Genomic DNA, 113,455 nt, shown 5'->3' with positions numbered 1-113,455 from the left:
AGGTGGTCGGCAAGGGCGCCGAGGATGGACGCGCAGAGACGCCGACCAACACGCCAGAACTCGACAAGTACTCGCGCGACCTGACCAAGATGGCGCGCGACGGCAAGCTCGACCCGGTGATCGGCCGCGCGCAGGAGATCGAAACCACCATCGAGGTGCTGGCCCGGCGCAAGAAGAACAACCCGGTGCTGATCGGCGAGCCGGGTGTGGGCAAGACCGCCATCGTCGAAGGGCTGGCGCAGCGCATGGTGGCGGGTGAAGTGCCCGAGACCTTGCGCGACAAGCGCCTGGTGGAACTCAACATCAACGCCATGGTGGCCGGCGCCAAATATCGCGGCGAGTTCGAGGAGCGCGTGCAGAAGGTGCTGAAGGAGGTGACCGAGCACCAGGGCGAGCTGATTTTGTTCATCGACGAGGTGCACACCATCGTCGGTGCCGGCCAGGGCGGTGGCGAAGGCGGGCTGGACGTGGCCAACGTGTTCAAACCGATGATGGCGCGCGGTGAACTCAACCTGATCGGCGCCACGACGCTGAACGAGTACCAGAAATACATCGAGAAGGATGCCGCACTGGAGCGGCGCTTCCAGCCGGTGACGGTGCCCGAGCCGACGGTGGCCCAGGCCATCATGATTCTGCGCGGCCTGCGCGACACCTTCGAGGCGCACCACAAGGTCAGCATCTCCGAGGACGCGATCATCGCGGCGGCCGAGTTGTCCGACCGCTACATCACGGCGCGCTTCCTGCCGGACAAGGCGATCGACCTGCTCGACCAGGCGGCCGCGCGCGTCAAGCTGTCGGCCACGGCCCGGCCGGTGGCCGTGCAGGAGCTGGAGTCCGAACTGCACCAGCTGCGGCGTGAACAGGATTACGTGGCCGCGCGCAAGCAGTACGACCAGGCCGCCGAGCTCGGCAAGCGCATCGAAGCCAAGGAGGCCGAGCTCAAGAAGCTCGTCGAGAACTGGGAGCGGGAGCGGGCCTCCGGCAGTGCCGAGGTCAAGGCGGAACACGTGGCGCAGATCGTCTCGCGCCTGACCGGCATCCCGGTCAACGAGTTGACGGTGGAAGAGCGCGAAAAGCTGCTGCACTTGGAACAACGGCTGCACGAGCGCCTGGTGGGACAAGACGAGGCGGTCCGTGCCGTGGCCGATGCCGTGCGGCTGTCCCGCGCCGGCCTGCGCGAAGGCAGCAAACCGGTGGCTACCTTCCTGTTTCTGGGCCCGACCGGGGTGGGCAAGACCGAGCTCGCCAAGGCATTGGCCGAATCGATCTACGGCGATGAGCACGCCCTGTTGCGCATCGACATGTCGGAATATGGCGAACGCCATACCGTGGCGCGGCTGGTGGGCGCGCCTCCGGGCTATGTCGGTTACGACGAAGGCGGTCAGCTCACCGAGAAGGTGCGGCGCAAGCCCTACAGCGTGCTGCTGCTCGACGAGATCGAGAAGGCACACCCTGACGTCTACAACATCCTGCTGCAAGTGTTCGACGACGGTCGCCTCACCGACGGCAAGGGCCGGGTGGTGGATTTCACCAACACCATCATCATCGCCACGTCCAACCTGGGTTCGGACATCATCCAGCGACGGCTGAAGGCGCGTGGGGCGGCCGACGAGGAGTACGAAAAGACCAAGGCCGAGGTCATGGACGTGCTGCGCGGCCACTTCCGGCCCGAGTTCCTCAACCGCATCGACGAGATCATCGTCTTCCATGCGCTGGGCAAGGAGGAGATCCGCCACATCGTCGGCCTGCAGCTCGATCGCGTGGCGCGCAGCGCCGCCAGCCAGGGCGTGACGCTCACTTTCGATCAGACGCTGATCGACCATTTCGCGGAAGAAGGCTACAAACCCGAGTTCGGTGCGCGTGAACTCAAGCGCCTGATCCGCAGCGAGCTGGAAACTGCGCTGGCGCGCGAGATGCTCGGTGGCAGCATCGGCAAGGGCGATCACGCCAGCGCACGCTGGGACGACAAGGCCGAACGCGTGGTGTTCGAACGCAAAGAGCTACCGCAGACCCCGGCCGAGCCGGAGCAGCCGGATGTCGCGAAGGCGACCGAGACGCCGCACGGCGACGCTGGCAAAGGCTCGCGCAAGAAGAAGTCGGCGAGCGACGCATCGTGATGGGCGTGTTCGAGCACGCCTACCGGATTCTCGACATCAACCGCGCGGTGCTGGAGCGCTGTGCGCGCGAGCTGCTGGCGCGGGAAACGCTCGACGAAAGCGATATCCGTCAATTGACTCAAGGACTTGTTCGGAACTGAAAACAGTAGTAGGTGCCATTCAGAGTAAACTGACGGCTCTGTTCAGTGCGTCATCCAATTCGTCGGCATTGTTCAAGGAGAACCGATATGTCTGCATTGACTCCGTGGGACCCCTTCCGGGAACTGGATGAATTGCAAAACCGCCTGGCGACGATGTTCGGACGAATACCCCAGCGACAGGGCGCCCGTACCGGCAACGAAGCCATGACCACGGCGGACTGGGCACCAATGGCGGACATCAGCGAGGATGAGAACGCATTCCTCCTCAAGCTGGATCTGCCGGAGGTCCCCAAGGATGCCGTGCGCGTCAGCGCGGAAAACGGTGTGCTCACCATCAGCGGCGAGCGCAAACTGGAAAAAGAGGAGCAGGGCAAGAAGTTCCACCGCATCGAACGTGCGTATGGCCGCTTTGTGCGCAGCTTTGTCTTGCCTGACAACGTTGATCCGACCAAGGTGACGGCTTCCATGAAAGACGGCGTGCTGGAAGTGCGGCTTGTCAAGGCCGAGCAAGCCAAACCGAAACAGATTGAAATCTCAGTCAACTAACTTCAACCAAGAGCCCAAGATCATGAATATCAAACAGCCACAATACACCTTCTCCGCACTTGCCCTGGCGGTCGTCGTCGGACTGAGCGGACCGGCTCTGGCCCAATCGGCGGCAGGTTCTAGCCCAGGTGCTGCAGCACCCTCTGCCGCATCCAAGGCGGCACAGCCACAGGTAGATGACAAGGCCGCCCGGGAAGCCGATAAAAAGCGTGCCGAGCTCACTCAAGACGCCATCACGGCGCTCACCAAGACCCAGGAGGCTTTGACCCTCCTTGATGCAAAGAAGACCAAGGAGGCGCTTGCTGCGCTGGAACTGGCCAGCGGAAAGCTGGAACTGGTATTGGCACGCGACGCCAAACTTGCTTTAGCGCCGGTCGATGTACGCGTCATCACCCACGATATCCACGCCAACGTGGAATCGGTAAAGAAAGCGGTCAAGTTGTCTCGGGAGTTGTTGGGTGATGGCGAGGTGCAAAAGGCCCGGCCCATCGTTGCCAATCTGGCCAGCGAAATCGTAATCCAAACCGACAACCTTCCGATGGCAACGTACCCGGCAGCGATCAAGTCGGCCGCACGGCTCATCGACAGCGGCGAGATCGACAACGCCAAAGCGGAACTCGTCCGAGCACTGAACACGCTGGTGGTGACCTCGGTCGCCTTTCCTCTGCCCGTGCTACGGGCCGAAGCCGCGATGGCAAAAGCTGAAAAGCTGGCCGAGACCGACAGGCGCGATGCCAAGCAGAACGAGGAGCTCAGCACCTTGCTGTCGTCCGTGCGCACGGAGATCGAGATGGCGCAGATCCTGGGTTATGGCAAGAAGGCGGACTTCAAACCCATCTTCGATCAGGTGAAGTCCATTGAGCAAAAGTCGGCTGGTGGCAAAAGCGGCAAGGGATGGTTCGACGAGTTGAAGACGCGCATCCAAAAGCTGTTTTGAGGTGATGAAGGGGCTGACTGCTCTGCCGGTCAGTCTCGCGATGTTCGCATTCAGCCCCAATAGATTCGCCTATTTTCACTATCTCATACGAGGCATATCACCATGAATGAGCAAACACCGAATCCCAATGCGACGAACGAAGGAATAAACGAACAGGCCGCGGTAAGCAGCCTTCCTGTCAGTCCAGAGTCCAAGCCTGAAGTCGTCACGGAGGTACAGCCTGAGGTTCAGAAAGAAACGGACTCACAGGCGGCAGACAAACGTAAACAAGTCCTCGATGAGGCAGTCTCGGCCTTGTCGCTGACCAAATCCGCGCTGGCCGCACTTGACGGCAAGGACACTGCACGCGCATTGGCAACGCTGGCCGAAGTGACGGGAAAGCTGGAGCTGATCGTCGCGCGCGAACCCACGCTCGCCCTGGCCGGCGTTGATGTGCGCACCATCGTGCACGACTTGTTCGCCAACACGGAAACCATTGAGGCGATGACCGACGAGGCGCTGGATGCCCTCAAACATGGCGAGGTGCAACAGGCTCGCCACGTGCTGGCTTTGCTGGCCAGTGAAATCGTGATCACGGTCACCAACATCCCTTTGGCGTCCTATCCCGCAGCCGTGAAGGCAGTCGTGCCGCTGATCGATCAGGGCAAGATCGAAGAAGCCAAAGCCGCGCTGCAGTCAGCGCTCAGCACGCTGGTCGAGGAGCGCAGCGTGCTTCCGCTGCCCGTCCTGCGTGCGAAGCTGCTCCTGAAGCGCGCCGAGCCCCTGGTAGAAGATGGTCAGCGCAGCGAAGCATCCAATGAGCGCCTGGAGACATTGTTGAACGAAGCCCGGCAGCAGTTGGAAATGGCAGAACTGCTGGGCTATGGAAAAAGGAAGGACTTTGAGCCCCTGTACGCTGAACTCAAGAAAATCAAGGAAAAGACGGGAGGGGGAGGCTGCGGAAAAGGCTGGCTCGATGAAGTCAAGGCAAAACTGTCCAAGTTGTTCTGAAACCGCTGGAGAGGGGGCGCATAGCGCCCCCTCTCTTGTCCCATGAGTGTTTGATTTTTTATTTTGTATAGATCTTTAGGAGATATTGCATGAACACAGACACCATCGCCAATTCCAATGCGGATGACCCCACCAAAGCACTGTGTTCGCTGAGCCAAAATTGGTGGCTTTTTGTGCTGCGCGGTGTCTTGGCATTGATTTTTGCAGCCCTCGCGTTCTGGATGCCACAATCGGCTCTGTTGGCCATGACCATCATGTTCGGCGCATTTTCCTTGGTCAATGGCGCGTTCAACTTGTTTGCAGCGGTGCGCCATATCCAGAAAAAAGAGCGCTGGGGCTGGCTGCTGTTCAGCGGCATTGTCGGCATACTTACGGGCGTCGTCGTCCTGGTTGCTCCTTGGGTCGCCACGATAGTCTTGGCTTCTTTTTTATGGGCTAGCGTGGGCTTCTGGGCGATTTTCACCGGTGTGCTGGAGATATCCGCCGCCGTTCGGCTGCGTCGGGAAATCAAGGGTGAAATCTGGCTTGCCCTCAGTGGACTGCTCTCGATTATCCTTGGTGCTATCGTCTTGTGGATATTTTTTACCCGTCCGGTCGAGTCATTCGTGGCCGCAGGCTGGCTGTTGGGTTTCCATGCGGCAGTCTATGGCGTCACGCTTTTGTTCTTGAGTTGGAGTCTTCGCAAAACGCGCCTGGGGTAAGAGCGTGCCAAACCAAAATCTATGGATATGAGCATCCTCGATTCATGCCTCCGTAGAAATGACATCGAAGGAGTCATACATGCAGATACAATATAGCTATCGAGCTATCGACAAAGAGTTTCATGAACCTTGGCAGAGAGCTTTGGGAAATGTGATCGAGCACGCCCTCAAGCCATTGCTCGACAAACACACTAAAGATTCAGCGCGACTTCAAATCGTCCTTGATCGCGACAAGATCAAGCGGCAATTTCTGGCCAGTGGCTATATGCACCTGCCCGGCAAAAAGATTGTCAGCGTTACTGCATCACATAACGAGCTGACGCCCCTCGCGCAGATGCTCGCACAGTCGTTGTTCCGTCAGGCCAAGAAGCATTTTGACCGACTGCATGCTCAGGATCAAATCAAGCGCAAAGCACGACGCGAGCGCTTGCGCGAGCTCAAGGTGCGGATTGCCGCAAAACCCGCATCAGCCGCCCATGAGGCCGAGGTGACCCGAATGCCTCTACTGTCGAAACTTGAGGCTGTCGCAAGGCGTGAGCTGGCTTATCTGCGGGCCGTCGGCGATTTACCGCGCGATTATCCGACGCTGCGCGACGTGGTGGATGAAGCGATTGTCCGAGCTAAGGTGGAATGGCAATCCGTGCCGGGGGAAAAAGAGGCTTACACCGGTCTTTTGAAGCATCTGTTCGCCGTCCTGGATAACGAAGTGGCAAGCAGCCGGCAATTTGGCGAATCCGTTTCTCTGGACGCGCCGGTCGAACCGGATGCCCAAGACGTGGCCGAGGCCATGGTGGAAGAGGAAATCTTCGAATTTTATCAGCACGATGACACACTCAAGCTGGCCGATATTTTCGCTGGCAGTCAGCATCCCGATGTCGCAACGATCGCGGAACAGGAGGAGCTGATTGATCGGTCGAGCGAGTTCGCTTTTGCATTTGACCTGCTGAAGGACATGCCGCGTTTGTGGCGGCGCATTTTTCTGCTTATCCGTGTGGACGGGCTGAATGCCAGCAGCGTCTCTGAAATCCTGCTGATTCCTAGTAAGGAAGATGCTGCCCGAAGGTGGCTCATGCAGGCCGAAGCATTCATCGCTGCTCATCTGGAAGAGGCCGGAGTAAGCAAAAACGGGAACGATTGGCTCCAAGGCGTTGATTGGTCAGCATTGTCTGTGACCCGAAGCGAGGCAGCCTCACTGTGGTCCAAGGAGGCGAACCATGAAGAATGATCTTCACCTCGTCTGCCCGCATTGCCAGTCCATCAACCGCGTACCGACTGCGAAGCTATCGGAACATCCCAACTGTGGCCGCTGCCAGCAGCCCTTGTTCACGGGCGAGCCCATCGAGTTGACCACGGCGACGTTCTCGCGCCACGTGGAGCGCAGCGATCTGCCGCTGCTGGTCGATTTCTGGGCGCCATGGTGCGGGCCGTGCAAGATGATGGCGCCACAGTTCCAGCAAGCGGCGCACCAGCTCGAACCGAGGATCCGGCTGGCGAAGGTGAATACCGAGGCTGAGCCCCACCTGGCCGCGCAGTTCGGTATCCGCAGCATCCCGACGCTCGCCCTGTTCCAGGGTGGGCGGGAGATCGCCCGTCAGGCCGGCGTGATGGGCGCGCAGGACATCGTGCGCTGGACGTCGACGCAAGTGGGACGCTGACCGATGCAGGGCTTGCTCGGCACTACGCTAATCCTGCTGGCGGCTTGCAGCCTGGCGGCGATGGCGACAGCGGCGTTCAGAGTGCCCGCCTTGCTGGGGTATCTCTCTGTCGGCGTTGTACTGGGCCCCTCAGTCATCGGCGTGATCGCGCCGGGGGAGACGCTGAGCTTTCTGTCCGAGCTGGGCGTGGCGCTGCTGTTGTTCATGGTCGGACTGGAATTCTCCCTCGGAGACTTCTGGCTCGCCCGCAGGACGGTGCTGATGGCGGGCGCTCTGCAGATGATCGCCGTGGCCCCGCCGCTGATCCTGCTATTGATGTGGCTGGGGCAGCCCGGCCAGAGCGCCGCGCTGCTCGGCACTGCGGCGGCCATGTCGTCCACGGCGCTGGTCAGCCGACAACTGGCCGACCAAGGCGAGCTCACCACCCGCCACGGACGCAGTGCCATCGCCGTGCTGGTCTTTCAGGACCTGGCCAGCGTGCCCCTGCTGGCCTTGCTGGCGATCTGGGCGCGCGGCGAGTCGCCGAAGATCGAGCATGTGCTGCTCGAAGTATTCGGTGTGCTGCTGCTGTTCGCAGCAGCGGCCCTCGCCTCGCGCCGTCTGTTGCATGGCCTGCTGGGCTGGGTGGCGCGGCGGGGCCACGAGGAATCGTTCGTGCTCGTCTCCTTGTGCGTGGTGGTGGCCGCCGCCGCCGCTGCGCACGCGGTCGGCGTATCTGCCGCCCTGGGGGCCTTCCTCGCCGGGATGGTGCTGGGCGAGAGCGACTTTCGGCACCACATGGAAAGCCACCTCAGGCCGTTTCGCGATGTGTTGTCGGGCGTGTTCTTCGTGACCATCGGCCTGCAACTGGACGCAGCACAGATTCTTTCGGCACCGCTGGCGGTGCTGGCGTGGCTGGTGGTGCTGGTACCGGTCAAGATCCTGCTCAATACGCTGGCTTTGCGGGCGACGCGCCTGTCCGCCCTCGATGCCTGGCGCACGGGCATAGCGTTGGGGCACGGCGGCGAGTTCGCCCTGCTGTTGTTGGGCACGGTCTTGCAGCAGCATCTGATCCCCGCGACCGTCGTCCAACCCATGCTGGTCGCGCTGGTGCTCAGCATGGCCCTGGCACCGCTACTGATCCGCCATCACGATGTACTTGCCCGGTTCTTGAGCCGCACCGGCGGCGTCATTCAGCCACCCCAGGCTGAAGAAGTCGAGATCGCCGCGCAGACGACGCGATATCGAGACCATGTCATCATTTGCGGCGCGGGCGAGCTTGGCCTGACAGTCAGCGAGATTCTTCGCCACGCCGGCGTGGCGCATCTGCTGCTGGAGGCGGACGCGCAGAAGGTCGAGGCCGCGCGTGCCGCCGGCGCGCCGGTGTTCCATGCCGATGCCAGTCGGCCCGATACCTTGCTGGCTGCCGGCTTGACGCATGCGCACTTGGTGGTGCTGACGTTCGCCCATGCCCAGCAAGCGTTGCGCATCGCCCAGGCGATTGCCGAGCACCGTCCGGCGCTGACCTTGTGGGTGTCATGCAGAAGTACGACCGCGGCCGATGCATTTCGCGCCATGCCCAACGTGCGCGTGTATCAGCAATCCTTTGCCGCAGCTATTGGGCTGGCGGAACAGGTGATGTCGACGCTTGGCATGTCGACCGAGCTGATTGAAGGACACATCAGCGCAATGCGCCGCCGTCTCGACAGCAGCCGTTTTCCAGGGAGTTCATCGTCATGAAATCAACACGCCTTAACCCATTTCAGGTCTTACGTGACCAATTGGCCATCATGAGTTTTTACGAGCGCTTCGAGCAGGTCGTCGCCCTCGTGCTGTCGGCGGTGATCGCCGTCATCATCGTGGTGTCGCTGTTCCAGCTCATCTCCATCGTCTTCACGCTGCTGGTTCTAGATGCCTTCAATCCCCTGGACCACGAGGTATTCCAGAGCGTGTTCGGCATGATCATGACGCTCTTGATCGCGATGGAGTTCAAGCATTCCATCGTGCGCGTGGCGCTGCGTCGGGACAGCATCATCCAGGTCAAGACGGTGGTCCTGATCGCGCTGATCGCACTCTCCCGCAAGTTCGTGATCCTCGACTCCGACGCGAGCCCCGCAAAGATAGCCGCGCTGGCAAGCGCCACGCTGGCTCTGGGTGCGACCTACTGGCTGCTGCGCAAGCGCGGCGACCGCGCCGCCGAGACCTCTGAGCATGACCCGTCATCATCCCAGTGATCCGCGCACGGCGCTCTTGCAACACCGCTGGCTCAACCGCCTGCAGACCGGGCTGTTGGTCCTGACCCTGGTCGGGATCGCAGCCGCAGCAGGGAGACTGCCGTTTGGGGAAGGCTGCCTGTGGCTCGCGCTGTTTGCCATTGCAGGTGCGTTGCTGCTGGAACCGGTAGCCGCGTCGGCGCTGAGCTTGCGCCTGTACCGCGTACGGGCCTTGCACCCGCAAGAAGCCCACAAGATGTGGGCCCTGTTGCGCGAGCTGCCCGCCCGTGCCGGTTTGCCCGCCACGCCGGTGCCGCACTATGTGCCCAGTGCCGTCGTCAACGCCTTCGCCACCGGATCGAAGCAGGAGGCATCGATCGCCCTCACCGATGGCCTGCTGCGCAGCCTGAGCCCACGCGAGCTGGCGGGTGTGCTCGTGCACGAGGTCGCGCACATCGCTAATGAGGATCTGCGTGTCATGGGGCTGGCGGATTCCGACAGTCGCCTCACGAGCCTACTGGCCCTGATGGGACAGATCGCGATCCTGCTCAGCCTGCCCGCGCAGCTGGTTGGCGCGGCGGAGGTCTATTGGCCTGGTCTATTGTTATTGGCCGCATCGCCCCAGCTGGCCCTGCTCGCACAGCTCGGCTTGTCTCGCGTGCGTGAGTTCGACGCTGACCGCCTTGCGGCGGAACTGACTGGCGACCCGCAGGGGCTGGCGTCCGCGCTGGCGAAAATCGAGCGGGTCAGCCGCTCCTGGCGTGCCTGGCCATGGTCGGGATGGGGCAATCCCGAGCCCTCCTGCTTGCGCACGCGTCCGGCAACGCAAGAGCGCATCGCACGCCTGCTGACGTTGGCGCCTGGGCCAGCATCAGCGTTGCCACTCCGCGCGCCCCATTTTTTGCCGGAATCCGCTTTGGCGACGCGCCCACCGCGCTGGCGCCCGAGCGGGCTGTGGCGCTGATTGCCCATCAACAGGAGACGTCTCATGGCCTATCTCGACCCGTACCAACGCCCCGCGCCGGACCGCTTCGTCCGGCGCGGGCTCTTCATCACCGCCTGCATTGCCGCGCTCATGCTGCTGTGGCAGTTTCTGCCCGCCATCGAGGCATGGTTCAGTCCGCGCGAGGCAGCAGAACGCACCGTGATGGCGCGTGGCGATCTGGCGGCGGACGAGAAAACCACCATCGAACTGTTCGAAAAATCGCGCGCCTCGGTGGTCTACATCACCACCGCGCAATTAGTACGCGATGTCTGGACGCGCAACGTGTTCTCCGTGCCGCGCGGCACTGGCTCGGGCTTCATCTGGGACGACGCCGGCCACGTCGTCACCAACTTCCACGTCATCCAGGGCGCGTCCGAAGCCACCGTCAAACTGGCCGACGGCCGCGACTACCAGGCCGCGCTGGTGGGGACGAGCCCCGCGCACGACATCGCCGTGCTCAAGATCGGCGTCGGTTTCAAGCGCCCGCCGGCCGTGCCGGTCGGCACCAGTGCCGACCTCAAGGTGGGTCAGAAGGTGTTCGCTATCGGCAACCCCTTCGGCCTGGACTGGACGCTCACCACTGGTATCGTCTCCGCGCTCGACCGCTCGTTGCCGGGAGAAGCGGGCGGCCCGGCCATCGATCACCTGATCCAGACCGACGCCGCCATCAACCCCGGCAATTCCGGTGGCCCGCTGCTCGATTCGGCTGGGCGGCTGATCGGAATCAATACCGCCATCTACAGTCCGTCTGGCGCCTCGGCCGGCATAGGCTTTGCGGTGCCGGTCGATACCGTCATGCGCGTGGTGCCGCAACTCATAAAGACCGGCAAGTACATCCGTCCGGCACTGGGCATCGAGGTGGATGAGCAGATCAACGCGCGTCTGCAGGCGCTGACCGGCAGTAAGGGCGTATTCGTATTGCGCGTGACGCCGGGCTCGGCGGCGCACAGGGCCGGGCTCGTCGGCGTCGAGGTCACCGCAGGCGGCATCGTGCCCGGCGATCGCGTTATCAGCATCGACGGTATCGCCGTCGACGACGTCACCACATTACAGGCCCGGCTAGACGACAAGAACGTTGGAGATGTTGTGGTCTTGTTAGTGGAGCGGGCCGGCAAGACTCGCGAGATGCTTGTGGAACTACAACCGGGAGTTTGATGGAAAGTGGGTCATGGATCTGCACAGCGAAGCAGCCAAGCGACTTCAGCCTTGCGCCGAACTACGAGCCCTAGCTAGGGATGGTCTGAAGTAGCCCTGTATTTCCGGCTGACTTCAGCCACTGCTGATTTTGAAAGCGGTGAACCGATCAAAAACGATCGGATCACCCGCTCATTTCGGTGCTTTCAGCCGTCGCGAGCACCTTGCGACGGCCATTTTCCGCATTACAGGCGCACCTCTCCTGCGCTTGCCAGCAAATGTCGGCGGGCCATCCATAGGTTCGACAGGGCAAACAGCGTCACCAGTTGTGCAGTGTTCCTCACCAGCCCTCGGAAACGTACCTTGGTGTAGCCGAACTGCCGCTTGATCACGCGAAACGGGGGCTCTACCTTCGCTCGCACTTGCGCCTTGGCTTTCTCGATCTTGCGCTTGGCTTTGTACAGGGCGCTGCGTTTATCGAGCATCTTGTAGGTGCTGCGGCGTGCTGCGACCTGCCAGATCACTTCTCGGTGGCATGCTCGGAGCGCTTTTCGACGCCGGTGTAGCCGGCATCGGCGCAGACGACGTTCTCGTCGCCGTGCAGCAGCTTGTCGACCTGGGTGACATCCGCCACGGTGGCTGCCGTGCCCACCACGCTGTGTACCAGCCCCGATTCATCATCAACGCCGATGTGCGCCTTCATGCCAAAGTAATACTGGTTCCCCTTCTTGGTCTGGTGCATTTCCGGGTCGCGCTTGCCGTCCTGGTTCTTGGATGAACTGGGCGCGTGGATCAGCGTAGCATCGACGATAGTCCATCTTGATAATATCGGGCCGCTCAACGCTCGGGTACGGCACGAAATCCAGCTCGACGATGCGCGTCCACTGGATGTCGTTATCCTGTCGTTCGTTGGCTTGTGGCTCCTCGTCGAGCAATGTTGGTGCTTCGATGCGGGTGACGACGAAATCCCGAAACTCTCTACTCTTGCGATCAAAGGGACGTGCCAGCGCATGCCGGTATCAACCAAAGCAAAGGGCACAATTACCCGCTCGGACTCGCCGCTGCTCATCGAGTAGTAGCGGATGGCGACGGGTCGCTTAGCGTGGATGCCTCGGCAAATCGTGGCTAACACATCCATCTTGGGAATGCTTAGGGCTGCGGGGGATTCGCATGGTAGCAGCGCCTGCATTGAGCCGTTCACGCCATCGCCAAAACCGAGAGACAGCGCCGACAGAACGCGCAGCGATGCGTGCTCGAACAACGGTGAGAACTCCTGCCCGATGCGATAAATCTTGTTGCTACCATCGAAGGTGATGTTATGCGGCGCAATTTCCCGGTACAAAGCCAAATCGCGTGTCGCCCCTGCCGGAGCCACACCGAAGCGCTCAATCAGATCAGGGCGTCCGATCTCACCGAAGAAATAGAGCCGAAAATCGATGTAGGCCAACCTCTCGCGCTGGACCAAACTCAAGTCCTCAAGCCGCTTAGAAAGGGAACCAAGCATGAATCATCACTATAGGGAAAAAATGAATATTTAATACGGTAATCCATAAAGTGCCATGATTATAATCAAATTGATGATAATCAGCATTAATACTTATGTAACAGCAAGAATTTATGTCTTAAACGTAGACAGTCATCGTATGGGCTGATGTTTCTATACCGTTAAATTGATGCCATCCAACTATAAAACCTTGCTGCCCAATGCCCTATAGCTCCCTCAGGCAATTTGCCCTTATCCACTGTTCTGGTCTGGGGATGAGGGATATCAGAATAACCTAACGACTCAGGGACTGGGATCACAGGCAACCGTGGCTCGTCGCTTACCTTAATTCAAATTATTTTCAGATAGATATCATTCTTCTGAACATACCCGATTAACGGCAGAATCTCACGATTCTGCCGTTTTTGTATAATTTTTCAGAGGAGTAGCTAATGAACAATTCTGAAGGTTTGAAGTCGTTTCAGCAATCGCTTGCTGGCCTGCCACAGTGGGTGTCTGAACGTATATTGCAGCAGATAAATCAGTTAACCCATTACGAGCCAGTAATCGGCATTATGGGTAAGAGCGGTGCCGGTAAATCCTCACTCTGCAATGCCCTGTTTGCCAGTGAGGTATCACCGGTCAGCGATGTGGCGGCCTGTACACGTGAGCCACTGCGCTTTCGCCTGCAGGTTGGCGACCGCTATATAACGCTGATGGATCTGCCCGGCGTGGGCGAAAGTGGCGCTCGCGATACCGAGTATGCTGCGCTGTACCGCGAACAGCTTCCTCGCCTCGACCTGGTACTGTGGCTGATTAAGGCCGATGACCGGGCGCTGACGGTGGATGAACATTTTTATCATCAGGTGATTGGAGAGGTATACCGGCATAAGGTGCTGTTTGTTATCAGCCAGTCGGATAAGGCCGAACCTACCAGCGGTGGGGGACAGTTGTCCACGGCGCAGAAGCAGAATATCAGCCGCAAAATCTGCCTGCTGCATGAGCTGTTCCAGCCCGTCCATCCGGTGTGTGCTGTGTCGGTCCGTCTACAATGGGGGCTTAAGGTGATGGCCGAGCGGATGATTAAGTGCCTGCCACGTGAGGCCACCAGCCCGGTGGTGTCGCAACTCCATCCTTCCTTTCGCACGACGGTAGTCCGGGAACAGGCTCGTAGCGATTTTGGTGAAACCGTCGGGGCCGTACTCGATAGCATCAGTGCCTTTCCCCTGATACCCGCCCCTGTGCGGGCCGTCATTCAGGCCGTGCGCACCACCGTGGTCTCTGTGGCCCGCGCCGTCTGGGATTTCTTCTTCTGAGTATTTAATCCATCCCTGTTATTTCCCTGACCCTGTCGCCGATGCGACGGGGATCCCCTTTATTTGTTTTCCCGTTATGAGGAGTCTGCTTATGACCCGTCTGGCTTCGCGCTTTGGCGCTGCAAACATTATTCGTCGTGACCGTCCGTTAACCCGCGAGGAGCTGTTTCGCGTGGTGCCCAGTGTGTTCAGCGAGGACAAACATGAATCCCGTAGTGAACGCTACACCTATATACCCACCATCTCCTTGCTGGACAGCCTGCAGCGAGAAGGCTTCCAGCCATTCTTTGCCTGTCAGACCCGTGTGCGTGATCCGGAGCGTCGCGAACACACCAAGCATATGCTGCGTCTACGGCGTGAGGGACAGATAACCGGTAAGCAGGTGCCGGAAATAATCCTGCTCAACTCTCACGATGGCAGCAGTTCGTACCAGATGCTGCCGGGACTATTTCGTGCGGTTTGTCAGAACGGGCTCGTCTGCGGTGAGTCGTTTGGCGAGGTGCGGGTGCCACACAAGGGGGACGTGGTGAGTCAGGTGATTGAAGGCGCGTATGAGGTGCTGGGGATTTTTGACCGGGTGGAGGAGAAACGGGATGCCATGCAGTCGTTGCTGTTGCCACCCCCGGCACAGCAGGCACTGGCAAAAGCCGCCCTCACATACCGCTTTGGTGAAGACCACCAGCCGGTGACTGAATCGCAGATCCTCTCCCCTCGCCGCTGGCAGGATGAGAGCAATGACCTGTGGACCACGTACCAGCGTATTCAGGAGAACCTGATTAAGGGCGGGCTCAGTGGCCGTAATGCCAAAGGAGGACGGTCACATACCCGTGCCGTTCGCGGTATCGACGGGGACGTGAAACTTAACCGGGCACTGTGGGTGATGGCGGAAGCCCTGCTCACGCAACTGCAGTGACCGTTTAATGTTGCTGCTTTGTTAATATCGGACACCACCTGTCCGCATCGCACCGTGCTGACGGTCCTCACTCACCGAGGGAAGGCCTGTAACCCCCGCTGCCTCTGGCTTTTGCAGAAATGAAAAATAGTTTCTGTGGTGTCCATACCCTGTCCGACCCCCTCTTTAAAGTAATCACATCATTTTCAGTCAGTTAACTTTCACGGAGAACGTCTCATGACACAGGCAGAACGCCGCCATGACCGGCTGGCTGTCAGGCTGTCACTGATAATCAGCCGTCTGGTGGCAGGGGAAACGCTGAGTGTGCGTAAGCTTGCCGCTGAGTTTGGTGTGTCGGTGCGCACGCTGCGGCGTGATTTTCGTGAGCGGCTGATGTATCTGGACCTGGAGTATCAGTCCGGATATTGCCGCTTACGCACTGCGGGCAGTGAGACGCAGATGGTGCCCGACGTGCTTATCTTTGCCCACCGCAGCGGGATGGCCGGTCTTTTCCCTGGCTTTGACCGTCGTCTGGTAAACGCACTGCTGATGTGCGATGAGTCTCCCTGCGTAATCGCACCCGCCAGTCCGGCTCCTTCGCCATCAGGCGCATTGTCTTTCTGGCGACTGATTCAGGCCATTACCGGGCGCAGGCGGGTGACTCTGATTGCCGAGGGGCAGCGCTGTGAGCGGCTGGCTCCCTGCCGGTTACTTATCCACCAGCAGGCCTGGTATCTGGTGGCAGAGCACGACGGACATATCGCCGTATTCTCCCTGGATGAAATCCATCTGGTTCAGCCCCTGCAGGAGACTTTCCGGCGTAACGACAGTCTGTGTCGTCTTGTTGAAGACCCGGGCTTTATTCAGTCCTTACCCCATTTTCGCTTTATCCAGCAGTCACTGCTTACGTTTGTTCCGGCCGACAGCCCACCAGAATAGCGTAAGCGTTGTTATCAACCCGGCAACAGGGAGGAGCCCTATGCCCGTTATTGCCATTATCGCCATTGTTGTCATCGTCATCATTCTGAACAAAACCGGGGTGTCCGACAGTCTCGCGGCCCTGACCCTTGCCACTGTTGCCGCACTGCTGACGGGAGGTGGCGCAGCCGGTGCTGCCAGTGTCGCGCTGACACCGTTCGTCGGCGTGCCGGTGGGTATTTTCGTGGGCATTTATGTCTTTGCCAAAGTGGTTCGTCTGATTTCAGGAAAAAAATAATGAAACGTAAAACACTGCCTCTGCTGGCGCTGGTTGCCACCACTCTGTTTCTCATCGCATGCGATGACAGAAGTGATGACCTGAAGGCCATCAGTAAATTTAAGGACCTCACCCCACCGCGTTTCAGTGATGTGGTCAGCCACCAGGATGATGTCAGCGAAGAATGGTCACAGGTTGACTACTTATCCGGTCCCACCTTGCAGGTTTTACGTACCCGCCAGTCGCCCGATGGCTGCGAGGATGGCAGTTACTACTACCTCGTGGATATGCAGGAAAAAACCGTCCAGCCACTGATGAATGCGCTGTGTATTGCCGATAACATCAAACTGGAATACCAGGAGGTGACGGACCCGTATACCAAAGAAAAATACTTTGAGTACGCCCATGACGGCAAACTGATGGGGCGACTGCTGATACCCTCAAACCCTGAGAACTAGGAATAAAACAACGACAAAGGAGACAAGAATGACAATACTTTCACTAAGTCGGTTTATGCTGGCGGGTGTACTGCTCGCGAGCTTTAATGCCTCTGCTATCCCGGGGTTCTGGCAGCAGGGTTACGGTCAGGGCAATACGGAATACAGCGTGACCGAAGCCAGCGGAAAGACGTTTACCATCAACTGCACAGGGAACCCGGACCAGAATGGTTTCTATCAGCATTCAGTCTTTCTTACCCTTGCCGATGACAAGATGGTCAGTTCGCACGATGACGACACTACTATCACCGTAGTGATGGATCACCAGCAGTACATTATTCCGTCCAGCCTGGGCTGGCGTAACGGCGATAACGCCTGGTTTGACTTCATCAGCAATATCTCTGAGGCCGGGCAGTTCGACGTCTACGTCAATGACCACAAAGCAGGGACCTTCACTGCGGACCGGAAGAACGCTGAGAAAGTTCTGTCCACTCTCGGAGACTGCAGCAACGACTGATAGTAGTATCTTCCCCAGCAAATCCACCCCGACAGCTAGCAGGCTGCCGGGGTTTTCTTTTATCAGGAGCCCGAAAATGACCCAATCCGTGTTGCTGCCACCGGGGCCTTTCACCCGGAGACAAGCGCAAGCGGTCACTACCACGTACAGCAATATCACACTCGAAGACGACCAGGGCAGTCACTTCCGTCTGGTGGTTCGTGATACTGAAGGCCGGATGGTCTGGCGGGCATGGAACTTTGAGCCGGATGCCGGTGAAGGTCTTAACCGCTATATCCGCACCTCAGGCATCCGTACAGACACGGCCACCCGCTGATCGCGAAGCATTTACCCGCATTCACCTCCCCGAACACACTTTATATCCCCATACGCCAGCCATCGCCGCTGGCGTTTTTATTGACGGAGACATACCCATGACAACACAGACGCAGCACGACCTCGCACCCGCTAACCAACCCGAATTTGAACTGACCGTCACGCCGGTCCCCGATGAACAGCGTATCGATTTCTGGCCACAGTACTTTGGCGCTATCCCGCAGTGGCTACTCCTGGAGCCGCATATCTTCGCCTGGATGGACCGCTTCTGTGAGGGCTACAGCGGTGGTATCTGGTCGTTCTACACCCTCAGCAATGGCGGCGCATTTATGTCCCCCGAGCCTGACAACGATGAGACATGGCGTCTGTTTAACTGCCTGAACGGTAACGATGCCCAAATGAGTGCAGAAGCAGCAGGTATTGCTGTCTGCCTGATTGCGTATAGCCACCATGCCTGCCGTACAGAATGTGACGCGATGACCGCACACTATTACCGCCTGCGGGAGTATGCCATGCAACATCCAGAGGCTCACGCCATTCTGCGTATTATCGACTGACCGAAGGAGCAACAGATGAAACAGCTTTCCTTTTTACCCGGCGAGATGACGCCACAGGACCGGCGTCTCATTCAGCGGGCGCTCAGGGCTCTGGACCGCCACCTGCATGAGCCCGGCGTAGCCTTCACCTCTACCCACGCCGTACGTGAATGGCTGCGACTGCATATGGCCGCGCTTGAGCGGGAAGAGTTCCGGGTGTTGTATCTGGACAACCAGAATCAGTTGATTGCCCATGAAACGCTCTTCACCGGCACGATTAACCGCACCGAGGTGCATCCCCGGGAGGTGGTCAAACGTGCTCTGCACTTCAACGCGGCGGCGGTGATACTCGCGCATAACCATCCTTCCGGCGAGACGACACCTAGCCAGGCCGACAAAACCCTCACGCAGCGACTGGTTCAGGTGCTTCAGCTGGTGGATATCCGCGTCCCTGACCACCTGATTGTCGGTGGCAGGCAAATCTATTCGTTCGCAGAACACGGTCTGTTGTGAGGTATGACATGAAAATTATCAGTAAACGCCGGGCAATGACGATATACCGCCAGCATCCTGAGTCCCGGATCTTTCGCTACTGCAGTGGAAAATATCAGTGGCACGGTAGCGTCTGCCATTACACCGGCAGGGATGTGCCGGATATCACAGGAGTCCTCGCGGTATACGCCGAACGCCGCCAGGACCGTAACGGGCCTTATGCCTGCCTAATGAGTATTACCCTGAACTGACAATAAAAGGAGAGCCGCCATGACCCACATCAACTGGGGCCTGCAGCGGGCTATCACGCCGCGCCTGGGAGCCCGTCTGGTGCAGGAGGGTAACCGACTGCACTATCTGGCTGACAGGGCCAGCATCACCGGCAGGTTCAGTGACACCGAATGCCGGAAGCTGGATGAAACATGCCCGCACTTTATCCGCCAGATGGAGTCGATGCTAACCACCGGTGAACTCAGTCCCCAACACGCCCACTGCGTCACCCTGTACCACAACGGTTTCACCTGCGAAGCCGATACTCTTGGCAGTTGCGGCTACGTATACATCGCCATTTACCCCACTCAGAGTTAATTACCTTCACGAGAGTAAACATGAAAACTTTACCTGCAACAACTCAGCGGGCGGCGAAGCCCTGCCTAGCACCCGTGGCTGTCTGGCAAATGCTACTGACCCGCCTGCTGAAACAGCACTATGGTCTCACCCTCAACGACACACCGTTCAGTGAGGAACGTGTTATACAGGAACATATCGATGCCGGAATCACGCTGGCTGATGCCGTGAATTTTCTGGTGGAAAAATACGAACTGGTGCGTATCGACAGGAAGGGATTTAACTGGCAGGAACAATCCCCTTATCTCCGGGCTGTAGACATTCTGCGAGCACGGCAGGCAACTGGCTTGTTGCGGCAAAGCCGTAAAAATTCGGTACGGTGAATATTACAGGCAGTGCTACTGGCTTTCATCACTATCCGGGGATGCTGGCAGCGAGATGAAGAGGGCAGGGTAGCAATTCCTTACCTGACCCATTACCTGACCCAAATTGCATCCAAAGAAAAAGGAGTTAGACGATTTCTCATCTAACTCCTTGTTTTATCTGGTGGCCCCTGTTGGGTTTGAACCAACGACCAAGCGATTATGAGTCGCCTGCTCTAACCACTGAGCTAAGGGGCCGTGGCGGTGGATTATAAAGTAACTCCGCGTTGCAATCCAGACATAAGCGTACGGATGCTGTTTTTATAAACAATGTATTTTCAGTCCGTTATACTTGTTCCTCTGATGTATTGATGGGAGTAATTATGGTTAAGGACATACTGGCGCTGGGGCTGCGGGTGGTGTTTTGCGGCATCAATCCGGGGTTGTCTTCCGCAGGTACAGGATTCCCCTTTGCACATCCCGCTAATCGCTTCTGGAAGGTCATCCATCAGGCGGGATTTACCGATCGCCAGCTCAAACCCGAAGAGGCACAACACTTGCTGGACTTCCGTTGCGGGGTGACTAAATTTGTCGACAGACCGACGGTGCAAGCCAATGAAGTGAAGCTACAGGAGATGCGCAACGGCGGTCGTAAGCTCATTGAGAAAATAGAAGAGTATCAGCCCGCCGCACTCGCAATCCTTGGGAAGCAGGCATTTGAGCAGGGCCTCAGCCAGCGTGGGGCGCAGTGGGGAAAACAAACGCTGACTATTGGCGCGACGCAAATATGGGTTTTGCCGAATCCCAGCGGGTTAAGTCGGATTACGCTGGATAAACTGGTGGAGGCGTATCGGGAAGTGAATGACGCCCTGGCCAGGCGGGGACTATAAAGAAAAACGCCACCTTGCGGTGGCGTTTATGCTTATGCGGCGAGATTAATCGTCGAGGAAGCTACGCAGCACTTCAGAGCGGCTCGGGTGGCGCAGTTTACGCAGCGCTTTCGCTTCGATCTGACGGATACGTTCGCGGGTAACGTCGAACTGTTTACCGACTTCTTCCAGCGTGTGGTCGGTGTTCATATCGATACCGAAACGCATACGCAGAACTTTCGCTTCACGGGCGGTCAGGCCAGCCAGAACGTCGTGCGTTGCGGCACGCAGGCTCTCGGTGGTAGCAGAATCCAGCGGCAGCTCGAGGGTGGTATCCTCGATGAAATCACCCAGATGCGAATCTTCATCGTCGCCGATCGGCGTTTCCATGGAGATAGGCTCTTTAGCGATCTTCAGCACTTTACGGATCTTGTCTTCCGGCATCAGCATGCGTTCAGCCAGCTCTTCCGGCGTCGGCTCGCGGCCCATCTCTTGCAGCATCTGACGGGAGATACGGTTGAGCTTGTTGATGGTCTCAATCATATGTACCGGGATACGGATGGTACGTGCCTGATCCGCGATCGAGCGGGTGATCGCCTGACGGATCCACCAGGTTGCATAGGTAGAGAACTTGTAACCACGACGGTATTCAAACTTATCAACCGCTTTCATCAGACCGATGTTACCTTCCTGAATCAAATCCAGGAACTGCAGACCACGGTTGGTGTATTTCTTGGCGATAGAGATAACCAGACGTAAGTTCGCTTCAACCATCTCTTTTTTCGCACGGCGGGCTTTCGCTTCACCGATGGACATGCGACGGTTGATGTCTTTAACCTGCTCGATGGTCAGGCCGGTTTCTTCTTCAATCTGCTGCAGTTTCTGCAGTCCGCGGTGAACGTCATCTGCCACGTCGTGCAGTTTTTCTGACCACGGTTTGTTCATCGCGATTGCCGCGTTGAACCAGGTTTCGCTGGTTTCGTTGCCAGTGAACAGGGTGATGAAGTTTTTCTTCGGCATTTTGCACTGCTCAACGCAGAGCTTCATGATCAGACGTTCCTGAGTACGCACGCGGTCCATCATGACGCGCATGCTGTTTACCAGGTAGTCGAACTGCTTCGGCACCAGGCGGAACTGTTTGAACACTTCAGACAGCTTCTGAATTTCTTCCTGCGCGGCAGCATGGCTGCGGCCTTTCGCTTTGATGGTGTCGCGAGTGATTTCGTACTGAGTACGCAGTTCACCGAATTTTTCACGCGCTAATTCAGGGTCGATGCTGTTGTCGTCATCGCTGCTGTCGTCGTCATCTTCTTCATCTTCGTCTGCATCGTCATCCATCTCTTCCTGAGAGAGCTCAGAACCGACGTGTGTCGCCGTTGGCGCCATGTCTTCTTCCGCGTTCGGATCGACAAAGCCGGTGATCAGATCGGAAAGACGCGCTTCTTCAGCTTCTACACGATCGTATTGCTCAAGCAAGTAGGTGATGGCTTCCGGGTATTCGGCAACGGAGCATTGAACCTGGTTAATCCCGTCTTCGATGCGTTTAGCGATGTCGATTTCGCCTTCACGGGTTAACAGTTCAACGGTACCCATTTCACGCATGTACATGCGGACCGGGTCAGTTGTACGGCCGATTTCGGACTCAACGCTGGACAGAACCTGGGCAGCCGCTTCTTCCGCGTCTTCATCGGTGCTGTTGGAGGTTTCAGCAAGCAGCAGATCATCGGCATCAGGTGCTTCTTCCATCACCTGAATACCCATGTCATTGATCATTTGGATGATGTCTTCGATTTGATCTGAATCGACGATATCTTCCGGCAGATGGTCATTGACCTCGGCATAGGTCAGATAGCCTTGCTCCTTACCACGTTGGACAAGTAGCTTCAGCTGTGACTGCGGGTTTTGCTCCATAAGACGGTATCCACACTTAATTCGTTTGATTGGTGTTGGGCGGTAAAACCGCCAACGGCAAAACGAGGGCATACTTATATTTTGCCGCTGCCTCTCCGTGCGGCTGTCGGGGGCTTCCCGAGCGATATTCGGCAGTTAAGCCGTTAAATACTTTTGTCTTTCTGTTATTTCTTGGCCAGTTCCTGGTTCAGCGTCCAGAGTTCCCGGCGTTCTTCGCTGCTTAAACCGTGTGTGCGCTCACGAGCTATCAACTCTTCCTGGCGCAGCTCAAGCATCGAATCAAACATATGGTTGAGTGAGTCGGTGAAGGTTTTTTCTGCGATATCTTTATCTGCTATATCGTCCCACATCGACAGTTTTTCAAGGGTCGCAGCATCATTTGTGCCACGATAGTGTTCTAAAAGTTGTCCGGTGGTCAGACCTGGCTGAGCCAGACAAGTGTTGACCAGTTCTCTGAATAAGCCAAGTCCAGGCAGCTTATTGCTATCCAGTGCGCCTAACGGCGGAACCAGCGGGGCGAGACCCGGGTTCTGTACCAGCAACCCTATAAGTATACGCATGGTCGTACGTTTTAGCTGTGGAACAGGGCGGGAAGCCCCATTTTCTGCCAGTTTTGGCATTAAACGTTCAAGCTGACTGTCATCCAGAATGCCGAGCTTGTTTCCCAACTCCTGTCGCAGATAAATGCGTAACGTTTCGCCTGGTACCTGAGTAATCAGCGGTAATGCCAGCGTGCTGAGCTGTGCGCGTCCGTCCGGGGTACTCAAATCCACCTGCGGCAACAGGCTGTTAAATAAAAACGCGGAGAGCGGCAGCGCCTGCTCCATCCGGGCTTCAAAGGCCTCTTTCCCTTCTTTACGCACCAGCGTATCGGGGTCTTCGCCGTCAGGTAAAAACATAAAGCGTAGCTGGCGTCCGTCTGTCATATAGGGCAGTGCGGTTTCCAGCGCGCGCCATGCTGCGTCGCGTCCGGCACGGTCACCGTCGTAACAGCAAATTACGTTGTTCGTCGCGCGGAACAACAACTGGATGTGATCGGCGGTGGTTGACGTCCCAAGGGATGCCACAGCGTAGTTAATGCCGTATTGCGCCAGCGCCACCACATCCATATAGCCTTCTACCACTAACAGGCGCTGCGGATCGGCGTTATCCTGCTGGGCTTCATAAAGGCCATACAGCTGGCGACCTTTATGGAAAATATCGGTTTCCGGGGAGTTGAGATACTTCGGCAGGGCATCGCCCAGCACGCGTCCACCAAAACCAATGACTCGACCACGTTTGTCGCGGATGGGGAACATCACCCGTTCGCGGAAGCGATCGTAACTGCGTCCCTGATCGTTGGTGACCAACATTCCCGCATCGACCAGCGATTTACGATTCTCAGCATTGCCGCCAAACCGTTTCAGGACGTTGTCCCAGCCGGGGGGCGCAAAACCAATAGCAAAACGGGTGATCACGTCGCTACTTAATCCTCGCTTTTCCAGGTACTGGCGCGCGGGGGTAGCGGCGGGTTGCATCAAAGACTGTTGATAAAAAGTGTTCAGGCCGTCCATCAATTGATAAAGGCTTTGCCGTTGATGGCGCTCTATCTGACTAGGGCCACTGCCTGCTTCATAGGGCACTTCAAGGTTGTGCATTGCGGCCAGTTCTTCGACGGTTTCCACAAACTCGAGCTTGTCGTAGTTCATGAGAAAGTCGACGGCGTTGCCATGTGCGCCACACCCAAAGCAGTGATAAAACTGTTTCTCACCGTTTACGGTGAAAGAGGGGGTTTTTTCGTTATGGAACGGACAGCACGCGTGATAATTTTTGCCCTGCTTCTTCAGCTTTACCCGCGCGTCGATGAGATCGACAATGTCGGTTCTTGCCAGCAGGTCATTTATAAATACGCGTGGAATTCGTCCAGCCATATGCCCCGTTTATTTTTTTATGACTTATATACACAAAATCATTCAAGATGCTTCAAGACGGCAAGGGAGCGAATCCTCAGGAGCGTACATCAGTACGTGACTGGAGGGAACGACTGCAGCCAACGCAGAGGCAGCTTGAATGATGACGCGTATAAACGAAAACAAGCCGCGCATTCCTTCCGGAAGCACGGCCTTACAACTACAACTCTGTCTGAATTGAGAGCCTTGGCTCTCAATGGATTAGTACAGACGAGTACGGCGTGCGTTTTCGCGAGCCAGTTTCTTCGCGTGACGTTTCACAGCAGAAGCTTTAGCGCGCTTACGTTCAGTAGTCGGTTTTTCATAGAACTCACGACGACGAACTTCCGCCAGAACACCTGCTTTTTCGCATGAACGCTTGAAGCGACGCAGTGCTACGTCGAACGGCTCGTTTTCACGTACTTTAATTACCGGCATGTAACTCTCACCTTTATAAATTCGGTTTGCCGCTGGCATCAACGCCAGCTTATTTCAAAATGGTGCGGAATTTTACTGCAATTGCTGCTGCTTTGTAAAGCACCGACGCGATTTTGAAAGGGACTTTTATAAGGATAAGGAGTATACACGAGCGGAACTCCTGGGGCGAACAAAGTTTTACATCAACCCGCATTGGTCCTACACTGCGCGGTAATAGAGCGAGGTAAAACAAGTCATGCGTGTACTGGGTATTGAAACATCCTGCGATGAAACCGGCATCGCCATTTACGACGATGAAAAAGGTCTTTTAGCCAACCAATTGTATAGTCAGGTGAAATTACACGCTGACTACGGCGGCGTAGTGCCAGAACTGGCCTCGCGCGATCACGTACGTAAAGCCGTACCGCTGATCCAGGCCGCGCTGAAAGAAGCGGGACTGACGGCAAAAGAGATTGATGCGGTGGCGTATACCGCAGGTCCTGGTCTGGTTGGCGCGCTGCTGGTCGGCGCAACCGTAGGACGTTCGCTGGCGTTCGCCTGGGGCGTACCGGCAATTCCTGTGCACCATATGGAAGGGCATCTGCTGGCGCCGATGCTGGAAGATAATCCCCCTGCTTTCCCGTTCGTTGCGCTGCTGGTTTCCGGCGGTCACACGCAGCTGATTAGCGTCACCGGTATTGGGCAGTATGAATTACTGGGTGAATCGATAGATGATGCCGCTGGTGAAGCCTTCGATAAAACGGCCAAGCTGCTGGGGCTGGATTATCCTGGCGGCCCAATGTTGTCAAAGCTTGCATCGCAAGGCGTTGAAAAACGCTTTGTCTTCCCGCGCCCGATGACCGACCGTCCGGGTCTGGATTTCAGCTTCTCCGGCCTGAAAACCTTCGCCGCGAATACCATTCGTAATAATGAAAGTGACGATCAGACGCGTGCAGATATCGCCCGTGCATTTGAAGATGCTGTGGTTGATACGCTGATGATCAAGTGTAAACGCGCGCTGGATCAAACCGGTTTTAAACGTCTGGTGATGGCGGGGGGCGTGAGCGCTAACCGTACGCTGCGTGCAAAACTGGCCGAGATGATGCAAAAGCGTCGTGGCGAAGTGTTTTACGCGCGTCCGGAATTTTGCACCGATAATGGGGCGATGATCGCCTACGCGGGCATGGTGCGTTTTAAAGCGGGTGCAACGGCGGATCTTGGCGTGACCGTGCGTCCTCGCTGGCCGCTGGCGGAATTACCGGCGGCATAAGCACATAATATTGTAGGCCCGGTAAGCGTAGCGCCACCGGGCAATACTCTACTCCCGCAGCATCCCTTTCTCTTCCAGAAACGCGATAATTTTTTCCAGACCCTCTCCGGATTTTAAATTACTAAACGTCCACGGACGCTCGCCGCGCATGCGTAGGGTATCGCGCTCCATCACCTCCAGCGAGGCGCCCACGTAAGGGGCCAGATCGGTTTTATTGATCACCAGAAAATCAGATTTGGTGATCCCCGGGCCACCCTTACGCGGGATCTTCTCACCTTCGGCAACGTCGATCACATAGATCGTCAGATCCGCTAATTCCGGGCTGAAGGTGGCGCTCAGGTTATCGCCGCCGCTTTCCACAAAAATCAGATCCAGATTGCCGAATTTCTCGCTCAGCGCCTCTACGGCGGCCAGATTCATCGACGCATCTTCACGGATAGCAGTGTGCGGGCAACCGCCGGTTTCCACGCCGACGATCCTGTCTGGCTCCAGTGCGCCTGCTTCGGTGAGAATGCGCTGATCTTCTTTGGTATAGATATCGTTGGTTACCACCGCCAGTTGATAGCTGCTGCGCATGGATTTGCATAACGCTTCCAGCAGCGCCGTTTTGCCGGAGCCAACCGGGCCGCCAACGCCCACGCGCAGGGGATGCTTGTTGTTACTCATTTTTTCTCCTCAGGAGCGGAATAATCGGGAATATTGGGTTTCATGCCGGGCAGATGCGATGGCCGCCAACGGCGTTGCTGAGCCGAGGCTGGCGTCAGGACACGCCAGCGCCTGTGCCAGACCTTGTGCATACCGGTTGCAGAGCGCAATGATCAAACGCTGGGCCGCCTGCTGCCCAAAAGGGACCAGTTTGACGCCAGCCATCACTGCGCTCTCAATCCAGCTGTAGCCGAGGCTTAACGCCAGCTCGGTCAGGGGGATTTTCCAGCGCACGCCCAGCCAGGCCATACCGCAGAGTTGGCTGTCGACAAAGAGCGCGCGCCACTCCCGCGAGCAATCTGCTTCCCAGTCGGTGACCAGCCGCGTAAACGCCGCGCCCCGACTGCGTTCTTCATCCCGTAGTTCGCGGGTTTCCCGACAGGCCAACAGGTAAGCGCTCCAGCGGCGTGCTGCAGCGAGATCGTCCTGCTCGCAGGCGCGATACAGTCTCGCCAGTAGCGGTAGGTCGACGGTAAAGAAGTTCTGCTCCATCTGCTGGATTTGCCAGTCAGAGAAGTCATCGGCGCTTTTCACCCAGCCGATTTCAACCGCCCACTCCAGACCCTGGGACCAGGTAAACGACCCCACCGGGAGAGCGCTGCTGGCGAGCTGCATCAGACGCAGCTGTTGGATGTTATGCATCAGTGCGCATGGGTGTGATGATGCCCGTGTGATTCACTGGCATAAGCGCCTGCTTCCGGTTCAAACGGTAGTTGAGCGAACGTCACCTCCAGGCTGAACTGGCGCAACATGGCGTCCAGTACATGATCGTGATGGTAGCGCAACTCATCCGGCAGAATTTGCAGCGGAACGTGGCGATTGCCGAGGTGATAACAGGCTTTGGCGAGCAGGAAAGGATCGGCGCAGCGCACCACGGAAACCGACTCCGGCGCGGCGATCACTTCGATAACCTCGCTGCCATCTTCGGTGGTCAGCAGATCACCACTGCGTAACAGCAAACCGCGCGGAAGCATTAGCCCGGCTTCGCGACCGTCGTTCAGCGTCACTCTGGCACGGCTTTTTACTCGAATATCAATGGGTAGCGTGACGCTTGCGGTGACGCGGTGGGCGTGGTCAAGGCGTTGGGTCAGGTAGATCATCGTCACTCCTCAAAACAGGAAATAGCGTTGCGCCATCGGCAAAACGTCTGCCGGTTCGCTGGTGATAAGTTCGCCATCAATGCGCACCTCATAAGTCTGAGCATCGACGGTGATATTGGGTTGCAGGCCGTTGTGGATCATGTCGGCCTTTTTCACCGTCCGACAGCCTTTGACGACGGCGATGGCGCTTTGCAAATTGAGCTGCTGCGGGATGTTTTGCGCGTTAGCGGCCTGCGAAATAAAGGTCAGCCGAGTACGATGCCGCGCCGCGCCAAGTGCACCGAACATCATGCGGTAATGCACCGGCTGCGGGGTGGGGATCGAGGCGTTGATATCGCCCATCGGCGCACAGGCGATCATCCCGCCCTTTACGATCGTCGCTGGTTTTACGCCAAAAAAGGCTGGGGACCACAGCACCAGATCGGCCAGTTTGCCAGGCTCAACGGAGCCAACTTCGTGGGCGATGCCGTGGGTTAGCGCCGGGTTGATAGTGTATTTGGCGACGTAGCGTTTAACGCGCTGGTTGTCGTTGTCTCCTGTTTCTTCTGCCAGCGGACCACGCTGAACCTTCATGCGGTGCGCCACCTGCCAGGTGCGCAGGATCACTTCGCCCACGCGCCCCATCGCCTGTGAATCGGACGAGGTCAGGGAAAACGCGCCAATGTCATGCAGCACATCTTCGGCAGCGATCGTTTCCCGGCGAATGCGTGATTCGGCAAAGGCCACGTCTTCGGCGATATCCGGATCGAGGTGGTGGCAAACCATCAGCATGTCGAGATGCTCGTCGATGGTGTTGACGGTATAGGGCAGCGTCGGGTTAGTGGAGGAGGGCAGAATATTCGGATGCGCGCAGGCGGTGATGATATCTGGCGCATGGCCGCCGCCCGCGCCTTCGGTGTGGAAGGTATGAATGGTGCGATCGCCAATCGCCGCCAGCGTATCTTCAACGAAACCGGACTCATTGAGCGTATCGCTGTGCAGCGCCACCTGGATATCCATCTCCTCTGCCACTTCCAGGGAACAGTTGATGGTGGCTGGCGTGGCGCCCCAATCTTCATGGATTTTCAGGCCAATGGCGCCCGCGGTGATTTGCTCGCGCAGGGCGTCAGGGTTTGAGCCGTTGCCTTTACCCAGCAAACCGATGTTAACCGGCAAGGCGTCTGCCGCCTGCAGCATGCGCGCGATGTACCACGGACCCGGCGTGCAGGTGGTGGCGTTAGTTCCTGCTGCCGGGCCGGTGCCGCCGCCGATCATCGTCGTTACGCCGGAAACCAGCGCCTCCTGTGCCTGCTGTGGACAGATCCAGTGAATATGCGTATCCACGCCGCCCGCGGTGACGATCTTGCCTTCCCCGGCGATAACTTCAGTTCCCACGCCTATCGGGATCGTGACGTCGGGCTGAATATCAGGATTACCCGCTTTGCCGATGGCGAAGATCCTGGCGTCCTTGATGCCGATATCCGCTTTCACGATCCCCCAGTGATCGACGATCAGGGCGTTGGTTATCACCAGATCCACACACGCTTGCGCGCGCATTTGTCCCTGACCCATGCCGTCGCGGATCACTTTCCCGCCGCCGAATTTGACCTCTTCGCCGTAGGTGGTGAAGTCTTTTTCCACCTCAATCCACAGGTCGGTATCCGCCAGACGTACCTTATCGCCGGTGGTTGGGCCAAACATGTCGGCGTACGCCTGCCGTGAAATTTCACTCATCATTTGCCTCCAGTGCGCCCATCACTTCGCTGCGAAAACCCACGATCCTTTGTGCGCCAGCGACGCGCACCAGTTCGACTTCGCGTTTTTGTCCCGGCTCAAAACGTACCGCCGTGCCCGCAGGAATGTTTAGACGAAAGCCGCGTGCAGCCCGCCTGTCAAAGCGCAGCGCCGGGTTCACCTCGGAAAAGTGATAGTGCGATCCCACCTGGATGGGTCTGTCGCCATGATTTTCCACCACGATCGTACAGGTTTCCCGCCCCTGATTGAGCGCGATATTGCCTTTGGCTATCTGATATTCACCTGGGATCATTGCCGCTCCTTAAACGATCGGGTTGTGGACGGTGACCAGCTTTGATCCGTCCGGAAACGTCGCTTCAACCTGAATATCTGGGATCATCTCCGGAACGCCTTCCATCACCTGATCGCGGCGCAGGACGTGACGCCCGTCTTCCATCAGCGAGGCCACGGTTTGACCATCGCGTGCCCCTTCCATGATGAAAGCGCTAATTAGCGCCACCGATTCCGGATAGTTCAGCTTCAGCCCGCGGGCCAGGCGACGTTCTGCCACCAGCGCGGCAGTAAACAGCAACAGCTTGTCTTTTTCTCTGGGGGTCAGTTCCATACGGGGTCTCTTAGGTTTGCCAGATTCGCGGTAGTACGGGCGGTTTGTGTGTCAAAAGCGGGCGCAGAAATTGCCAAATGTCACGCATAACGCGCTGAACAATCAGGTTGTCGTCGGCAAGAAAGCGGATCGTCAGCAGTGAGTCGTTAAGCGTTGTCCCGGCGTAATCGCCAAGCGGCGTCAGCCGCTCGCGCGTGCCTTCCAGCATGTTTTCAGTGGCCGGATAACACAGCAACGTGCCGACCCAGGGATGGTGCGCGACGCCGCTCAGCTCCCCCTTCTGCAACTGCAAGCGCTCTATCAGCAGCGGCTGCCCATTTCGCCACACTTCCAGACGGTTTTGCAGCGAGCCGTGGCTGAAGGACTCCTGCATAACTGGTCGCCCGAGGCACAGCAGATCCCAGGCCAGCAGTCGACTCTCCGACGCGATGTGAAAGACGGACTGGATAGTGGCGTTGGCGCCAGGAAAGAGGATCGTATCCTGGGGGAGCCACTCCAGCGTGGCGTGCGGGGCGAGCGTGAAATGTTGGCGCAGCAACGCCTGCGGCCCACCGCTGCGATAAAACTTTCCCGCGCCGGGCTGGGTGATTAACGCATGACTGTTTTCGTTGAGAGTTACGGCAATGTGTAGTTCATCCCCGCCGACGATCCCCGCGGGTGGATGAAGCAAATAGAGGTGGCAGACGTCCTCTTCCGGGTAAAACGGGCGCTGAACCGTCAATGGACCCTGATGACGCGCCGAGGCGAGCACCGTGTTGTGCCCAGTGCGGGTGAAATGCAGATCCAGTTCGGCCTGCCAGCCCCGTGTGAGTGTCTCGTGCGCAACCGTGTCCAGAGCGTTTCCCTTATCAGCATGAGGGTGTTTGCATACAAAAAAGTATGCCTCAGCGCATCGGGAAATCGATCATATGAGAAGCTTATGGATAAAGGGGCGACAATATGCCGCCCCAATGGGGTTTTACAGTAAAACGAGGGGCATCCAGACCAGACCGGTAATCACCAGTAGCACAAGGAAAATCAGGCCAAAAATAGCACCGAGTCGCCAGTAATCCACCGTCGGCAAATAGCCGCTGCCGTAGTAGATAGGGCTAGGACCGGTGGCATACGGGGTCAGAATGCTGCCGAGACCAATGGCTGCGCCGACCATCAGGCAGAAGACCGGGAGTGGGATTTCCGGCATCGCCAGCGCGGCGGCAATCATCATCGGTGCCAGGGCGGAGGTATACGCCGTGGCGCTGGCAAAGAAGTAGCGCAGCAAATAGAACACCACAATGAGCGCCACCATCACCATCATCGGCGAATAGCCGCTCAACCCGTTTGCCAGCAGCTTGCCGAACCAGGTAATAAAACCGGTGTTATTGAGCCCGGTCGCCAGCGTTATCAGCGAGGCCAGCCAGAAAAAGACGTTCCACGCGGCTTTATTACTGACGATGTCATCCCAGCTAATGATGCGCAGAACCAGCATCAACGCCACTACGCTGTATCCGACCATCGCAGCGTCAATGTAATCGCCGCCGAAGATCCACAGCACCAGTGCGCCGACCATCAGCACCAACATTTTTTTCTCGCGTGCGCAGAGCGGTCCCATTGCTTTTAGCTCTGTATCCGCCCAGCGCGGAACCTGATCACCGGATTTCAGCACCGGTGGATACAACACGTACGCCAGCCAGGGCACAATCAGCACCAGTAAAATACTCAGCGGCAGCATGCCTAAGAACCAGTCGCCCCAGCTCAGCGCCGTGTGGGACGCGCCTTTCATCAGGCCGATTAACAGCAGGTTCGGCGCCATCGCCGTTAAGAAAATGGCGCTGGTGACGCAGTCGGCGACAATGCCCATCCACATAATGTACGAGCCAATGGAGCGAGAACTGGCGCTATTGGGCTGCGAGTTATACAGCGGCGGCAGGTTGCGGATAATCGGGTAGATTATTCCGGCCCCGCGCGCGGAGTTGGATGGCGTGACGGGAGCGAGGATAAGTTCAGAGAACATCACCGCATAGCTGAGAAACAGCGTCCGGTGCCCCATCTTTTTCACCAGCATCAGCGCGATACGTCGACCGAGCCCGGTTTTCTCATAGCCGGTACCAAACATAAAGGCCGCGAAGATAAGCCAGATTACCGAGTTTGAAAAACCTGATACCGCCCATGACAGCGATTTGGCGGTAAATTTAAAACCGTCCTGCGCGAGTTGCTCCGGGCTGAACAGCAGCCACGGTGAAAGGACGGCGATGATCGAAATGCCAATCATCGCTACCACCGCGCCCGGTACAGGTTCCAGAATCAGCCCCACAATCACACCGGTAAAAACGGCAAAATAGAGCCAGGTGTGGCTCTCAAGGCCGTTGGGGACGGGCAGTACAGCAATAATGGCGATGACCACCAGCGGAGCCAGGTATCGCCACCAACCAGCTAAAGGTGCCATTGTTGTATCCCTACGAAAAGGGAGAGGCGCAGCGCCTCTCCGGGAGGGTTATTTGATGTAGTGCACGTGCTCGCAGATTTCATCGACGATAGGATCGCGACGTTCAGCGAACAGCTTTTTGTTTTCGGCGATCAGGTTATTGCCGTGGGTATCGATGGAAACGATCAGCGGGCCGAACTCTTTAACCCGACATACCCACAGGGATTCCGGCATGCCAAGTTCGGTCCAGTGTACCTCTTCGATCTCTTCGACCTGGGTTGCCGCCACGACCGCACAGCCTGCCGGGAAGATTACGTGCAACGCTTTAAACTGCTTGCAGCCTGCTTCCGTTAGCGGTCCCATGCCGCCCTTGCCGACCACCAGTTTGACGCCCGTCTGCTCGATAAAGTCTTTCTCAAACGCTTCCATACGCATGCTGGTGGTTGGGCCAACGGAGACCATCTCCCATTTTTCACCGTTCTTACGTACGATGGGCCCCGCGTGGAAAATGGCTTTGCCGTTCAGGTCATAAGGAATCGGGCGCTTCAGTTCGATCAGGCGGCGGTGACACACGTCACGGCAGGTCACCAGCGTACCGGTCAGGTAGATGACATCGCCAACGCGAATGTCGGCCAGATCTTCGGCTTTGATCGGGGTTGTGAGGATCTTTTTCATAACGCGCTCCGGGTGTGAGACAGGTTTTCGAAGGAGAGGTCTGCATGAACCAACAGCGTGCCGCGACGGTGTGCCCAGCAGCCGGTAGAAACGGCAACGCCGATAGTCGACGGATGGCGTGCGGCGGATTCGATATGCACGCCCATCACCGAGCTATTCCCGGTCAACCCTTGCGGGCCAATGCCCAGACGGTTCAGCCCTTCTTCCAGACGCAGTTCCAGTTCGGCCGCTTTTGGATTCGGATGACGTGATCCGATAGGACGTAGCACCGCTTTACGAGAAAGTACGGCGGCGGTTTCCACGGAGGTGGCAATACCTACGCCCACCAGCACCGGCGGGCAAGCGTTGACTGCTAACGTGGAGATATTTTCGAAGACAAATTTCACCACGCCCTCGTAGCCTTCAGAGGGCATTAACACTTTCGAACGTCCCGGCAGCGTACAACCGCCGCCTGCCATGTAGACTTCGATTTCCGCGTCGTCGTTATCAGGGATGATGTCCCAGGTGACCCACGGCACACCGGTACCGGTATTTTTGCCGGTATTCACTTCGTCAAAAATCTCGACCGCGTTATGGCGCAGCGGCGCTTTTACCGTGGCGTCTTCAACGGCCTGTTTCAGGATGCTTTGCAATTCGCCCAGCAGCGGAAAACGGGAGCCGACCTTCACAAAGAACATAATCTCGCCGGTGTCCTGACAGGCCGGACGGTTCAGGTCGATAGCTTTCTGCATGTTGTCAAACATGGTGTGGTAGATGATTTTACCCATCGGCGAAGTTTCGCCTTCACGCAGCTGTTTTAATTTATCTACGACGTCGTCAGGCATGCGGGTAGAAATCATGGCGGTAAAATCGGCGACAATGTTTGTCAGCGTAGTTATCGCATTTTGGTTATTTTGATTGCTCATCTTGTTAACTCCAGTTCTTTTATTTATCTGGAAATAAATTCTCCGCCACAAACTACCACTAAAAATGTGGGTTTATATTATTTGCCACTGTGAATATCCAATTAACAGATCGTGAATGATGTTCAGATAAGCAATAAAAATTGCGCAAAGGCAGGGTTTAATACGCATGAGGGAATTACACTGCAGTTAACAACTTTACGGATATACCGATCATGCTGAACACGTATCCCCTCGCGAAAGACCTGCAGGTCCTGGTTGAAATTGTTCATAGCGGCAGCTTCAGTGCCGCCGCCGCGGCGCTCGGCCAAACGCCCGCATTTGTGACGAAACGCATTCAGATCCTTGAGTCAACGCTGGGGACGACGCTGCTAAGCCGCTCCGCGCGCGGCGTGACACTCACGGAGAGTGGTCAACGTTGTTATGAACATGCGCAGGCTATTCTTGCGGGCTATCAGCATCTGGTCGATGACGTCACGCAACTCAAAACGCGCCCGGCAGGGATGATTCGTATCGGCTGTAGCTTTGGCTTTGGGCGCAGTTATATTGCACCGGCTATTACCGAACTGATGCATAGCTATCCTGAATTACAGGTGCATTTTGAACTTTATGATCGGCAAATTGATTTGGCGCAGGATAATATCGATTTGGATATTCGTATTAATGACGAGATTCCGGATTATTATATTGCGCATTTGTTAACGAAAAATAGAAGAATATTATGTGCAGCGCCGACGTATTTACAAAAATACGGTGAGCCGACAACGCTGCAGGAATTAAGTCGTCATGATTGCCTGGTCACTAAAGAACGCGATATGACCCACGGGGTGTGGGAGCTGGATAACGGCCAGGAGAAAAAGTCGGTCAAGGTGGCGGGACATCTTTCCTCCAACAGCGGCGAGATTGTGTTGCAGTGGGCGCTACAGGGAAAAGGGATTATGCTGCGTTCCGAATGGGACCTGCAGCCGTTTCTGGCAAGCGGTGAACTGGTGCGCGTGCTGCCGGACTATGCGCAAAGCGCCAATATCTGGGCGGTTTATCAGGAGCCGCTGTATCGCAGCGTGAAGCTTCGGGTGTGCGTGGAGTTTCTGGCGACGTGGTGCCAGCACCGATTAGGCAAACCGGTAGAGGGGTATCACATTCCCCACGCCGGATAAGACGCTGTTGCGTCGCTATCCGACATTAAAATCACTCTGGGTCTCTTTCGCGTTTTTTCTTCAGCTTGGTCCAGATCTTTGGCTCCTGACGACGCCACAGACGCTGAATGTTGTCATGGTGGCGTAACAGAATTAAGCACGACAGCATGGACACCGGGAAAGTGAACTGGGGATTGAACCACCAGACGTAAAAGGGGGCGATCAGCGCGCTGACGATAGCGCCTAATGATGAATAGCCGCTTAATAAAACGGTCAGCAGCCAGGTTCCGGCCATCACGCCGGTTAAATCCCAACCAATCGGCGCAATTGCGCCAAAGGCGGTGGCAACGCCTTTCCCACCTTTAAAGCCGAAGAAGACCGGCCAAATGTGACCCAGACAGGCGGCGATCGCGATCAATCCCAGCCAGAAGGGGCTAATGCCTAGCGCATAGGCACCCCAGACGGGTAACATACCTTTCAGGACGTCGAAAATCAGCACCGCGACGGCGGCTCCTTTGCCACCGATGCGCAATACGTTTGTCGCGCCCGGATTCCCAGAGCCGCTGTCACGCGGGTCCGGTAATCCAGCAAGGCGGCATACCAGAATAGCACTGGAAATTGAGCCACAGAGGTACGCGAAGATAATCATTCCAGGCGCGATTGCACTCATAAGCTGTTCCGTTTTGAAAATGTCGTGTAAAACGCTACTTCTGTGGATAATACGCATATTTCGCCGGAAGTGGTATCCGGGTTAGCCAAAAAGCAGGCAGGTCGTGATGGATATTGTATTTATAGAGCAACTTTCTGTAATCACCACTATTGGTGTTTACGACTGGGAACAAACGATCGAACAACAGTTGGTGTTCGATATCGAAATGGCGTGGGACAACCGTAAATCGGCTAAAAGCGATGATGTGGCTGATTGCCTGAGCTATGCTGATATTGCTCAAACGGTTGTTAATCATGTGGAAGGCGGGCGCTTTGCGCTGGTCGAACGCGTGGCGGAAGAGGTGGCGGATCTGCTGCTTAGCCGTTTTAATTCTCCATGGGTGCGGATCAAACTCAGTAAACCTGGCGCGGTAGCCCGTGCGGCGAACGTCGGGGTTATCATTGAGCGTGGCAATAATCTGAAAGAAAATAATTAAAATAATAATATCTAAACCAAACGGGTATAAAAGGGTCTTTATGTCGGCTCGTTTTCGCCGTGGTTTATCTATCTAGAGGTTCATTAATGAGTGATATGCACTCGCTGCTGGTGGCGGCAATTTTGGGTGTGGTCGAAGGATTGACGGAGTTTTTACCCGTTTCCAGTACCGGCCATATGATTATTGTTGGCCACTTGCTGGGTTTTGAGGGTGACACCGCAAAAACATTTGAGGTGGTTATCCAGTTGGGCTCTATCCTGGCGGTCGTGGTGATGTTCTGGCGACGCCTGTTTGGCCTGATTGGCATTCACTTCGGTAAGGTCCCACATGAAGGCACTGGCAAAGGTCGGCTGACGCTGGGCCATATTCTGTTGGGGATGGTTCCTGCCGTCGTACTGGGACTGATTTTCCACGACATCATCAAATCGCTGTTTAACCCGATCAACGTCATGTATGCGCTGGTGGTAGGGGGCGTGCTGCTGATTGCCGCAGAATGCCTGAAGCCGAAAGAGCCGCGTGCCCCGGGTCTGGATGATATGACCTATCGCCAGGCGTTTATGATTGGCTGTTTCCAGTGTCTGGCGCTGTGGCCGGGTTTTTCTCGTTCAGGGGCGACGATTTCTGGCGGTATGCTGATGGGAGTAAGCCGTTACGCGGCCTCCGAATTCTCCTTCCTGCTGGCCGTGCCGATGATGATGGGCGCAACGGCGCTGGATCTCTACAAAAGCTGGACGTTCCTCAGCGCATCAGATATTCCGATGTTTGCAGTTGGTTTCGTGACGGCGTTTATCGTGGCGTTGGTGGCGATCAAAACCTTCCTACAGCTGATTAAGCGCATCTCGTTTATTCCGTTTGCGATTTACCGCTTTATTGTGGCGGCTGCCGTTTACGTCGTGTTCTTCTGATTTTACTAGCTTGCCGGATAGCGGCGTTAACGCTTATCCGGCAATGCACTGTCTACGCTTTCGGGCAACGTTGTTCTTTCCAGTCGGCCACCGCCGCGATCCGACGCCGGGTCAGTTCCTCGCGAATAGCCTGACCTTTGAATCCCGCCTCAACGACGTCTTTCGTTGGTACCGCCTGCGCAACCTGCCAGGCTTCACGCAACAGCCTGCCTTGCGGATAATCCGCCGCTTCAAAACCGGTTCGCCCACGCACGTCGGCCTCGCTGGTCAGGGCGATTTGCTCCACGCGCAGCGGTTTGCGCCAGGCATCGATGGAATCAAACAGCTTAACGATGGTTTTCGGCTGCAGGATCGGGAAGGTATGAATGAGGTCGTGGAACTCGGCTACCAGTTTGGCTAAATCACGGATGTCATTCGGCACGCGCAGGCGTTGGCACAGTTGCTCGACCAGCTTCACGCCAGCCGGACCGTGACCGTGGTGGCGTGGCCACAGCGCTTTTGGTGTCAATGCCTTGCCAAGATCGTGGCACAGCGTGGCAAAACGCACGTCGACCTCCGGACTTAACATGGCCGCCATCGACAGCGTCATCAGCGTGTGAATACCGGTATCAATTTCCGGGTGCCATTGCGCGGGCGCGGGAACGCCAAACAGGGCATCTACTTCCGGAAACAGGACATGCAGTGCGCCGCAGTCGCGCAGGACCTGAAAAAATACCTGTGGGTTGCGGGTGGTTAAAGCACCTTCCGTTTCTTTCCACACCCGCTCTGGCGTCAGGTGTTCCAGTTCCCCTGCGGCGTTCATATCGCGCATCAGCGTCATGGTTTCTGCAGCGATACGAAAACCGAGGTGCGCATAGCGGGCAGCAAAGCGCGCCACGCGCAGCACGCGCAATGGATCTTCGCTAAAGGCGGGGGACACATGGCGTAGCAGACGGTTTTCCAGATCGTCGCGTCCGTTATACGGATCGATAATCTCGCCGTCGTCATCGCGGGCCATTGCGTTGATGGTCAGATCGCGACGCTGAAGATCAGCCTCCAGCGTCACATCCGGCGCGGCGTAACAGGTGAATCCGGTATACCCCGAGCCTGATTTGCGTTCGGTACGCGCCAGCGCATACTCTTCCCGGGTTTGCGGATGCAGAAACACGGGAAAATCGCGGCCTACCTGCTGGTAGCCCGCGTCGAGCATCTCTTGCGGCGTGGCGCCGACAACAACCCAATCTTTATCTTTAATCGGTAGCCCTAATAACGCATCCCGAACAGCACCACCGACCAGATAAATCTTCACGCCACTTTCCTTTTGAAATTATGATCCCTTAATCATATGTCAGTGTGGCGGAGAAGGCGATTCAGTTCATCCAGCGATCTTTGCGTTTACGGCTGGGGATCATGTGTGGCAGAACCAGGCCGAGCAACAAACCAAGACCTAGCACGCCGCCGCCGTACATAAACCACTGCATGATGATGGTGCGCTGTTTGTCATCAAGCTGAAGGTTGGCTGCGCTGACCTTCTTTTGCGCCACGATAAGCTCGTTCCTCAGCTTCTGGTTTTCTTGTTTCAGCCCGTCGATTACGCTGTCGCTTTGCGACACTTTTTGCTGCATATCGGCGGTGCGCTGATTCCACGTGGTGTCGATATTATTGAGCTTATCGGTCAAGGTCTTGACCTGGTTTTCCAGATCGGGAACGCGGGTACGCAGGCTCGGCGTACTGTTCAGCTCTTTCAGTGGGATCCAGGCGGTACGTCCGGTGCTGTCTTTCACCTGGGCGTAGTTGGTGTTGGCATCGGTCTGTAATAGCGTGACTTCCTCGCCGGCGTTAACCGTACCCACGAGGCGATAATTATCTCCCGGACCGCTGCGGACCCAGGTGTTCAGTTCGTCAGAAACATAGCGCTTTTCTTCGGCATGAGAGACTGCAGTGGCGCTAAGTGCGAGTAAAGTTAATCCAATCAGGCGTAATTTTGGCATCAGGCTGTCGTTATTGTCATAGAAAGTGGAACGATAGTAGTGGCATCAGTGTCTCTACGCAAAGCATTCGACATCAATCGGAATCATCTGTGTCCTTTTTGCCACCACTCGAAACTTTTACGCCCGTCAAATTGCTCGTTGCATGGCAATTTGGCGCAAAATACTATCTACTGACCATAAAGAACGAGCTTAGTTCGCAGTCAGTTTTCTCAACTGTGACATAACCCATAAGTACAAGACCATGGCCCAGGAAATCGAATTAAAATTTATCGTCAATAGTGACGCTGTAGATGCGCTACGTGAACGTCTGAATACGCTGGGGGGAGAGCATCATGCGCCCAGCCAGTTGCTGAATATCTACTACGAAACGCCCGATGCGTGGCTGCGTGGTCACGATATGGGGCTGCGTATTCGCGGTGAGAACGGTCATTACGAAATGACCATGAAAATTGCCGGACGAGTGACGGGTGGCCTGCATCAGCGGCCGGAGTTTAACGTTGCGCTGAACGCGCCAGAGTTGGATCTCTCCCTGTTTCCAACGGAAGTCTGGCCTGATGGCGAACTGCCCGCTGAACTTGCCTCTCATGTACAGCCGCTCTTCAGCACCGATTTTTACCGTGAGAAATGGCACCTTGATATCGACGATAGCCGCATTGAAATGGCCCTCGATCTCGGGGAAGTGAAAGCGGGCGAGTTGGCTGAACCTATCTGTGAGCTTGAACTGGAGCTGTTAAGCGGCGATACCCGTGCGGTAATGAAGCTGGCAAACCAACTGGTATCGCAAACCGGTTTACGCCAGGGCAGCCTGAGTAAAGCGGCGCGCGGCTATCATCTGGCTCAGGGGAATGCACCGCGTGAACTCAAACCGACGCGCATTTTGAAGGTTCCGGCAAAAGCGAGTATTGAGCAAGGGCTGGAAGCGGCGCTGGAGCTGGCATTATCACAGTGGCAGTACCATGAAGAGCTGTGGGTGCGCGGCGTCAAAGGGGCGAAAGCCGAGGTGCTGGCTGCGATGGGCCTGGTGCGTCACATTCTGATGCTGTTTGGCGGTAATGTGCCGCGAAAAGCGAGTGCTCACTTACGTGATTTGCTGACCCAGTCGGAAGCGATCATTGCGTCTGACGTTTCTGCCGTTTCCGCGGTTTACAGCACGCAAACGGCGATGGCCAAGCTGGCGTTGACCGAATGGCTGGTGACCAAAGGGTGGCAGCCGTTCCTTGATGCGAAGGCGCAGGGTAAAATAGCCGACTCCTTTAAGCGTTTCTCAGATACCCATCTCTCGCGCCATGCCGCTGAACTGAAAACAGCTTTTGCTCAGCCGCTGGGCGATCAGTACGCCGCTCAACTTCCGCGCCTGACGCGCAATATTGATAGCATGCTGATGCTGGCGGGATACTACGACGAAAAGGTCGCATCGGAATGGATCGCCACCTGGCAGGGTTTACGTCACGCCATTGCGGCCAACCAATACATTGAAATTGAACACTTCCGCAACGAGGCGATTGCTTTGGAACCGTTCTGGCTGCACAGCGGAAAACGATAATCAGGGTGAGGCCGGGATGCCTGATGGCGCTGCGCTTATCAGGCCTACGCGATGGGCGGAAGCGGCATGCAGGCTGGATAAGGCAACATGCCGCTGCCCGGTACTATTCAAAGGATAATCCATAAATGAAGCAGCTCTCTTCACCGTTACAGCAGTACTGGCCGACCGTTGTTGAGCGGCTGCCAGCAGCAATATCTGAGTCCTCGCTTAGTATTCAGGCGAAGTCAGTGCTTACATTCAGTGATTTTTTTCGCGACAGCATTATTGCCCATCCCGAATGGCTGGTCGAACTGGAAAGCACGCCACCCGGGGCGGATGAATGGCAACACTATGCTGATTGGTTACAGCAAGCATTGGTCGACGTTAGCGATGAAAACACGCTGATGCGTGAGCTGCGCCTGTTTCGCCGTCGCATCATGGTGCGTATCGCCTGGGCGCAGACGCTGTCGCTGGTGACGGAAGAGAGTATCTTGCAGCAGCTAAGCCATTTGGCTGAAACGTTGATCGTCGCCGCGCGTGACTGGTTATACGCCGCCTGCTGTCGTGAATGGGGTACGCCCTGTAATCCACAAGGTGTTGCGCAACCGCTGCTGATTTTAGGCATGGGGAAACTGGGCGGCGGTGAACTGAATTTTTCCTCTGATATCGATCTGATTTTTGCCTGGCCTGAGCACGGCAGTACGCAGGGCGGACGTCGCGAGCTGGATAACGCGCAGTTCTTTACCCGTATGGGCCAGCGGCTTATCAAAGTGCTGGATCAGCCCACAATGGATGGATTTGTCTATCGGGTGGATATGCGTTTACGCCCGTTTGGCGACAGCGGCCCGCTGGTGCTGAGCTTCTCCGCGCTGGAGGATTATTACCAGGAACAAGGGCGCGACTGGGAACGCTATGCGATGGTCAAGGCCCGCATTATGGGCGATTCCGACGGTACTTACGTCAGTGAGCTACGCGCTATGCTGCGGCCTTTTGTTTTCCGCCGCTATATTGATTTCAGTGTGATCCAGTCTCTGCGTAACATGAAAGGAATGATTGCCCGCGAAGTGCGCCGCCGTGGCCTTAAAGACAACATTAAGTTGGGCGCGGGCGGTATTCGTGAAATCGAATTTATCGTGCAGGTATTCCAGCTTATTCGCGGTGGGCGCGAGCCGTCATTGCAATCCCGCTCGCTGTTACCCACGCTCAGCGCCATCAATGCGTTGCACCTGCTGTCAGATACCGACGCGGAACAACTGCGCGCAGCCTATCTCTATTTACGTCGTCTGGAGAACCTGCTGCAAAGTATCAATGATGAGCAGACCCAGACGTTGCCAGGCGATGAACTGAACCGCGCGCGGCTGGCGTGGGGGATGAACGTCGATGACTGGCAGCAGCTAACCGATGTGCTGGCCAGTCATATGGACAACGTGCGCCGGGTGTTTAACGAGTTGATTGGCGATGACGAAGCAGAAACCCAGGAAGAGTCGCTCTCAGAACAGTGGCGTGAACTGTGGCAGGACGCATTACAGGAAGATGACACCACGCCGGTGCTGACGCATCTGGCGGATGACGATCGCCGGCGCGTGCTGTCTCTGATTGCCGATTTTCGCAAAGAGCTGGATAAACGCACCATTGGCCCACGCGGACGCCAGGTGCTGGATCACTTAATGCCACATCTGCTGAGCGATGTCTGTTCGCGTGACGACGCCTCAGTCCCACTGTCGCGCATCACACCGCTGCTGGTAGGCATTGTGACCCGTACGACCTATCTGGAGCTGCTGAGCGAATTCCCCGGAGCGCTTAAGCATCTGATTTCGTTATGTGCTGCCTCGCCGATGATCGCCAGCCAGCTGGCGCGGTATCCGCTGTTGCTCGATGAACTGCTGGATCCGAACACCCTGTATCAACCCACCGCGACGGATGCCTACCGTGATGAACTGCGCCAGTATTTGCTGCGCGTACCGGAAGATGACGAAGAGCAGCAGTTGGAAGCGCTGCGTCAGTTTAAGCAAACGCAGTTGCTGCGCATTGCCGCGGCAGATATCGCTGGTACGCTGCCGGTGATGAAGGTGAGCGACCACTTAACCTGGCTGGCGGAAGCTATTATTGATGCGGTAGTCCAGCAGGCGTGGATGCAGATGGTCGCTCGCTACGGGCAACCCACTCATCTTAACGAGCGCGAGGGGCGCGGTTTTGCCGTCGTCGGGTATGGCAAACTGGGCGGCTGGGAGCTGGGCTACAGTTCGGATCTTGATTTGATCTTCCTGCATGACTGTCCTATGGACGTGATGACGGATGGTGAGCGTGAGATTGACGGGCGACAGTTCTATCTGCGTCTGTCGCAGCGCATTATGCACCTTTTCAGCACCCGCACCTCATCCGGTATTTTGTATGAAGTGGATGCGCGGTTGCGTCCGTCCGGCGCGGCGGGAATGCTGGTGACATCAACCGAGGCTTTCGCTGATTACCAGCGCAACGAAGCCTGGACGTGGGAGCATCAAGCGCTGGTGCGCGCTCGAGTGGTGTACGGCGACCCACGGTTGACCTCTCAGTTTGATGCGATTCGTCGCGATATCATGACCCTCGTCCGCGATGCGAAAACCTTGCAGACCGATGTGCGCGAAATGCGTGAGAAAATGCGGGCCCATTTGGGCAATAAGCATCGCGATCGTTTTGATATCAAAGCGGATGAAGGCGGCATCACCGACATTGAGTTTATTACGCAATACCTGGTGCTGCGCTATGCGCATGAAAAACCGAAGCTGACGCGCTGGTCGGATAACGTGCGCATTCTGGAGTTACTGGCGCAAAACGACATTATGGATGAGCAGGAAGCGCTGGCGCTTACCCGTGCTTATACGACGCTGCGCGATGAACTTCATCATCTTGCATTGCAGGAACTTCCGGGCCATGTGGTGCCGGAGCACTTCGACGCTGAACGTACGCTGGTGCGTGACAGCTGGCAGAAGTGGCTGGTTGCCGAGTGAAGTGTGCTATTATCGCGCGCAAATTTTAAGACCCTCAGAGAATCTCTCAGGAGACAGGAATGAAAGTAACGCTGCCAGAGTTTGAACGTGCAGGAGTCATGGTTGTCGGTGATGTGATGCTAGATCGCTACTGGTACGGTCCTACCAGCCGTATTTCACCTGAAGCGCCGGTTCCGGTGGTGAAGGTTGATACCATTGAAGAACGTCCCGGTGGCGCAGCAAACGTGGCGATGAACATTGCCTCTCTGGGAGCGAATTCGCGTCTGGTGGGCCTGACTGGGATTGACGACGCGGCGCGTGCGCTGAGCAAAACGCTGGCGGATGTGAACGTAAAATGTGACTTCGTTTCTGTGCCAACTCATCCGACGATCACCAAACTGCGCGTGCTTTCCCGCAACCAGCAGCTGATTCGCCTGGATTTCGAAGAAGGTTTTGAAGGCGTGGATCCGCAGCCACTGCATGAGCGTATTAACCAGGCTCTGGGCTCCATTGGCGCTTTGGTGCTCTCCGATTACGCCAAAGGCGCGCTGGCAAGCGTGCAGCAGATGATTGCTCTGGCGCGTAAGGCTGGGGTGCCGGTGCTTATCGATCCGAAAGGGACCGATTTTGAACGCTATCGGGGCGCAACGCTGCTGACGCCGAATTTGTCTGAATTTGAAGCGGTGGCCGGTAAGTGCAAAAGCGAAGATGAACTGGTTGAGCGCGGCATGAAAGTGATTGCAGATTTCGACCTTTCTGCGCTGCTGATCACGCGTTCCGAACAGGGTATGACGCTGCTGCAACCGGGCAAATCGCCACTGCATATGCCGACGCAGGCGCAGGAAGTGTATGACGTGACGGGGGCGGGCGATACGGTGATCGGCGTGCTGGCTGCGACGCTGGCGGCGGGGAACACTCTGGAAGAGGCGTGCTATTTTGCTAATGCCGCAGCGGGTGTTGTCGTCGGTAAACTGGGGACTTCCACCGTTTCCCCGATTGAACTGGAAAACGCCGTGCGCGGTCGGGCCGACACTGGCTTTGGCGTGATGAGCGAGTCTGAGCTGAAACAGGCCGTAGCCAGCGCCCGCAAGCGCGGTGAGAAAGTGGTGATGACCAACGGCGTGTTCGACATCCTGCATGCGGGCCACGTTTCCTATCTGGCGAATGCGCGCAAGCTGGGCGATCGTCTGATCGTGGCGGTAAACAGCGATGCTTCGACCAAACGTCTGAAAGGCGAAACGCGTCCGGTCAACCCGCTGGAACAGCGCATGATCGTGCTGGGCGCGCTGGAAGCCGTCGACTGGGTGGTCTCTTTTGAAGAAGACACACCACAGCGTCTGATTGCCGGCATCCTGCCGGATCTGCTGGTAAAAGGCGGCGACTATAAGCCGGAAGATATTGCGGGCAGCAAAGAAGTGTGGGCGAACGGCGGAGAAGTGCTGGTGCTGAACTTTGAAGATGGCTGCTCAACGACCAATATCATCAAGAAGATCCAAAAAGACAGCGATAAATAACAAATGCTGGAAACGTATCGAACTTTTGGATTCGATACGTTTCTTGCTATTGATGCTGCTGTTTTCTTCAACCCAGAGTAAAGGAATAAGGGGAGAGGGGATTTCTCCCCCCGATTTACTTTTACATGACGTTACAATAAGCGTGCGTCACGCTGACCTTAAATCCGACCCCTCTTAGATTTCGTGGGAAACTGTGAACCAGCGCAGTGGGTTTGCGCACAATATGTACAGAATAACTTCGCATCCAGGGAAATACTGAAATTAGAAAAAGCATATGGCCTTAACAGATATTCAATAACTGGAGGGTATGCTCATGAACAGCAATATGTATTCAATGAACAATTTCGATTTCCTGGCCCGTAGTTTTGCCAGGATGCAAGCTGAGGGCCATCCCGTAGATATCCAGGCGATAACTGGGAATATGGATGAAGAACATCGTAGCTGGTTTTGCAAACGCTATGCGCTGTACTGCCAGCAGGCGACGGAGGCCAGGAAGCTAGAACTGGAACACTAACAGAAAAAACGGGCCTTGCGGCCCGTTGTCGTTTTTACTCTTGCGGATCGACTGACGGGATCGCGGGAGCAGGTTTAACTTCTGCCGTTTTTTCACGCGATTCCAGCTCAGTCAGACGTTGCTCAAGCAGCGCCAGCTTTTCACGGGTACGCAGCAAAACCTGAGTCTGTACATCAAACTCTTCACGGCTTACCAGATCCAGACGGGTCAGCTGTGACTGCAGCGTTTGACGAATTTTCTTCTCGACGTCTTCGCCAAACTCGCGGATCCCTTTCGGCATCGACTCGTGAACCTGACGAGCAATCTGCTCAATTTTTTTCGGGTCAATCATTGTGGTTTCCCTGAACTGGTACGTGTTGTTGCCTATTGTAGTGCGAACTGGCACAGGCATAAACCAGAATTGTGTGAAGCTAAGACGAGCAAAGGCGTTGATGAAGGTAATCAATAGCGTTATAGTTAACCCGCTTATTCTCAGGGCGGGGCGAAATTCCCCACCGGCGGTAAATCAACTCAGGTTGAAAGCCCGCGAGCGCTTTGGGTGCAAACTCAAAGGTCAGCAGATCCGGTGTAATTCCGGGGCCGACGGTTAGAGTCCGGATGGGAGAGAGTAACGATCCAGTCGGGCATGGACCCGCTCACGTTATTTTTTTGCCGCTTAGACGGTACTCCTAAGACTGCCCTGATTCTGGTAACCATAATTTTAGTGAGGTTTTTTTACCATGAATCAGACGCTACTTTCCTCTTTTGGTACGCCTTTCGAACGTGTTGAACTTGCGCTGTCTGCGCTGCGTGAAGGACGCGGTGTGATGGTGCTTGACGACGAAGATCGTGAAAACGAAGGCGATATGATTTTCCCGGCAGAAACCATGACGGTTGAACAGATGGCTCTGACCATTCGTCACGGCAGCGGTATTGTATGCCTGTGCATCACTGAAGACCGACGTAAACAGCTCGATCTGCCAATGATGGTGGAAAATAACACCAGCGCTTACGGTACCGGTTTTACCGTGACCATTGAAGCCGCAGAAGGCGTGACCACCGGCGTTTCCGCTGCGGACCGTGTTACTACGGTGCGTGCGGCAATTCAGGATGGCGCTAAACCTTCCGATCTTAACCGTCCGGGGCACGTTTTCCCGCTGCGTGCTCAGGCAGGTGGCGTGTTGACCCGCGGTGGTCATACTGAAGCAACCATCGACCTGATGACGCTGGCAGGGTTTAAACCGGCAGGCGTGCTGTGCGAACTGACCAATGACGATGGCACCATGGCGCGTGCGCCAGAATGTATCGAATTTGCCGGCAAGCATAATATGGCGGTAGTTACTATCGAAGACCTGGTGGCTTACCGCCAGGCGCATGAGCGCAAAGCCAGCTAATCGCAAATTACCACGTTAGTCGCGGTAAGTATAAAAACCGAAGCCATCTTCCAGGCTTCGGTTTTTTTGTTTCTTGCTCCGATTATTTGGTTCTCACCCGCTTTAATGCCCATGCGCCGCTCATAATGACGAGCAACAGTAAGCACAAACTAAAGGCCAACAAACAGGCCTGCGCCATGTTCATAAAATGCCAAGGCGGGATCAGATACCAGCCTTCTGACTGCTGGTACAGATCGACAAACCACTTTTGCGTACTGCTGAGCGCCACGCCGTCGGGAACGATGGGAGCGTCATAGCCGCAATCTCCTGTGGGTTTAAACCACTCCGGTGCCCAGTTGGCCAGAGGCAAATTGAAAGGGAATGTCGGATCGGTGGAACATCCCTGTACGCCAAACAGTGAATCCGGGTCCGGGTTATGTACAGCATAATGAATGCCGTTAAGTTTAATGGAGAACTTAATGCCCATGATGCTGCCGTAAAATGCCGCGATACAACCGATGAGCTTCAGAACAACATTTTTGGGGTTGATTGCCGCAATCAATCCGCCAAAAACCATCACCAGCATGGCAAAACGAATGTAGACACATTGCTCGCAGGGGGCCATGTAGAGATAGATTTGGAAGAACGAGTGCGCCAGAATAATCAATCCACCCATTGCGCAAGCCATCAACAGCCACAGAAAGCGCTGTTCCTGCCATCTCACCAGGGTATCAACCGGTGTATTACATAAGTCTCGCCACGATCCTTTTATGAAAGCCATAGCCGGGTCCCTGTTTATTTTTTCGCGAGCTCTCTGACAAGCTCAGCCATGGAATCAATAGATTTGATATTTTTGGTGTAGATCAGGTATTTACCATTGACGACGTAAGCCGGAACGCCCTGGATTTTGGCGACATCATATGCTGCTTTCCATTTCTCCAGCGTTTGCTGGACGGCAGGATCCTTCAATGCCGCGTCAAAATCAGCCTGGCTCATGCCCGCTGCATCCAACCCTGTTTTGATGAATGAGGCGGGATCTTTACCCTCTGACCAGCGCTCTTTCTTATCGTGGTAGGCGGCGTAATAAGCAAACTTGGCTTTTTTAAACTGTGATTTGGCGTCAAACAATGAAATACCTGCAGCCATGTCCCTGGCAATCATTACGGCAAAGATTTCACTGGCCTGCTTACCGTAGTCCCCTTTGGTTTCCAGATGAAACGGAGTGAAAGTAACGACATCGGCGACTTTGTCTGACACGGGCCCTGTCACGGCTTTATCATATTTGTAGCAAAATGGGCAGGCGTAACTGAATACTTTGATCAACGTCTTATCAGCATTGGGAATTGGTTTTTCCAGAACCATATAATCAGTGCCTTCAGTAAACGCTGATGCTGCAAACGGTGAGGCCAGCGCGGCGGTTAATACCACGCTTTTAAATAATGAAGTGATCCATTTAGATGACATAATTAATCCTTAATCTAATTATTTAAACATTTGGCGTGGATGAACCAGCAATGCACGGTAGTGAGTTTGATTTGGCTTATCGGACAGGACATTAATTTCGACTTTGACTTCTTTTGTTTTGTAGTCAATTTCGTTGATTTTGCCGATGGTTGGTTGTCCAACGTCAAATAAATTAATCGAACCACCAAAGCCAAACATGGTGTCGCGATCTTTTTGATATTCGATAACCGAGGTGATAGGGCTATAAAAATCATAACCGCGCTCTTTTCCGTACTCCCAAATTTGCTGAACGGTCCCTTTTTTCTCGTCAATTTTATATTCGACGAAACGGGAGTATTTCATCGTTGGTAACGCTGGTTGTTCGAGTCCGCGGCCATCGCCGTTGTCAAAAATGGTAAGCGTTCCTTTGCTGGAGAGCCATGCGGTGTGCTGGGTGTAGGTAAAATCGAAATCGGTATTCTCACACTTGCCATTTTCATCACATTTCAGTGCGTTGCCTTTATCATCAACCGGTTTTAACAGCTTGCTTGCCAGCGCCTTATTCCAGCCTTTAGACGGTGCAAGGATCCACTTCACCTGTTTATCGCGACCGATTTTGACAACCCCCTGATGGCGGGAAGAGATAATGATGGCGTCATCTTTGGCGTCAAAGGCGATGGAGTTAACGTGCGCCCAGTTACGACCCGCACCCACGCCGAGGGCATCACCGTAGGGGGTATCTGGCTCCAGTTTTGCTTGCTGGCCGGCATGAGCGAGGTCCACGTTGACGCATACCGCGCCTGCATCTAACGCACCCAGCAGTGCATCACGCATCGGATCGAGAATTTTTGTCAGATCCCACACGTCAACAACACGACCGGATTTGTCGACTTCAATAATCTGGTCGCGGATAGTTTGAACATGAATGCCATCTTCCTTGCGATAGTCCCGTTTACCCACGCGAAGCAGTACGGTGCCGTTCACCGTTTCGACGGACTCATGCGATGCGTCGAGGAATCCGCGCGGCAGCTTATGGTCGGCCAGAATCTGGCCCATCATATCGAATTCATACCAGTGCTGGCCCTGTACGGCGGTGAAGGTGCCGCGCGGTGTCTCCCGTATGCCCATCAGGTAACCGCGCTTGTTGATATCCATGTCATGACCGTCATAGAAAGTGTCCTGATCCAGCCACCAACGATATTCGCCTTCCGTATCAACGACAAAGGTAAAGGGTGCGATATCAAAGGGTAATGCGCCACCGGCCGGACCTGCATCCAGGATACCGGCATTTTTATCTTTTTCACCATGCCAGTGGAATTCTGCGCCCTGCGCGGTAAAGGTGTGGGTATTCACCAGATAGAGACGGTCTTCAAAGCCAGGTGCGACCTTAATAACGTTTGTTTGCTGTAAATCGGAAATAGAACGGTTATCCATGTAGTGATTAACGATGGCAGATGTTTGCACCACGTAATCTTCCTTGATGGCCTTGCCATTTTCTTTATATTCAACAGTGACCTTATTAGCGAACTTTTGATAAAGGCCAAAAATAGGAACCCCATCGTAGGTGGCGAGGGATTCTTTGCCGACGGTATAGGTAATTGGGACTCCTTTTTCACCTTTACCATGAACGGTAACTTTAACATCCGAAATAACATGACTATCTAATTCAACCAGTGCGGTAAGAGGGGCGTTTCCGTATGGGTCAACGACTATCGCACCCAATTTTCCTGCGGGCTGGGCTGGTTGGAAACCTGCGGCAAATGAATTACCTGCGACAAAGCCAAACGTCAGTGCAAGCGTTCCGGCTAGAAGTGTTTTTCGGTACTGTGTAAACATGGATATATCTCCTTATATTATCTTTAGATATAACAGTGCTGAATATATTATGTTTTTACGATGTGAATATAATAAAAAATGGTATTGCCGATGCTACTTTTATGGTGAATATATTAATATTGATGTGGTGTATTATTTTGCAGGCGCTAATTTTTATTATTTTTTGGATGGTATGAGTGCGTTATTTTAAGGGCAATATTTATTATTGCGCAGTGTGATCTTGTCGACATTGTTTTATTTTTTATAACGGTGTCAACTATTTGCATAGCTGCTGGTTTATATGATCGAAATCATATATTTGTTTCTGGAATATGCCACTATAGGAGTATGTAAGAATAAGGTTGTGTAAAATTTTAACGTTAAATGTTTAATGATGTTAAATTTTAAGGGTAAAAGAATGTTTATCGCCTGGTACTGGATTGTATTAATTGCACTCGTTGCAGTTGGTTATTATTGCCATATGAAGCGTTATTGTCGGGCATTTCGGCAAGACCGGGATGCATTACTCGAGGCGCGAAACAAACTCTTTCGTCGTTCTGGCGAAGATAACAGCGCGGTTAAGGAACAGGAATAGTCCTTCACGTTCTGCTATGGATGAGCGGATGCTGTAAATTAGCAGGGTGGCATCCGCCCTCTGAATTAGCCGATCCCCATGGACTGGAGGATGACAAGACTTAACCCCATCACCGACATTCCACAAAGTACCCCATAGCTGGGATTATTATTCGGGTCGATCTCTTTTGCCAACGGCATTAGCTCATCGACGGACAGCGCTACCATAATTCCTGCGACTGCTGCCATTATTGCCGCCATCACTACCGGCGAGATCAGGCTCCCCAGAATTAACCACGCCAGTACGCTACCCAGGATTTCCGCCATGCCCGAGATCCCGGCCCAGAATATCGCCGTACGTTTGGAGCCCGTGGCTGCATAGACTGGACCCGCAACGGCTAATCCTTCAGGAATATTGTGTAATGCGACGGCAAGGGCAATACCAAAGCCCAGCTCGAGGTTGCTGCTGGCGGTAACAAACGTCGCTATCCCTTCCGGGAAGTTGTGCAGGCTAATGCCGAGCGTTAATAAAATCGCGGTACGTTTAATGGAGCCGGGCAGTGGCCGCGTGGTTTTCTGTACCAGATCCTGAGGGTGCGCGTGCGGCAATAGGCGGTCCAGGCCAAAGTATCCCAGTAAGCCAACGATAAACATTCCGTAGCCCAATACCGGCGACATGCCTTCAGCAGCCAGTGCGGCTGGGAGCATCTCCATCAGTGAGATCAGTAACATAATCCCTGCGGCGAAGCCTAACGAAAAGGCGAGCACGCGGTTGGAGGGTTTTTGCCCTAACACGCCGAGAAATGCGCCGATAAACGTGGCGGCGCCTGCCAGTAAAGTCAGAAGTAAAGGTACTGACATCGACAAATAAAACTCCTTATCAATCTGCTGTCCGGGTCGGATCGTCAAAATAACTGATGATCTTCATCATGGTTATCTGAGTTCTTCATCAGCCGAATAAGCGTATTGTGGTGGTATCAAAATGACTCCCTCAGTAAGGATATCATCATGTCTTCAACTCGTATGCCAGCATTGTTTTTGGGTCACGGTAGCCCGATGAATGTTCTGGAAGATAACGTTTATACCCGCGCCTGGCAGCAACTGGGGGAAACGTTGCCGCGCCCGAAAGCCATTGTGGTGGTCTCGGCGCATTGGTTCACTCGTGGCACGGGCGTGACGGCGATGGAAGCGCCTAAAACGATCCACGATTTTGGCGGTTTTCCGCAGGCGCTGTATGACACCCATTACCCGGCTCCTGGATCACCGGAACTGGCGCAGCATTTGGTTGACTTGCTGGCCCCGGTGCCCGTTACCTTAGACAAAGAGGCGTGGGGTTTTGACCACGGTTCATGGGGCGTGCTGATCAAGATGTACCCGCATGCGGATATTCCGATGGTGCAGCTGAGCATTGACAGTACCAAACCTGCGGCCTGGCATTTTGAAATTGGCCGCAAGCTGGCGGCACTGCGTGATGAGGGCATTATGCTGGTAGCCAGCGGCAACGTGGTGCATAACCTGCGCACTGCGCGTTGGCACGGTGAGAACACGCCATATCCGTGGGCGACCTCATTCAACGAATATGTTAAAGCAAACCTGACATGGCAGGGACCGGTTGAACAGCACCCGCTGGTGAACTATCTCGATCATGAAGGGGGATCGTTATCGAACCCGACACCGGATCACTATCTGCCGCTGCTGTATGTATTAGGTGCCTGGGACGGCAAAGAGCCGGTGACTATTCCTGTTGACGGGATTGAGATGGGAAGTTTGAGTATGTTGTCGGTGCAGGTCGGATGATAAATGCCCGATGGCGCTGCGCTTATCGAGCCTACAGTTCATGCTGTAGGCCGGGTAAGACGCAGCCACCACCCGGCACTCTCAGTCATTCGACAAAAATATGCGGATAGAAACGCGAGAGATCCTGCGTGATCAACGCGCGGTCTTCGCGAATGCCAATGCCAGCTGGTTGATCGTTGATTAGCCAGCTGCCGATCAACATATAGCTGTCGCCAAACTTCGGTAGCTGATGGAATTGCTGCACGATCATACCTTCTTCGCCGTACGGCCCTTCCACTGCTTCGATCGTTTTACCGTTTTCGATAATGGAAACGTTCGCGCCTTCACGTGAGAAGATCGGCTTTACGACGAATTTATCCATCTGAGGATAGTCATCTTCGGCGAAATACGCAGGCAGCAGATTCGGATGATCCGGGAACATTTCCCACAACAGCGGTAATAACGCTTTGTTGGAGATGATGCTCTTCCAGGCTGGTTCCAGCCAGCGAACGCCAGCGTCTTCCAGCTTAGTGGAGAACATTTCGCGCAGCATGAATTCCCACGGATAGAGCTTGAACAGGTTAGCAATGACCTGATCCTGCATATCCGTGAACTGACCTTTTTCACCAAGACCAATATCTTCGACATAGAGGAATTCAGTGGCGATTTCAGCTTCGGCAGCGCAATCCTGCAGATACTGGATCGTTCCGCGGTCTTCCACCGTATCGCGACAACAGGTCAGATGTAGCAACTGAAAACCATACTGCTCACGCAGCTCGGCGAAACGCTCGATCAGCTTTTCCTGCAGACTGTTGAATTGATCGCTGCCTTCCGGCAGGTTGCCTGCATTGAGTTGGTCTTCCAGCCAGATCCACTGGAAAAACGCAGCTTCGTACAGAGAGGTTGGCGTATCGGCGTTGTTTTCTAACAGCTTAGGCTCGCCCGTGCCGTCCCACGCCAGATCGAGACGCGAATAGAGCGACGGTTGCTGTGTCTGCCAGGACTGGCGGACAAAGCCCCAGGTATGCTTCGGAATGCGAAACTTGGTCATCAGCTCATCGCTGGCGATGACCCTTTCCACCACTTTGAGGCACATTTGATGCAGCTCTGCGGTGACCTCTTCCAGCTTTTCGACCTGAGCAAGCGTGAGCTTATAATACGCATCCTCACACCAGTACGGCTCGCCGTACATAGTGTGAAAGTTGAAACCGTATTCGGTGGCTTTATCGCGCCAGTCCGGGCGCTCAACAATACTGACTCTTTCCATGACGATCAGCCGCCCATTGAACGAGTGGTAGTACCGCTTGCGCTACGCTGCATGGTGCTCTGTTTAGCCACAGATTCGCCAAATCCGCCGCGGGTTACGGTAGAGGTGGTAGCCGGTTTCGGCGCCATGGCGGTTTTCGGTACGGTCATGGTGCGACCCGGCGTTGCGGCGCCGTAGTTTTTGCCGCCGGCATCCGTATATTTGCCGTATGCCGGGCTGGCCGGATTTTTCGAGCTGAACAGCGGCTGCTGAGCGCCCATACCGCCACCCATCATGCGGCCCATCATATAGCCTGCCATCAGCGGCATCCAGAAGCTGCCGCTGCTTTGATTCTGCGCCTGAGCCTGGCCTTCACCGGTCGGCGCCATGCCCGCTTGTGCAGGTGCCTGTTGGCACTGGCCTTCGCCGAATTCAGCGATACAGTCTTCGCGAGTGGCGTATTTTGGCGCGGTGCGTTCAGCTTCTTTCAGCGCATTGTTAAACGCGGTGGTACATTCGGCGCTTTTACCCGGATTAGCTGCAGAGCAGTCGTCCGCGTTCTGATAAAGCGAAACCGTTTCGTCACTCTTTTCACAGCCCGCGAGCATAAAAACAGCGGTAACTGCCAGAGCGACAGGAGTCAGGTGGCGCGCGCTCCAGCTTTTGCGGAACGAGGCGTGATGTATAGATTTTGTCCGTTTCATTTATGTCTTCCAGGACCCAGTGGTAACTCTGCTCAGAATAGAGGATGACTGGTCGAAATTGAAGCGGGAAGAGGCGAGAATGCGGAAGAAGGGGCGGATCTTTACGTTGCCTTACGTTCAGACGGGGCCGAAGCCCCGTCATCAGCATCAGTTACGGAACGGGTTGTTACCGTTGCTGCTGGTTGAACGTGCAGCCGTTGGTTGAGCCGCAGGCATATTGCCGTTGCTGTTAAAGTCATTCACAGCGGCATCTTGCTGCGGATTTTGCGGCGCTACGTTATCCGGAGAAGTCGGGATCGGTTTACCCAGCGTATTGTTCAGCGCCACCAGATCCTGCTCGTTCAGCGTACCGAGCGCAGATTTGACGTTAAGCTGGTTGATAAGATAGGTATAACGCGCATTCGCCAGTTGCTGCTTGGCGTTGTACAGCGTGGTGGTGGCATCCAACACATCCACGATGGTACGGGTACCTACGGAATAGCCTGCTTCCATCGCATCTAAAGAGCTTTGGGCAGAGACAACCGCTTGTTTGTACGCGTTAATGCTACTGATAGAAGCATTAATGTTGTTGAACGAAGAACGCACGGTTTGCACCACGCTGCGGTGCGCGCTTTCCAGTTGTTCGCTCGCGCCAACAAAGTTGTACTGCGCTTGTTTCACCTGCGAGTTAACCATCCCGCCCTGGTACAGCGGCAGCGAGAAGTTCAGACCAATTTTGTTCTGGCCCATGTTGCTGTCGTCGTACTGGGAGGTGTTGGTTTTCGACCCGCTGTAGGAGGTGTCAGAAACGCCGGTAGAGGCGGTCAAACCCAGCGTCGGTAAGTGACCATCCTGCGCCAGACGAATCTGTTCACGCGCCAGATCCTGGCTCAAACGCGCCTGCAATAATGAGAGGTTGCGGTTTTCTGCTTCTTTCAGCAGCGCGTTCACCGCCTGCGGTTTGTTGGTTTTAAAGCCATCAACGTTCAGCGAAGCCAGTTCCGGGTAGTAGTTACCGGTCACCTGGCGCAGCTGTTCTACCGCGTTGTCCAGATTATTACGCGCGGTAACTTCGTTCGCCAGCACGGTGTCGTATTGTGAACGGGCGTTCTGTACGTCAGTGATGGCGACCAGGCCCACGTTAAAACGCTGCGTGGTCTGATCTAACTGACGATAGACCGCATCTTTCTGTGCCTGAGTGTAAGACAGCACGTCAATCGCGTTCAGTACGTTAAAATAAGCGGTAGCGGTATTCAGGATCAGCGTTTGCTGATCGGTCTGATACGTTACGTCCTGGATGCCTGCTGCTTTTTCTTGCAGCGTCAGGGCACGCCATTTAGACATGTCGAACAGCGTCTGAGTCAATTGTAATGACGCGCTGGTTGCGTTGGAGTTGACGCCATTTGCATCACGGTAGCCATTGCTGTAGGTGTAATCGGCACCTAAACCTAGTTGCGGCAGTAATGGGCTACGCGCTTCGTTAATTTTTTCGAATGCAGCATCGCGATCGGCGGCGGATTTACGCAATTCCGGGTTGCTCAGGCGTGCTTGCTGATAAACCTGCATCAGGTTTTCTGCCTGGCTCAAAGTAGTGAACCCCGACAGGCTCAGGCCGATAAGGATGGGGAGCAATTTCTTCATTTGCATTCCTTGTTGTGAAGCAGTATTTAGCGCTGATCAAATTGTAAAAATATTTGCTGATTCTAGCAGAATCCGCCACTTCAAAAAGTTGGCGTTACGTGCCATACGGCGTTAATTTGCATCAATTTAACACAAGGGCGTTCAAACATCAGTCAAACGACCTTGAAATTCACATTTTAATCACTATTGGTTTCAGGACAGCACAATGCGTAAACCAGACAACTTGCCAATGACTTTCACTAAAAATGATGTAGAAATTATTGCACGAGAAACGCTATACCGCGGTTTTTTTTCACTGGATCTTTATCGGTTCCGCCATCGCCTGTTTAACGGTGGTATGAGCGGTGAGGTAAAGCGCGAAATTTTTGAGCGCGGACACGCGGCAGTCTTGCTACCCTTTGACCCTGAGCGGGACGAAGTTGTTCTGGTCGAGCAGATCCGTATCGCGGCGTTTGATACCAGCGAAAGCCCGTGGCTCCTGGAAATGGTGGCTGGAATGATTGAAGAGGGCGAAACCGTTGAGGATGTGGCTCGTCGTGAAGCGATGGAAGAGGCCGGGCTGGAAGTTAAACGTACCAAGCCCGTTCTGAGCTATCTGGCAAGCCCTGGCGGCACCAGTGAGCGCCTGTCTATTTTAGTTGGCGAAGTGGACGCCACGACCGCGAGCGGGATCCACGGTCTGGCTGATGAAAACGAAGATATTCGTGTTCATGTGGTGAGCCGGGAGCAGGCTTATCAATGGGTTGAAGAGGGGAAAATCGACAACGCGGCTTCTGTCATCGCCTTGCAATGGTTACAGCTGCACTATCAAGAGTTAAAAACTGAGTGGAAAAAATGAAGCGTTACACACCTGACTTCCCTGAAATGATGCGCCTGTGCGAAACCAACTATTCGCAATTGCGCCGTCTGCTGCCGCGTAATGACGCAGCCGATGAAACAGTGAGCTATCAGGTCGCAAACGCACAATATCGGTTAACGATCGTTGAATCGACCCGATACACTACGCTTGTCGCGATCGAACAAACGGCACCCGCGGTCACTTACTGGAGCCTGCCGTCATTGACAGTCCGCCTGTATCATGACGCGAGGGTGGCCGAAGTGTGTTCGAGTCAGCAGATCTTTCGCTTCAAAGCGCGGTATGATTATCCAAATAAAAAGTTGCATCAACGCGACGAAAAGCATCAAATTAATCAGTTTCTGGCCGACTGGTTACGGTACTGTTTAGCACATGGAGCGATGGCGATTCCGGTTTATTAGCGTCGTGAAACCTAAGGACACCATTTGGAAAGCCTGTTAACCCTTCCTTTGGCTGGTGAGGCCAGAGTCAGGATCTTACAAATTACAGACACTCACCTGTTTGCCGAAAAGCATGAAACGCTGCTGGGTGTAAACACCTGGGACAGCTATCAATCCGTACTGGATGCAATACATGCAGAGTCACCTGAATACGACCTGATCGTCGCGACTGGTGATTTGGCGCAGGACCAATCCGCTGCGGCCTATCAGCATTTTGCTGAGGGCATCGCAAGCTTTCGTGCGCCCTGCGTTTGGCTACCGGGCAATCACGATTTTCAGCCGGCAATGTACAGCGCGCTACAGGACGCGGGGATCTCACCCGCTAAACGCGTCTTTATTGGTGAACAGTGGCAAATCCTGTTGCTGGACAGCCAGGTGTTCGGCGTTCCCCACGGTGAATTAAGCGAATTTCAGCTCGAATGGCTGGAACGTAAACTTGCCGATGCGCCTGAGCGCAATACTTTGCTGCTTCTGCATCATCATCCTCTGCCAGCAGGTTGTAGCTGGCTCGATCAGCATAGCCTGCGTAATGCCGCAGAGCTGGATAACGTGCTGGTGAATTATCCTCGTGCCAAGTATTTGTTGTGTGGGCATATTCATCAGGAACTGGATTTGGACTGGAACGGACGCCGCCTGCTGGCGACGCCGTCGACCTGTGTGCAGTTTAAGCCACACTGTTCCAACTTCACGTTAGATACCATCAGCCCAGGCTGGCGGACGCTGGAGCTTTTTGCTGACGGGACGTTGCAGACTCAGGTGCGCCGTCTGCAGGGTAATCGGTTCCACCCTGATACCGCTTCAGAAGGCTACTGATGTCTACGCTTCTTTATCTTCACGGATTTAATAGTTCTCCTCGTTCGGCGAAGGCATGTTTGCTGAAAAACTGGCTGGCGGAGCATCATCCGCACGTTGAGATGATCGTACCCCAGTTGCCACCGTATCCGGCCCAGGCCGCAGAGATGCTGGAATCGATCATTCTCGAACATGGCGGAGAGTCGCTGGGAATTGTCGGTTCCTCGCTGGGAGGCTATTACGCCACCTGGCTGTCGCAATGTTTTATGCTGCCCGCGGTGGTGGTGAACCCTGCTGTCCGACCTTATGAACTGCTGGTCGACTATCTCGGTCAAAACGAGAACCCCTACACGGGGCAGCAATATGTGCTAGAGTCACGCCATATTTACGATCTTAAAGTCATGCAGATTGACCCGCTGGAAGCGCCGGATTTGATCTGGCTGCTTCAACAAACGGGCGATGAAGTGTTGGACTACCGCCAGGCGGTGGCGTATTACGCCTCCTGCCGCCAGACAGTTATTGAGGGCGGAAACCACGCATTCACGGGCTTCGAAGATTATTTCAACCCGATTGTCGATTTCCTTGGACTGCACAGTTTCTGACGATCAATTCGAATTGCTTATTTAAACCATGACGCAAACTTATAACGCTGATGCCATTGAGGTACTCACTGGGCTTGAGCCGGTACGCCGTCGCCCGGGGATGTACACCGATACAACCCGTCCGAACCATCTTGGACAGGAAGTGATTGATAACAGTGTGGATGAAGCACTGGCGGGCCACGCAAAACGCGTGGACGTGATTTTACATGCCGACCAGTCTCTGGAAGTTATTGATGATGGCCGCGGCATGCCGGTAGACATTCACCCTGAAGAGGGCGTTCCGGCGGTAGAGCTGATCCTCTGTCGTCTGCACGCAGGCGGTAAGTTCTCCAACAAAAACTATCAGTTCTCTGGTGGTTTACATGGGGTGGGGATCTCCGTGGTCAACGCCCTGTCGAAGCGTGTGGAAGTGAACGTGCGCCGTGACGGGCAGGTGTACAACATCGCGTTTGAGAACGGCGATAAGGTGCAAGATTTACAGGTTGTCGGTACCTGCGGTAAACGCAATACCGGAACCAGCGTGCACTTCTGGCCGGATGACAGCTTCTTTGACAGCCCACGTTTTTCCGTTTCGCGCTTAACGCACGTACTGAAAGCCAAAGCGGTGCTGTGCCCAGGCGTTGAGATCACCTTTAAGGATGAGGTCAATAACAGTGAACAGCGCTGGTGCTACCAGGATGGCCTGAATGACTATCTGAGCGAAGCGGTGAATGGCTTGCCGACGCTGCCGGAAAAACCGTTTATCGGTAATTTCAGCGGTGAAACAGAAACCGTGGACTGGGCGCTGCTCTGGCTGCCGGAAGGCGGCGAGCTGCTGACTGAAAGCTATGTGAACCTGATCCCCACCATGCAGGGCGGTACGCACGTTAACGGCCTGCGTCAGGGTCTGCTGGATGCAATGCGCGAGTTCTGTGAATACCGCAATATTCTGCCGCGTGGCGTGAAGCTGTCGGCGGAAGACATCTGGGATCGCTGTGCTTACGTGCTGTCGGTAAAAATGCAGGATCCGCAGTTTGCCGGACAAACCAAAGAGCGCCTCTCTTCGCGGCAGTGCGCGGCATTCGTCTCTGGCGTGGTGAAAGATGCTTTCAGCCTGTGGCTGAACCAGAACGTGCAATCAGCCGAACTGCTGGCTGAGATGGCGATTTCCAGCGCCCAGCGTCGTCTGCGGGCCGCGAAAAAAGTGGTGCGTAAGAAGTTGACCAGCGGTCCGGCGTTGCCGGGGAAACTGGCGGACTGTACCGCGCAGGATCTTAATCGCACCGAACTGTTCCTCGTCGAAGGTGACTCGGCGGGCGGATCGGCGAAACAGGCGCGCGATCGTGAATATCAGGCGATCATGCCGCTGAAAGGTAAGATCCTCAACACCTGGGAAGTCTCTTCCGATGAAGTGTTGGCTTCGCAGGAAGTTCACGATATTTCGGTGGCGATCGGCATCGATCCGGACAGTGATGATCTGAGCCAGCTGCGCTACGGTAAGATCTGTATTCTGGCGGATGCGGATTCCGATGGTTTGCACATCGCCACGCTGCTGTGCGCGCTGTTTGTGAAACACTTCCGTACGCTGGTGAAACACGGTCACGTCTATGTGGCGCTGCCGCCGTTATACCGTATCGACCTCGGTAAAGAGGTGTATTACGCGCTGACGGAAGAAGAGAAAGCGGGCGTGCTGGAGCAGTTAAAACGCAAGAAAGGCAAGCCGAACGTGCAGCGCTTTAAAGGTCTGGGTGAAATGAACCCGATGCAGCTGCGTGAAACCACGCTGGATCCGAACACCCGCCGCCTGGTGCAGCTCATCATCGATGACGAAGACGATCAGCGTACCAACGCAATGATGGATATGCTGCTGGCCAAGAAGCGTTCTGAAGATCGCCGTAACTGGTTGCAGGAGAAAGGCGACCTGGCGGATCTCGAAGGGTAATTGACTGTGAATGCCTGGTGGCGCTGGGCTTACCAGGCCTAAGGATTGCAATATAAGCCGGATACGTCTGTTTATGGCGTTATCCGGCAAATCGACAATCTTAAATGCCAGACTCCAGAATACGAATACTCATGTCCAGCACGTCGCCTTTCACGGCTTCGCTATAGGCTTTCATATGCGGTGTCTGCAAATGCGCTTCAAGATGCGCAATGCTTTCCCACTGTTCAACCATCACGATTGAGTCCGGGGCTGTGGTCTGAAAACTGACGCCAGCAGCATGATCGACCATCGGCGCGTAGCCGTGGCAGCCTTCTTCTTTCAATACGGTTGGAACGATTTTAGCGAATTGATCCAGTACCGCCTGGCGGTGATGTTGACCTGGACGTGTACGGATTTCTGCAATAACGGTAAGCATGGTTAACTCCTTCTAATTCCAGGTTACCAGTTAACCAAAAATTTCGCTCAGATGCTTGCGATATTCTGCGATATAACGCGGGACGTCCGGCATTTTAATCACGTCATTGGTGATAAAGGTCGGCAGCGCTTCCATTCCCAGGAACTGGTTTGCTTTATGGAACGGGAGATAAACGCCATCAACGCCAACGCCATGGAAGAACTGATCTTTTTCAGTAAAAGCTTCCATCGGTGCGTTCCAGGTCAGTGACAGCATGTATTTTTTGCCCTGAATCAGCCCACCGGAGCCGTATTTTTTAGACGCATCTGAACGCGTGCGACCATCGCTGGCGTACAGCGTACCGTGACCTTCGGTAAACACGTCATCAATGTATTTTTTCACGGTCCACGGCGCACCCATCCACCAGCCAGGCATTTGCCAGATAACCACATCGGCCCAGACGAAGTTCTGTACTTCATCAGAAATGTCATAGTCGCTGTCGGCGCGCACGATTTTAACATCATGCCCGAGGTCGCGCAGAAGGCCATCCGCGACCTCGGTCAGGGTGTCGTTTAACTGACCGTTGGAGTGGGCGAATTTTTTCGCACCATTGATAATCAGAATGTTGCTCATTTTGTGTCCTCAGGGAAATACGTTTGAAGACGATTTTACCCCTACCAGCGACGCGGTGAAATTAGCAAAATGTGCAAAGTCTTTTGCTATTTGAGCAATAATAACGCAATTACCAACTGACCTTCGCTTCAAAGCCACCTTGCGGAGCGTTGCCAAACGAGGCTGACATTCCATGCAATATTGCGATACGGCGGACAATCGATAGGCCGAGACCGCTGCCGGTCACGCTTTGTCCCGGTGGACGATAAAAGCGTTCCCCGATGTGCGTCAGGACCTCTGGCGCAACGCCAGGACCATTATCCTTGACGCTAAAATTACGGGCGTTGAGCGTCACTTCCACAATGCTACCCCGCGGGCTGTAGCGGATCGCATTATCCAGCAGATTTCGTATCATCAGGCTCAGCAACAGCGGCTGTCCTGTGCGCATGATGTTATGCGCGTTAATCTGCAAACGCACGTCGATGTGCGCCTGCTGGGCTGGATGGTAGATATCCATCACCGCGGATTGCAAAAGCTCCTCCAGCGAGATTTCCGCCACATCCTGAAGATTGTCGAGGGAGTCGAGGCGTGAAAGTGTCAGTAACTGATCGACCAGTCGGGTGGCGCGTTCAATTCCCGCATGCAACTGTACCAGCGCTTTTTCCCGCGTTTGCGGGTCGTCGTCTGACAGTTGCACCACTTCTGTTTGTACTTTCAGCGCGGTCAACGGGCTGCGCAGCTCGTGGGCAGCATCAGAAGTGAAGCGCCGTTCGCGGACCATCATGGAATGGGTGCGGGTAAACAACTGATTGAGCGATTCAACCAACGGGCGTACTTCGCTTGGCACACCTTTCGGGTCGAGCGGCTCCTCCGATTCCGGTGAGCGCCAGCGCAGAGCCTGCGCCAGTTTTTTCAGCGGCCTGAGTTCACGGCTAATCATGACCACCAGGATTAGCAACATCAGCGGCAGCGCAATCAACCACGGTGTTAACTGGGCGGTGACGATCGACAGCGCCATATCCTCTCGATACTCCCACTCCTGGCCTACCACAATGCGGTATTTGCCGTCAGCGGAATTCAGCCACAGAAAACGCCATGCGTCGTTGTCCCCCTTGAGTTGGCCATCGGTAAAGCCTTCGCGGGTGTAGCTGTAGGGAATGTCCTGGCCGTTGTCGCCATCGTGCAATACCATTTTGCCGTCGATGGTGAAGATGGCAAACGTCAGCGCGTCGTCATCAATATGGCCGTGCTTGAGCTTCTTCGGCGTGCGAGCCATATTGCTTGAGGTGGTGACGTCGCTGATATCCAGCGTGCTGAGCCGCTTGGCGAACAACATCAGTTGGGTATCAAACAGCTCATCGACATTATCGGTGGTCTGCTTCCAGGCTACAAAGCTCGAAACGGCCCAGGTTGCTGATGCCAGAATCAGAAAAATAAGCGTTAGCCTGACGCGCAGGCTGAGGCGTTGTGTGAGTTTCATGCGTCACCCAGGGTGTAGCCAATGCCATGCACGGTACGGATAAAGTCGCTGCCGAGCTTACGGCGTAAGTGATGGACGTGTACCTCAATCGCATTGCTGGAGACGTTTTCGTCCCAGGTATACAGTTTTTCTTCAATCAGTTTGCGGGGCAGGACGCGACCCTTATTGCGCATCAGCAGTTCCAGTAGAGCGAACTCTTTGGGTTTGAGAGACAAAGGCTCATCTGCCGCCGTGGCAACCAGCGCACCGGGATCGAGCGTCACCTGGCCATGGCGCAATATGTTGCTCGCCTGGCCGCTGGCACGGCGCACCAGTGCCTCCAGTCTGGCGGCAACTTCGATCAGCGCAAAGGGTTTGCACAGATAGTCATCCGCGCCGAGACGCAGACCCTCAACGCGTTCCGCCAGCGCGTCGCGAGCGGTCAGAATCAGCACTGGCTCCTGCTTCCCGTTGGCTCGCCATTCGCGCAAGATGTCCCGTCCGTCGATTCCTGGCAGCGTCAGGTCGAGGATCACCGCATCATAAGGGGCGCTGTAGAGCGCTTCTTTCCCCTGGCGACCCTCGGTAAACCAGTCGATGCTGAAACCCATTTTACTCAGACCTGTTTTCAGGCCGTCGCCGATCAATGTGTCATCTTCGATCAGTAAAATACGCATATGTTCTTCCCTGCAGCCGCTCTCATTAGCGTCAGTAAACCTTGCGACTACAGCCTCTGTACAGCAAAAAAAGTATCTTTTTTTGCCTTAAGAACTTGTTAAGGATTAACTTATTTAATAGTCGTAAACCAAAATGAAAGGGAGACATGACGATGAAAAAATTAGCTGCAATGGTTGCCGTAATGGCACTGTGTTCCGCACCTGTTCTGGCAGCGCAGCAGGGCGGTTTCTCTGGACCGACAACCACCACGCAAAGCCAAAATGGCGGATTTGTCGGCCCGAATGGTAGCAGCGCGACGGTAGAAAGCGCCAAATCACTGCGTGATGACACTTGGGTTACCCTGCGCGGGAACATCGTTGAGCGTATTTCCGACGACCTGTATGTGTTTAAAGATGCGACCGGCACGGTGAATGTGGATATCGACCACAAGCGCTGGAACGGCGTAACCGTCACACCGCAGGATGTGGTTGAAATCCAGGGTGAAGTGGATAAAGACTGGAACTCCGTTGAAATCGACGTGAAACAGATTACCAAAGTTGCCAAATAATCCCCATCAGGGCCGCACTCGTGGCCCTTTTCTTTGTGACTCAACACGCCAGATAGGGTAGTATCTGCGGCAATATTGCCCTTCAATAGAGGGGTACAAAGTTGAGGAACCACGATTAATGAGCGATATGGCAGAGCGCCTGGCGCTGCATGAATTCACGGAAACCGCCTATCTGAACTACTCCATGTACGTCATCATGGACAGGGCGTTGCCGTTTATTGGCGATGGTTTGAAACCCGTTCAGCGTCGCATCGTGTACGCGATGTCCGAACTGGGGCTGAATGCCAGCGCCAAATTTAAAAAATCCGCCCGTACCGTCGGTGACGTACTGGGTAAATACCACCCACACGGCGACAGCGCTTGTTATGAAGCGATGGTGCTGATGGCGCAGCCGTTCTCTTACCGTTATCCGCTGGTCGACGGGCAGGGGAACTGGGGGGCGCCGGACGATCCGAAATCCTTCGCGGCGATGCGTTATACCGAATCCCGCCTGTCTAAATATGCGGAAGTTCTGCTGGGTGAACTTGGCCAGGGAACGTCGGACTGGGTGCCAAACTTCGACGGCACCATGCAGGAGCCGAAGATGCTGCCTGCGCGTCTGCCAAATATTCTGTTGAACGGCACGACCGGTATTGCCGTTGGTATGGCGACGGACATTCCGCCGCATAACCTGCGTGAAGTGGCGAAAGCGGCGATTACCCTGATTGAGCAACCGAAAACAACGCTGGATCAGTTGCTGGACATCGTGCAGGGGCCGGATTACCCGACCGAAGCGGAGATCATTACCTCGCGGTCGGAGATTCGTAAGATTTACGAAAACGGACGCGGCTCCGTACGTATGCGCGCGGTATGGACGAAAGAAGACGGCGCGGTGGTGATTTCCGCACTGCCGCATCAGGTTTCCGGGGCAAAAGTGCTGGAGCAGATCGCCGCTCAAATGCGCAATAAAAAGCTGCCGATGGTAGACGACCTGCGCGACGAATCGGATCACGAAAACCCGACCCGTCTGGTGATTGTCCCGCGCTCCAATCGTGTGGATATGGAGCAGGTGATGAACCATCTGTTTGCCACCACCGATCTGGAAAAAAGCTACCGCATCAATCTGAATATGATCGGTCTTGATGGTCGTCCGGCGGTGAAAAATCTGCTGGAGATCCTCACCGAATGGCTGGCGTTTCGCCGCGATACCGTACGTCGTCGCCTGAACTATCGTCTGGAAAAAGTGCTTAAACGCCTGCATATCCTTGAAGGTTTGCTGGTGGCGTTCCTCAACATTGACGAAGTGATCGAAATTATTCGTCATGAGGATGAACCTAAGCCCGAGCTGATGTCGCGGTTTGGCATTTCTGAAACCCAGGCTGAAGCCATTCTTGAGCTGAAATTGCGCCACCTTGCCAAACTCGAAGAGATGAAAATCCGCGGCGAGCAGGATGAGCTGGCGAAAGAGCGCGATCAACTGCAAGGCATTCTGGCTTCTGAGCGTAAAATGAGTAACCTGCTGAAGAAAGAGCTGCAGGCTGATGCCGAGGCCTATGGCGACGAACGCCGCTCTCCGCTGCAGGAACGTGAAGAAGCGAAGGCGATGAGCGAGCACGACATGCTGCCGTCAGAGCCAGTGACCATTGTGCTGTCTCAGAGTGGTTGGGTGCGTAGCGCGAAAGGCCACGACATTGATGCGCCGGGATTAAGCTATAAAGCGGGCGACAGCTTTAAGTCTGCGGTGAAGGGTAAGAGCAACCAGCCAGTGGTGTTCGTGGACTCGACCGGACGCAGCTACGCCATCGACCCGATTACGCTGCCGTCGGCGCGTGGACAGGGTGAACCGCTGACCGGGAAGCTCACGCTGCCGCCGGGCGCGACGGTTGAGCACATGCTGATGGAAGGCGACGATCAGAAACTGCTGATGGCATCCGATGCGGGTTACGGTTTCGTCTGCACCTTTAACGACCTGGTAGCTCGTAACCGTGCTGGTAAGGCATTGATTACGCTGCCAGAAAATGCGCGCGTTATGCCGCCGGTTGTGATTGAAGATGAAACCGATATGCTGCTGGCAATCACCCAGGCCGGTCGCATGTTGATGTTCCCGGTAAGCGATTTACCGCAATTGTCAAAAGGCAAAGGGAACAAGATTATCAATATCCCTTCAGCGGAAGCGGCGAAAGGTGAAGATGGCCTGGCGCAGCTCTACGTGCTGCCGCCACAAAGCACGCTGACTATCCACGTCGGTAAGCGCAAAATTAAACTGCGTCCTGAAGAGTTGCAGAAAGTGACCGGCGAGCGTGGCCGTCGCGGTACACTAATGCGTGGTCTGCAGCGTATCGATCGCATTGACATTGACTCGCCTCGACGCGCCAGTCATGGCGACAGTGAAGAATAACTCTACCGTCCGGCTCTCCCTGTTTTAGCCCGGGGAGAGCCAAGGTTAAAAATTCCCGTGAAACCGTTGTTTATTCGTGCGTTGCGATTAACAATACGCTTTTCCAGAGAGCCGCCCTTAACAAAGCCCTAACCTGATACTGCGTGATGAATCAGGTGACGTAAAATGCCAGGCTCTTAGGCCTCAGAGGTTGTTATGCTATATATTTTTCGTTTAATCATTACTGTTATTTACTGCGTTCTGGTCTGTATTTTCGGTTGCATATACTGTTTGTTCAGCCCACGAAATCCAAAACACGTCGCAACGTTCGGTCATATGTTTGGCCGCCTGGCTCCCCTTTATGGCCTGAAGGTTGAGTGCCGTATGCCGGCAGACGCGCAGAACTATGGTAATGCTATCTATATTTGTAATCATCAGAACAACTATGACATGGTTACCGCTGCGAATATCGTTCAGCCGCCGACGGTGACGGTAGGTAAAAAAAGCCTGTTGTGGATCCCATTCTTCGGGCTGCTGTACTGGTTAACCGGCAACCTGCTGATTGACAGAAACAACCGTACCAAAGCGCACAGCACCATTGCGGCGGTGGTGAATCATTTCAAAAAACGTCGTATTTCTATCTGGATGTTCCCGGAAGGAACGCGCAGCCGTGGTCGCGGTCTGCTGCCGTTTAAAACCGGCGCGTTTCATGCGGCGATTGCGGCGGGTGTCCCGGTTATTCCGGTGTGCGTTTCAACTACCTCGAACAAGATAAAACTCAACCGACTCAATAATGGTCTGGCGATTGTAGAGATGTTGCCACCGGTAGATATTAGCCATTTTGGGAAAGATCAGGTTCGTGAACTGGCAGCGCATTGCCGTACGCTGATGGAACAAAAAATCGCAGAACTCGATAAAGAAGTTGCTGAGCGGGAAGCCGCCGGTAAGGTTTAATCCGCGCAATTCGGGTTTGTTACAGGAAAAGATTTCCTGCGTGTTAATCGCCAGTTTTTCATGGAGTTTATATGTCATTCAGTCGGCGTCAGTTCATTCAGGCATCGGGGATCGCACTGTGTGCAGGTGCTGTTCCGCTGAAGGCTAATGCTGCCGGTCAGCAACAACCGTTACCCGTACCTCCGCTGCTGGAGTCCCGTCGGGGGCAGCCGTTATTTATGACGCTGCAACGCGCCCACTGGTCCTTCACGCAAGGCACGCGCGCACCTGTCTGGGGGATTAACGGTCGCTACCTGGGACCGACGATCCGCGTCTGGAAAGGGGATGACGTCAAACTTATCTACAGCAACCGTCTGACTGAAAATGTCTCGATGACTGTCGCCGGATTACAGGTGCCAGGCCCGCTGATGGGCGGCCCGGCGCGCATGATGTCCCCTAATGCAGACTGGGCACCTGTGCTGCCGATTCGTCAGAATGCCGCTACGCTGTGGTATCACGCCAATACGCCAAATCGTACTGCCCAGCAGGTTTATAACGGTCTTGCCGGAATGTGGCTGATTGAAGATGAAGTGAGTAAATCACTGTCTATTCCCAACCACTACGGCGTGGATGATTTTCCGATCATTATCCAGGACAAGCGTCTGGACAACTTTGGTACGCCGGAATATAGCGAACCCGGCAGCGGTGGTTTTGTCGGTGATACCCTGCTGGTCAACGGGGCGCAAAGCCCGTATGTCGAAGTCTCTCGCGGCTGGGTGCGTTTGCGTTTGCTGAACGCTTCAAACTCACGTCGTTACCAGTTGCAAATGAGCGATGGCCGCGCGCTGCATGTGATTTCCAGCGATCAGGGCTTTTTACCTGCGCCCGTTTCGGTGAAGCAGCTCTCACTGGCGCCTGGCGAGCGCCGTGAGATCCTGGTGGATATGACTAACGGAAATGAGGTCTCTATCACCTGTGGTGAGGCGGCCAGCATTGTCGACAGGATCCGCGGATTCTTTGAGCCTTCCAGTATTCTCATCTCCACGCTGGTATTGACGCTGCGCCCGACCGGTCTCCTGCCGCTGGTGACCGACAGTCTGCCAATGCGCCTGCTGCCAACGGAAATCCTCAGTGGTTCACCGATTCGCAGCCGTGATATCAGTCTGGATGACGATCCCGGCATCAACGGTCAGCTGTGGGACGTCAACCGCATGGATATTACCGCTCAGCAGGGCTCCTGGGAGCGCTGGACGGTACGAGCGGATATGCCTCAGTCTTTCCATATCGAAGGCGTCTCGTTCCTGATCCGTAATGTGAATGGCGCAATGCCGTTCCCGGAAGACCGGGGCTGGAAAGATACCGTCTGGGTCGACGGCCAGGTTGAATTACTGGTCTACTACGGACAACCTTCCTGGGCTCATTTCCCGTTCTACTTTAACAGTCAGACGCTGGAAATGGCGGATCGTGGCTCGATCGGACAGATGTTGGTGAACCCGGCGCCGTAATGCGCCGGAGTTTCCGTTACGCCCGCCAGAACATGCGCGAGAACAGGATCAGAATGGGGTAAATCTCCAGACGCCCCATGATCATGGCCGCGCACATCAGAAGTTTTGCCTCCTCGTTTAAGGTGCCAAACGTCGTTGCGGTGATGCCAAATCCCAGCCCCATGTTATTGATGCAGGCGGCAACGGTGGCGAAAGAGGAGAAGAGATCGTAGCCCATCAGATTGAGCGCCCAGATAAAAAAGCTGGTAAATAAAACGTAGAGAAAGAAAAAGCTCCATACCGAACGCACTACTCGGTCGCTTACCACGTTATTGCCCACTTTGATATTCAGCAGGGCGCGAGGATGCGCGAGCTGATGTAACTCCTGACGGCATTGCTTGAACATAATCAAAAAACGCAGCACCTTAATCCCCCCGCAGGTCGAGCCGACACAACCGCCGAAGAAACTGGCGCTGAGCAGCATGAATATCGTGTGCGAAGGCCACTGCGCATAATCCGCCGTCGACAGGCCATTATCTGTCAGCATGGAGCTGGCCAGAAAAAAGGCATGCACCAGGCTGTCCGTTATCCCGTACATACCCGCCCGCCAGACCTGCCAGGTGGCGATCAAGGTGACAACCAGCGCAATAAGCAGAAAGAAACGCAGCTCGGCATTACGACGAAAGGGCTTAAAGGTACGTTTCACAATAGCTACGTACCAGAGGGTGAAGTTAAACGCAGACAGCAGTGAAAACAGTCCGGCGACTAACTCAATAGCGTGGCTGTTATAAAAGCCGATGCTCTCGCTACGGGTAGAAAATCCGCCGAGAGAGACCGTCGACAGCCCGTGGCATAAGGCATCGAAAAACGACATCCCGGCAACCCAGTAGGCCAGAGTACAAATAAGGCCCAGAATGACGTAGGTCAGCCACAGCGTACGTGCGGTATCAGCAAGCCTTGGCGTGAGGCGTTCTTCTTTAAAGGGACCTGGCATTTCAGACTGATACAGCTTCATACCACCAATACCCAGCAGGGGTAATACCGCCACGGCAAGGACAATAACCCCCAGGCCGCCAATAAAATTGAGCTGAGCCCGATAGTACAGATACGATTTCGGCAAGGCGCTGACGTCGTCAATCACCGTAGCGCCAGTGGTGGTTATCCCGGAAACCCCTTCGAACAGGGCATCGGCAAAGGAGAGATTTAAGCCATCGTCCATCCACATCGGCATGGCGCTGATAAACGAAAACAGCAGCCAGAACAGGACGATGATGACAAAGCCATCCCGGGTTCGTAGTTGAATTCCTGCATGTTTGGTTGCCAGCCACGCTCCACCGCCGAGGGTAAAGAACGTCATAAATGTGCTGAAAAAGGCGAAAAAGCTCCGCTCTTTATTTAACAGAGCAATGGCCATCGGCGGCAGCATGGAGAAGCTGTAGAGAAGAACCAGAAATCCGCACAGGTGAACAACTACCCGTAACTGGGAAATATGCAGTGAATCGTTGAGTCGCAATGAAAAATCCCCCGCCGAAAAAGAGTTATCTCAGCTGGCCGGCATGGTGTTAATTATGAATGATAAAAATGGGCGTCGTAAAATTTAACAATTTAAATCACTTTCTACTTGTCTGACTCAGACTCCACTTCATTTCTTGCCGACATACAGCGTATAATCCCCGGCCTTTGATTATTTTTTTACCATTTTTGGAAGCACTATGAGCGCAATATCCCTGATCCAGCCGGACAGAGACCTTTTCTCCTGGCCGCAGTACTGGGCTGCCTGTTTTGGCCCGGCACCATTTTTGCCGATGTCACGCGACGAAATGGACCAACTTGGCTGGGATAGCTGCGACATCATTCTGGTTACCGGCGATGCATACGTCGATCATCCCAGCTTTGGCATGGCAATTTGCGGCCGTATGCTGGAAGCGCAGGGCTTTCGTGTTGGGATTATCGCCCAGCCGGAGTGGAACAACAAAGACGATTTTATGCGTTTGGGTAAACCGAACCTGTTCTTTGGTGTAACCGCGGGCAACATGGATTCGATGATCAACCGTTATACCGCCGATCGCCGACTGCGCCATGACGATGCTTATACGCCAGACAACGTGGCGGGCAAACGCCCGGACCGCGCGACGCTGGTCTATACCCAGCGCTGTAAGGAAGCATGGAAAGATGTGCCGGTTATTCTCGGCGGTATTGAGGCCAGCCTGCGCCGTACCGCGCACTACGACTACTGGTCTGATACCGTTCGTCGCTCCGTGCTGGTGGATTCAAAAGCCGACATGCTGATGTTCGGTAACGGCGAACGTCCGCTGGTGGAAGTGGCGCATCGTCTGGCGATGGGTGAAACTATCGATCAGATCCGCGACGTGCGTAACACCGCGATTATGGTTAAAGAAGCGCTGCCGGGCTGGAGTGGGGTGGATTCCACGCGTCTCGACACGCCGGGCAAAATTGACCCGATCCCGCATCCATACGGCGAGGATTTGCCGTGTGCCGACAACAAACCTGTCGCACCGAAAAAGCAGGAAGCGAAAGCGGTAACCGTACAGCCGCCGCGCCCGAAACCGTGGGAAAAAACCTACGTGCTGCTGCCGTCCTTCGAAAAAGTGAAGGGCGATAAAGTGCTGTATGCACATGCGTCGCGTATCCTGCACCACGAAACCAACCCAGGCTGTGCGCGTGCGCTGATGCAAAAGCATGGCGATCGCTACATCTGGATCAACCCGCCAGCCATTCCGCTCTCTACCGAAGAAATGGACAGCGTCTTTGCGCTGCCGTACAAGCGCGTGCCGCATCCGGCGTATGGCGACAGCCGCATTCCGGCCTATGAGATGATCCGTTTCTCGATCAACATTATGCGTGGCTGTTTTGGCGGCTGCTCGTTCTGTTCGATCACCGAGCACGAAGGCCGCATTATCCAGAGCCGCTCTGAAGACTCGATCATCAATGAAATCGAAGCTATTCGCGACACCGTACCGGGCTTTACCGGCGTGATTTCCGATCTCGGCGGCCCAACGGCGAACATGTATATGCTGCGCTGTAAGTCACCGCGTGCGGAGCAAACCTGCCGTCGTTTGTCATGCGTCTACCCGGATATCTGTCCGCATATGGATACCAACCACGAGCCGACGATTAACCTCTATCGCCGTGCGCGTGATTTGAAAGGCATTAAAAAGATCCTTATCGCTTCAGGTGTGCGCTATGACATCGCGGTTGAAGATCCGCGCTATATCAAAGAGCTGGCGACCCACCACGTGGGCGGCTATCTGAAGATTGCGCCAGAGCATACTGAAGAAGGCCCGCTGTCGAAGATGATGAAGCCGGGGATGGGCAGCTACGATCGCTTTAAGGAATTGTTCGACACCTACTCTAAACAGGCCGGTAAAGAGCAGTACCTGATCCCGTACTTTATTTCTGCGCATCCTGGGACGCGTGACGAGGATATGGTGAATCTGGCGCTGTGGCTGAAGCAACGTCGTTTCCGTCTGGATCAGGTGCAGAACTTCTATCCATCACCATTGGCGAACTCCACAACCATGTATTACACCGGGAAAAACCCGCTGGGTAAAATTGGTTACAAGAGTGAAGACGTGGTGGTGCCGAAAGGTGATAAACAGCGTCGTCTGCATAAAGCGCTGCTGCGTTACCACGACCCAGCCAACTGGCCGTTAATCCGCCAGGCGCTGGAAGATATGGGGAAAAAGCATCTGATCGGTGGTCGTCGCGAATGTCTGGTTCCGGCGCCTACGCTGGAAGAGATGCGCGAAGCGCGTCGCCAGAACCGTCATACCCGTCCGGCGTTGACCAAGCACACGCCTGTGGCGCATCAGCGCCAGACGCCCGCCGCGAACAAAAAACGTGGGAAAGTAGCTGGGCGCTAATCTGTCTTGCCCGGGAGTGAAATGTTTACCGGGCCTGAAAGACCGTCGGCCGGATAAGGTGCCATCTGGCAGAAGTGCTCAGTAATTATGCCTCACGAATTCTGGCCGCTAATGCGGCCAGTTTTGCATCATCCGCCCGTTCATGATCGTGTGACGACAGATATCCTTCATACTGCTCGAAAAATTGGTTCTGCTGCGATTCAATCGGCTTCCAGTGGGGCAGATCGCATGGGACTCAATTAGCTGTGCACGTGGTCTACGCCGAAATTCAAATCAGTAAAGGCCCGACGAGAGGTCGGGCAGGAGAGAAGGGGTTAACCGCCGAACTGGTCCGGGTCTGGTCCCAGACGTTTGCCCTGATCGAGCTTTGCGATTTCGCCTAATTCATCTTTATCCAGGCGGAAGTCCCAGACGTTAAAGTTTTCTGCGATACGCGCAGGGGTGACTGATTTCGGAATAACCACCAGGCCGCTATCCAGATGCCAGCGGATGACAATCTGCGCCGGTGATTTGCCATATTTCTCCGCGAGATCGCGGATGATCTTTTGATCAAAGACGTCTTTGCCGCCCTGCGCCAGCGGGCTCCAGGATTCGGTCTGGATTTTATGCGTTGCGTTCCAGGCGTGCAGTTGGCGCTGTTGCATAAGCGGGTGAAGTTCTATCTGGTTAATCACCGGTGGTACGCCGGTTTCATCCATCAGTCGCTGGAGATGATTGATCTGAAAGTTACACACGCCGATGCTCTTAATCAGCCCTTCTTTTTGCAGATCGATCATGCTTTCCCACGCTTCAACGTAGTGGTCGATCGCCGGAACCGGCCAGTGCATCAGATAAAGATCGAGGTAATCGAGCTGGAGTTTCTCCATGCTTTCGAGCAAGGCTTCCCGAGGGCGTTTCTGGTCATCATTCCATAGCTTGGTGGTGATGAATAACTCTTCCCGCGGTACGCCCGCATCGCGTATTGCTTTGCCGACACCTTCTTCGTTTTTGTACGCCGCAGCGGTATCAATTGAGCGATACCCCACTTCCAGCGCTTTATGAATGGCAGTGATGACCTCTTCATTACTTGCCTTCCAGACCCCCAGGCCCAGCTGCGGCATGACGTTACCATCCTGTAGTTTAATAATGGTTGGACCGGTCATAATTCCTCCCCTGAATTGAGTTTACCGAGGCAAGCCCCGGTAAGTTAGGTGTGACTTAAGTCTGGCCTATCCTCGTCATACTTCAAGCTGCATATGCGTTGGCTTTATTACGCGGCCCATCCATGAGCCTCACCCTTTCAGGTCCGCTGCAAGCAGCGCTCAAATCTGCTCCCGGCAGGTCACCCCCAGTCACTGACTTATGTAAGCTCCTAGGAGATTCTCTCCTTTGCCGCCTTTATGCAACTCGAATTATTTAGAATATAAATACCCAAAAATGAAAGGCGGAGGTGAAAAAAACTTAGCGGGCAGCTTCGTAAATCCGACGGCTGACCTCGAGCGTAATGTCCTGATGTTCGCCCAGTTTTGTACCGCCGTGCGCTTGCAGTTTTTCCAGTAGCGCCGGGATGGAGCTACCGTCCAGGCCGTAGTCAGACAGACGAGTCGGTACGCCCATTTGTTCGAAGAAAGCGCGGGTTGCGGCAATAGCGGCGTCGATGCGTTGGTCATCGGAACCTTCAGTGATATTCCAGATACGCTCTGCGTATTGCAACAGTTTGGCACGTTTGGTATCGCGTTTTTCATTCCACAGCGCTGGCAGAACGATCGCCAATGTTTGAGCATGATCCAGACCGTGCATTGCGGTCAGTTCGTGGCCCAGCATATGCGTTGCCCAGTCTTGTGGTACGCCTGCGCCAATCAGACCGTTCAGCGCCTGGGTTGCCGCCCACATAACGTTCGCACGCACGTTGTAATTTTCCGGCTCCTGCAATGCTTTCGGGCCTTCTTCTACCAGCGTAAGCAGAATACCTTCAGCAAAGCGATCCTGAATTTTCCCGTCTACCGGATAAGTCACATACTGCTCAACGGTATGTACGAAGGCATCTACGACGCCGTTCGCAACCTGACGCGGCGGCAGGGTATAGGTGTAAACCGGATCCAGCACGGCGAATACCGGCTGCACAAATGGGGTCATAAAGGCCAGCTTATCGCCGGTGGTTTTACGCGAAATGACCGCGCCGGAGTTAGATTCAGAGCCGGTTGCTGGCAGGGTTAATACGGAGCCCATCGGGATAGCGCTTGTTACGTCGTTGCCGTGGGTTTCCAGAATGCGCCATGGATCGATGCCGTCAGCGTATTGTGCCGCAGCCGCGATGAATTTGGTGCCATCCAGCACCGAACCGCCGCCTACCGCCAGCAGGAACGTCACTTTCTCATCACGCACGATTTTTACCGCGTTCATCAGCGTTTCATAAGACGGGTTCGGCTCAATACCGCCAAACTCCAGCACGTCCAGGCCTTTCAGCGCATCCTGAACCTGTGCCAGGACACCGGTTTTTTTCACGCTACCGCCGCCATAGGTAACCAATACGCGAGCATCCTGAGGGATTTGATCGCGCAGCTCAGCAATCGCACCTTTACCAAACAGAATGCGGGTTGGGGTATGGAGATTAAAGTTGTTCATTGCTCGTTCCCTTATGTGGGTAAAAAAGAGGGCAGGAGAGTGTCTGCCGGATGATGAACATTGTGGTCGTCAGCCGCGCTGCTCTCAATGCTCATTTCTGCCGATGTCTTGCCCATTTCTACAGACTGCTGGAGAAAACGGATAAATCTGCGCATTATGTCAGGGTTGCAAACCGATGATGAAATGGTGCTCTATGAACCGTGATGAGATCTGCCTTCTGCTGACAGAAAAAATTAAGCAGCTGAAAAACAATGAAAATAAACTCAGCGAACTGCTGCCAGATGTCCGCCTGCTGCACGGCACTGAGCCGGCAGCGCGTACACCGGTAATGTATCAGCCAGGAATCATATTTCTCTTTTCGGGACATAAAATTGGTTATATCAATGAACGTGTATTTCGTTATGACGCCAACGAATACCTGTTGCTAACCGTACCGTTACCCTTTGAATGTGAAACGTATGCAACGCCGGAGGTTCCCCTGGCCGGTATCTACCTGAATGTCGATATTCTGCAATTGCAGGAGCTGTTGATGGACATTGGGGAAGATGAGCTGTTCCAGCCCGCCATGGCGGCCAGCGGGATCAACTCCGCGACGCTTTCTGACGAAATACTGTGCGCCGCTGAGCGCCTGCTGGATGTGATGGAGCGACCGCTGGATGCGCGTATTCTGGGGAAACAGATTATTCGCGAGATCCTCTACCATGTGCTGACCGGGCCGCGCGGCGGCGCATTACTGGCGCTGGTTAGCCGCCAGACGCATTTCAGTTTGATAAGCCGTGTGCTAAAGCGCATTGAAACCAAATACACCGAAAATCTCAATGTCGAACAGCTGGCGGCAGAAGCGAATATGAGCGTGTCGGCGTTTCATCATAATTTTAAAGCGGTGACCAGCACGTCGCCGCTGCAATACCTGAAGAGCTATCGTCTGCATAAAGCACGGATGATGATGATCCACGACGGGATGAAGGCCAGTGCGGCTGCCATGCGCGTCGGCTATGAGAGCGCATCGCAATTCAGTCGGGAATTCAAACGTTTCTTTGGCGTAACGCCGGGGGAGGATGCGGCCAGAATTCGAATGATGCAGGGGAGTTAAACTTGCTCAGCGCTGGCCTGATAAGCGAAACGTCATCAGGCGAAAATGCCGGGGGAACCCCGGCCTACGGTTAATACTCAGGCGCTACAGTATTTTTTTTTAATCACGACAAACAGGGTTCCCAACAGACCCGCGGTTAACAGGGCAATCGGCAGGATCATTAAAAAGGTCATCACCTGATCTTCATGGCGTTTGACGAACGGGATCATGCTCAGCGCATAGCCAAAGCCGGTGACGACGGTGACCCACAGCAGACCGCTCAGCCAGTTAAAAAACTGGAACCGACGGTTTGGCAGGCCCGAAATTCCCGCCATTGTTGGCAGCAAGGTACGAACGAATGCCAGGAAACGCCCAGCCAGCAGTGCCATCAGCCCGTGTTGGTCAAACATGCAGGTAGCGCGCTGATGATATTTATCAGGTAATTGCGCCAGCCAGCCTTTTACCGTCCGTGTGTTGCCCAGCCAGCGTCCCTGAATGTAGCTCAGCCAGCAGCCCAGACTGGCTGCGGCAGTCAGAATAGCTATGGTAGGTATAAAACTCATCACGTCCTGAGCGATCAGCGCCCCTGCCAGCAATAACAGGCTGTCTCCGGGTAAAAAGGAGGCAGGCAGCAGGCCATTTTCTAAAAACAGTGTGGCGAACATTACGAAGTACACCACGCTTACAACGTGCGGATCCGCCAACGCGGCAAAATCGTGTTGCCAAAGCGCGGAGACAATATCTTGAATGACTACCATGGACTTTCCTGTGGAACAGCGTTTATGTGTGGATTGTACTCCTGAATTGTCCGGGATGCCTTGATCCCGGACGCAACAATTGCAGACTTTTCCACCAGAAGTGTCTGCATATATGTCCATCTATGGCAATTTTACTCGATTCGGGCAAATCCTGCGGCCAAATCAGCAATCAGATCGTCAACATTCTCTAAACCGATATGCAAACGGATGAGCGTTCCACTAAAGTCCACCTCGCCTTGGGGACGGATTGCCGCAATGTGTTCCGGCTGATTAGCGAGAATCAGCGACTCAAAACCGCCCCAGGAGTAGGCCATGCTGAACAGGCTGAAGTGGTCCAGATACGCGGCCAGCTCTTCATGATTTAGTTTCTTATTCAATACAAATGAGAACAGTCCGCTGCTGCCGGTGAAATCACGCTTCCAGAATTCGTGGCCTCTACTGCCGGGCAGCGCGGGGTGGTTCACGCGGGCGACCTGCGGATGACTGGCCAGCCACTCTGCGACCTTTAAGCTGCTTTCATGATGTTGGCGCAGGCGAACGCTTAGCGTACGCAGTCCGCGGCTGGTCATATAGGCGGTATCGGCGTCCAGCATTTGCCCCATCAGATAGGCATTTTCGCGCAGTTGATCCCAGCAACGGGCATTAGCTACCGCAGTGCCGACCATGGCGTCGGAATGGCCAATCAGATATTTGGTGCCAGCCTGAATAGAAATATCGATGCCAAAATCCAGCGCTTTGAACAGCACCCCGGCAGCCCAGGTGTTATCAATTATGATGATCGCATCCGGCACGACGCTTCTGACGGCGGCAACAATAGCAGGAACATCATGTACTTCCATGGTGACAGAGCCGGGAGATTCCAGAAATACGACTTTAGTGTTCGGCTGTATGTGCTTCACAATATCGGCACCAACCAGCGGATCGAACCATCCGGTGGACACGCCGAGTTTGCCGAGAATTTTGGTGCAGAAATCCTGGCTGGGTTCATAGGCGGTGTTGGTCATCAGCACATGATCCCCTTGTTCCACAAAGGCGAGGATAGTGTTGGCAACGGCCGCCGCGCCGCAGGGGAACAATGCGCAACCCGCGCCGCCTTCCAGTTCACACATTGCCTCTTGCAGGGAAAAATGCGTCAGGGTTCCGCGACGTCCATAGAAAAGCGCACCGTTAGCACGGTTGTGCGTAGCCTGCTTTTTGGCCTCTACGGTGTCAAACACTAGCGAAGAAGCGCGCTGGATCACGCTATTTACCGCGCCCAGCGTGTACTTTTTACTGCGTCCTGCGTGAACGAGTTTGGTTTCAAGTTGCTTATCTGCCATGTCGTCTTACCTGTTTTTATACGTCTGGATGTCTAAACTACCATGAATCAAAGATGACGCATCCTGCAGAACGGTCATACAGTAGAAAATAATCTCAAAATGCTTCTGGTGACTTTTTTACTGCGTAAGCGCAAGGAAAAGAAACCAAAGGTGCGGCAATATGTAAATAGTAATGAGAACGACTATCAATTCGACGTCGTTTTGATATCATTACGCTCAGATTTTGTGATTTGCGTCCTGGAGATACAGAGTGGGTAATAATTTGATGCAGACGGATCTTTCCGTCTGGGGTATGTATCAGCACGCCGATATCGTGGTTAAGTGCGTGATGATTGGGCTGATTTTGGCATCAGTGGTCACCTGGGCTATCTTCTTTAGTAAGAGCCTTGAGTTCTTTACTCAGAAACGCCGCCTTAAGCGTGAACAGCAACTGCTGGCGGACGCCCGCTCTTTAGACCAGGCAAATGAGATTGCTGCAGGATTTGATGGCAAAAGCCTGGGCGCACAGTTGATTTACGAAGCGCAGAACGAACTGGAATTGTCAGAAGGCAGCGACGACAACGAAGGTATTAAAGAGCGTACCGGCTTCCGTCTGGAGCGTCGTGTGGCGGCGGTAGGTCGTCATATGGGACGTGGTAACGGCTACCTGGCCACCATCGGGGCTATCTCTCCATTTGTGGGTCTGTTCGGTACCGTATGGGGCATCATGAATAGCTTCATCGGGATTGCACAAACCCAAACGACCAACCTGGCCGTTGTTGCGCCGGGTATCGCAGAAGCACTGTTAGCGACGGCGATCGGTCTGGTCGCGGCAATTCCTGCGGTCGTTATCTACAACATTTTCGCACGTCAGATTGGCAGCTATAAAGCGATGCTGGGCGATGTCGCGGCACAGGTGCTGTTGCTGCAAAGTCGCGATCTGGACCTGAACGCTAGCGCTTCTGCCCATCCGGTACGTGCAGCGCAGAAATTACGTGTAGGATAATGTTCCATGGCAATGAGCTTTAATGAAAACCTGGACGATAACGGTGAAATGCATGAAATCAACGTGACACCGTTTATCGATGTTATGTTGGTTTTATTGATCATCTTTATGGTGGCCGCACCGTTGGCAACGGTGGATGTGAAGGTGAATCTCCCGGCTTCCACCAGCACGCCGCAGCCGCGTCCGGAAAAACCGGTTTACCTGTCTGTTAAAGCCGATAAGAGTATGTTTATTGGCAACAATCAGGTGACGGATGACACCATGATTAGCGAATTAAATACGCTGACCGATGGGAAGAAAGACACCACGATTTTCTTCCGTGCGGATAAAACCGTCGATTATGAAACCATGATGAAAGTTATGGATACGCTGCATCAGGCGGGTTTCCTGAAGATTGGTCTGGTCGGTGAAGAGACCGTGAAAGCGAAGTAATCCTGATTGCCGGGTAATGGTTGTTGCCTTACCCGGCCTTCCTCTCCTGATTCAGCTCTCCCCAGACGCCCTTATCTGTCCTCATCCAGTGCGACTGCCGTTATCCTGGTGGGTTCGTAGTTCCCTTCAGACAGTTTACGCGTCAGGCGTAAGGTGGCTGTTTCTCGCTTGAGTATATGCTGGTATGTGCTCTCCAGCCGGGCCATGATTTTGTCCCGTAGTTCTGGTTGCTGCTCCATAATGGCTTCAATCGCGGCGCCATAGATCTCTTCTTTCGCCTGTAGCGCATAAATTTCGCGACGATTTTGCCATTTCATCCGCACCAGCGCGGCGGGAATAGAGACCATCTCCTGGGCAACGCTTTCCAACGTCGCATTTTTATTGGCAATCAATACGGCTAAATTTTGCTTTAAGACAAACTCATCGCTTTTATGGTCATCTAAAGCCAAATAAACATTATTATCCTCAACATCTTTCATTTTATTTCTCTTCCAGAGAATAAAAAATAGGATCGCTGGTCTCACGTGTAATTAAATTAAGCCAAATTTTATTGCCCTGTTCATTTACGCTGGCTGTTTTTGTAGATAAAATTTTACTTAATTCTTGAGCGTTAATGTCGCCTTCCGCTTGTAGTGAATTGAGCAGGCGAGTGAAGGACTCAATTTTTGCGGCACGAAACAGGCGCTCTTTTAAATGGCGATCGCACTCTTCAAATAACATATTGCGCGCCTGGCCGTTAGCGGTAGAGCTAATCAAAATATCGGGTTCGTAATCGCTTAATGTTCTCTTTCCCTGAGTCAAATTTTCACTATTATCTGTGGAACTGGTATTAGTAGATGAGCTGGATAAGTGAAAACGCGAGGGAACAAGATGCTCGGGAAGCATGTTGAAATATCCTTTGATGCCAATGATATGTTGTTCTAAATAAACCAAGCTGCGTTGACAATAGCATGGCGTAATTTTAAAATCAAAAAAAATGGAGCCAGTATATGAACAGTATATTTTATTCTGTTATTACCCTGCTATTGCTTACCTGCGGGGTACTTTTGTTGATGCGCAGTGCAAATAAAAACCGATATGCAGAAAATGGGCACTCTGAAAACCAGCCGGAAATGCTGAGTAAAGAAGAGGGGGAAGATCATTTTTCGGTACTGATGAATTCGATTACCCCAGTATGGTATTGGCGCGTTAATCACGAATATATCGATTTTATCCACTCCACGATCAAGCGGATGACAATGGTGGAGCTAAATGAGACGCCAGGGCTATTTGATGCACAGCGGCGTTGTAGCGATCTCAACTCTGCGGTGTATAAATATTACGACAATATAAAAAAGCGCTGTCTGAGCGGTGAGAAAGTCCCACATGCCGATCTGGATGTGCTTAACTTACGCCAGTGCTTCAGGGAGTTCAGTCTGGAGGCTTATCCTGCCCTTGTCGCGCTGGTGTGGCCGGAATTTCAACGTCCAGAGATCAAAGCGGAAGAGGTGTGAAGGGATTGGCTGGCCCTGTTACGTGCCGGGGAGGCTAACGCCGCTTCCCGGCACAGAGTTACAAACGGCTATTTGTCAGATGAGGCCTGCCACAGGTTCAGCTTACCATCCGCGACATGCTTATCGATCTGCGCCAGTTCTTCGGCGCTGAACGTCAGGTTAGCCAACGCCTGAACGTTCTCCTCCAGTTGCTCCGGTCGGCTGGCGCCAATTAATACCGACGTCACCCGGTTGTCTTTCAGCAGCCAGCTTAAGGCCATTTGCGCCATCGACTGTCCGCGCTGTTGCGCCATCTCATTGAGCAAACGCAGGCTGTTAAGGTTTTCTTCCGTCAGCATATTTTCCGTCAGCCCACGAACTTTTTTCCCTTCACGCTGCATGCGTGAACCTTCCGGAATGCCGTTGAGGTATTTCCCCGTCAGCAGCCCCTGGGCCAGCGGCGTAAATGCGATGCAGCCCATGCCGTTGGATTCCAGCGTATCCAGCAGACCGCTGCTGTCTACCCAACGGTTAAGCAGGTTGTAAGAAGGCTGGTGGATCAGCAGCGGAATTTTCCATTCCCGCATCAGCTCGGCCATTTTCTGCGTACGCTCCGGGGAATAGGATGAGATGCCGACATACAGCGCTTTACCGCTTTGCACCGCATGGGCCAGCGCTGAGGCGGTCTCTTCCATTGGCGTATTTTCGTCAACGCGGTGAGAGTAAAAGATATCGACATAGTCGAGGCCCATGCGTTTCAGGCTCTGATCGAGGCTGGCGAGCAGGTATTTGCGCGAACCGCCAGAACCGTATGGCCCTGGCCACATGTCATAGCCTGCCTTGGTGGAGATGATCAGTTCATCACGATAGTGTGCAAAATCCTCGCGCAATAATCGGCCAAAATTCTCTTCTGCGCTGCCCGGAGGCGGCCCGTAGTTATTGGCTAAATCAAAATGCGTGATGCCTAAATCAAATGCTTTACGCAGCAGAGCGCGCTGTGAATCCAGCGCCTGAACGTGCCCAAAACTGTGCCACAAACCCAGTGATAGCGCGGGTAAACGTAAACCGCTGCGCCCGCAGTAGCGATAGAGCATCTGCTCGTAACGTTCAGGATTGGCAAACCAGTCCATGAGATCTCCTTAGTGCAGGTGAATTTCGAAACAACGTTTCTATTCTAGCGGGTTCATGGTGAATATCCCGTTCACCAGGTCACACTGGAATGAAAAACTGGGCAAAAACAGACCACTGTGCTTTGCTTAAAAAAACATCGATCCGGAGTGCTGCCATGTCGCGTCTAACTGCCAAAGACTTTCCGCAAGAATTGCTCGACTACTATGACTATTACGCTCATGGCAAAATAACGAAACGCGAGTTTCTCAATCTTGCTGCGAAATATGCAGTCGGTGGTATGACGGCGCTGGCATTATTCAATGTATTGAAACCCAATTATGCCCTCGCAACGCAGGTGGAGTTCACCGATCCTGATATCCTGGCGGAATACATGACTTATCCTTCACCCGAAGGGCATGGTGATGTGCGTGGGTATCTGGTTAAACCTGCGAAAGCGACGGGGAAAGTTCCGGCGGTAGTGGTGGTGCATGAGAATCGTGGGCTGAATCCGTATATTGAGGATGTGGCACGGCGGGTGGCGAAGGCGGGCTATATTGCACTCGCGCCTGATGGATTAAGTTCAGTGGGGGGCTATCCTGGCAATGATGATAAAGGTCGGGAGTTGCAGCAGCAGGTTGACCCCGTAAAGCTGATGAACGACTTCTTTGCCGCCATTGAATTTATGCAGCGTTATTCAGGCGCGACGGGAAAGGTGGGTATCACCGGATTTTGCTACGGTGGCGGCGTATCGAATGCCGCAGCCGTTGCTTTTCCTGAACTGGCCTGCGCAGTGCCTTTTTATGGGCGTCAGGTTCCTGCATCAGATGTCCCTAAAATAAAAGCGCCTTTATTACTGCACTATGCGCAATTAGATACCCGAATTAATGAGGGATGGCCTGCCTATGAAGCGGCGCTCAAAGCCAATAAGAAAGTCTTTGAGGCATATATCTATCCCGGCGTTAATCATGGTTTTCATAATGACTCGACACCGCGTTATGATAATGCTGCCGCTGATTTGGCCTGGGAGCGTACTCTTGCATGGTTTAACAAATATTTACGATAGAAAACAAGGGATTATTTAATGCTTCAGGTTAATTATCTGAATAATAATGCTAGCTAATTTCATTAGCATTCATGTTGATATAGTGTAAATAATATTGGATGTACTTAAGAAAGTAAAAAAATAAAGAATGCATTATATCTTCTCTGTTGCCTGCCGATAACAAGGATAAGTATCGCCTGATGGCGAATTCCTCATCAACGGCAAGGAAATTATTATGCGTTTGCTGAAAAACTTCACTATTCGTATTGTCATGTTGGCAATACTGGGACTTTTTTGCCTGCTCTGGTCGGGCGTGGGTTTATTCAGTCTTCATTCTTTATCAAAAATATCTGAAGGCAATGATATTGACCGTCATCTTGTCCATCAGATGACGGTGCTCAGTCAGGGGAACGATCAGTATTTTCGCTTCGTAACGCGCTTAAGTCGCGCCATGGATGTCAAAATGAGCGGCGGAACGCCTGATTTTGCACCAGCGCAGCAGTCCCTGGAGAATATGAGCAAAAAACTCCAGGAGATGAAAACGTTGTCTCCGGGGCCTATGGATCCGGACGTTGCCGCGGCGGTACTGACGAAGTGGCAGGCGCTGCTGGATAACGGGGTGATTCCGCAAATGCAACTGGCGCAGCAGGGCACGCTTACGGCCTTTGCGGAGCATGCCAGCACCGTTACGCCAGCGCTGAGCCGTGAATTTGGCGCCAGTGTCGAACGTTTTAACGCCACGGCAGGTAAGCGGCTTGATACCACGCGCGTCATGGTCGATGGCAAAACGTCTATCATCCGGACGCTAATTATTACCGCCGTGATCCTCGGTATTGCCCTCCTGTTCTTCACAGACCGTTACCTCGTCGCCATGATGGTGAAACCCCTGGGACGTATCCGCCAACAGTTCCAACAGATTGCTCAGGGCGATCTCAGCCATCCAATCGAAGATTTTGGCCGTAACTGCGTGGGCCAACTGGTGCCGTTATTGTGCGCGATGCAGGACAGCCTGCGCGAAGCCGTCAGCACAATTCGCTCAGGTAGTGACAACATCTGGCGAGGGGCTACGGAAATTTCCACCGGCAATAACGATCTCTCATCGCGTACTGAGGAGCAGGCTGCGGCGCTGGAAGAGACCGCTGCCAGCATGGAGCAACTGACCGCAACGGTAAAACTGAACGCCGAAAACGCGCGTGAAGCCAGCCAGCTTGCCGATACGGCGACAGAGACGGCAGGTAAAGGGAGCAGCCTGGTTTCAGAAGTGGTTGAGACGATGGACGGCATTGCCGCCAGCTCTAAACAGATCGCGGAAATTACGTCTGTTATTAATAGTATTGCCTTCCAGACCAATATTCTGGCGCTGAACGCGGCAGTTGAAGCTGCCAGAGCAGGTGAGCAGGGGCGTGGTTTTGCCGTTGTTGCCGGTGAGGTGCGTAACCTCGCCAGCCGTAGCGCCGGGGCGGCGAAAGAGATTGAGACGCTGATTGGCGAATCGTCGCGTCGCGTCGATCAGGGCGCTCGACTGGTTAAAGAGACGGGATTAACCATGGAGGCAATTTTGCGCGGAGCCACCGAAGTGACCGTTATCATGAAGCAAATTGCTTCTGCCTCAGAAGAACAGAATAAGGGCATCTCGCAGGTGAGCGTGGCGATCACGCAGATGGACAGCGTAACGCAACAGAACGCCGCGCTGGTAGAGCAAGTTTCCGCCGCGGCTGTGGCGCTTGAACGGCAAACGGAAGAGCTGCAACGCTCGGTACAACAGTTCCGTCTTTCAGCAAACGATGTGCAGTACGCCGCCGCCAGTACCGCTTCCCCTTCAGCAGACAGCAAAACGTCTGCGGCCGCTAAAAAGGATGAATGGGTGTCCTTTTAAGCGGGCATAAAAAAGTACGTGATACCTCTGGTCTTTGCTTAAAAAATCGCTATATAATTTATTATATAGCGATTGGAGGTTATGCATGGACAACCATTTTGGAAAAGGCTTGATGGCCGGATTAAACGCGTCAAGTGCAGATAGCGCACGCACGGCGGCCAATTTTTGTGCTGATTATAAACGCGGTTTTGTGCTGGGATTTTCTCATCGAATGTTTGAAAAAACGGGCGATCGACAGCTCAGCGCGTGGGAAGCGGGGATCCTCACGCGTCGCTATGGGCTGGATAAAGAGATGGTTATGGATTTCTTTAAAGAGAACCAGTCCAGTACAACAATTCGTTTTTTCATGGCTGGCTATCGTCTCGAAGCTTGATCCGAAAGGGGTATTATCTTGCTTTAATTAATTACACTATTGACCTACGCCTTCGTTTTGTTGCTCCGCCGAAGTATTATAATGCACATAACCATATAAAAAGTGTGGTAAATGGCGCGCCGATCGCAATATGCAACATGCGAAAGGTGCAAAATAAAAGCCAGGTCTTCGCAACGGAATAACTATAAAATGACTGGAGATAACTCTCTCATCAATTCGAACGGCATCAATCGCCGTGATTTCATGAAGCTTTGTGCAGCACTGGCCGCTACCATGGGGCTCAGTAGCAAAGCCGCCGCAGAAATGGCCGAATCAGTTTCTCGTCCTCAGCGTCCACCGGTTATCTGGATTGGTGCGCAGGAGTGTACGGGTTGTACTGAATCGCTACTTCGCGCGACACACCCTACAGTGGAAAACCTCGTTCTGGAGACAATCTCTCTGGAATACCATGAGGTACTCTCTGCCGCCTTCGGCCACCAGGTCGAAGAGAATAAACATAACGCTCTGGAGAAGTACAAAGGGCAATATGTTTTGGTTGTAGATGGTTCTATCCCACTGAAAGACAATGGTATTTACTGCATGGTTGCCGGTGAGCCGATCGTAGATCATATCCGCCGGGCCGCAGAAGGCGCTGCCGCTATCATTGCCATCGGCTCTTGTGCCGCGTGGGGTGGTGTTGCTGCTGCTGGCGTTAACCCAACGGGTGCCGTCGGCTTGCAGGAAGTTCTGCCAGGCAAAACCATCATCAACATCCCCGGCTGTCCTCCGAACCCGCACAACTTCCTTGCAACGGTCGCGCATATCATCACTTACGGTAAGCCGCCGAAGCTGGATACCAAAAACCGTCCGACATTTGCCTATGGTCGTTTGATTCACGAACACTGCGAACGTCGCCCGCACTTCGATGCAGGTCGTTTTGCTAAAGAGTTTGGCGATGAAGGTCACCGTGAAGGCTGGTGCCTCTACCATCTGGGCTGTAAAGGACCAGAAACCTACGGCAACTGCTCAACGCTGCAATTCTGCGATGTTGGCGGCGTGTGGCCGGTGGCTATCGGTCACCCTTGCTACGGCTGTAACGAAGAAGGTGTCGGTTTCCATAAAGGTATTCACCAGCTTGCTCATGTGGAAAACCAAACACCGCGTTCCGAGAAACCTGACGTCAATATGAAAGAAGGCGGCAATATTTCTGCCGGGGCGATTGGGCTGCTTGGTGGCGTAGTAGGACTGGTTGCCGGTGTCAGCGTGATGGCGGTTCGTGAACTGGGGCGTCAGCAGAAGAAAGATAACGCTGACTCACGGGGAGAATAACCGTGAACAGACGTAACTTTATTAAAGCAGCCTCCAGCGGGGCATTGCTGTTGGGCGCTGCGCCGTCCATCAGCCATGCGGCTGCAGAAAACCGTCCGCCGATCCCTGGTTCTCTTGGGATGCTCTATGACTCGACGCTGTGCGTAGGCTGCCAAGCCTGTGTCACCAAGTGTCAGGATATCAACTTCCCGGCGCGTAACCCGGAAGGCGAGCAGACCTGGTCGAACAACGACAAACTGTCACCGTATACCAATAACATCATCCAGGTGTGGCGTAGCGGAACAGGCGTCAACAAAGACCAGGAAGAAAACGGCTACGCATACATTAAGAAGCAGTGCATGCACTGTGTCGATCCGAACTGCGTCTCCGTTTGCCCGGTCTCCGCGCTGAAGAAAGATCCGAAAACCGGCATCGTCCACTATGACAAAGATGTCTGCACGGGCTGTCGTTACTGCATGGTCGCCTGCCCGTACAATGTGCCTAAGTATGACTACAACAACCCGTTTGGTGCGCTTCACAAATGTGAACTGTGTAACCAGAAAGGTGTTGAGCGTCTGGACAAAGGCGGTTTACCGGGTTGTGTTGAAGTGTGCCCTGCCGGTGCGGTGATTTTTGGTACGCGTGAAGAGCTGATGGCTGAGGCGAAAAAACGTCTCGCGCTGAAGCCTGGCAGCGAATACCACTATCCGCGTCAGACGGTGAAAGCAGGCGATACCTATCTGCATACGGTACCGAAGTATTACCCCCATCTGTACGGCGAGAAAGAGGGTGGTGGTACACAGGTTATGGTACTGACGGGCGTTCCTTACGAGGATTTGGATCTGCCGAAACTGGATGATCTTTCAACCGGTGCGCGTTCCGAACATGTTCAACATTCCTTGTACAAGGGCATGATATTACCCCTGGCTGCGCTGGCGGGCTTAACCGTGCTGGTTCGTCGTAACACGAAAAACGACCATCACGATGGAGGAGACGATCATGAGTCATGATCCTAAACCGCTGGGCGGAAAAATAATCAGCAAACCGGTCATTATTTTTGGGCCGCTTATCGTCCTGTGTATGCTCCTGATCGTGAAACGTCTGGTCTTCGGATTGGGCTCAGTCTCCGATCTGAACGGCGGTTTCCCATGGGGTGTATGGATCGCGTTTGACCTGCTGATTGGTACCGGCTTCGCGTGCGGTGGCTGGGCTCTGGCGTGGGCGGTGTATGTTTTCAACAGAGGACAATACCATCCGCTGGTACGTCCGGCGCTGCTGGCGAGCCTGTTTGGCTACTCGCTGGGTGGTCTGTCGATCACCATTGACGTCGGTCGTTACTGGAACCTGCCGTATTTCTACATTCCGGGCCACTTCAACGTGAACTCGGTACTGTTCGAAACGGCGGTCTGTATGACCATCTATATCGGCATCATGGCGCTGGAATTTGCTCCGGCTTTGTTTGAACGTCTGGGGTGGAAAGTCTCTCTCAAACGTTTGAATAAAGTGATGTTCTTTATTATTGCCCTTGGCGCGCTGCTGCCAACTATGCACCAGTCTTCAATGGGTTCATTGATGATTTCTGCGGGCTATAAGGTGCATCCGCTATGGCAAGCTTATGAAATGTTGCCGCTTTTCTCCGTATTAACCGCTTTTATTATGGGCTTCTCGATCGTCATCTTTGAAGGCTCGTTGGTACAAGCCGGGCTGAAAGGTAATGGTCCGGACGAGAAAAGTTTGTTCATCAAGCTGACGAATACCATCAGCGTGCTGTTGGCGATTTTCGTGGTTCTGCGCTTTGGCGAACTGATCTATCGCGACAAGCTGTCCTATGCGTTCTCAGGCGATCTTTACTCCCTGATGTTCTGGATTGAAGTCGTGCTGATGGTCTTCCCGCTGGTGGTGCTGCGCGTCACTAAGCTGCGTAACGACTCACGCATGCTGTATCTGTCTGCGCTGAGCGCATTGCTGGGTTGTGCGACATGGCGTCTGTCCTATTCGCTGGTGGCGTTCAATCCAGGTGGTGGCTACCACTACTTCCCGACCTGGGAAGAACTGTTGATTTCTATTGGTTTTGTGGCTATTGAGATTTGTGCATACATCGTACTCATTCGTCTACTGCCGATACTTCCTCCTTTAAAACAAAACGATCAAAATCGTCATGAGGCGAGCAAAGCATGAGCCAGAGAATTACTATTGATCCGGTAACCCGTATTGAGGGTCATTTACGCATCGACTGCGAAATCGAAAATGGCGTGGTATCTAAAGCATGGGCTTCCGGTACCATGTGGCGCGGCATGGAAGAGATCGTGAAAAACCGCGATCCGCGCGATGCCTGGATGATTGTGCAGCGTATCTGTGGCGTTTGTACTACCACTCACGCTATCTCTTCCGTTCGTGCAGCAGAAAGCGCGCTGAATATTGATGTTCCGGTGAACGCACAGTATATCCGTAACATCATTCTGGCCGCGCACACTACGCATGACCACATTGTTCACTTCTATCAGCTCTCTGCGCTGGACTGGGTGGATATCACCTCTGCACTGAAAGCAGATCCAGCGAAAGCGTCTGCCATGCTGAACGGCGTGTCCTCCTGGCACCTGAACAGCGCAGAAGAGTTCACTAAGGTTCAGAACAAGATCAAAGACCTTGTTGCCAGCGGTCAGTTAGGCATTTTTGCCAACGGTTGCTGGGGTCACCCGGCGATGCAGCTGCCGCCAGAAGTGAACCTGATTGCGGTCGCTCACTACCTGCAGGCGCTGGAATGCCAGCGTGATGCTAACCGTGTTGTGGCGCTGTTGGGCGGTAAAACGCCGCACATTCAGAACCTGGCGGTAGGCGGGGTTGCTAACCCAATTAACCTCGACGGCCTTGGCGTGCTGAACCTTGAGCGCCTGATGTATATCAAGTCCTTTATCGATAAGCTGAGCGACTTCGTTGAGCAGGTTTACAAGGTTGATACCGCAGTTATTGCTGCGTTCTACCCTGAGTGGCTGGAACGTGGTCAAGGTGCGGTTAACTATCTGAGCGCACCGGAATTCCCTACTGACGGTAAAAACGGCAGCTTCCTGTTCCCGGGTGGTTACATCACCAATGAAGATCTGTCGACCTATCGTCCGATCACCTCTCACTCCGATGAGTACCTGATCAAAGGGATTCAGGAGAGTGCGAAACACGCGTGGTACAAAGACGAAGCGCCACAGGCTCCGTGGGAAGGCACAACGGTTCCTGATTACACCGGTTGGTCAGATGACGGCAAGTACTCCTGGGTTAAAGCACCGACCTTCTACGGTAAAACGGTTGAAGTGGGTCCGTTGGCCAACATGCTGTGTAAACTGGCGGCCAAACGCGAGTCTACCCATGCCAAGCTGAATGAAATCATCGCGATTTACACCAAGCTGACCGGTAAAACTATCGAAGTGTCACAGTTGCACTCTACGTTGGGCCGTATTATTGGCCGTACCGTTCACTGCTGTGAACTGCAGAACGTTCTGCAGGATCAGTACAACGCGCTGATTGTGAACATCGGCAAAGGCGACCACACCACCTTCGTGAAACCGGATATCCCGGCAACGGGTGAATTTAAAGGTGTCGGTTTCCTCGAAGCGCCGCGCGGTATGCTGTCTCACTGGATGGTGATCAAAGATGGCATTATCAGCAACTACCAGGCGGTAGTACCGTCAACCTGGAACTCTGGCCCACGTAACTTTAATGATGAAGTGGGACCGTATGAGCGCTCGCTGGTAGGTACGCCGATTGCCGATCCAAACAAACCGCTGGAAGTGGTTCGTACCATTCACTCCTTCGACCCTTGTATGTCATGTGCGGTGCATGTGGTGGACGTTGATGGGAACGAAGTGGTCTCAGTTAAGGTTCTGTAATGCGGATATTAGTCTTAGGGGTCGGCAATATTTTGCTGACCGACGAAGCCATCGGGGTACGTATCGTTGAAACATTAGAACAACGGTACGTCCTGCCAGACTTTGTTGATGTTCTGGACGGTGGTACGGCTGGGATGGAGCTTCTCGGTGATATGGCGAACAGAGATCATCTGATCATTGCTGACGCCATTGTGTCGAAGAAAAACACGCCAGGAACGATGATGGTCCTGCGGGATGAAGAGATCCCGGCGCTGTTTACCAACAAAATCTCACCGCACCAGCTTGGTCTGGCCGACGTATTGTCGGCCCTGCGTTTCACCGGCGAGTTTCCGAAAAAGCTGACGTTAGTCGGTGTTATTCCGGAATCGCTGGAGCCGCATATCGGACTAACGCCAACGGTTGAAGCGATGATTGAACCTGCGCTTGAGCAGGTTCTTGCCGCGCTTCGCGAATCAGGTGTTGAAGCGATCCCGCGGGAGGCGGCTCATGTCTGAGGAGTTTGTCGGTTTTCAGACGGCCCCGAAGATGCAAATTCAGGCAGCGTTTGAAGAGGTTGCCCGGCGTTCAATGCACGATCTCTCTTTCCTGCATCCGAACATGCCGGTATATGTCTCTGAATTTACGCTGTTTGAAGGACAGTGGACGGGGTGTGTTATCACGCCCTGGATGCTCAGCGCACTGATTTTCCCCGGACCGGACCAGATCTGGCCGGTGCGTAAAGTCAGCGAAAAAATCGGACTGCGTCTGCCGTATGGCGAGATGACCTTTACCGTTGGTGAACTGGAGGGCGTATCGCAATACCTTTCCTGCTCATTGATGTCGCCGCTTTCGCACAGTATGTCGGCGCAAGAAGGCATGCGTCTGACTGACGATTGCGCGCGAATGCTGTTATCGCTGCCGGTTAGCGATCCGAATGCGCCGCAGCTTAATCGCCGCGCGTTGCTGCTGGGTCGTCGGAACTGCGAAAATGCATGAGCTGTCCCTTTGTCAGAGCGCGGTTGAGATTGTTCAACAGCAGGCAGAGCAGCACGGTGTCAAACGTGTAACCGGTGTTTGGCTGGAAATCGGGGCGCTCTCCTGCGTTGAAGAGAGCGCCGTTCGTTTCAGTTTCGACATCGTCTGTCAGGGGACGCTGGCTCAGGGTTGTGAGCTGCATATTGATTACAAGCCAGCCCAGGCATGGTGCTGGGATTGCAGTCAGATTGTGGAAATCACCCAGCATGATGCGCAGTGTCCACAATGTCAGGGCGATCGTCTGCGGGTTGATGCTGGCGATTCACTGAAAGTGAAAAGTATTGAAGTCGAATAACCCATAGGTTGCTATGGGGCGGAGTCAGATATGTGTATTGGAGTCCCTGGTCAGGTTCTGGCCGTTGGTGAAGATATTCACCAGCTTGCGCAGGTTGAAGTGTGCGGCATCAAACGTGATGTCAATATTGCCCTGATTTGTGAAGGTGATACAGCTGAGCTGGTCGGGCAATGGGTGCTGGTGCACGTAGGGTTCGCCATGAGCATCATTGATGAAGATGAAGCTAAAGCTACGTTAGACGCACTTCGCCGCATGGAGTACGACGTCACCAGCGCGTGACAAATCCTGAATGAAATTGCCGGATAGCGGTTGCCATCCGGCAATTTATTTTAGTTCTGGCGCTTATCTTCGGTTTGGGTATCGAAGTCGCTGGCGTCATGGCGTTCATGAAGCTGCTCGTTCAGCGGTCCGTTAGTGCGGTTTACAATACGACCACGCTTAACCGCCGGACGCGCTGCAATCTCTTTTGCCCAGCGTTGTACGTGCTTGTAGCTTCCTGCGTCAAGGAACTCTGCTGCGTCGTAGACGTTGCCCAGAACCACATTGCCAAACCATGGCCAGACCGCCATATCGGCAATGGTGTATTCATCTCCGGCCACAAACTGATGTTGCGCCAATTGTTTATCCAGCACGTCGAGTAAGCGCTTGGCTTCCATGGTGAAGCGATTGATAGCGTACTCAATTTTTACCGGAGCATAGTTATAGAAGTGGCCAAAGCCTCCGCCGAGGAACGGCGCTGCGCCTTGTAACCAGAACAACCAGTTCAGCGTTTCGGTGCGTTTTGCCAAATCCTGCGGCAGGAAATAACCATATTTTTCCGCCAGATAGAGCAGGATTGCGCCAGATTCGAATACGCGAACCGGTGGGTTTTGCGAGTGATCGCGTAGCGCCGGGATCTTCGAGTTCGGATTCACCTCAACAAAGCCGCTGGAAAACTGATCGCCATCGCCAATTCGGATAATCCAGGCATCGTATTCCGCGCCCTTCACCCCCTGCGCCAGCAACTCCTCCAGCATAATCGTCACTTTCTGCCCGTTTGGCGTACCCAGCGAATAGAGCTGCAGGGGATGTTTGCCAACCGGCAGCGTTTTCTCGTGGGTGGCTCCGGAAACCGGGCGGTTGATATTGGCGAATGCGCCTCCGTTCGATTTTTCCCACGTCCAGACTTTCGCGGGCTGATAGGTATTGTCTGACATATTGACCTGCCTTCTGAGTGGTTGTGTTGATGCAGTGTAGCAGTTAGGTAGAACTCAATTTAACAGATTGGAACTTTATGTCGCTTTGTGCTGAAAGGGGAAGATAAATCTAACCCGTTCATTGTACCCGGTCCGTACTCCATGAAGAGGAAATCAATGTTGGACGGAAGTTGCTACCGTATTCACCATTAAAAATTGGCGGTGAATAAGCAGTAATAATGAAAAATGGTGTTCCAGGAGTAAGCGGTTATCAGGGCCCGGCGGGTGGGTGGGGCGCGGTAAAAGCCGTCACTGCTTCGGTGTTTTCGCAAAAGGCTGTCGCCCGCGACATTATCGCGATGTTCAAAATGAACCAGGTGAAAGGGTTCGACTGTCCGGGCTGTGCGTGGCCGGACCCAGGGCACCGTGCGCCAATGGAGCTGTGCGAAAATGGCGTTAAGGCGGTCTCCTGGGAGACAACCAGTAAAAAAGCGTCACCGGAATTTTTCAGCCGTCACCCGGTTTCCACACTCTGGCACTACAGCGATTATGAGCTGGAAAATATCGGTCGTTTGACGCATCCGATGAAATACGATGCAGCATCAGATACCTGGCAGGCGGTGGATTGGGATATCGCCTTCCAGGAGATAGGCGAGCGTCTGCGCAGCTATGATTCACCCCAGCAGGTTGAGTTTTACACCTCCGGCAGAACGTCAAATGAAGCGGCGTTCCTGTATCAGCTTTTTGCCCGCGAATATGGCAGCAGCAACTTTCCAGATTGCTCAAACATGTGCCACGGACCGACCAGCGCAGGGCTAACGCCGGCCATTGGCCTTGGAAAAGGGACCGTTGAACTTGACGATTTTGACCATTGCGATCTGGTGATTTGTATCGGGCATAACCCTGGCACAAATCATCCACGTATGCTGACCACCTTACGCGACGTTGCCAAACGCGGGGCTAAAATTATCTCTATCAATCCGCTGAACGAAAGGGGGCTTGAGCGCTTTAGTTTCCCGCAAAGCCCGAAAGAGATGTTCACCGGTCAGTCGACGCAGTTGAGCAACGACTACTACCAGGTAAAAATGGGCGGTGACGCCTCGCTGCTCAAAGGCATCATGAAGGCGCTGATCGAAATGGATGAAGCGCGGATCTTACTGGATCAGCAACCGACACTCGATCATGCGTTTATCGATGAGCATACTGCTGGATATGCAGCGCTGTATGATGACTTACGTCAGCATAACTGGGCGGAGCTGGAACAGGACTCGGGCCTGACGCGCAGTCAGATGGAAGACCTGGCACACAGCTACAGTAAATCTCGTGCCACTATTATTTGTTACGGGCTGGGCATCACCCAGCATAAAAACGGTACTGAGAACGTCCAGCAACTGGTAAACCTGCTGCTGCTGAAAGGCAATATGGGTAAGCCTGGGGCGGGGATCTGCCCGTTGCGCGGTCATTCTAACGTGCAAGGCGACCGTTCCGTGGGGATCAATGAAGCGGCATCCGAAGACTTCCTGCAACGCCTGGAGACGCATTTTTCTATCCGTGTGCCGCGCAAACATGGCCGCTCCAGCGTGGAGAGTATTCGGGCCATCGAACGGGGAGAGGCAAAAGCGCTCATTTGCATGGGTGGCAATCTGGCGGTGGCGATGCCGCAGCCGCAGCGTACCTTTGCGGCGATGAAAAATTTGGATCTGCAGGTCCATGTTGCGACCAAGCTGAACAGATCGCATTTGCTGCTGGCAAAGCATAATTATCTGCTGCCTGCATTAGGTCGAACGGAGCGCGACATTCAGGCGACGGGGATCCAGTCGGTGACCGTCGAAGACTCGATGTCGATGGTCCACGCTTCCTGCGGCGCGCTGAAGCCAGCTTCCCGCTGGTTAAAATCGGAGCCCGCGATTGTGGCGGGCATGGCACACGCCACTCTGCCGCTTTCGCCGATCAACTGGGAAGCGTTAACCGGGGACTACGCGCTGATTCGTGACGCCATTGAAGCCGTGATCCCGGCGTTCCACGATTACAATGCCCGTATTGCCGAGCCGGGCGGATTTCGTATGGATACGCCCGCTTCGCGCCGTGAATGGCGAACGGCGAATGGTAAAGCCAACTTTATCGTCAGCCATCAGCGGGCGGTAGAGCGAGAAAATCAGCCTGCCGATGCACTGGTTCTGGCGACGCTGCGCAGCCACGATCAATACAACACCACTATTTATGGTATGAACGATCGCTACCGTGGCATTACCGGTCGTCGGGATGTGGTGTTTTTAAGCGCTGAAGAAGCGGCGACTCGCGGTCTGAACCAGGGAGATGTGGTCAACGTTCAGGCGCTGGACGACAGCGGCCAGCCCTGTGCGGATCGCATTATGTGCGGCTTGACGGTGGTGATTTACAACATGGCGGTGGGCTCAATAGGCGCTTATCTGCCAGAAGCGAATGTCCTGCTTTCGCTGGATGCGGTGGACACACAAAGTTTGACTCCGGCGTATAAAAGCGTACCGGTCACCGTGACAAAAGCGTAGTTCCTGCTGCGAATTTTTCGCCTCTGAGCGCCAGCCGCTGCGTTGAGGTGTATGATGATGTCGACCTCTGTCCGGTTAGTGTCGCAGAGCAGGCAATCAGAGCGAAAAATTCACGCCAACCTGCTCAGGCTGTATTGTTTTGAGGTAAGGTGCATGAGCAAAGGAACGACCAGTCAGGATGCCCCATTCGGGACATTATTGGGCTACGCCCCAGGCGGCGTAGCAATCTACTCTTCAGATTACAGCTCCCTCGACCCACGGGACTACGACGATGATGCGGCATTTCGCAGCTATATCGACGACGAATACATGGGCCACAAATGGCAGTGCGTAGAGTTCGCACGTCGCTTTCTCTTCCTTAATTATGGCGTGGTCTTCACCGATGTAGGCATGGCCTGGGAGATCTTTTCCTTACGCTTTCTACGCGAAGTGGTGAATGACAATATCCTGCCGTTACAGGCATTTCCGAATGGTTCGCCCCGCGCGCCGGTAGCCGGTGCTCTGCTTATCTGGCAAAAAGGCGGTGAGTTTAACGATACCGGCCATGTGGCGGTCGTCACCCAGTTGCTGGAAAACAAAATCCGTATTGCCGAACAGAACGTGCTCCATACGCCGTTGCCTCCCGGACAGCAGTGGACCCGCGAACTGGAGATGGTGGTTGAAAACGGTTGTTACACCTTGCGTGATACCTTTGACGACACCACCATCCTTGGCTGGATGATCCAGACCGATGATACCCGTGACAGCCTGCCGCAGCCGGAGATCGCCAATGACTCGCTGAAAATTGGCGGCGCGCGACTGGAAGATAACGGGCAGTTTGACGGTAAATGGCTTGATGAACAGGATCCGCTGCAGAAAGCCTACGTGCTGGCGAACGGCCACGTTATTAATCAGGATCCGCATCAGTACTTCACCATTACCGAGAGTGCAGAGCAGGAGCTGATCAAAGCCACCAACGAGCTGCACCTGATGTATCTGCACGCGACCGACAAAGTGCTGAAAGATGACAACCTGCTGGCGCTGTTCGATATCCCGAAAATCCTCTGGCCGCGTCTGCGCCTTTCCTGGCAGCGTCGTCGGCATCATATGATTACGGGACGTATGGATTTCTGTATGGATGAACGCGGACTGAAGGTGTATGAGTACAACGCCGATTCCGCATCGTGCCATACCGAAGCCGGTTTGATCCTCGAAAGATGGGCCGAGCAGGGCTATACAGGACAGGGACACAACCCAGCTGAAGGATTGATCAACGAACTGGCGGGGGCCTGGAAGCACAGCCGCGCGCGTCCTTTTGTCCACATCATGCAGGATAAAGATATAGAGGAAAACTACCACGCTCAGTTTATGCAGCAGGCGCTACGTCAGGCCGGGTTTGACAGTAAAATTCTGCGTGGCCTCGATGAGCTACGTTGGGATGACGCTGGTCAGCTGATTGACGGGGACGGTCGTCTGGTGAACTGCGTCTGGAAAACCTGGGCGTGGGAAACCGCAATTGAGCAGGTGCGAGAGGTCAGTGAAACGGAGTACGCTGCGGTACCAATTCGTACCGGGCATACGAATCAGGAAGTGCGTTTAATCGACGTGTTGCTGCGCCCGGAAGTGCTGGTCTTTGAACCTCTGTGGACGGTGATCCCTGGTAATAAAGCGATTCTGCCGATCCTGTGGCAACTGTTCCCACACCACCGCTATCTGCTTGATACTGATTTCACTGTTAATGAAGAGCTGGCGCAAACCGGTTATGCAGTGAAACCTATTGCAGGACGTTGTGGCAGCAACATCGATCTGGTGAGCCATCAGGAAGAGTTACTGGATAAAACCAGCGGAAAGTTTGCCGAGCAGAAGAACATTTATCAGCAGCTTTGGTGTCTGCCAAAAATTGCCGGTAAATATATTCAGGTTTGTACCTTCACCGTAGGCGGTAACTATGGAGGGACCTGCCTGCGCGGCGATGAGTCGCTGGTGATTAAAAAAGAGAGCGATATCGAGCCGCTGATTGTGGTGAAGGAAGAGTAATCTTTTTGCGTGCTCTTGATTGAAATGCGAAAAGCCGGAGTATATCTCCTAATGCTTGTCAGTTTAGCTTTTGATGGAAACCGTAATGCATAGCGTTGCGGTTTCTTTTTTACTGCCCGGGGATAATGTCTCACCCTTCCCACGGGCAGGAAAAAACTCTCCGCCATATCCAGTATCTCATTATGTAGTGGCACACTGCCCATCACTGCACCCTGATGCCATAGACGCGTCCTTGGAAACGGACAGCGATTCATTCAATAACGCCCCGATTTCTGCTCCCAGCGCGAGGTCGTCTACCTGACCAAAATATTGCTGGCGTAGGTATCCCTGCTGATCAATTAACGTCAACGTAGGTGTACCGCGCATAGCGTAGGACAGCATGGTCTGGGGGACATCATTGTCAGGAGACGGCATATCCACCCCGACGGGGAAAGGGATGCGGTATTCTGATAGAAAGGTTTCCAGTGCCTGTGCGGTCATTACCTCATGATGCTCAAAAACCGTATGTAGGCCAATAACGGCCACTTTATCCGGTGGAAAAGTGGCATACACACGTGAAACCTGCGGCAGTCCATGGGAAACACAGCCGGGACACAGCATCTGAAATGATTCCATTACCACGACCTTGCCGCGCAATGATTCCAGGGTTATCGGCTGTGACGTATTAAACCAGCGTTCAATTGTCAATGCTGGTGCTCGCGGATGACGAATGATATTCATGTTAACTCCAGAACCCGCACTGTGGTGCGGGTTAATTTCCGTTACTGGTTTACTTTCCCCGGCAGCGTCAGCTTGCCAGAGGCCACTTTAAATACATCCTCGACGCAAAGTAGCGGCGCATGAACGGACGCATTAACTCGTAGCCCGGCAGTTACACCATCAAACTGGCTGGCAGTGACCACGCCAATATTATCGAACGGAACTTTCACTTCTACAGTTTCGCCTGTCAGCGTAGGATTCCAGCCCGGACTGTCCAACAGTACCGGCAAGCCAGGCCAGGTTTTTGGCAGCCGAGGTTTTTGTCCCTCAGGAATATCAACTACGGCCAGTGCGCCAGGCCCGCAGACCTCGTTAGGCTTCAGCACCACCCAGTGGGTATGCCACAGATCGCCATCATTGTTGCGGTTACCATCGCCATTTTCATCATACAGCGGCGTATCATCCAGATCAGGATGGGATGTTACCGCCAGCGCCAGGATACCGGCCTTATGTTCAAATCCCACTTCATACGGATCGATCGTTGTCGGCCAGACATAAGAGAAAATTTCCGTTCCCGCTAGCTTACCTGTCGCTGCAGGCTTACTTTTACCTGCCTTGCCGGAAACTGCCATATGGAAGGTGGCAACATTCCCTTCGGTAGTGACTTTAGTGTGCACAATATCAAACTCAGCCAATACAGCCTTGTCGGCGCTGGTTTTAATACCGCCCTGATGAGGCTCATTGCCATGTGCACCGGCAGAGGTGGCGATAGCCATTGCTAATACAATCGCAATACGTTTCATTTTTATCCTTAAAGCAGATCTTTAATAAACGCACCAAAGTTGATGTGAAGCGGGATACCGCCATCCAGTACCAGGGCTGGAACAGATTGCACACCAGCTTCGATGGCCTCATTCAGTCGCGTTTTATCATTTCCGAGATGAACGATTTCTACCGTGTATTGAGCGGGATCGAGTGCCAGTGCGATTTGGTGTTCTGCATCTACGCATACCGGGCAACCTGCATGAAAGAAAACGGCTGTTTTACTCATGATGACTTTCCTTGTGTAATATCAAATGGTATCGAATCGATATCATTTGATATTACACACACACTGAAAATATTGTCAATATGGTTTTGAATCGATACTATTGATGACAGTACAACCCTATCGTTAGAAAGTCTGGACGTTTGTTTATCCAGCACGTATCCCGGCAAGCAGAGGCAGGTTACTGTGACACTCTTTGATATTCTTGAACGCCTGGTGAGCCTGCAAATGGGCAGCTTTTATCGCCATCCGCAACTGAAAGGACTCCCCACAACATGGGTTCAGATTCTTTTCTATTTAACGCGATGCAATGGTTATTCCAATACGCCCGCTGCAACAACGGAATACCTCGGGCTGACTAAAGGCACGGTATCGCAGTCCCTGAATAAACTAGAGCGTGAAGGTTGGATTAGAAGAGAAAATGACGGTAAGGATAAACGGGTTGTCCATCTGGTTCTGACATCCAAAGCGAGTGAAGTGATGCATAGCATCATGCAGGAGACACTGCAGGAGCCGTGGGATTCATTAGCTTTTTCTGAGGAACAACTGAAAACAGTTTTTCTGGCCCATCTGCGGAGTATGCAGAAAAATCAGGGGGCCAGAATGTTTGGTGAGTGCCGTTTTTGCCGTTTTCATCAGTCGATAAATGGGCATCCCTGGTGTGGTCTAACAGAAGAGCCAATTCCCATGGAAAGCATCACATTAATTTGTCGTGAATTTGAGGAACCGGAAAATAGTTGCAGCGTTAGCGATCAGAACGAGGGAAAGGTCTAGAGACTGGCTTTTGAATGGGTAAAGTGCGGACATAAAAAAATCCAGAAAATGGCATGCGCATTCTCTGGATTTTGTAGTGGAACACTGAATTTGGCCACCTGAACAGAGGTGATATGCTCACTCTGCCACGTGTTCGGGGTTCATCGCAGCAGTGAAAAAACAGACGGCAGACGGGCTGTATTACGCGGTCAGGTTCTGGCGTTGCATAACATCAACCATGGTTTTGCTGGCGCAAAAAGTATCGTGACCATGGCAACGCTGAGAGGCTTCCGGATGAGGGCAGGCTGATTACACCGATTGAATTTCTTGTGACTGGCGATTTGTCATCGTGTATGGCGGTTTTCCAGGCCCATGCCCTCCCAGGCGTCATACAGCCCTGACATTAAATGAAACGCTCTCTTTCGGGACATAAAACCGATTATGTTCCTGATGCTTTCCTTATGGCTATTGCGGTGTTTCCCACATGAAGCAAGGCTATGACTTACTGCCCCCTTTTATTTCTTTCTGATCTCAAACCATTTCCTTGAAAGCACATTGGTGTTTTTAACTTTCTTATATTGATGTAGATCAATTCAAGATCGCTTTATTAATAATTATCCGTTCATTTTAACTGCTGCGACATAAATGTTTGTTTTGTGTGCTGGTAATAGTCCATTTTACTGACATCTCAGCACTATTCACTATTAACATTTAGAGGAAAACTCCTAAGAATTTACTTAAAATAGATTAAAGATCGGTAAATTTGATCTATTGTCGATCATTGTTCTATTATCACATGTAAAGAACTTTCGTTTGAAAGATGCACGCAGTGATAAACCGAGGGATGATGAGATGGCTGATAGTTTCCAGAATGAAGTGCCAAAGGCACGTATTAATCTAAAGCTTGACCTGCATACAGGGGGAGCCAGCAAGAAAACTGAGCTCCCTCTGAAATTACTGGTGGCGGGCGACTTCAGTAATGGTCAGGAATCTGCACCACTGTCTGAGCGCAAAAAAGTTAACTTGAACAAGAATAATTTCGACTCAGTTCTTTCCGAATATTCCCCAAAAGTCAATCTGACCGTTAAAAACACGCTCGCCAGTGATGGTAGCGAAGACAATATCAGTCTGATATTCCAGAGCATGAAAGATTTCACCCCGGAGCAGGTTTCCCGACAGATCCCTCAACTGAAGGCAATGCTTTCCATGCGTAACCTGCTTCGCGATTTAAAAGCGAACCTGCTGGACAATCAGGCTTTCCGAAAGGAGCTGGAAAAAATTCTGCTCGACCCGGCGTTAAGCGCAGAACTCCGCTCAGAGCTGTCTGCTCTGGCACCTAAACAGCCATAACGGTCACGATGATTTAACGGATTAAAAAGGAAGATGCTGATGTCTGTAAAAAATGAGAATGCGACTGGTGGCGAAAGCGTGGTGCTGGAACGCCCTGCTGCGGGCGGGGTTTATGCGTCCCTGTTTGAAAAAATCAACCTGAACCCGGTCTCTGAGCTGAGTGCGCTGGATATCTGGCAGGACGCGCAGGCGATGTCGGATGCGACTGCAGATGAACGTTTAACGGCGGGGATGCAGGTATTTCTCGAATGCCTGACGAAAGCGGGCTCAAAAGTTGAAAAACTCGATAAAAACCTTATTGACCACCATATCGCAGAGCTGGACTACCAGATTAGCCGTCAGCTGGATGCGGTAATGCATAGCGAAGAATTCCAGGCGGTGGAGAGCCTGTGGCGTGGCGTGAAATCCCTGGTCGACAAAACTGATTTCCGTCAGAACGTGAAGGTTGAACTGCTGGATATGTCCAAAGAAGACCTGCGTCAGGACTTCGAAGACAGCCCGGAAATCATCCAGAGTGGACTGTATAAACATACATACATTGATGAGTATGACACCCCGGGCGGTGAACCGATTGCCGCGCTGATTTCCGCTTACGAGTTTGATGCGTCTGCGCAGGATGTTGCTCTGCTGCGCAACATTTCAAAAGTGTCTGCCGCAGCGCATATGCCGTTTATCGGCTCCGCTGGCCCGAAATTCTTCCTCAAGGATTCAATGGAGGAAGTGGCGGCCATCAAAGATATTGGTAACTACTTTGACCGTGCGGAATACATCAAGTGGAAATCCTTCCGCGAGACGGACGATGCCCGCTATATCGGTCTGGTGATGCCGCGTGTACTGGGTCGTCTGCCTTATGGTCCAGACACCGTGCCAGTGCGCAGCTTCAACTATGTGGAAGAAGTGAAAGGCCCGGATCACGACAAATACCTGTGGACTAACGCCTCGTTTGCTTTTGCGTCTAACATGGTTCGCAGCTTCATCAACAACGGCTGGTGTGTGCAAATCCGTGGCCCGCAGGCCGGTGGTGCCGTGCAGGATCTGCCTATTCATCTGTATGACCTGGGTACCGGCAATCAGGTCAAGATCCCGTCAGAAGTGATGATCCCGGAAACCCGCGAATTTGAGTTTGCCAATCTGGGCTTCATTCCGCTGTCCTACTATAAAAATAGAGATTATTCCTGCTTCTTCAGCGCTAACTCCACGCAGAAGCCGGCACTGTATGACACTGCGGATGCAACGGCCAACAGCCGTATCAATGCCCGTCTGCCGTACATTTTCCTGCTGTCGCGTATTGCACACTACCTGAAGCTTATCCAGCGCGAAAACATCGGCACCACCAAAGACCGTCGTCTGCTGGAGCTTGAGCTGAACACCTGGGTGCGCAGTCTGGTGACTGAAATGACCGATCCGGGCGACGAGCTGCAGGCTTCTCACCCGCTGCGTGACGCCAAAGTGGTAGTGGAAGACATTGAAGACAACCCGGGCTTCTTCCGCGTGAAGCTGTACGCCGTGCCGCACTTCCAGGTGGAAGGGATGGACGTCAACCTGTCACTGGTTTCCCAGATGCCGAAAGCCAAGTCATAAGCTAAGGCAGGAAGCCAATGAAAACGGAACAACCGTTATGGGGAAGGGGCGTTATGGTCTCTCCCCAGCATTTCCAGCAACAGGCCGCATACGCGGCCTGGTCTGCGGAATGCATTGCCCGACTGGGCCTCTCCCATCCCTGGGGGATGATTGATGCCACTTTCGAACCGGATGCACTGAAACTGGGCCGCCTGCAGGCCCGTCATCTGCACATCCGTTTCCCCGACGGCATGCTTATCGACACGGATAATGCCGACGCCCTGCCGCCGGTGCTGGCGCTTGAGGGCGAATCACAGGAAGTGGTGGTGGTTCTGGCGCTTCCGCTACTGCGGGCAAATGGCGGTAACTGCCTTAAACCCGATGAGGTGGCCGAGCGCCCTGTGCGTTATCGCCAGCGCTGGCGGGATGTCCGTAACGCCTTTGGGGACGATACCCGCCAGATTGCGGTGATGCAGCCCGAGCTGACGTTGCGTTTCGCCCATCAGAACAACAGTGATTACCTGACCTGTCCGGTCGCCCGTCTACATCAGGATTCACAGGGGAGCTGGGCACTCGATGAAACCTTTCTTCCGCCACTGCTGGCTCTGCAGGGCAGCCGCTGGCTGGTGACCCAGCTGGAACAGCTGATGATGCAACTGCGTGCCCGTCTGAGTCGCCTGATGGACATGCGTCGTGAAAGTAACGAGCGCATGGCCGATTTTGCCGTGGCTGACGTGTCTCTGTTCTGGTTGCTCAATGCCCTGAACAGCGCAGAACCCGTACTCGGACAGTTTCAGCGACACCCGCAAAGTCCGCCGGAGCGTCTGTATCCGGAGCTGGCAAGGCTCGCGGGCAGTCTGCTGACCTTCTCGCTGGAACACCAGGTGAGTGCTATTCCTGTCTGGCAGCATGAGCAACTGAATAACGTCTTCCCGCCGCTCTTTGACCTACTGGGCGACCTGCTGGAAGCCAGCCTGCCGTCGCGGGTGGTAGCGATTGAGCTTGAGCATGATGCCCGGCTTCACTTCTGGCAGGCCCGTCTGCATGACCCACGCCTGCGCGAAGGGGCGGATTACTACCTCTCCGTGCGTTCACCGATGCCGGTGGCACAGCTGCAGGAACAATTCCCGCGCCAGTGCAAGGTCGGCAGTCCCGATCATGTCAGGAGTATCGTCAATTCATCACGGGTGGGTGTGCCCCTGATGCCCCTGCGTCATGTGCCAGCCGCCATCCCACTGCGTCTGGAAAACCAGTATTTCAGCCTCGATGTCTCTCATCCTCTGGCCAGCGAAATGCTTCAGGGCGGCACCTGTATGTTTTACGTTCCGGGCATGCTCGGCGAGCCTGAACTTGAACTCTTTGCGGTACTGAGAACATGAGTGAGTCCAAACGCAGCGCTGCTGCGTCCATTGATATTGATGCCCTGCTGCAGGACACCTGGCTGCAGGTGATCAGCCTGCGTCACGGTCCGAAGTTTCAGGATGGAGAAGGGCGCATGTTGTGGGAGCGCTGCATTGCTGATGTCGAACGCGTGCAGCGTGAGCTGAAAGCGAGCGAACTCGATGAAGCCAGCTGTCAGCATATTCTCACTGCACAGTGTGCGCTGCTTGATGAAGCCGTCAAAGGTCGCGGTGTGGAGGATGATGCCTGCCTGCAGTGGTATGACATTCCTCTCCAGGGGCACTTCCTTGGCACCATGGATGCCGGTGATACGCTGTGCGATCGGATGCGCGATGTGCTGCGTGAACCGGCGCCCGACCACGCTGTTGTGACCTGCTTCCAGCGGGTCATGATGCTGGGGTTTCTCGGCAGTTTCCGCTCGCTGAACGATCCGGAGCGCCAGAAACTCGTCAACGCGCTCAGTGAACATGTCACGCCGTTCAGCTATCCGCAGGCTCACCCGATACTGGCAGAAAGCCGTACCGGACGAGGAATGGGGGGTTGGCTGGCGTCATGGCCCGTGCGTATCGGCCTGAGCGTGATGGTAGTCGCCGCACTCTGGTGGGGACTGGATCACTGGTTGGATCAGACGCTGCTGACCCTGCTACCGGGAGCCGTGAAATGAGTCCTGAACAACAGCGCGGGCTTGCGTTGTGGGCCGCCCTGCTGAGTGCAGTGGTCTGCCTGGGTTTCCTGCCGGTGTCCCGACTGGTTTCTGTGCTTGTTCTGTTGGCGATGCTGGGGCTTATCCTGGCGTTCTGGACTGTCGCCAGTCGTCGTGCGGAGCATGACGTCACCCTGCGTCTGGATGACCTCCCGGAAGCCACTTATCGTCAGCCCGTGGTGTTGGTCTGTGGCGATCTGCCGCTGGCATGTATGCAGAAGTCACCGGTGCTCACTGTCACGCAGGGATGCTGGATCCGCGTGGAGGATCATCAGGATCTGGAGCAGGCAGCCCGCCAGGTACTGTGGTTGCGACCTGACTGGGGTCGCCAGCTGTCGGTGATGGTCAGCGTCTGTCCACAGAAACACGCCGACAGCGAGCGCCTTACCAGTCGTCTGCTGGCCTTGCGCTGGCAAATCAGCCAGTTGCGTAAAGAAACCGGGCATTCCTTGCCGCTGGTTCTGAATGGTCAGGTTGGCAGCGCGATGACGAATGATCTGCTCTGGCAGGCGGCTATCCCGGGGGAAGGGGTGAGGGTCTGGCGTGAATCTTCAGCGCCGAGTTCAATCGCTACATGGGTCACCACCGGTGGGTCGCCTGCGATGCAGCAACAGGTGCTGATGAACAGCCTGATGAGCTGGTTCCATCAGCACGTCAAAGCTGTCTTTATGGATGAGAACCCCGACGTTCCTGTCATTGCGCCTACCGCGGTGCTTTGGGGAATGGGACCGATCCTTGCCGGAAGTCTGGCCACATCTGCCTGGACTGCGTGGCTTTCCCGTCACACTGCGATGCAGCAGGTAGCGGGCTGGCAGCCGGTAGGAACGGACAGTACGGTTATCTCCCCCTTCCCGGATTTTATCCTGCCACTGCTGCCCGAAGGGCGAGGCCTGACGCCGCGTGGGCGAGCCTTCCGTTGTGCGCTCGGGATTTTCACGCTGGCGGCCATTGCTGCGCTGCTCAGTAGTGGCTGGAACAATCGCCAGTTGCTGCAGCGTGTGAGCTTCGATATTGCCCGTTATGACCGTATCCCGATGCATGATTTCGGACCCAAAGCCGATGCCGTTGCTGTCCTGCGTGACGATGCGGCAGAGCTGAATGATTGGTCGCGCAATGGCGTACCGATGCGGATGGGGCTCGGTCTGTATCAGGGGGAGCGTCTGCGAATGCCTGTGCTGGATGCGATCCGTTCCTGGGTGCCTCCACCTCCGCCGCCTGAACCACAGCCGAAACCCAAACCGGTACCGAAAATTGTCCGCCTCGACAGCATGTCGCTGTTCGATTCCGGTAAATCCGACCTCAAGCCGGGCTCCACCAAAATGCTGGTGACCTCCCTGGTTGGCATCAAAGCTAAACCGGGCTGGCTGATTGTGGTGTCAGGTCACACCGACAACACCGGCAATCCAAAACTGAACCAGACGCTTTCACTTAAGCGTGCCGAAGCGGTGCGCAACTGGATGCGTGATACCGGTGATGTACCGGAAAGCTGTTTTGCGGTGCAGGGCTATGGCGAAAGCCGCCCGATCGCAACGAACGACACCCCGGAAGGGCGCGCACTTAACCGTCGTGTCGAAATCAGTCTGGTACCGCAGGCCGATGCCTGTCAGATACCGGGCAATCCCCAGGCGTCATCGGATGATGGCGCAGATAAAACTGTAATGGAGTAAATCACATGGCAATTCCTGTTTATCTTTGGCTGAAAGACGACGGCGGCGCGGACATTAAAGGTTCTGTGGACGTTCAGGATCGTGAAGGCAGCATCGAAGTTGTCGCTCAGGAGCATAACCTGTACATCCCGACCGATAACAACACCGGCAAGCTGACCGGTACCCGTATCCACACCCCGTTCCTGTTCACCAAGGAAATCGACTCGTCCAGCCCGTATCTGTACAAGGCGGTGACTACCGGTCAGACCCTCAAGTCTGCGGAATTCAAGTGGTACAAAATCAACGACGCGGGTCAGGAAGTTGAGTACTTCAACACGAAGCTTGAGAACGTGAAGGTGGTGAAGGTGAATCCGGTGATGCACGACATCAAGGATCCTTCCTACGAAAAGCACAACCATCTGGAGCAGATTGAGTTGCGCTACGAAAAAATCACCTGGACCTACAAAGACGGCAACATCATTCATTCCGATTCCTGGAACGAACGCGCCACCGCGTAAGTCACGAGCGGGCAGAGCTTCTCTGTCCGCTTTTCTTTTTGCTGAGCGTCTGCCCGTCGGGCGTTGAGCAAAAAAAACATAAACCGCCAGCCCGACCGCATGCGCTTTGGTCCCCTGAACGGGAAACAGCGAAGGGCGGTAGCGTGCCCGGAAGCCATCAAGAGAGAGATTCATGGAAAATCCAGCCATCCTGTTACGACGTCTGAACCCTTACTGTGCCCGTGCGATGGAAGGGGCGGCTTCGCTCTGTCAGACCCGCGCCCATGCGGAAATTTTGCCGGAGCACTGGCTGCTGAAGCTGCTAGAACAGGGGGAAGGTGACCTGACGGTGCTGGCACGCCGCTACGAGTGGGATATGGATGCACTGTGGCAGGCGTTGCTCGGCTGGCTGGATAATCAACCGCGTTCGGTTCGCAGCCGCCCGCAGCTATCCGCGGATATTCAGAAGCTGATGCAGGAAGCCTGGATGCAGGCCTCACTTGCCGGAGAGGAAAGTATCCGAAGCCAACACCTGCTGATGGCGCTGACGGAAAATCCACGACTTGCTCACTGCGACGGGCTGTGGCCGCTGCTGACGCTGGGGCAGAGTCAACTGGAACGTCTGCGTCCGCTGCTTGATGCGCAGTCCGATGAACGCCCGGAAGTACAGCAGGAAGCCGAACTGGCACAGAGCCATGGCGGAGAAGTGGAGTTCGTCGGGCGTCCTGTCGGCGCGGAGGTAAAAGAGGGAGAACTGAGCCCGGCCCTGCAGAACGCGCTGGATAAATTCACTCTCGACGTCACTGCCAAAGCCAGAGAGGGCAAAATCGACCCGGTATTCGGTCGCGACACTGAAATCCGCCAGATGGTGGATATTCTTTCCCGTCGTCGTAAGAACAACCCGATTCTGGTCGGCGAGCCGGGTGTCGGCAAAACTGCGCTGGTGGAAGGCCTGGCGCTACGAATCGCTGAAGGCAACGTGCCGGAAAGCCTGAAAACCGTGGTACTGCGTACCCTCGACCTCGGCCTGCTGCAGGCAGGGGCTGGCGTGAAAGGTGAATTCGAACAGCGCCTGAAAAACGTGATTGATGCAGTGCAGCAGTCGCCGGTGCCCATTCTGCTGTTTATCGATGAAGCACACACCATTATCGGCGCGGGCAACCAGGCGGGCGGTGCGGATGCGGCCAACCTGCTGAAACCGGCGCTGGCGCGCGGTGAACTGCGCACCATCGCCGCCACCACCTGGTCTGAATACAAACAATATTTTGAACGTGATGCGGCTCTTGAGCGCCGCTTCCAGATGGTGAAAGTCGACGAGCCGGATGACGATACGGCCTGCCTGATGCTGCGTGGTCTGAAATCACGCTATGCCGAACACCATGGCGTGCATATTACTGACGATGCGGTACGCGCCGCCGTCACGCTGTCCCGCCGTTATCTGACGGGCCGCCAGTTGCCGGACAAGGCCGTCGATTTACTCGATACGGCCAGCGCCCGCGTGCGCATGAGCCTCGACACCGTGCCGGAGCCGCTGACCCGTATTCGCGCGCTGATGACCTCGCTGGACATAGAGAAGCAGGCGCTGCTGGAAGATATCGCAGTCGGCAATCAGAGCCACGGCGAACGCCTGACCGCCATTGAGCAGGAAGAGAAGGACCTTATCGCTGAACTTGACGAACTGGAAGCCCGGTACGGCGAGGAGCTGAAACTCACCGAACAACTGCTGGAAAGCCGCCAGGACATCTCCCGCCAGAGTGAGACGCACGCGCTGCAACAGGCGCTAAACGGCATACAGCACAGCAACCCGCTGCTGTCGGTGGATGTGGATGTCCGCACCGTCGCCAATGTGATTGCCGACTGGACAGGTGTGCCGCTCTCTTCCCTGATGAAAGACGAGCAGACTGAGCTGCTGACCCTGGAAAATGAAATCAGCAAACGCGTGGTGGGTCAGGACGTGGCACTCAACGCTATCGCCCAGCGCTTGCGCGCGGCGAAGACCGGGCTGACGTCAGAGAATGGTCCGCAGGGTGTGTTCCTGCTGGTCGGTCCAAGTGGCGTCGGCAAAACTGAAACCGCGCTGGCGCTGGCGGATGTGCTGTACGGTGGCGAGAAGTCACTCATCACCATCAACCTGTCCGAGTACCAGGAGCCGCATACGGTGTCCCAGCTGAAAGGCTCGCCGCCGGGCTACGTCGGCTACGGTCAGGGCGGCATTCTGACCGAAGCGGTGCGCAAGCGTCCGTACAGCGTGGTGCTGCTCGATGAAGTGGAAAAGGCGCACCGCGACGTGATGAACCTGTTCTACCAGGTCTTCGACCGTGGCTTTATGCGCGACGGCGAAGGGCGCGAAATCGACTTCCGCAACACGGTTATTCTGATGACCTCGAACCTCGGCAGCGACCACATCATGCAGTTGCTGGACGAACAGCCAGATGCCAGCGAAGGCGACTTGCAGGAACTGCTGCGCCCGACTCTGCGCGACCACTTCCAGCCTGCGCTGCTGGCCCGCTTCCAGACCGTGATTTATCGTCCGCTAGCGGAAGCGGCGATGCGCACCATCGTGGAAATGAAGCTGGCGCAGGTGAGCAAACGCCTCAACCGTCACTACGGCCTGACCACGCAGATTGATGAGAGCCTGTATGACGCACTGACTGCCGCCTGCCTGCTGCCGGATACCGGGGCGCGTAACGTCGACAGCCTGCTGAATCAGCAGATTCTGCCGGTGCTGAGCCAGCAACTCCTGACCCACATGGCCGCGAAACAGAAACCACAGTCGCTATGCCTTAGCTGGAGTGAGGAAGAGGGTATCGGGCTGGAGTTTGACCGTACACAAGGAGTGCACGCATGAGCAACAATCCCCCGATCAGATTCAGCCACAACCATCACCTGCTGGCGGTGAAGGGCTGTGCTGCAGAGCTCGATGTGCTGGCGTTTGAAGGCGATGAAGCCCTGAGCTCGCCGTTCAGCTACCGGATTGAGTTCACCAGCGGCAACCATGCCATCAGCACAGAAATGATGCTGATGAAAGCGGCTTCCCTGACGCTGCAGGCCCCGGTTGACCAGGGTTACGGCATTAAGCTGCAGCAGCCGGTGCGGGTGATTCAGGGTTTGGTGAGCGGCTTTGAACGCCTCAACACCTCAAAGGATGAAACCCACTATGCCCTGACGCTCCAGCCACGCCTGGCGCTGCTTGACCGTTCGCATCAGAACGTCATTTATCAGGACATGTCGGTCCCACAAATCGTGGAAAAAATTCTGCGCGAGCGTCACAACATGCGCGGTCAGGATTTTCTGTTCTCACTCTCAAAAGAGTACCCGCGTCGTGAGCAGGTGATGCAGTACGGCGAGGATGACCTGCACTTTATTACCCGTCTGTTGGGTGAGGTGGGCATCTGGTTCCGGTTTACTACTGATACGCGCCTGAACATCGGCGTCGTGGAGTTTTATGACGGTCAGCAGGGGTATGAAAAAGGCCTGACGCTGCCATCGGTTCCGCCATCAGGACAGCATTCAAAAGGCGTGGACTCGGTCTGGGGCATGGAGAGCCATCATAACGTGGTGCAGAAGCAGGTCAGCACCCGTGATTACAACTACCGTCAGGCGACGGAAGACATGAACACCCGGGTCGATGCGACTCGCGGGGATGCCACCACCTACGGTGATGCCTACCACTATGCCGACAATTATCTGACGCCGGGCAGCGCATACGACCGCAATCCGGCGCCGGAATCGGGGGCGTTCTACGCCCGCATTCGTCATGAGCGCTACCTGAATGGTCAGACGCAGACGCATGCCATCACCAGCTGCCCGACCCTCTCTCCTGGGCAGGTGCTGAAAGTCACCGGCGGGTACGAAGTGGCAGAGGTGTTTGCTCAGGGCGTGGTCGTCACAGCGATGCACAGCCATGCGCGCCGTGATGAAGACTTCGGCGTCAGGTTCGACGGCATCCCGGACAGCACTGATTTTAGTTTCCGCCCTGAGCCTGGCTCACGCCCGGTGATGGCCGGCACATTGCCGGCCCGCGTCACCAGCACCACCGAGAACGATACCTACGGCCATATCGATAAAGATGGCCGCTATCGCGTCAACATGCTGTTTGATCGTGACAACTGGGAAACCGGATTCGAAAGCCTGTGGGTGCGGCAGTCCCGCCCTTATGCGGGTGATACCTACGGCCTGCATTTGCCGCTGCTGGCGGGCACCGAAGTGGCGATTGGCTTCGAGGACGGTAACCCGGACAGACCGTACATTTCTGGCGTACTTCACGACTCGGCCCACGGCGATCACGTCACCATCCGCAACTACAAACGTAACGTCCTGCGCACACCGGCGAACAACAAAATCCGCCTCGACGATGAGCGCGGGAAAGAGCATATCAAGGTTTCCACTGAGTACGGCGGCAAGAGTCAGCTGAATCTCGGACATTTAGTGGATGCGGAGAAGCAGAAGCGCGGTGAAGGTTTTGAGCTCAGAACCGACAGCTGGGGAGCCATCCGGGCACAGAAAGGGCTGTTTATCAGTGCGGACGGGCAGGCGAAAGCGCAGGGGCAGGTTCTTGATATGGAGCCTGCGCTCACGCGGCTTTCAGCAGCATTAGTGGAGATGGAATCTCTTGCGGCCAGCGCACAACAGGCTCAGGCGCTGGCAGCGGATATCGGCCGCCAGCAAAAACTCCTGAAGCAAAAAATCGAGCAGTTGCATGAAGAGGTCATCCTGGGCAGTGCGCCGAAAGGCATGGCGCTGGTGAGTGGCGAAGATTTGCAGGTATCAGCCAGTGACAATCTGACGCTGACGGCAGGTAAGCAACTGGATGTCGGAGCACAGAAAGATTTCACGCTGGCTGCGGGTAAACAACTCAGCCTGTACAGCCGTGAAGGTGCAAAATTGTTTAGCTCGCATAACGATATTGATATTCAGGCTCAGGGGGGAAATATCACCACGTGGTCGACACAGGACACGCATATTTCGAGTGGCAGGAAACTGGTCGTGACGGCGCAGGATGAACTGACGCTGATATGCGGGGGGGGATATATCAAAATTAAGGGTGGGAATGTTGAGATTGGCGGGCCAGGTAAGCTGCTTATCAAAAACACCGGTATCAAAAAAGCGGGTTCTGGCAGTCTGCAGGGGGTAATGAAGTCGTTTGAGCCAGCAACATTTGATGAGAAGTTTGTTGTCAGAAATGCGCTAACAAAAGAACCGATACCTGGTAAGGCGTACAAAATCACTATGCCAGATGGTTCTGTCGTTTCCGGTGTTACAGATTCGTCGGGCGCGACGTCGCTGAACTCATCTGATGTTATCGACAATATGCTCATTACCCTGGTTAAGGCGCAATAATATGAAATGGAATCAGTCAGACAGAAAAGTACTCACAA

112 protein-coding genes, 1 tRNA gene, 3 pseudogenes and 1 riboswitch (1 of these 117 cut by a window edge) are annotated in these 113,455 nt (G+C 54.5%); of the genes and pseudogenes, 73 read left to right on the top strand and 43 right to left on the bottom strand.

Features of this window, described 5'->3' with window-relative positions:
* From clpK to WC7_RS05550, 12 genes are all read left to right on the top strand, one after another.
* On the top strand, window positions 1-2,117 hold the 3' portion of the coding sequence (clpK, locus tag WC7_RS05500) for a heat shock survival AAA family ATPase ClpK (RefSeq protein WP_016154561.1). Its footprint begins 733 nt before the window's first position; 2,117 of the gene's 2,850 nt are visible here — the last part of the coding sequence; its start codon lies beyond the left edge, outside the window; the stop codon is at window positions 2,115-2,117.
* On the top strand, window positions 2,117-2,257 hold the full coding sequence (locus WC7_RS27015) for a hypothetical protein (protein ID WP_016154560.1): 141 nt from the start codon (window positions 2,117-2,119) through the stop codon (window positions 2,255-2,257). Before clpK ends, WC7_RS27015 begins: the two co-directional genes overlap by 1 nt.
* Window positions 2,258-2,344: 87 nt before the next feature.
* Window positions 2,345-2,803: a small heat shock protein sHSP20-GI gene (hsp20-GI, locus tag WC7_RS05505; RefSeq protein WP_001275372.1), complete on the top strand. Its 459-nt coding sequence runs from the start codon at window positions 2,345-2,347 to the stop codon at window positions 2,801-2,803.
* Window positions 2,804-2,825: 22 nt separating this feature from the next.
* Window positions 2,826-3,740 carry a heat resistance protein YfdX1 gene (gene yfdX1, locus WC7_RS05510; RefSeq protein ID WP_016154559.1) on the top strand — a complete coding sequence of 305 codons (915 nt, stop codon included), beginning with the start codon at window positions 2,826-2,828 and terminating at the stop codon, window positions 3,738-3,740.
* Window positions 3,741-3,842: 102 nt separating this feature from the next.
* On the top strand, window positions 3,843-4,730 hold the full coding sequence (yfdX2, locus tag WC7_RS05515) for a heat resistance protein YfdX2 (protein WP_016154558.1): 888 nt from the start codon (window positions 3,843-3,845) through the stop codon (window positions 4,728-4,730).
* Between the two features lie 89 nt (window positions 4,731-4,819).
* Window positions 4,820-5,431: a heat resistance membrane protein HdeD-GI gene (hdeD-GI, locus tag WC7_RS05520; protein WP_001090779.1), complete on the top strand. Its 612-nt coding sequence runs from the start codon at window positions 4,820-4,822 to the stop codon at window positions 5,429-5,431.
* Window positions 5,432-5,510: 79 nt separating this feature from the next.
* The gene (locus WC7_RS05525) at window positions 5,511-6,656 is read left to right on the top strand and encodes a hypothetical protein (protein WP_016154557.1); all 1,146 of its coding nucleotides are present in this window, start codon (window positions 5,511-5,513) and stop codon (window positions 6,654-6,656) included.
* The gene (gene trx-GI, locus WC7_RS05530) at window positions 6,646-7,086 is read left to right on the top strand and encodes a heat resistance system thioredoxin Trx-GI (protein ID WP_000786815.1); all 441 of its coding nucleotides are present in this window, start codon (window positions 6,646-6,648) and stop codon (window positions 7,084-7,086) included. The genes WC7_RS05525 and trx-GI overlap by 11 nt, the downstream gene beginning before the upstream one ends.
* A 3-nt stretch (window positions 7,087-7,089) precedes the next feature.
* Window positions 7,090-8,805, top strand: a complete 1,716-nt coding sequence (gene kefB-GI / locus WC7_RS05535) for a heat resistance system K+/H+ antiporter KefB-GI (protein WP_001295706.1) — start codon at window positions 7,090-7,092, stop codon at window positions 8,803-8,805.
* Window positions 8,802-9,299, top strand: a complete 498-nt coding sequence (gene psiE-GI, locus WC7_RS05540) for a heat resistance protein PsiE-GI (protein ID WP_016154556.1) — start codon at window positions 8,802-8,804, stop codon at window positions 9,297-9,299. Before kefB-GI ends, psiE-GI begins: the two co-directional genes overlap by 4 nt.
* A complete protein-coding gene (locus WC7_RS05545) occupies window positions 9,277-10,242 on the top strand; it encodes a zinc metalloprotease HtpX (RefSeq protein WP_016154555.1) in 966 nt (321 codons plus the stop codon). Before psiE-GI ends, WC7_RS05545 begins: the two co-directional genes overlap by 23 nt.
* A gap of 24 nt (window positions 10,243-10,266) precedes the next feature.
* Window positions 10,267-11,418, top strand: coding sequence for a S1C family serine protease (locus tag WC7_RS05550; RefSeq protein ID WP_000323729.1), 1,152 nt, complete (start codon window positions 10,267-10,269; stop codon window positions 11,416-11,418).
* Window positions 11,419-11,642: 224 nt separating this feature from the next.
* Here the strand turns inward: WC7_RS05550 and WC7_RS26455 are convergent.
* Window positions 11,643-12,217, bottom strand: a pseudogene (locus tag WC7_RS26455) (IS5 family transposase); the annotation flags it as partial.
* 1,115 nt (window positions 12,218-13,332) lie between these two features.
* Between WC7_RS26455 and WC7_RS05555 the strand changes: the two are divergent.
* The 12 genes from WC7_RS05555 to WC7_RS05605 all read left to right on the top strand — a co-directional run bounded on the left by WC7_RS05555 (window position 13,333) and on the right by WC7_RS05605 (window position 19,530).
* Window positions 13,333-14,196 carry a GTPase family protein gene (locus WC7_RS05555; RefSeq protein WP_016154552.1) on the top strand — a complete coding sequence of 288 codons (864 nt, stop codon included), beginning with the start codon at window positions 13,333-13,335 and terminating at the stop codon, window positions 14,194-14,196.
* Between the two features lie 91 nt (window positions 14,197-14,287).
* Window positions 14,288-15,109, top strand: a complete 822-nt coding sequence (locus WC7_RS05560; protein WP_001548153.1) for a DUF932 domain-containing protein — start codon at window positions 14,288-14,290, stop codon at window positions 15,107-15,109.
* A 216-nt stretch (window positions 15,110-15,325) separates the two neighbouring features.
* The gene (locus WC7_RS05565; protein ID WP_001581462.1) at window positions 15,326-16,027 is read left to right on the top strand and encodes a DeoR family transcriptional regulator; all 702 of its coding nucleotides are present in this window, start codon (window positions 15,326-15,328) and stop codon (window positions 16,025-16,027) included.
* 40 nt (window positions 16,028-16,067) lie between these two features.
* Entirely contained in the window at window positions 16,068-16,304 is a 237-nt protein-coding gene (gene ypjK / locus WC7_RS05570; RefSeq protein WP_001144031.1) for a protein YpjK, read from the top strand.
* Window positions 16,304-16,741: a YfjS/YafY family lipoprotein gene (locus WC7_RS05575; protein WP_016154551.1), complete on the top strand. Its 438-nt coding sequence runs from the start codon at window positions 16,304-16,306 to the stop codon at window positions 16,739-16,741. The genes ypjK and WC7_RS05575 overlap by 1 nt, the downstream gene beginning before the upstream one ends.
* Window positions 16,742-16,769: 28 nt before the next feature.
* Window positions 16,770-17,237: a protein YkfB gene (gene ykfB / locus WC7_RS05580; RefSeq protein ID WP_001547765.1), complete on the top strand. Its 468-nt coding sequence runs from the start codon at window positions 16,770-16,772 to the stop codon at window positions 17,235-17,237.
* A 76-nt stretch (window positions 17,238-17,313) separates the two neighbouring features.
* The gene (locus WC7_RS05585) at window positions 17,314-17,553 is read left to right on the top strand and encodes a DUF905 domain-containing protein (RefSeq protein WP_000194654.1); all 240 of its coding nucleotides are present in this window, start codon (window positions 17,314-17,316) and stop codon (window positions 17,551-17,553) included.
* A 97-nt stretch (window positions 17,554-17,650) separates the two neighbouring features.
* Window positions 17,651-18,109, top strand: a complete 459-nt coding sequence (locus WC7_RS05590) for an antirestriction protein (RefSeq protein ID WP_000211838.1) — start codon at window positions 17,651-17,653, stop codon at window positions 18,107-18,109.
* 15 nt (window positions 18,110-18,124) lie between these two features.
* Entirely contained in the window at window positions 18,125-18,601 is a 477-nt protein-coding gene (locus WC7_RS05595) for a JAB domain-containing protein (protein ID WP_000811693.1), read from the top strand.
* A gap of 8 nt (window positions 18,602-18,609) precedes the next feature.
* A complete protein-coding gene (locus WC7_RS25970) occupies window positions 18,610-18,831 on the top strand; it encodes a DUF987 domain-containing protein (RefSeq protein ID WP_001548171.1) in 222 nt (73 codons plus the stop codon).
* Between the two features lie 19 nt (window positions 18,832-18,850).
* Entirely contained in the window at window positions 18,851-19,168 is a 318-nt protein-coding gene (locus WC7_RS05600; RefSeq protein ID WP_006812013.1) for a type IV toxin-antitoxin system YeeU family antitoxin, read from the top strand.
* A 20-nt stretch (window positions 19,169-19,188) separates the two neighbouring features.
* Window positions 19,189-19,530, top strand: coding sequence for a TA system toxin CbtA family protein (locus WC7_RS05605; RefSeq protein WP_006812012.1), 342 nt, complete (start codon window positions 19,189-19,191; stop codon window positions 19,528-19,530).
* A gap of 161 nt (window positions 19,531-19,691) precedes the next feature.
* Here the strand turns inward: WC7_RS05605 and WC7_RS05610 are convergent.
* A tRNA-Ile gene (locus tag WC7_RS05610) sits at window positions 19,692-19,767 on the bottom strand.
* A 125-nt stretch (window positions 19,768-19,892) separates the two neighbouring features.
* Between WC7_RS05610 and mug the strand changes: the two genes are divergently transcribed.
* Window positions 19,893-20,399 carry a G/U mismatch-specific DNA glycosylase gene (mug, locus tag WC7_RS05615; protein ID WP_016154550.1) on the top strand — a complete coding sequence of 169 codons (507 nt, stop codon included), beginning with the start codon at window positions 19,893-19,895 and terminating at the stop codon, window positions 20,397-20,399.
* Window positions 20,400-20,444: 45 nt separating this feature from the next.
* On the opposite strand, the gene rpoD is transcribed toward mug, so the two are convergent.
* The 3 genes from rpoD to rpsU all read right to left on the bottom strand — a co-directional run bounded on the left by rpoD (window position 20,445) and on the right by rpsU (window position 24,655).
* Complete coding sequence (gene rpoD / locus WC7_RS05620; protein WP_016154549.1) at window positions 20,445-22,289, bottom strand: RNA polymerase sigma factor RpoD; 1,845 nt, start codon at window positions 22,287-22,289, stop codon at window positions 20,445-20,447.
* A 164-nt stretch (window positions 22,290-22,453) separates the two neighbouring features.
* Window positions 22,454-24,199 carry a DNA primase gene (dnaG, locus tag WC7_RS05625; protein ID WP_003828467.1) on the bottom strand — a complete coding sequence of 582 codons (1,746 nt, stop codon included), beginning with the start codon at window positions 24,197-24,199 and terminating at the stop codon, window positions 22,454-22,456.
* A 240-nt stretch (window positions 24,200-24,439) separates the two neighbouring features.
* Window positions 24,440-24,655 carry a 30S ribosomal protein S21 gene (rpsU, locus tag WC7_RS05630; protein ID WP_001144069.1) on the bottom strand — a complete coding sequence of 72 codons (216 nt, stop codon included), beginning with the start codon at window positions 24,653-24,655 and terminating at the stop codon, window positions 24,440-24,442.
* Between the two features lie 235 nt (window positions 24,656-24,890).
* On the opposite strand from rpsU, the gene tsaD reads away from it, so the two are divergent.
* Window positions 24,891-25,904, top strand: coding sequence for a tRNA (adenosine(37)-N6)-threonylcarbamoyltransferase complex transferase subunit TsaD (gene tsaD, locus WC7_RS05635; RefSeq protein WP_016154548.1), 1,014 nt, complete (start codon window positions 24,891-24,893; stop codon window positions 25,902-25,904).
* Between the two features lie 48 nt (window positions 25,905-25,952).
* Here the strand turns inward: tsaD and ureG are convergent, their stop codons facing one another.
* From ureG to ttdA, 10 genes are all read right to left on the bottom strand, one after another.
* A complete protein-coding gene (gene ureG, locus WC7_RS05640; protein WP_016154547.1) occupies window positions 25,953-26,570 on the bottom strand; it encodes an urease accessory protein UreG in 618 nt (205 codons plus the stop codon).
* Window positions 26,571-26,579: 9 nt separating this feature from the next.
* Window positions 26,580-27,251 carry an urease accessory protein UreF gene (locus WC7_RS05645; protein WP_016154546.1) on the bottom strand — a complete coding sequence of 224 codons (672 nt, stop codon included), beginning with the start codon at window positions 27,249-27,251 and terminating at the stop codon, window positions 26,580-26,582.
* The gene (gene ureE, locus WC7_RS05650; RefSeq protein WP_016154545.1) at window positions 27,251-27,709 is read right to left on the bottom strand and encodes an urease accessory protein UreE; all 459 of its coding nucleotides are present in this window, start codon (window positions 27,707-27,709) and stop codon (window positions 27,251-27,253) included. The genes WC7_RS05645 and ureE overlap by 1 nt, the downstream gene beginning before the upstream one ends.
* Before the next feature lie 9 nt (window positions 27,710-27,718).
* Window positions 27,719-29,422 (bottom strand): urease subunit alpha, encoded by a 1,704-nt coding sequence (ureC, locus tag WC7_RS05655; RefSeq protein WP_016154544.1) that lies wholly within the window; start codon window positions 29,420-29,422, stop codon window positions 27,719-27,721.
* Window positions 29,415-29,735 (bottom strand): urease subunit beta, encoded by a 321-nt coding sequence (locus WC7_RS05660; RefSeq protein WP_016154543.1) that lies wholly within the window; start codon window positions 29,733-29,735, stop codon window positions 29,415-29,417. Before WC7_RS05660 ends, ureC begins: the two co-directional genes overlap by 8 nt.
* A gap of 9 nt (window positions 29,736-29,744) precedes the next feature.
* Window positions 29,745-30,047 (bottom strand): urease subunit gamma, encoded by a 303-nt coding sequence (locus WC7_RS05665; protein ID WP_016154542.1) that lies wholly within the window; start codon window positions 30,045-30,047, stop codon window positions 29,745-29,747.
* Between the two features lie 10 nt (window positions 30,048-30,057).
* Window positions 30,058-30,882 carry an urease accessory protein UreD gene (locus WC7_RS05670; RefSeq protein WP_196808014.1) on the bottom strand — a complete coding sequence of 275 codons (825 nt, stop codon included), beginning with the start codon at window positions 30,880-30,882 and terminating at the stop codon, window positions 30,058-30,060.
* A gap of 123 nt (window positions 30,883-31,005) precedes the next feature.
* The gene (locus WC7_RS05675) at window positions 31,006-32,469 is read right to left on the bottom strand and encodes an anion permease (protein WP_016154540.1); all 1,464 of its coding nucleotides are present in this window, start codon (window positions 32,467-32,469) and stop codon (window positions 31,006-31,008) included.
* A 48-nt stretch (window positions 32,470-32,517) separates the two neighbouring features.
* Window positions 32,518-33,123 (bottom strand): L(+)-tartrate dehydratase subunit beta, encoded by a 606-nt coding sequence (gene ttdB / locus WC7_RS05680; protein WP_016154539.1) that lies wholly within the window; start codon window positions 33,121-33,123, stop codon window positions 32,518-32,520.
* On the bottom strand, window positions 33,120-34,028 hold the full coding sequence (ttdA, locus tag WC7_RS05685; RefSeq protein WP_016154538.1) for a L(+)-tartrate dehydratase subunit alpha: 909 nt from the start codon (window positions 34,026-34,028) through the stop codon (window positions 33,120-33,122). Before ttdA ends, ttdB begins: the two co-directional genes overlap by 4 nt.
* A 212-nt stretch (window positions 34,029-34,240) precedes the next feature.
* On the opposite strand from ttdA, the gene WC7_RS05690 reads away from it, so the two are divergent.
* A complete protein-coding gene (locus tag WC7_RS05690; protein ID WP_016154537.1) occupies window positions 34,241-35,182 on the top strand; it encodes an L-tartrate utilization transcriptional activator TtdR in 942 nt (313 codons plus the stop codon).
* Window positions 35,183-35,213: 31 nt separating this feature from the next.
* Here the strand turns inward: WC7_RS05690 and plsY are convergent, their stop codons facing one another.
* Window positions 35,214-35,831: a glycerol-3-phosphate 1-O-acyltransferase PlsY gene (gene plsY, locus WC7_RS05695; protein WP_016154536.1), complete on the bottom strand. Its 618-nt coding sequence runs from the start codon at window positions 35,829-35,831 to the stop codon at window positions 35,214-35,216.
* 106 nt (window positions 35,832-35,937) lie between these two features.
* Here plsY and folB point away from each other — a divergent pair, with 106 nt between their 5' ends.
* On the top strand, window positions 35,938-36,306 hold the full coding sequence (gene folB / locus WC7_RS05700) for a bifunctional dihydroneopterin aldolase/7,8-dihydroneopterin epimerase (protein ID WP_003828442.1): 369 nt from the start codon (window positions 35,938-35,940) through the stop codon (window positions 36,304-36,306).
* A gap of 86 nt (window positions 36,307-36,392) precedes the next feature.
* Complete coding sequence (gene bacA, locus WC7_RS05705; protein ID WP_016154535.1) at window positions 36,393-37,211, top strand: undecaprenyl-diphosphate phosphatase; 819 nt, start codon at window positions 36,393-36,395, stop codon at window positions 37,209-37,211.
* A gap of 52 nt (window positions 37,212-37,263) precedes the next feature.
* On the opposite strand, the gene WC7_RS05710 is transcribed toward bacA, so the two are convergent.
* Together WC7_RS05710 and WC7_RS05715 are read right to left on the bottom strand one after the other, a co-directional pair.
* Entirely contained in the window at window positions 37,264-38,499 is a 1,236-nt protein-coding gene (locus WC7_RS05710; RefSeq protein ID WP_016154534.1) for a multifunctional CCA addition/repair protein, read from the bottom strand.
* 61 nt (window positions 38,500-38,560) lie between these two features.
* Window positions 38,561-39,181, bottom strand: a complete 621-nt coding sequence (locus WC7_RS05715) for a TIGR04211 family SH3 domain-containing protein (RefSeq protein ID WP_016154533.1) — start codon at window positions 39,179-39,181, stop codon at window positions 38,561-38,563.
* A gap of 241 nt (window positions 39,182-39,422) precedes the next feature.
* On the opposite strand from WC7_RS05715, the gene WC7_RS05720 reads away from it, so the two are divergent.
* The 4 genes from WC7_RS05720 to glgS all read left to right on the top strand — a co-directional run bounded on the left by WC7_RS05720 (window position 39,423) and on the right by glgS (window position 45,697).
* Window positions 39,423-40,724, top strand: a complete 1,302-nt coding sequence (locus WC7_RS05720) for a CYTH domain-containing protein (RefSeq protein ID WP_016154532.1) — start codon at window positions 39,423-39,425, stop codon at window positions 40,722-40,724.
* A gap of 125 nt (window positions 40,725-40,849) precedes the next feature.
* Window positions 40,850-43,690 carry a bifunctional [glutamate--ammonia ligase]-adenylyl-L-tyrosine phosphorylase/[glutamate--ammonia-ligase] adenylyltransferase gene (gene glnE, locus WC7_RS05725; protein ID WP_016154531.1) on the top strand — a complete coding sequence of 947 codons (2,841 nt, stop codon included), beginning with the start codon at window positions 40,850-40,852 and terminating at the stop codon, window positions 43,688-43,690.
* A 59-nt stretch (window positions 43,691-43,749) separates the two neighbouring features.
* Window positions 43,750-45,183, top strand: coding sequence for a bifunctional D-glycero-beta-D-manno-heptose-7-phosphate kinase/D-glycero-beta-D-manno-heptose 1-phosphate adenylyltransferase HldE (hldE, locus tag WC7_RS05730; RefSeq protein WP_016154530.1), 1,434 nt, complete (start codon window positions 43,750-43,752; stop codon window positions 45,181-45,183).
* 307 nt (window positions 45,184-45,490) lie between these two features.
* Window positions 45,491-45,697: a cell surface composition regulator GlgS gene (gene glgS, locus WC7_RS05735; RefSeq protein ID WP_019077704.1), complete on the top strand. Its 207-nt coding sequence runs from the start codon at window positions 45,491-45,493 to the stop codon at window positions 45,695-45,697.
* Between the two features lie 34 nt (window positions 45,698-45,731).
* On the opposite strand, the gene ubiK is transcribed toward glgS, so the two are convergent.
* Window positions 45,732-46,028, bottom strand: coding sequence for a ubiquinone biosynthesis accessory factor UbiK (gene ubiK / locus WC7_RS05740; protein WP_003024618.1), 297 nt, complete (start codon window positions 46,026-46,028; stop codon window positions 45,732-45,734).
* A 132-nt stretch (window positions 46,029-46,160) separates the two neighbouring features.
* Window positions 46,161-46,310, top strand: a riboswitch (FMN riboswitch).
* A gap of 106 nt (window positions 46,311-46,416) precedes the next feature.
* Between ubiK and ribB the strand changes: the two genes are divergently transcribed.
* Window positions 46,417-47,070 (top strand): 3,4-dihydroxy-2-butanone-4-phosphate synthase, encoded by a 654-nt coding sequence (ribB, locus tag WC7_RS05745; RefSeq protein ID WP_016154529.1) that lies wholly within the window; start codon window positions 46,417-46,419, stop codon window positions 47,068-47,070.
* An 82-nt stretch (window positions 47,071-47,152) separates the two neighbouring features.
* On the opposite strand, the gene dsbI is transcribed toward ribB, so the two are convergent.
* The 3 genes from dsbI to WC7_RS05760 are packed head-to-tail and all read right to left on the bottom strand — an operon-like array spanning window position 47,153 to window position 50,328.
* The gene (dsbI, locus tag WC7_RS05750) at window positions 47,153-47,830 is read right to left on the bottom strand and encodes a protein-disulfide oxidoreductase DsbI (protein ID WP_016154528.1); all 678 of its coding nucleotides are present in this window, start codon (window positions 47,828-47,830) and stop codon (window positions 47,153-47,155) included.
* A 14-nt stretch (window positions 47,831-47,844) separates the two neighbouring features.
* Window positions 47,845-48,513 carry a thiol:disulfide interchange protein DsbA/DsbL gene (locus WC7_RS05755; protein ID WP_016154527.1) on the bottom strand — a complete coding sequence of 223 codons (669 nt, stop codon included), beginning with the start codon at window positions 48,511-48,513 and terminating at the stop codon, window positions 47,845-47,847.
* A gap of 18 nt (window positions 48,514-48,531) precedes the next feature.
* Complete coding sequence (locus WC7_RS05760) at window positions 48,532-50,328, bottom strand: aryl-sulfate sulfotransferase (RefSeq protein WP_016154526.1); 1,797 nt, start codon at window positions 50,326-50,328, stop codon at window positions 48,532-48,534.
* A gap of 397 nt (window positions 50,329-50,725) precedes the next feature.
* Here WC7_RS05760 and WC7_RS25965 point away from each other — a divergent pair, with 397 nt between their 5' ends.
* Window positions 50,726-50,902 carry a hypothetical protein gene (locus WC7_RS25965; RefSeq protein WP_016154525.1) on the top strand — a complete coding sequence of 59 codons (177 nt, stop codon included), beginning with the start codon at window positions 50,726-50,728 and terminating at the stop codon, window positions 50,900-50,902.
* A gap of 65 nt (window positions 50,903-50,967) precedes the next feature.
* Here WC7_RS25965 and zupT read toward each other — a convergent pair whose 3' ends face one another.
* On the bottom strand, window positions 50,968-51,741 hold the full coding sequence (gene zupT, locus WC7_RS05765; protein WP_016154524.1) for a zinc transporter ZupT: 774 nt from the start codon (window positions 51,739-51,741) through the stop codon (window positions 50,968-50,970).
* A 147-nt stretch (window positions 51,742-51,888) separates the two neighbouring features.
* Between zupT and ygiD the strand changes: the two genes are divergently transcribed.
* Window positions 51,889-52,677, top strand: coding sequence for a 4,5-DOPA-extradiol-dioxygenase (gene ygiD / locus WC7_RS05770; RefSeq protein ID WP_016154523.1), 789 nt, complete (start codon window positions 51,889-51,891; stop codon window positions 52,675-52,677).
* Between the two features lie 85 nt (window positions 52,678-52,762).
* Here ygiD and WC7_RS05775 read toward each other — a convergent pair whose 3' ends face one another.
* The 3 genes from WC7_RS05775 to tolC form a co-directional block, all read right to left on the bottom strand.
* Window positions 52,763-53,923, bottom strand: coding sequence for a glutathionylspermidine synthase family protein (locus WC7_RS05775; RefSeq protein WP_016154522.1), 1,161 nt, complete (start codon window positions 53,921-53,923; stop codon window positions 52,763-52,765).
* 5 nt (window positions 53,924-53,928) lie between these two features.
* Entirely contained in the window at window positions 53,929-54,606 is a 678-nt protein-coding gene (locus tag WC7_RS05780) for a DUF1190 family protein (protein ID WP_016154521.1), read from the bottom strand.
* A gap of 147 nt (window positions 54,607-54,753) precedes the next feature.
* Window positions 54,754-56,232: an outer membrane channel protein TolC gene (tolC, locus tag WC7_RS05785; RefSeq protein ID WP_137367411.1), complete on the bottom strand. Its 1,479-nt coding sequence runs from the start codon at window positions 56,230-56,232 to the stop codon at window positions 54,754-54,756.
* 199 nt (window positions 56,233-56,431) lie between these two features.
* On the opposite strand from tolC, the gene nudF reads away from it, so the two are divergent.
* The 5 genes from nudF to parE are packed head-to-tail and all read left to right on the top strand — an operon-like array spanning window position 56,432 to window position 60,837.
* Window positions 56,432-57,064, top strand: coding sequence for an ADP-ribose diphosphatase (nudF, locus tag WC7_RS05790; protein ID WP_016154519.1), 633 nt, complete (start codon window positions 56,432-56,434; stop codon window positions 57,062-57,064).
* The gene (locus WC7_RS05795) at window positions 57,061-57,483 is read left to right on the top strand and encodes a DUF1249 family protein (RefSeq protein WP_016154518.1); all 423 of its coding nucleotides are present in this window, start codon (window positions 57,061-57,063) and stop codon (window positions 57,481-57,483) included. The genes nudF and WC7_RS05795 overlap by 4 nt, the downstream gene beginning before the upstream one ends.
* Window positions 57,484-57,507: 24 nt before the next feature.
* Complete coding sequence (gene cpdA / locus WC7_RS05800) at window positions 57,508-58,335, top strand: 3',5'-cyclic-AMP phosphodiesterase (protein ID WP_016154517.1); 828 nt, start codon at window positions 57,508-57,510, stop codon at window positions 58,333-58,335.
* Entirely contained in the window at window positions 58,335-58,916 is a 582-nt protein-coding gene (gene yqiA, locus WC7_RS05805) for an esterase YqiA (RefSeq protein ID WP_003024575.1), read from the top strand. The genes cpdA and yqiA overlap by 1 nt, the downstream gene beginning before the upstream one ends.
* 28 nt (window positions 58,917-58,944) lie before the next feature.
* Window positions 58,945-60,837: a DNA topoisomerase IV subunit B gene (gene parE / locus WC7_RS05810; protein WP_016154516.1), complete on the top strand. Its 1,893-nt coding sequence runs from the start codon at window positions 58,945-58,947 to the stop codon at window positions 60,835-60,837.
* 100 nt (window positions 60,838-60,937) lie between these two features.
* On the opposite strand, the gene WC7_RS05815 is transcribed toward parE, so the two are convergent.
* From WC7_RS05815 to qseB, 4 genes are all read right to left on the bottom strand, one after another.
* The gene (locus WC7_RS05815; protein WP_016154515.1) at window positions 60,938-61,252 is read right to left on the bottom strand and encodes a putative quinol monooxygenase; all 315 of its coding nucleotides are present in this window, start codon (window positions 61,250-61,252) and stop codon (window positions 60,938-60,940) included.
* A gap of 30 nt (window positions 61,253-61,282) precedes the next feature.
* Complete coding sequence (locus WC7_RS05820; protein WP_016154514.1) at window positions 61,283-61,864, bottom strand: NAD(P)H-dependent oxidoreductase; 582 nt, start codon at window positions 61,862-61,864, stop codon at window positions 61,283-61,285.
* A gap of 109 nt (window positions 61,865-61,973) precedes the next feature.
* Entirely contained in the window at window positions 61,974-63,323 is a 1,350-nt protein-coding gene (qseC, locus tag WC7_RS05825; protein WP_016154513.1) for a quorum sensing histidine kinase QseC, read from the bottom strand.
* On the bottom strand, window positions 63,320-63,979 hold the full coding sequence (gene qseB / locus WC7_RS05830; protein WP_016154512.1) for a quorum sensing response regulator transcription factor QseB: 660 nt from the start codon (window positions 63,977-63,979) through the stop codon (window positions 63,320-63,322). The genes qseC and qseB overlap by 4 nt, the downstream gene beginning before the upstream one ends.
* Before the next feature lie 152 nt (window positions 63,980-64,131).
* On the opposite strand from qseB, the gene WC7_RS05835 reads away from it, so the two are divergent.
* The 4 genes from WC7_RS05835 (at window position 64,132) to ftsP (ending at window position 69,321) form a co-directional block, all read left to right on the top strand.
* Complete coding sequence (locus WC7_RS05835; RefSeq protein WP_016154511.1) at window positions 64,132-64,527, top strand: YgiW/YdeI family stress tolerance OB fold protein; 396 nt, start codon at window positions 64,132-64,134, stop codon at window positions 64,525-64,527.
* A gap of 118 nt (window positions 64,528-64,645) precedes the next feature.
* Window positions 64,646-66,904, top strand: a complete 2,259-nt coding sequence (parC, locus tag WC7_RS05840) for a DNA topoisomerase IV subunit A (protein WP_016154510.1) — start codon at window positions 64,646-64,648, stop codon at window positions 66,902-66,904.
* 195 nt (window positions 66,905-67,099) lie between these two features.
* Window positions 67,100-67,837, top strand: coding sequence for a 1-acylglycerol-3-phosphate O-acyltransferase (plsC, locus tag WC7_RS05845; protein ID WP_016154509.1), 738 nt, complete (start codon window positions 67,100-67,102; stop codon window positions 67,835-67,837).
* Between the two features lie 71 nt (window positions 67,838-67,908).
* Window positions 67,909-69,321 (top strand): cell division protein FtsP, encoded by a 1,413-nt coding sequence (gene ftsP, locus WC7_RS05850; protein WP_016154508.1) that lies wholly within the window; start codon window positions 67,909-67,911, stop codon window positions 69,319-69,321.
* 16 nt (window positions 69,322-69,337) lie between these two features.
* Here ftsP and WC7_RS05855 read toward each other — a convergent pair whose 3' ends face one another.
* Window positions 69,338-70,813 (bottom strand): TrkH family potassium uptake protein, encoded by a 1,476-nt coding sequence (locus WC7_RS05855; protein WP_016154507.1) that lies wholly within the window; start codon window positions 70,811-70,813, stop codon window positions 69,338-69,340.
* Between the two features lie 199 nt (window positions 70,814-71,012).
* On the opposite strand from WC7_RS05855, the gene WC7_RS05860 reads away from it, so the two are divergent.
* Complete coding sequence (locus WC7_RS05860; protein ID WP_003024532.1) at window positions 71,013-73,184, top strand: YgiQ family radical SAM protein; 2,172 nt, start codon at window positions 71,013-71,015, stop codon at window positions 73,182-73,184.
* Between the two features lie 85 nt (window positions 73,185-73,269).
* Here the strand turns inward: WC7_RS05860 and WC7_RS25955 are convergent.
* The 3 genes and pseudogenes from WC7_RS25955 to yqhD all read right to left on the bottom strand — a co-directional run.
* Window positions 73,270-73,450 (bottom strand): annotated as a pseudogene (locus WC7_RS25955) (hypothetical protein); the annotation flags it as partial.
* A gap of 48 nt (window positions 73,451-73,498) precedes the next feature.
* Window positions 73,499-74,326 carry a 2,5-didehydrogluconate reductase DkgA gene (gene dkgA / locus WC7_RS05865; protein ID WP_016154506.1) on the bottom strand — a complete coding sequence of 276 codons (828 nt, stop codon included), beginning with the start codon at window positions 74,324-74,326 and terminating at the stop codon, window positions 73,499-73,501.
* 298 nt (window positions 74,327-74,624) lie between these two features.
* A complete protein-coding gene (gene yqhD, locus WC7_RS05870; RefSeq protein WP_003838168.1) occupies window positions 74,625-75,788 on the bottom strand; it encodes an alcohol dehydrogenase in 1,164 nt (387 codons plus the stop codon).
* A gap of 193 nt (window positions 75,789-75,981) precedes the next feature.
* Here yqhD and WC7_RS05875 point away from each other — a divergent pair, with 193 nt between their 5' ends.
* Window positions 75,982-76,881, top strand: coding sequence for an AraC family transcriptional regulator (locus WC7_RS05875; protein WP_139081516.1), 900 nt, complete (start codon window positions 75,982-75,984; stop codon window positions 76,879-76,881).
* Between the two features lie 77 nt (window positions 76,882-76,958).
* Here the strand turns inward: WC7_RS05875 and yghB are convergent, their stop codons facing one another.
* Together yghB and metC are read right to left on the bottom strand one after the other, a co-directional pair.
* Window positions 76,959-77,618: a DedA family general envelope maintenance protein YghB gene (gene yghB, locus WC7_RS05880; protein WP_016154504.1), complete on the bottom strand. Its 660-nt coding sequence runs from the start codon at window positions 77,616-77,618 to the stop codon at window positions 76,959-76,961.
* Between the two features lie 131 nt (window positions 77,619-77,749).
* The gene (gene metC, locus WC7_RS05885) at window positions 77,750-78,937 is read right to left on the bottom strand and encodes a cystathionine beta-lyase (RefSeq protein WP_016154503.1); all 1,188 of its coding nucleotides are present in this window, start codon (window positions 78,935-78,937) and stop codon (window positions 77,750-77,752) included.
* A gap of 250 nt (window positions 78,938-79,187) precedes the next feature.
* Here metC and exbB point away from each other — a divergent pair, with 250 nt between their 5' ends.
* Together exbB and exbD are read left to right on the top strand one after the other, a co-directional pair.
* Window positions 79,188-79,922: a tol-pal system-associated acyl-CoA thioesterase gene (exbB, locus tag WC7_RS05890; protein ID WP_016154502.1), complete on the top strand. Its 735-nt coding sequence runs from the start codon at window positions 79,188-79,190 to the stop codon at window positions 79,920-79,922.
* A gap of 6 nt (window positions 79,923-79,928) precedes the next feature.
* Window positions 79,929-80,354 (top strand): TonB system transport protein ExbD, encoded by a 426-nt coding sequence (exbD, locus tag WC7_RS05895; RefSeq protein WP_016154501.1) that lies wholly within the window; start codon window positions 79,929-79,931, stop codon window positions 80,352-80,354.
* A gap of 71 nt (window positions 80,355-80,425) precedes the next feature.
* Here exbD and WC7_RS05900 read toward each other — a convergent pair whose 3' ends face one another.
* Window positions 80,426-80,833, bottom strand: coding sequence for a hypothetical protein (locus tag WC7_RS05900; RefSeq protein WP_016154500.1), 408 nt, complete (start codon window positions 80,831-80,833; stop codon window positions 80,426-80,428).
* A gap of 1 nt (window position 80,834) precedes the next feature.
* Window positions 80,835-81,239, bottom strand: coding sequence for a hypothetical protein (locus WC7_RS05905; protein ID WP_016154499.1), 405 nt, complete (start codon window positions 81,237-81,239; stop codon window positions 80,835-80,837).
* A gap of 104 nt (window positions 81,240-81,343) precedes the next feature.
* Here WC7_RS05905 and WC7_RS05910 point away from each other — a divergent pair, with 104 nt between their 5' ends.
* A complete protein-coding gene (locus tag WC7_RS05910) occupies window positions 81,344-81,847 on the top strand; it encodes an ESA_00282 family adhesion-associated protein (RefSeq protein ID WP_016154498.1) in 504 nt (167 codons plus the stop codon).
* Between the two features lie 68 nt (window positions 81,848-81,915).
* On the opposite strand, the gene WC7_RS05915 is transcribed toward WC7_RS05910, so the two are convergent.
* Complete coding sequence (locus WC7_RS05915) at window positions 81,916-82,956, bottom strand: aldo/keto reductase (protein WP_016154497.1); 1,041 nt, start codon at window positions 82,954-82,956, stop codon at window positions 81,916-81,918.
* A gap of 155 nt (window positions 82,957-83,111) precedes the next feature.
* Here WC7_RS05915 and yghX point away from each other — a divergent pair, with 155 nt between their 5' ends.
* From yghX to hybG, 11 genes are all read left to right on the top strand, one after another.
* On the top strand, window positions 83,112-83,999 hold the full coding sequence (gene yghX / locus WC7_RS05920) for a YghX family hydrolase (protein ID WP_016154496.1): 888 nt from the start codon (window positions 83,112-83,114) through the stop codon (window positions 83,997-83,999).
* Window positions 84,000-84,213: 214 nt separating this feature from the next.
* Window positions 84,214-85,854: a methyl-accepting chemotaxis protein gene (locus WC7_RS05925; RefSeq protein ID WP_016154495.1), complete on the top strand. Its 1,641-nt coding sequence runs from the start codon at window positions 84,214-84,216 to the stop codon at window positions 85,852-85,854.
* Window positions 85,855-85,939: 85 nt separating this feature from the next.
* Window positions 85,940-86,227: a DUF2623 family protein gene (locus WC7_RS05930; RefSeq protein ID WP_016154494.1), complete on the top strand. Its 288-nt coding sequence runs from the start codon at window positions 85,940-85,942 to the stop codon at window positions 86,225-86,227.
* Between the two features lie 189 nt (window positions 86,228-86,416).
* Complete coding sequence (hybO, locus tag WC7_RS05935; protein ID WP_016154493.1) at window positions 86,417-87,535, top strand: hydrogenase 2 small subunit; 1,119 nt, start codon at window positions 86,417-86,419, stop codon at window positions 87,533-87,535.
* A 2-nt stretch (window positions 87,536-87,537) separates the two neighbouring features.
* On the top strand, window positions 87,538-88,524 hold the full coding sequence (gene hybA, locus WC7_RS05940; RefSeq protein ID WP_003828357.1) for a hydrogenase 2 operon protein HybA: 987 nt from the start codon (window positions 87,538-87,540) through the stop codon (window positions 88,522-88,524).
* Window positions 88,514-89,692, top strand: a complete 1,179-nt coding sequence (hybB, locus tag WC7_RS05945; RefSeq protein WP_016154492.1) for a Ni/Fe-hydrogenase cytochrome b subunit — start codon at window positions 88,514-88,516, stop codon at window positions 89,690-89,692. The genes hybA and hybB overlap by 11 nt, the downstream gene beginning before the upstream one ends.
* Window positions 89,689-91,392: a hydrogenase 2 large subunit gene (hybC, locus tag WC7_RS05950; protein WP_003024476.1), complete on the top strand. Its 1,704-nt coding sequence runs from the start codon at window positions 89,689-89,691 to the stop codon at window positions 91,390-91,392. Before hybB ends, hybC begins: the two co-directional genes overlap by 4 nt.
* Window positions 91,392-91,886, top strand: coding sequence for a HyaD/HybD family hydrogenase maturation endopeptidase (locus WC7_RS05955; protein ID WP_016154491.1), 495 nt, complete (start codon window positions 91,392-91,394; stop codon window positions 91,884-91,886). Before hybC ends, WC7_RS05955 begins: the two co-directional genes overlap by 1 nt.
* Window positions 91,879-92,367 carry a hydrogenase-2 assembly chaperone gene (hybE, locus tag WC7_RS05960; protein ID WP_016154490.1) on the top strand — a complete coding sequence of 163 codons (489 nt, stop codon included), beginning with the start codon at window positions 91,879-91,881 and terminating at the stop codon, window positions 92,365-92,367. The genes WC7_RS05955 and hybE overlap by 8 nt, the downstream gene beginning before the upstream one ends.
* Window positions 92,360-92,701, top strand: a complete 342-nt coding sequence (gene hypA, locus WC7_RS05965) for a hydrogenase maturation nickel metallochaperone HypA (RefSeq protein WP_016154489.1) — start codon at window positions 92,360-92,362, stop codon at window positions 92,699-92,701. Before hybE ends, hypA begins: the two co-directional genes overlap by 8 nt.
* 30 nt (window positions 92,702-92,731) lie before the next feature.
* Window positions 92,732-92,980 (top strand): hydrogenase maturation factor HybG, encoded by a 249-nt coding sequence (hybG, locus tag WC7_RS05970; RefSeq protein ID WP_003024459.1) that lies wholly within the window; start codon window positions 92,732-92,734, stop codon window positions 92,978-92,980.
* 50 nt (window positions 92,981-93,030) lie between these two features.
* On the opposite strand, the gene yghU is transcribed toward hybG, so the two are convergent.
* Entirely contained in the window at window positions 93,031-93,897 is an 867-nt protein-coding gene (gene yghU / locus WC7_RS05975; protein ID WP_016154488.1) for a glutathione-dependent disulfide-bond oxidoreductase, read from the bottom strand.
* 218 nt (window positions 93,898-94,115) lie between these two features.
* On the opposite strand from yghU, the gene WC7_RS05980 reads away from it, so the two are divergent.
* A complete protein-coding gene (locus WC7_RS05980) occupies window positions 94,116-96,404 on the top strand; it encodes an FdhF/YdeP family oxidoreductase (RefSeq protein ID WP_016154487.1) in 2,289 nt (762 codons plus the stop codon).
* 153 nt (window positions 96,405-96,557) lie between these two features.
* The gene (gene gss / locus WC7_RS05985) at window positions 96,558-98,420 is read left to right on the top strand and encodes a bifunctional glutathionylspermidine amidase/synthase (RefSeq protein ID WP_016154486.1); all 1,863 of its coding nucleotides are present in this window, start codon (window positions 96,558-96,560) and stop codon (window positions 98,418-98,420) included.
* Between the two features lie 180 nt (window positions 98,421-98,600).
* Here the strand turns inward: gss and WC7_RS05990 are convergent, their stop codons facing one another.
* Genes WC7_RS05990 through WC7_RS06000 form a run of 3 tightly spaced genes read right to left on the bottom strand, consistent with a single transcriptional unit; the run spans window position 98,601 to window position 100,170 of the window.
* Entirely contained in the window at window positions 98,601-99,140 is a 540-nt protein-coding gene (locus tag WC7_RS05990; RefSeq protein WP_016154485.1) for a redoxin domain-containing protein, read from the bottom strand.
* 41 nt (window positions 99,141-99,181) lie between these two features.
* A complete protein-coding gene (locus tag WC7_RS05995) occupies window positions 99,182-99,922 on the bottom strand; it encodes a hypothetical protein (protein WP_016154484.1) in 741 nt (246 codons plus the stop codon).
* An 8-nt stretch (window positions 99,923-99,930) separates the two neighbouring features.
* Window positions 99,931-100,170: a thioredoxin domain-containing protein gene (locus tag WC7_RS06000; protein ID WP_016154483.1), complete on the bottom strand. Its 240-nt coding sequence runs from the start codon at window positions 100,168-100,170 to the stop codon at window positions 99,931-99,933.
* 183 nt (window positions 100,171-100,353) lie between these two features.
* On the opposite strand from WC7_RS06000, the gene WC7_RS06005 reads away from it, so the two are divergent.
* From WC7_RS06005 to WC7_RS06045, 10 genes and pseudogenes are all read left to right on the top strand, one after another.
* The gene (locus tag WC7_RS06005; protein WP_016154482.1) at window positions 100,354-100,941 is read left to right on the top strand and encodes a MarR family winged helix-turn-helix transcriptional regulator; all 588 of its coding nucleotides are present in this window, start codon (window positions 100,354-100,356) and stop codon (window positions 100,939-100,941) included.
* A gap of 111 nt (window positions 100,942-101,052) precedes the next feature.
* Window positions 101,053-101,217 (top strand): annotated as a pseudogene (locus WC7_RS25940) (IS3 family transposase); the annotation flags it as partial.
* Window positions 101,218-101,772: 555 nt separating this feature from the next.
* The gene (tssB, locus tag WC7_RS06010; RefSeq protein ID WP_016154481.1) at window positions 101,773-102,270 is read left to right on the top strand and encodes a type VI secretion system contractile sheath small subunit; all 498 of its coding nucleotides are present in this window, start codon (window positions 101,773-101,775) and stop codon (window positions 102,268-102,270) included.
* A gap of 33 nt (window positions 102,271-102,303) precedes the next feature.
* Complete coding sequence (gene tssC / locus WC7_RS06015) at window positions 102,304-103,851, top strand: type VI secretion system contractile sheath large subunit (RefSeq protein ID WP_032947171.1); 1,548 nt, start codon at window positions 102,304-102,306, stop codon at window positions 103,849-103,851.
* Window positions 103,852-103,868: 17 nt separating this feature from the next.
* On the top strand, window positions 103,869-105,209 hold the full coding sequence (gene tssK, locus WC7_RS06020; RefSeq protein WP_016154479.1) for a type VI secretion system baseplate subunit TssK: 1,341 nt from the start codon (window positions 103,869-103,871) through the stop codon (window positions 105,207-105,209).
* Window positions 105,206-105,895 carry a type VI secretion system protein TssL, short form gene (tssL, locus tag WC7_RS06025; protein ID WP_016154478.1) on the top strand — a complete coding sequence of 230 codons (690 nt, stop codon included), beginning with the start codon at window positions 105,206-105,208 and terminating at the stop codon, window positions 105,893-105,895. Before tssK ends, tssL begins: the two co-directional genes overlap by 4 nt.
* A complete protein-coding gene (locus tag WC7_RS06030; protein ID WP_016154477.1) occupies window positions 105,892-107,601 on the top strand; it encodes an OmpA family protein in 1,710 nt (569 codons plus the stop codon). Before tssL ends, WC7_RS06030 begins: the two co-directional genes overlap by 4 nt.
* Window positions 107,602-107,606: 5 nt before the next feature.
* Window positions 107,607-108,098, top strand: coding sequence for a type VI secretion system effector Hcp (hcp, locus tag WC7_RS06035; protein ID WP_016154476.1), 492 nt, complete (start codon window positions 107,607-107,609; stop codon window positions 108,096-108,098).
* Window positions 108,099-108,270: 172 nt separating this feature from the next.
* Window positions 108,271-110,925 carry a type VI secretion system ATPase TssH gene (tssH, locus tag WC7_RS06040; protein WP_016154475.1) on the top strand — a complete coding sequence of 885 codons (2,655 nt, stop codon included), beginning with the start codon at window positions 108,271-108,273 and terminating at the stop codon, window positions 110,923-110,925.
* Window positions 110,922-113,417: a type VI secretion system Vgr family protein gene (locus WC7_RS06045; RefSeq protein WP_016154474.1), complete on the top strand. Its 2,496-nt coding sequence runs from the start codon at window positions 110,922-110,924 to the stop codon at window positions 113,415-113,417. Before tssH ends, WC7_RS06045 begins: the two co-directional genes overlap by 4 nt.
* Window positions 113,418-113,455: the final 38 nt, after the last annotated feature.

The organism is Citrobacter sp. KTE151 (genome assembly GCF_000398845.1).
GTDB lineage: Bacteria > Pseudomonadota > Gammaproteobacteria > Enterobacterales > Enterobacteriaceae > Citrobacter > Citrobacter braakii.
This window is presented reverse-complemented; position numbering and strand designations above follow the sequence as displayed.

Bases quoted from the DNA above. Each gene is read 5' to 3' on its own strand.
- WC7_RS05755 (WP_016154527.1), bottom strand. From the start codon at position 48,513: ATGTCATCTAAATGGATCACTTCATTATTTAAAAGCGTGGTATTAACC.
- rpoD (WP_016154549.1), bottom strand. From the start codon at position 22,289: ATGGAGCAAAACCCGCAGTCACAGCTGAAGCTACTTGTCCAACGTGGT.
- WC7_RS05715 (WP_016154533.1), bottom strand. From the start codon at position 39,181: ATGCCAAAATTACGCCTGATTGGATTAACTTTACTCGCACTTAGCGCC.
- WC7_RS05835 (WP_016154511.1), top strand. From the start codon at position 64,132: ATGAAAAAATTAGCTGCAATGGTTGCCGTAATGGCACTGTGTTCCGCA.
- WC7_RS05795 (WP_016154518.1), top strand. From the start codon at position 57,061: ATGAAGCGTTACACACCTGACTTCCCTGAAATGATGCGCCTGTGCGAA.
- hldE (WP_016154530.1), top strand. From the start codon at position 43,750: ATGAAAGTAACGCTGCCAGAGTTTGAACGTGCAGGAGTCATGGTTGTC.
- hybG (WP_003024459.1), top strand. From the start codon at position 92,732: ATGTGTATTGGAGTCCCTGGTCAGGTTCTGGCCGTTGGTGAAGATATT.
- WC7_RS05720 (WP_016154532.1), top strand. From the start codon at position 39,423: ATGGCCCAGGAAATCGAATTAAAATTTATCGTCAATAGTGACGCTGTA.
- yfdX1 (WP_016154559.1), top strand. From the start codon at position 2,826: ATGAATATCAAACAGCCACAATACACCTTCTCCGCACTTGCCCTGGCG.
- WC7_RS06045 (WP_016154474.1), top strand. From the start codon at position 110,922: ATGAGCAACAATCCCCCGATCAGATTCAGCCACAACCATCACCTGCTG.
- zupT (WP_016154524.1), bottom strand. From the start codon at position 51,741: ATGTCAGTACCTTTACTTCTGACTTTACTGGCAGGCGCCGCCACGTTT.
- tssL (WP_016154478.1), top strand. From the start codon at position 105,206: ATGAGTGAGTCCAAACGCAGCGCTGCTGCGTCCATTGATATTGATGCC.
- WC7_RS25965 (WP_016154525.1), top strand. From the start codon at position 50,726: ATGTTTATCGCCTGGTACTGGATTGTATTAATTGCACTCGTTGCAGTT.
- hybE (WP_016154490.1), top strand. From the start codon at position 91,879: ATGTCTGAGGAGTTTGTCGGTTTTCAGACGGCCCCGAAGATGCAAATT.
- ribB (WP_016154529.1), top strand. From the start codon at position 46,417: ATGAATCAGACGCTACTTTCCTCTTTTGGTACGCCTTTCGAACGTGTT.
- WC7_RS05815 (WP_016154515.1), bottom strand. From the start codon at position 61,252: ATGCTTACCGTTATTGCAGAAATCCGTACACGTCCAGGTCAACATCAC.
- WC7_RS05925 (WP_016154495.1), top strand. From the start codon at position 84,214: ATGCGTTTGCTGAAAAACTTCACTATTCGTATTGTCATGTTGGCAATA.
- WC7_RS05545 (WP_016154555.1), top strand. From the start codon at position 9,277: ATGACCCGTCATCATCCCAGTGATCCGCGCACGGCGCTCTTGCAACAC.
- WC7_RS05605 (WP_006812012.1), top strand. From the start codon at position 19,189: ATGAAAACTTTACCTGCAACAACTCAGCGGGCGGCGAAGCCCTGCCTA.
- yfdX2 (WP_016154558.1), top strand. From the start codon at position 3,843: ATGAATGAGCAAACACCGAATCCCAATGCGACGAACGAAGGAATAAAC.
- WC7_RS05600 (WP_006812013.1), top strand. From the start codon at position 18,851: ATGACCCACATCAACTGGGGCCTGCAGCGGGCTATCACGCCGCGCCTG.
- yghX (WP_016154496.1), top strand. From the start codon at position 83,112: ATGTCGCGTCTAACTGCCAAAGACTTTCCGCAAGAATTGCTCGACTAC.
- tssK (WP_016154479.1), top strand. From the start codon at position 103,869: ATGAAAACGGAACAACCGTTATGGGGAAGGGGCGTTATGGTCTCTCCC.
- dnaG (WP_003828467.1), bottom strand. From the start codon at position 24,199: ATGGCTGGACGAATTCCACGCGTATTTATAAATGACCTGCTGGCAAGA.
- WC7_RS05645 (WP_016154546.1), bottom strand. From the start codon at position 27,251: ATGCATAACATCCAACAGCTGCGTCTGATGCAGCTCGCCAGCAGCGCT.
- WC7_RS05875 (WP_139081516.1), top strand. From the start codon at position 75,982: ATGAACCGTGATGAGATCTGCCTTCTGCTGACAGAAAAAATTAAGCAG.
- ykfB (WP_001547765.1), top strand. From the start codon at position 16,770: ATGACAATACTTTCACTAAGTCGGTTTATGCTGGCGGGTGTACTGCTC.
- WC7_RS05555 (WP_016154552.1), top strand. From the start codon at position 13,333: ATGAACAATTCTGAAGGTTTGAAGTCGTTTCAGCAATCGCTTGCTGGC.
- WC7_RS05665 (WP_016154542.1), bottom strand. From the start codon at position 30,047: ATGGAACTGACCCCCAGAGAAAAAGACAAGCTGTTGCTGTTTACTGCC.
- exbD (WP_016154501.1), top strand. From the start codon at position 79,929: ATGGCAATGAGCTTTAATGAAAACCTGGACGATAACGGTGAAATGCAT.
- WC7_RS05560 (WP_001548153.1), top strand. From the start codon at position 14,288: ATGACCCGTCTGGCTTCGCGCTTTGGCGCTGCAAACATTATTCGTCGT.
- WC7_RS05690 (WP_016154537.1), top strand. From the start codon at position 34,241: ATGCTGAACACGTATCCCCTCGCGAAAGACCTGCAGGTCCTGGTTGAA.
- ftsP (WP_016154508.1), top strand. From the start codon at position 67,909: ATGTCATTCAGTCGGCGTCAGTTCATTCAGGCATCGGGGATCGCACTG.
- yqiA (WP_003024575.1), top strand. From the start codon at position 58,335: ATGTCTACGCTTCTTTATCTTCACGGATTTAATAGTTCTCCTCGTTCG.
- qseB (WP_016154512.1), bottom strand. From the start codon at position 63,979: ATGCGTATTTTACTGATCGAAGATGACACATTGATCGGCGACGGCCTG.
- hybC (WP_003024476.1), top strand. From the start codon at position 89,689: ATGAGCCAGAGAATTACTATTGATCCGGTAACCCGTATTGAGGGTCAT.
- WC7_RS05930 (WP_016154494.1), top strand. From the start codon at position 85,940: ATGGACAACCATTTTGGAAAAGGCTTGATGGCCGGATTAAACGCGTCA.
- tssC (WP_032947171.1), top strand. From the start codon at position 102,304: ATGCTGATGTCTGTAAAAAATGAGAATGCGACTGGTGGCGAAAGCGTG.
- ypjK (WP_001144031.1), top strand. From the start codon at position 16,068: ATGCCCGTTATTGCCATTATCGCCATTGTTGTCATCGTCATCATTCTG.
- dsbI (WP_016154528.1), bottom strand. From the start codon at position 47,830: ATGGCTTTCATAAAAGGATCGTGGCGAGACTTATGTAATACACCGGTT.
- bacA (WP_016154535.1), top strand. From the start codon at position 36,393: ATGAGTGATATGCACTCGCTGCTGGTGGCGGCAATTTTGGGTGTGGTC.
- WC7_RS05595 (WP_000811693.1), top strand. From the start codon at position 18,125: ATGAAACAGCTTTCCTTTTTACCCGGCGAGATGACGCCACAGGACCGG.
- WC7_RS05860 (WP_003024532.1), top strand. From the start codon at position 71,013: ATGAGCGCAATATCCCTGATCCAGCCGGACAGAGACCTTTTCTCCTGG.
- WC7_RS05995 (WP_016154484.1), bottom strand. From the start codon at position 99,922: ATGAAACGTATTGCGATTGTATTAGCAATGGCTATCGCCACCTCTGCC.
- plsY (WP_016154536.1), bottom strand. From the start codon at position 35,831: ATGAGTGCAATCGCGCCTGGAATGATTATCTTCGCGTACCTCTGTGGC.
- WC7_RS05660 (WP_016154543.1), bottom strand. From the start codon at position 29,735: ATGATCCCAGGTGAATATCAGATAGCCAAAGGCAATATCGCGCTCAAT.
- WC7_RS05585 (WP_000194654.1), top strand. From the start codon at position 17,314: ATGACCCAATCCGTGTTGCTGCCACCGGGGCCTTTCACCCGGAGACAA.
- yghB (WP_016154504.1), bottom strand. From the start codon at position 77,618: ATGGTAGTCATTCAAGATATTGTCTCCGCGCTTTGGCAACACGATTTT.
- ubiK (WP_003024618.1), bottom strand. From the start codon at position 46,028: ATGATTGACCCGAAAAAAATTGAGCAGATTGCTCGTCAGGTTCACGAG.
- metC (WP_016154503.1), bottom strand. From the start codon at position 78,937: ATGGCAGATAAGCAACTTGAAACCAAACTCGTTCACGCAGGACGCAGT.
- kefB-GI (WP_001295706.1), top strand. From the start codon at position 7,090: ATGCAGGGCTTGCTCGGCACTACGCTAATCCTGCTGGCGGCTTGCAGC.
- WC7_RS05590 (WP_000211838.1), top strand. From the start codon at position 17,651: ATGACAACACAGACGCAGCACGACCTCGCACCCGCTAACCAACCCGAA.
- ureC (WP_016154544.1), bottom strand. From the start codon at position 29,422: ATGAGTGAAATTTCACGGCAGGCGTACGCCGACATGTTTGGCCCAACC.
- hdeD-GI (WP_001090779.1), top strand. From the start codon at position 4,820: ATGAACACAGACACCATCGCCAATTCCAATGCGGATGACCCCACCAAA.
- WC7_RS06000 (WP_016154483.1), bottom strand. From the start codon at position 100,170: ATGAGTAAAACAGCCGTTTTCTTTCATGCAGGTTGCCCGGTATGCGTA.
- hybB (WP_016154492.1), top strand. From the start codon at position 88,514: ATGAGTCATGATCCTAAACCGCTGGGCGGAAAAATAATCAGCAAACCG.
- WC7_RS05760 (WP_016154526.1), bottom strand. From the start codon at position 50,328: ATGTTTACACAGTACCGAAAAACACTTCTAGCCGGAACGCTTGCACTG.
- WC7_RS05980 (WP_016154487.1), top strand. From the start codon at position 94,116: ATGAAAAATGGTGTTCCAGGAGTAAGCGGTTATCAGGGCCCGGCGGGT.
- tolC (WP_137367411.1), bottom strand. From the start codon at position 56,232: ATGCAAATGAAGAAATTGCTCCCCATCCTTATCGGCCTGAGCCTGTCG.
- WC7_RS05525 (WP_016154557.1), top strand. From the start codon at position 5,511: ATGCAGATACAATATAGCTATCGAGCTATCGACAAAGAGTTTCATGAA.
- hsp20-GI (WP_001275372.1), top strand. From the start codon at position 2,345: ATGTCTGCATTGACTCCGTGGGACCCCTTCCGGGAACTGGATGAATTG.
- WC7_RS05820 (WP_016154514.1), bottom strand. From the start codon at position 61,864: ATGAGCAACATTCTGATTATCAATGGTGCGAAAAAATTCGCCCACTCC.
- ttdB (WP_016154539.1), bottom strand. From the start codon at position 33,123: ATGAAAAAGATCCTCACAACCCCGATCAAAGCCGAAGATCTGGCCGAC.
- WC7_RS05775 (WP_016154522.1), bottom strand. From the start codon at position 53,923: ATGGAAAGAGTCAGTATTGTTGAGCGCCCGGACTGGCGCGATAAAGCC.
- WC7_RS05575 (WP_016154551.1), top strand. From the start codon at position 16,304: ATGAAACGTAAAACACTGCCTCTGCTGGCGCTGGTTGCCACCACTCTG.
- WC7_RS05955 (WP_016154491.1), top strand. From the start codon at position 91,392: ATGCGGATATTAGTCTTAGGGGTCGGCAATATTTTGCTGACCGACGAA.
- glnE (WP_016154531.1), top strand. From the start codon at position 40,850: ATGAAGCAGCTCTCTTCACCGTTACAGCAGTACTGGCCGACCGTTGTT.
- ureG (WP_016154547.1), bottom strand. From the start codon at position 26,570: ATGAGTAACAACAAGCATCCCCTGCGCGTGGGCGTTGGCGGCCCGGTT.
- qseC (WP_016154513.1), bottom strand. From the start codon at position 63,323: ATGAAACTCACACAACGCCTCAGCCTGCGCGTCAGGCTAACGCTTATT.
- glgS (WP_019077704.1), top strand. From the start codon at position 45,491: ATGCTCATGAACAGCAATATGTATTCAATGAACAATTTCGATTTCCTG.
- folB (WP_003828442.1), top strand. From the start codon at position 35,938: ATGGATATTGTATTTATAGAGCAACTTTCTGTAATCACCACTATTGGT.
- WC7_RS05565 (WP_001581462.1), top strand. From the start codon at position 15,326: ATGACACAGGCAGAACGCCGCCATGACCGGCTGGCTGTCAGGCTGTCA.
- WC7_RS05915 (WP_016154497.1), bottom strand. From the start codon at position 82,956: ATGGACTGGTTTGCCAATCCTGAACGTTACGAGCAGATGCTCTATCGC.
- WC7_RS05780 (WP_016154521.1), bottom strand. From the start codon at position 54,606: ATGAAACGGACAAAATCTATACATCACGCCTCGTTCCGCAAAAGCTGG.
- WC7_RS25970 (WP_001548171.1), top strand. From the start codon at position 18,610: ATGAAAATTATCAGTAAACGCCGGGCAATGACGATATACCGCCAGCAT.
- ureE (WP_016154545.1), bottom strand. From the start codon at position 27,709: ATGATCTACCTGACCCAACGCCTTGACCACGCCCACCGCGTCACCGCA.
- tsaD (WP_016154548.1), top strand. From the start codon at position 24,891: ATGCGTGTACTGGGTATTGAAACATCCTGCGATGAAACCGGCATCGCC.
- WC7_RS05900 (WP_016154500.1), bottom strand. From the start codon at position 80,833: ATGAAAGATGTTGAGGATAATAATGTTTATTTGGCTTTAGATGACCAT.
- ygiD (WP_016154523.1), top strand. From the start codon at position 51,889: ATGTCTTCAACTCGTATGCCAGCATTGTTTTTGGGTCACGGTAGCCCG.
- tssB (WP_016154481.1), top strand. From the start codon at position 101,773: ATGGCTGATAGTTTCCAGAATGAAGTGCCAAAGGCACGTATTAATCTA.
- WC7_RS05910 (WP_016154498.1), top strand. From the start codon at position 81,344: ATGAACAGTATATTTTATTCTGTTATTACCCTGCTATTGCTTACCTGC.
- gss (WP_016154486.1), top strand. From the start codon at position 96,558: ATGAGCAAAGGAACGACCAGTCAGGATGCCCCATTCGGGACATTATTG.
- plsC (WP_016154509.1), top strand. From the start codon at position 67,100: ATGCTATATATTTTTCGTTTAATCATTACTGTTATTTACTGCGTTCTG.
- parE (WP_016154516.1), top strand. From the start codon at position 58,945: ATGACGCAAACTTATAACGCTGATGCCATTGAGGTACTCACTGGGCTT.
- parC (WP_016154510.1), top strand. From the start codon at position 64,646: ATGAGCGATATGGCAGAGCGCCTGGCGCTGCATGAATTCACGGAAACC.
- WC7_RS27015 (WP_016154560.1), top strand. From the start codon at position 2,117: ATGGGCGTGTTCGAGCACGCCTACCGGATTCTCGACATCAACCGCGCG.
- yghU (WP_016154488.1), bottom strand. From the start codon at position 93,897: ATGTCAGACAATACCTATCAGCCCGCGAAAGTCTGGACGTGGGAAAAA.
- WC7_RS06030 (WP_016154477.1), top strand. From the start codon at position 105,892: ATGAGTCCTGAACAACAGCGCGGGCTTGCGTTGTGGGCCGCCCTGCTG.
- WC7_RS05905 (WP_016154499.1), bottom strand. From the start codon at position 81,239: ATGCTTCCCGAGCATCTTGTTCCCTCGCGTTTTCACTTATCCAGCTCA.
- ttdA (WP_016154538.1), bottom strand. From the start codon at position 34,028: ATGAGCAATCAAAATAACCAAAATGCGATAACTACGCTGACAAACATT.
- tssH (WP_016154475.1), top strand. From the start codon at position 108,271: ATGGAAAATCCAGCCATCCTGTTACGACGTCTGAACCCTTACTGTGCC.
- hcp (WP_016154476.1), top strand. From the start codon at position 107,607: ATGGCAATTCCTGTTTATCTTTGGCTGAAAGACGACGGCGGCGCGGAC.
- hybO (WP_016154493.1), top strand. From the start codon at position 86,417: ATGACTGGAGATAACTCTCTCATCAATTCGAACGGCATCAATCGCCGT.
- mug (WP_016154550.1), top strand. From the start codon at position 19,893: ATGGTTAAGGACATACTGGCGCTGGGGCTGCGGGTGGTGTTTTGCGGC.
- nudF (WP_016154519.1), top strand. From the start codon at position 56,432: ATGCGTAAACCAGACAACTTGCCAATGACTTTCACTAAAAATGATGTA.
- WC7_RS05990 (WP_016154485.1), bottom strand. From the start codon at position 99,140: ATGAATATCATTCGTCATCCGCGAGCACCAGCATTGACAATTGAACGC.
- WC7_RS05550 (WP_000323729.1), top strand. From the start codon at position 10,267: ATGGCCTATCTCGACCCGTACCAACGCCCCGCGCCGGACCGCTTCGTC.
- rpsU (WP_001144069.1), bottom strand. From the start codon at position 24,655: ATGCCGGTAATTAAAGTACGTGAAAACGAGCCGTTCGACGTAGCACTG.
- psiE-GI (WP_016154556.1), top strand. From the start codon at position 8,802: ATGAAATCAACACGCCTTAACCCATTTCAGGTCTTACGTGACCAATTG.
- dkgA (WP_016154506.1), bottom strand. From the start codon at position 74,326: ATGACCGGTCCAACCATTATTAAACTACAGGATGGTAACGTCATGCCG.
- WC7_RS05675 (WP_016154540.1), bottom strand. From the start codon at position 32,469: ATGGCACCTTTAGCTGGTTGGTGGCGATACCTGGCTCCGCTGGTGGTC.
- trx-GI (WP_000786815.1), top strand. From the start codon at position 6,646: ATGAAGAATGATCTTCACCTCGTCTGCCCGCATTGCCAGTCCATCAAC.
- hypA (WP_016154489.1), top strand. From the start codon at position 92,360: ATGCATGAGCTGTCCCTTTGTCAGAGCGCGGTTGAGATTGTTCAACAG.
- yqhD (WP_003838168.1), bottom strand. From the start codon at position 75,788: ATGAACAACTTTAATCTCCATACCCCAACCCGCATTCTGTTTGGTAAA.